The following is a 115,343-nucleotide window of genomic DNA, read 5'->3' on the forward strand; positions in this document are numbered from 1 at the left end:
TTTTAGATTGTGAGAATGATTTTTGATATTTTTCTTAGCTTTCCTATTTTCAGACTCGAACATAAAAAGGTCCACTGGCACCTTCTCGCTTTCCTGTTTTCAGGCTCGAACATAAAAAGGTCCACTGGCACCTTCTCGCTTTCCTGTTTTCGGGCTCGAACATAAAAAGGTCCACTGGCACCTTCTCGCTTTCCTGTTTTCGGGCTCGAACATAAAAAGGTCCACTGGACCTTTTTATTATTCTTCATCAGCTTCTTCGGTAGTAGTCTCAGGCTTTTCAGTTGCTGGGGCTTCTTCGTCTTGTGTGTAGTCAATGATAATGTCATCGACTTCTGCTTTTGTTTCTTCTTTAGCTTCTTCTGCTTCGTTAACCGCTTCAGATACTTTAGAAGTGAATTCTGAGACTTTTTCAGAAGCAAAATCGGCTGCGGCTTTACCTTTTTCTTTTACTGTATCCAAAAATTCATCGGTTGTTAATTCACCAGATTCAAATTTTTGGCGGTAGTCGTTGAAGGTATCAACAGCTAAATCTGTGTATTCTGTTGCTTTATCTTTTGCTTTTTGATGATATTCAGCAGGATTTTCTTTATAAGCCTCGTAAGCTTTAGCGGCTTTCTTTTGGAATTTCTTACCTTTTTCGGTAGATAGGAAATAAGCTGCGGCTGCACCAGAGGCAACACCAATAATCACGTTTTTCAATAGTTTACTCATGCTTCTTCTCCTTTTTTACGAAATAATTTTGAGGCAACTTTACCAACAGCAAATGCTGCACCAGCTTTGCTAACATTTGATGAGGCTTGAGTAGCTTTTTGAGTGATGTTACGAGCTTGTGTATTCAAGTCCGAAACAGTCTCAGACAACTCTGCAACTGCCACAAAAAGTGGATCAATTGTCGACACCTTGCCATTAACATCCTCAACTAAAACATTAGCTTTAGCCAAGATTTCATTGGTCTGATGAAGAGTGACGTTAACATCACTGGTCAACACTTTTATGGTCTGCTTTGTTTCATCAATTGTCTCATTTACAACATCAACTGTTTTATATAGTTTAACACCAAGTGGTATAAAAACGCCAACCAAAACAGCAAAAGCAATGGCAATAATTAATAGTGCTACTTCAAACATTTTTTCTCCCATCTACCTATTTTTATTCCTGATAATACGGAACATCTTTCTGTTTTCTTCTCCAGATAACCAAGACCACACCAATCAAAACGAGTAGAGCAGAAAGCCATTGCGATACTCGAATTCCGAGTAACATTAGACTATCTGTCCGCATTCCTTCGATGACAAAACGCCCACAACCATACCAAATGAGGTAAAAGAAGGCAATTTCACCTTGTTTGAAGAAACGTGGTCGGTGTCTTAGGCTCATGACAATCACAAATCCTAATAAATTCCACAATGATTCATATAAAAATGTCGGAACACGATACGAACCATCAATATACATCTGGTTCTTGATAAAATCTGGTAGGTAATTCAGATTATCTACTATTTTACCATAAGCTTCTTGATTTATGAAATTTCCCCATCGTCCAATAGCTTGCGCAATCATGACACCAGGTGCTGCAATGTCCAAAAAATCGAGTGGATTGATTGCTCGGTAATAAGAAAAAACAAACAATACGATTGCTCCTGTAATCAAGCCACCGTAAATAGCAAGGCCACCGTTCCAAATGGCAACTATTTCGCTCAATGGCTGATTAGCATAATAAGACCAATCAAAAATGACATAATAAACACGAGCACCAATAATCGCAAGTGGGAATGCAATTAAAATAAAATCTAAAATATCATCAGGAATTATCTTCCGACGCGGTGCTTCTTTCATCGCTAAATAAACAGCAAGAAGTAACCCTGAAACAATGAAAATCGCATACCAACGAATACTAATAGGACCTAACTGGATAGCAACTGGATCAATCATTAGTCCTCCTCGTTTTGGCTAATAAGCTGAGTGAGGCGGTCCTCAAATGTCTTAGTTGCATCAAATCCCATTTGTTTAGCACGGTAGTTCATGGCTGCTGCTTCAATAACGACTGACACGTTACGTCCTGTTTTTACTGGGATACGCACGCGCGGAATTTTTACACCAGATAACTCGATTTCTTCGTTACTATTTCCTAAGCGGTCAAAGATTTTATCTGATTCAAAATTCTCTAAGTAAATTGCCAATTGAACTTGTGATGAATCTTTAACAGCGCTAGCACCGTACAAGCTCATCACGTCAATGATACCAACACCTCGAATTTCAAGCAAATGACGGAGAATTTCTGCGGGTTCACCCCAAAGTGTTTCCTCGTCTTTGGCAAATACATCGACACGGTCATCAGCCACCAAGCGGTGACCACGTTTGACTAATTCAAGACCAGTTTCACTTTTACCAATTCCTGAATCACCTTGAATTAAAACTCCCATACCGTAAATATCCATGAGAACACCATGAACGCTAGTGCGTTCGGCAAGGCAAGAATCCAGATACCATGACATTTCACCAGATAAACGACTTGTTGGCACATGACTTTGCAAGACAGCAATGCCTTTTTCTTTAGCAGCTGCCAACATTTCATCTGGAATGGCTAGATTACGCGCCACAATAATGGCAGGTGTCTCTGGCTTAATCATTTCTGTCAAAACTTGATGACGATTATGTGATGACATTTTGGTAAGATAAGACCACTCTTTCATCCCTAGCAATTGCAGGCGTTCCGGCGAATAATAATCAAAATAACCTGTCATCTCAAGCCCAGGTCGTGAAATATCTGACGTTGTAATTTCTTTAGCTAATAAGTCATCATCACCGTAGATAACATCTAGCTTGACCTTGTCCACCAACATTTTTACAGTAACCGACATTTGATGTACCATGAACCATTTACCAATCACCTCGTGACTGTGTAAATAAATTGAAAATTTTAGAAAATAAGCTTGACTAAACCACAAGCTATTTTCAGTTTATCATCAATTTTTGTTCAATCCTTTTCCTCTTTTTTTCATTATTATATCACATTAACCTGCAAAAGTAAGCGCTCACGCAGACTTATTCAAAAATATTGTCAATTTCCTGCTAATAAAAAGCTACCAAATCAAAAGCCCAGAACAATCATGCTCTGAGCTTTTCCTGTTTTGAAAGACCTTTATAAGTTCCTGTTATCCCTATAAGTGTCAAGTTTTTGCTACATTGAAGTTGAACTGTCAGTTTTTACCAAAACCAACCGTCGTTGTCGTCATCTTCGTCAACGACTTCAGCATCCTTACGTCGGCGTGGTCCCGTTCCATAATGGTCGCGAGTGATATCTTCTTTGTAAGGAAGAAAAATTGCTAAAAGAATATAAATGACAATGCCAAAGCCATAAAAATACATCAGCAATGCTGTCAGGACACGCGTCAAAGGCAAGTCCCAACCAAACTTATCAGCAATTCCGGCACAGACACCACAAACCAGTTTATTTTTTCGCTGTTTATAAAGAGCTGATTTCATTTTAGTCCCTTCCTTCTTTTTATCTCACTATGATTATTATACCTAATCGCCCTTAAAATAAAATCAGTCCTACGACTGATTTTATACTGAAGAAAAAATGTTTCTCTAAATTTCTTGATTTTTGATTTCTAAGAGCTTGCCGTGGCAACGTCCACAACGGTATTTTTGGGTATTGACACGACGTTTTCGGTGATAGTCTTGTCCACATTTTTGGCAACGGTATAGGTATTTTTCCGTCTTTTGGGGCATGGCTGGCGCGTAACGCAGACCATCAACTGCTTTCAATAATGCTTTAAAATCGGCATCAGCGTGCTTATAGCCTTTTCCCTCAAAATACAAATGATAATGGCAAAGCTCATGGCGAACAATTTTTCGAAAAACGTCAACACCAAATGCTTCATAAATCTTGGGATTAAAATCCAAATGCCCATCAGCTGGGAAAAAACGACCACCTGTTGTCCGCAAACGTGGATTCCAAACTGCCGTGTGGCGAAATTCTTTTCCGAAATCTTCTCGTGAGACTGTTTTGATAAAATTAGTTAAGTTCACGTAAGTCTACCAAGGAAAGATTGATTTTTCCGCGTTCCTTATCGATTTTTGAAACCCAAACCGTCACAACGTCTCCGACAGAAACCACTTGACTTGGGTGTTTGACAAAGGACTTGCTCATTTGTGAAATATGAATCAAACCGTCATCATGCAAACCAATATCAACAAATGCACCAAAATCAACGACATTGCGGACAGTTCCTTCTAATTTTTGCCCAATTTCAAGGTCTGAAATATCCAAAACATCTTGGCGGAGCACAGGTGCTTCAAAATCATCACGCAAATCACGCCCTGGTTTTAAGAGGTCAGCGATAATATCTTTAAGCGTTTCTTGCCCGATATTAATGGTTTCAGCCATCGTTTCAATTGAAACAGATTGCAGTTTTGTTTTTGCTGAATCATCTAAATCTGTGATATTTAATTCTTTCAATAAACGTTCAACGGCTTTATAAGACTCTGGGTGAACGCCTGTATTGTCAAGGATATTTTCTGCCCCTGGAATACGCAAGAAACCTGCTGCTTGTTCAAAAGCCTTAGCTCCCAGACGTGGAACTTTTTTGATTTCTTCACGCGAAGCAATTCGTCCATTTTCATCACGGTATTTGACAATATTTTCAGAAATTGTTTTATTTAATCCTGAAACGTGGGCTAATAGCGCGGGGCTTGCTGTATTGATATTAACACCAACTTGGTTAACAACGGTATCTACAACAAAATCAAGGTTTTCGGCAAGTTTTTTCTGACTAACGTCGTGCTGATATTGTCCGACACCAATTGATTTTGGATCGATTTTAACCAATTCTGCAAGTGGGTCTTGCAAACGACGCGCAATGGAAATAGCAGAGCGTTTTTCAACGGTCAAATCTGGAAACTCGTGACGTGCCAATTCAGATGCGGAATAGACAGAAGCTCCGCTTTCATTGACAATCACGTAAGAAACATCTGGAAAATCTTTCAAAACTTGTGCCACAAAGGCTTCACTTTCACGGCTAGCAGTCCCATTTCCGATAGCAATAATCTCAACACCATATGTGCGAATGAGCTCTGCTAAATCTTTTTTCGATTGCTCGATTTTAGCCTGACTAGCTGGCGGAACAGGATAGATAACTTGGGTAGTCATCAATTTTCCTGTTTGGTCAACAACAGCTAACTTAGCTCCTGTACGAAAGGCTGGGTCAAATCCTAACACCATTTTTCCTTTCAAAGGAGACACCAAAAGGAGATTGCGAAGATTTTCTGAGAACAGTTCGATTGCACCATCCTCTGCACTTTCTGTTAACTCACTGTGAACACGGCGTTCCATAGCAGGAACGATTTTTTTCTTAATCGTTCCTGCGATGACATCATCAATATAAGCATTTTTATTTTTAAAACGAGCTCCCATGAAGCGCACCATTTTATCAATGTTATGCTCGAAACCAACTTTTAAAATACCGAGTTTTTCACCACGATTAAGTGCCAAAATACGATAACCTTGGATTTTAGAAACTTTCTCTGAAAAATCATAGTAAATTTGGAAGGTTTTATTATCATCGGCAGCTTCGTCTTTAACTGTTGATATGATTGAGCTGTAAGACCAGATTTCATTGTAAACCCATGAGCGGAGCTTGTTGTCCTCCGAAAAAGCTTCAATAAGAATTTCACAAGCGCCAGCAAGTGCCTTGTCAGCTGTTTCAAACCCTTCTGTTATAAAATTCGCTGCTTCTACTTCAAGCGAAGGCTTATTTTGCAAAATTAAACGAGCTAGTGGAAATAGCCCTGCTTCTCTGGCGATAGTGGCTTTAGTACGACGTTTTTCCTTGTAAGGAAGATAAAGTTCCTCAACGTCTGCCAACTTTTCAGCGTTCTCAATAGCTTTTTTGAGTTCCGCAGTAAGCTTACCTTGTTCTTCAATTTTAGCAAGAACAGTCGCTTTACGGTCTGCTAAAGCTGTCATGCTTTTATCCAAGTCAATGATAGCTTTAATTTGTACTTCATCCAAATTACCTGTCATTTCCTTACGGTAACGAGCAATGAAAGGAATGGTATTCCCTTGTGAAGTCAAGTCTAGAACTTTGGCAATTTGGCTCTCTTTGATGTTTAAATCTTGAGCAATTTTTGTTACATTTTCATTTTCCATAGTGCTTCTATTATATCATAAATCAGCTGAATCTCAGGTTTTCACTTAGATTTTTAAATGCAATAATGAGAAATTCACGCCAATTTCTTAGGCAGATAAATGTCTAAATGACATACTATTTCGCATTAAAATAGCTAACTTGTCTGCTTAGTTTTTGTACTATTTGAGGATTGATAGTATAATAAGAGGTGATTACATATAGAAAAGAGGTGCCTTATGGCTATCACACATAAACGTCAAGATGATTTAGAGTCAATGTTTGCAAGCTTTGCAAGTATTCCTAAAATCTCTAGCGACCCTGAAAAAGAAAAGAAAGTTAAGGACAAAAAAGCTGAGAAAGCGACTGATTAATTTTTATGGAAATTTTTAATAATTTACCTGCTAGTGTCTTACAATGGTTTGCGATTTTTATTTCAATCATTATCGAGGCACTGCCTTTTGTTTTGCTAGGAACTATTCTTTCTGGCTTCATTGAGGTTTATGTTACGCCTGATTTGGTACAACGTTTTCTACCTCGAAATCGTTTTTTACGAATCCTTTTTGGAACTTTTATCGGTTTTGTCTTTCCGTCCTGCGAATGTGGTATTGTTCCCATTATCACGCGCTTTTTAGAGAAAAAAGTTCCTAGTTACACCGCTGTTCCTTTCTTGGCAACAGCTCCGATTATCAACCCAATCGTCCTTTTTGCCACCTATTCAGCCTTTGGAAATAGCTGGCGCTTCTTAGGTTTACGACTGCTTGGTGCTATTATTGTTGCTATTACGTTGGGTATCATGCTGGGATTTGTGGTTGATGAAAATATCCTCAAGGAAAATGCTAAACCAACACATTTTCATGATTATTCTGGTGAAACATGGTATCGCAAAATTTTCTTAGCTCTTGCGCACGCAATTGATGAATTTTTCGATACTGGACGTTATTTGGTTTTTGGTACCCTGGTAGCTTCAGGAATGCAAATTTACCTGCCAACACGCATTTTGACCAGAATTGGTGGTAATGCCCTTACAGCCATTTTAGTCATGATGTTACTGGCATTCATTCTTTCTCTTTGTAGTGAAGCAGATGCCTTTATCGGAGCTTCCTTGCTATCAAGTTTTGGTACAGCACCTGTTCTAGCCTTTCTTTTGATTGGACCAATGGTAGATATTAAAAACCTAATGATGATGGTAAATTCCTTTAAACCTCGCTTTATCGTTCAATTTATCACAGTATCTGTTGGGATGATTATTATTTACTGTTTACTTGTGGGGGTGATTTGATGATTCGATTTTTAATTTTAGCGGGTTACTTTGAATTAACCATGTATCTTCAAATCTCTGGGAAATTGGATCAATACATCAATACTCACTATGCTTATTTAGCCTACATTTCCATGGTTTTATCATTTCTTTTAGCGGTTATTCAACTGGTTATTTGGATGAAAAACCTGAAATTGCACAGCCATTTACATGGAAAAATAGCGAAGCTGACTAGTCCGATGATTTTGGTCATTCCAGTTTTGGTAGGACTCTTAGTTCCTACGGTAACGCTGGATTCAACGACAGTAGCTGCCAAAGGCTATAATTTCCCACTTGCTGCTGGTTCTGCTGGTACGGTTAGTGATGATGGAACAACAGTCCAATACCTGAAACCTGACACAAGTTTGTATTTTACATCTTCTGCTTACGAAAAAGAAATGCAGAAAGAACTCAAAAAATACAAAGGTTCAGGCGAACTTAAAATCACAACCGAAAATTATATGGAAGTCATGGAACTCATCTATCTCTATCCTGACGAATTTATGGGACGTGAGATTACTTATACTGGATTTGTTTATAACGAGCCTGGTCACGAAGGCTATCAATTCCTTTTCCGTTTTGGTATCATTCACTGTATTGCGGATTCTGGTGTTTATGGCTTATTGACAACTGGAAACAGTACAAGCTACGCTGATAACACTTGGATTACCGCAACAGGCACAATCAGCCTCGAATACAACCAAACCCTTGAACAAACACTCCCAGTTCTTCATATTACAGAAATGAAAGAGACTAGTGAACCCGATAATCCTTACGTTTATCGTGTCTTTTAAACACAAGCCCCCCTCCAAAACTGGAAGGGGGTTTTTGCTTGATGATTAGAAGCTTATGCTACTATGTCATGGTTCAATAATAATCGTTCCTAAAAAGTCATTCTCTTCAAGTTTACGATAAGCTTCCCAAATCTGATTTAAAGGGTAAGTTTTAGCAATAGTAGGATTAAAATCACCAAGTGCTAATTTTTCACAAATGTAAGTCACCGCTTGGCTTCTTGCCAAGTCATCCTCAACAAGTTCACTTACTGTCCACCCCTTAAGCGTTAAGCCTTTACCAAGCAAAAGTCCTGCCGAAAATTGGCACTCACTGCCACCAAGAATGCCATATTCATAAATTTTTGCTCCTACGCTAGCCACCTGAAGCAAGTCAGGCAATGTATTACCACCAATAGGATCAAAAATGAATTGAACACCTTTTCCTCCTGTAATCGTTCCAACAGCTACTTTTAAATCTTCTTCTGAGCTGATGACAATATGCTCGACTTGTTTCAAATGACGTAGTTGCGCTGCTTTACGGCGTGAGCGGGTTGTCACAATTGGAATTGCTCCTAATTCACGTGCCAAATCAATCGCCGCTTGACCAACAGCAGAAGTCCCTGCGATAATCAACACATAATCACCCGATTTTAGATTACTCTGACTATAAACAGGGTAAGCTGTTAGATATGGTACCCAAGTACTAGCAGCTGCTGTAAAATCTACATTATCTGGAATCTCAACCAGACGACTGGCTGGAACAATAATATCATCTCCCAAACTTGGATAACGTTCAAAATCATATGGTCCCACAGGCATAACTCGCTTACCAAGCCACTTTTCATCAACCGCTTTTCCAATAGCAGTCACAATCCCAGCAGCCTCATATCCAAGAGAGCTAATTTCATGAATAGCTTCTCCTGGCAAACGCAATCCCTTGATGTAGTTTAGCTGGTCGCCAGTAATTCGACTCGCTTTGACAGTCATTCTCACTTCATTTGAGGCTAATTCACGAAGTTCAACCTCATCCAACTGTAACTGGTCAATCCCTTGACCGTGAACACGAACTAATGTTGCCATAAAAGTTTCTCCTTTACTTTTGTAGTCTTTTTTTGATACCATGATTATAGACCCCTCGGGTAACCCGAAGTCAACTATTTACTATTATTTTTTAGAGGATTTCATTATGTCATATACAATTAAAGAAACTAGCAAACGAACTGGGCTAACCTTACACACTATTCGCCACTACTGTGACCTTGACTTAATCCCAAGTTTACAACGTGATGAGAATAACAACCGTATTTTTGATGAAGCTTCTATTCATTGGTTGTACGCCATAAAATTTCTTAGACAAAGTCAAATGTCTCTCAAAGAAATTCGCCAATTTTTTGAAAAATACCAATATGACCCAACTAAATCTAGCGACCGTAAAAAGTTGTTACAAAAAGCCATTCAAGTTTCTGACGAAAAATTACAACAAACCATTCAAGAACATGACCGATTAAAACATGAGTTGGAAGCTTACCTTGACAATGTTGATTGTGAAAAAAATAAAGAAATCTGAGGCAAAGCTCAGATTTCTATTCTTGACTATGAAATAGTTAGCTAGTATGTTTATAAGCATAAACTAGTCGTCCAATGTTTATGAGTGACACGAATGCCCAAATAAGCATGATAACCCAGTTTGCCTCAAAGGCATAAATGGCTGTTAAAACAAGGGTAGATGACGTTAAGAGAATTGTTGATAAATGTGCTTTGACAAATTCTAACATTAGCTTTTAAACAATCCCTTCTAGGAGACCACGCATAAAGTCTTCAGAATCAAATTCACCGATGTCATCAATTTTTTCACCAAATCCAATAAATTTGACAGGAATATCAAGTTCTTGACGAATGGCAAGAACAACACCACCTTTAGCCGTTCCGTCAATTTTAGTTAGGATAAGCCCAGTTAACGGTGTAATTTTTGAGAATTCTTTAGCTTGGCTAAGCGCATTTTGACCTGTTGAAGCATCAAGCGCAAGGAGTGTTTCATGCGGTGCATCTGGCACGACACGCTTAATGATACGACCAATTTTTTCAAGCTCTGCCATTAAATTATCTTTATTTTGCAGACGTCCTGCTGTATCAATGAGAAGAATATCAACATTTTCAGCGACAGCTTTTTCCATACCGTCAAAAACAACAGAAGCTGGGTCAGCTTTTTCTGGTCCTGTTACAACTGGCACACCGACACGACGTCCCCATTCAACAAGCTGCGCAACCGCACCAGCGCGGAATGTATCAGCAGCAACAAGCATAACTTTCTTGCCTTCGTTTTTATATTTGTAGGCTAATTTACCGATTGACGTCGTTTTTCCGACACCATTAACCCCAACAAAAAGCATAACGGTTAAATCATCTTGGAAATTAATTTTTTCGTTGAAAACACCGTCTTTTTCGTAAATATCAACTAATTTTTCAATGATAACACGTTTTAAATCATCAGCTCTCTTAGCATTTTCAAGTTTGGCTTCATAACGCAAATCTTCTGTTAATTGTGTTGCGACATTCACTCCAACGTCTGAAAGAATGAGCATTTCTTCTAGTTCCTCGAAGAATTCTTCATCAACACGACGGAAATTAGCCAAGAAGGCGTTCAAACGTGCACTGAAACCAGTACGGGTCTTTTTCAGACTGCGATTGTATTTTTCTTCTTCGGTTTCGGTTGCTTCTTGCACAACTACTTCTTTTGGTTCAGTTTCTTGACGTGTTTCGACAGCTTCAAAAGTAACTGTCTCACCACGGTCAATAGCCTCTTGAGCAGCTGCTTTTTTCGCATAATAATCAGCCATGACATCTGAAAAATGTTGGTCTGTTTCAGCCTCATTAGTTACTGCGGTTGCTTCTGAAATTTCTTCAGTTTGGTTAGCTGTATTTTCAACCACAGTTTCGCTATTTTCAGACTGAACAAGCGTTTCTGTTTCAACAAATTCAGCTTCGCCATTGACATTAACAACGTCTTGAACTTCTGGAGTTTCTTCCACAGTATCGTTGACGATTTCTGCTTGTTCTGAAACCTCAACAGTTTCTTTTACTGTATCAGAAGAGGCTCTAGTTTGTTCTGATGTTTCGACAACCTCTTGAAGTGTTTCTTCTTGGCTTTGGCTGTCAACCGTCTCCTCAACTTCTTTTTTCTTATTTCCAAATAAACGGTCAAATAATCCCATACTAAGTACCAAAATCGATAAGATTACCTTATCCACTTTTCCTTTCTACTACGCATTTAAAATGTATTTTTCAACAGCTTCTGCAACACCTGATTCGTCATTGGTACGTGTTGTTACCGCATTAGCTGTTTCTTTCGCAATAGCAACACCATTTGCCATTGCGACACCTAAACCAGCCCATTTAAGCATTGAGAGGTCGTTTTCTTCATCTCCCATAGCCATAACATTTTCAGGGAGTAAGTTCAAATGCTGAATCAACTGATTTAAACCTGCTGCTTTATGGACGCCTTTAGGCATCATTTCCAATATAATATCACGTGATTTGAAAATTTCAAACTCATTGTATAATTCTTTCGGAAATTGCAAAATCTGCTTGTCCAAAAATTCGGGATTTGTCACGCTAACGACTTTGTTATAAATAATATTTTCAGGAATATCATCAAAAGAAGTTAGTTCTACAAATTTAAGTTTGGGGTTGGCTTGTGGGTAAAGGGACTGATTGCCTTGACTGGCAAGACTATAAACAATTCCGTCACTAAGCACATCAAATGGAAGAGCAAGCGGTTCAAGCGTGCTGTGTAAACGTTTGAGCTGCGCACGTGTTAGCTCACTTTTATCTAAAATATCGCCATTTGTCTTTTGAACCAAACCACCATTGAAAGTGATGATATAGTCCTCATCAGAAATCAAATCTAGCTCTTCAAGCAAACCGCTAATCGCCTTTAGAGGACGTCCAGTCGTAATAACAACTTTAATTCCCTTATCACGTGCTGCTCGCAAAGCTTTTTTATTTTCTGGTGAAACAACCTTTTGGCTGTTAAAAAGTGTACCGTCTAAATCCAAGGCTAATAATTTAATATCCGCCATTACTCTACCAATCCTTCCATGTAAGCCATGACAGACTCCTCATCACAATGCCCGATGATTTCATTTGAGATGTCTTTGATTTCTTGTCGAGCATTTTCTGTCGCAATTGCAGTCCCAGCAAAATCAAGCATTTCAAAATCGTTAAGATTGTCGCCAAACGCCACAATTTCTGATTTATCCATGTTAAAGGTTTGACAAAGTGCTTCTAGTCCTGTTCGTTTATTAACGTCACGGATAACAATATCGACGGATTTAAAGCCTGTCGTCACCGCTTGCGCGTAACTAATACGTTCATTAAACCATGCTTCGCCTTGACGAACAGTATCTTCTGAAAAGTTTGCAGTGACTTTTAAAATATTATCTTCAACCTGCGCCAAATCAGCCACACGTTGAACATTTTCATAATAATTGCTAATAAAATTCAGGTAATCATCACTAGCTTTTGGATGTAAATAAGCCCCACTTTCACCTGATAAAAGGAAATCATAACCTAACATATATGGGCTTTCAAGAAGGGTATCAATAACCTCCAAATATTGTTTTTTACTCAAACCAGATTCAAAAACAATGTCTTTACCAACTTTTACCAAAGTCCCATTTTCCGCAATAAATGCCATTTTATCAGCATGCTCAGCAAACATTTTTTCCAAAGCCATAAGTGAACGTCCGCTCGCTGCGACAAATAGCATATTATTTTTTTCAAATTTTTCTAGAATATCATGGAGACGCTTACTATCAAAATAGCCATTACTTGTTAAAAACGTACCATCCATATCTGTTGCAACTAATTTTACCATTATTATACTCCTAAAGAATTACATAATTCTATTTTAGCAAAAAACACAGCAATTTTCTTGCTAATAACACATTCTTTTCAATCTTCTAAATAAAGCTGAAATTTTTTCCAGTTTTTAAAATTCTTTTTCGAATATATATAGTGAAATAAAAAATAAAAGGGGATTACAATGAAAAAAAGAACATCATACTTCCTAGTGTCTGGTTTGGTACTGCTTGCGGTTGGTGGCGGTGTCATTACTCTAAAACACCATTCAAATCACAACCACACTTCTACGGTTTCTAGCCAACATCATCACGCTCAGAAAAAACTTTCAAAATCAACAAACTCTTCAACAAAAACACAGAACCACGTTGCTAGCAAACGCGCGGATTTGCTGAAAGCACCTACTGAAAAACAAGTCACAGAGCAACTGATAAAAGACGGAGAAAATCTTATTAGCACCCGTCAAGTCAGTCAACAGACTAGTCAATTTGATTTCAATGCGCTAGCGCAATCAGATTTCTCAAGTCTTGCTGGCACATGGATGGACGCTAATGGTTACACTTTTGAATTTTCACCACAAGGTATTATTGACGACAAATTAATCTTGTCTGCTCTCGTTTATGATGAAAACGGTGAAGCTATTTCTAACGTTTATACTGAAAGTGGAGGTGGTTTCATTTTACATTATTACGCTGCTGGTAGCCAAATTCCTAGCTGGCATTTTAGCATAACAGAGACTGACCCGTCTGATTACGGTCGTGACCGCCTATTTGCAACACAAGGTAGCCGTTTTGATTATGAATCAACTAATCAATTTGTCAGCAATGTCTTTTACAAAGTTTCAGAGCAATACAGCCAGAACACACAAACCGAATCTGACACAGCAGAACTCTCAGATAATCAAGAAGAAAGTGATGACACACTCACAACTTCTTCATCAGACAACCAAGCTGACGAAACAACAGAATCACAAACAGAAACTGCGGTAACAAACTAAAACTTTTGAATACAACAAAACCCCCCAACTGATTCTAGTTGGGAGGTTGTTCGTTATTCTTGCTAAAGCTTAGGAGTGGATTTTATCATTCCACTAGATTTTCGGCTTCTTTTAATTTAACAGAAACGATACGAGAAATACCTGATTCTTGCATGGTTACTCCGTAAATGCTATCAGCGGCAGCCATTGTTCCCTTACGGTGAGTAACGACGATGAACTGACTTGATTTGTCAAAGCGATTGAGGTAGTCTCCAAAACGTTTCACATTAGCTTCGTCAAGCGCAGCTTCCACTTCGTCCAAAATGACGAATGGAATGGTTTTGACGCGGATAATGGCAAATAGCAGAGCTAAAGCCGAGAGGGCTTTTTCCCCACCGGACATGAGGTTAAGTGATTGGATTTTCTTCCCTGGCGGTTGCACGGAAATCTCAACCCCAGCTGTTAACAAGTCTCCTTCTGTTAGTGATAAATCAGCTGAACCACCACCAAACATTTGAGTAAAGGTTTGCTTAAATGAATCACGAATAGCATTGAAAGTCACTTGGAAACGTGTTTTCACTTCATCATCCATGTCATTAATCGTATCAAGCAAAAGATTCTTAGAATGAACCAAGTCCTCTTTTTGGGCGTTAAGGAATGTCAAACGCTCGTTCACTTCATCGTATTGTGAAATGGCGTCTAAGTTAATTGGACCCAATGCCTTGATACGACGGCGCAATTCTTGTAAACGTTGACGTGCACTTTCCATATTATCAATTGGTTGACTAGCTTCCTTGGCTTCGTCCAAAGTCAAGTGATAATCTTCTGTCAAATCATGTGAGAAGGTACGCAAGCGGTCAGAAACTTGATTGATTTGAGCTTCTAATTGCGCTTGCTGACGAATCAATTCCTCATTTTTCTGATTTTCTTTTGCAACTTGTTCTTCAAGTTCTTCTAAATTAGCTTCGCAATCTTCCAATTCAAAACGGAGGCTAACTAAGCATTCTTCTTCACTGGCTTTTCTAGTAACAGCCTCATCATGCTGTTTTTGCAAGGTTGGCAAACTTTCAGTCTGATTATCGCTAGCATGGTAAGCTAACAAATCCTCGCATTTTGCAATTTCAGCTTTATTTTCAGCTAAACTAACTTCTAAGCGTGTTTTGTTAGCCGATTCAAATTTGCGCTCACTCAACAACTCACGTTCAGCTAATTTTGCTTGTGACACTTGTTGACGCAAAGCTTCAACTTTTTGCGTAATAGTATTTTTGTTTTCTTTAATTTGCTCAATTTCAACTGTTAAAGCTTGTTTACGCGCAGCTATTTCTGCTAATTCTGCTTCAAGTGTTGTTTTTTGTGATTCCAAATCATGTGAACCACCATCTGTTTCTGATTCTTGCAGGCGTTCGCAAAGCTGGTTAATGTCGTTCAAGCGTTCAGCCAATTGTTGGTATTCAAGCTCTGCTTTTTGTTCAGCAAAACGCGCTTCCTCTCCTTGCGCTTTGAGACTAGCTAAAGTTTCCTTATTAACTCTCAAAGCATCTTGGAGTTCTTGCACACGTTTTTCTTGTTTGATTTGCTGAGTTTGCAAGTCTTGTAATTCAGCCACAAGATTATCTAGTTCAGGTTTGATAAATGTGGTATTATTTTGACGATTTGCCCCACCTGAGAAAGAACCACCAGGGCGAATTTCTGTACCATCAAGTGTTACAATACGCACTTGATAACGAAGCGCACGCGCAGCTTTATTAGCATTGTCAACCGTGTCAAAAACCGCAGTTACCCCAAGAAGATTTTGGAAGATATTTTCCAAACGATTATCAAATGAAACCAAATCGCTTGCAACACCAAGAAAACCTTGACTTGAAGCCAAAATCGAATGATTTTGTTGCGATAAGTGACGTGGTTTTATAGTCGTTAAAGGCAAGAATGTCGCACGTCCTTGACGATTTTTCTTTAGAAAGGCAATCGAACGTTTAGCCGCTCCCTCATCTTCGACAATAACGTGCTGGCTTGACCCACCAAGTGCAATCTCAAGAGCAGTCTGATAATCTCGCTCAAATGTCAAATGCTCACTAACCGCACCAATAATACCACCTAGCTGACTTGAAGCCTGTAGAACCGACTTAACCCCAGCATAGAAATTGCTGTGATTTTTAAGAATAGATTCCAGACTAGCCTTGCGAGCCTCTTTTGATTTGATAACATCCAATTGGTCAAACATTTTAGTTTGCTCTAGTTGGTAATCTTTTTCGGCTTGAACAGTTTGCACGTGTAACGTTTGATAGTCATCAAGCAAGACTTTGACTTTTTCACGAGCTGCTTCAAAGTTTTCTAAAGCTTCTTTTGCCGTTAATTTTACTTCTGCTAGCGTTTCTTGTGTCTGCGCCAATTCTTCTGATTTTGATTCTGACAATTGTTTTTGATTGTCAATATCAGCAATCGTTGCTGTCAATTTATTCGATAAATCAGCTTCTTTTTGCATTAACCCAACAAACTCTTCACGAAGTTTTTCGATAACTTGGTCTGGGTCGGTTGAAAAACGGTCTAATTCAGCCTGCAATGCTTGAATATCAGCTGTCGTCTGGGCTAATTTGGCATCTAATTGTGAGAGTTGCTGCTCTTTTTGTGCCAATTCTTCTGTTAATCTCGCTTGATTTTCCTTCAAATCAGCCAATTGCGAGCTTGCAGCTTGTTTTTTCTCTTCTTTTTGACTTGATTCTAAGGCAATCAAATCCATTTGGCGCTCAAGGTCAGAAATTGCTCTGGTAATATCAAGCAATCCTTCTTGTCTTCTTGATATTTCTTCAGACAGTTGATGACGTTTTTCTTTCAAGTTTTGATTTTGTCTTTCAAATTGCTGGCGCTGTTCATAATAAGCTGTCAACTCAGCTTTAATAGCTGTTAAAGACTGATTTAATTCTGCTAAACGCCCCTTATCCGCCTGAATATCTTCAACCAGAATATTCAAATGAAGTTGCTTACGCTCATCTTCCAAGCCAAGAAATTCTTTAGCCACTTGTGCTTGACGCTCCAATGGCTTCACTTGTGTTTCCAACTCATAGATAATATCGTCCAGACGGTCCAAATTATCCTGTGTTTGATTAAGCTTGGTTTGGGTTTCTTTCTTACGTGTCTTGTATTTTAAAACACCTGCGGCTTCTTCAAAAATAGCACGACGTTCCTCAGGTTTACTGTTGAAAATTTCTTCGACACGCCCTTGTGAAATCACAGAAAACGAATCACGTCCCAAGCCTGTATCCATAAATAAATCATGAATATCACGCAAGCGCACCTTACGTCCGTCAATCAAATACTCGCTGTCGCCATTACGATAAATATGACGTTCTACACGAATCGTTTCTTTGGCGTCTTTAATAAAGCCATCAGAGTTATCCAAGGTCACAATAACCTGTGCATAGTTTAATGGCTTACGATTCTCAGTTCCTGCAAAAATAACATCTGGCATCTTGCCACCACGCAAATTTTTGGCAGAAGATTCACCGAGCGCCCAACGCAAACTTTCTGTAATATTGGACTTACCAGAGCCATTAGGACCTACAACAGCTGTAACTCCCTTATCAAATTCAATGGTTGTCTTGTCTGCAAAGGACTTAAAGCCCTGCATTTCGATTTCTTTTAAATACATAAAATAAGAGATAAAAAGGCAAATTACCTTCCTGAAAAGAAGCTATTTAACTAGCCTTCTTTTCCTAGGTTTATCACATATCGCCTAGGACAGGTTGGACATTTGCCTCATCAATTTCCTTTCAAATGTCTTATTGAAGCAAGGCTAGAGCATTTTTAGCAGCATCTTGCTCAGCCAATTTCTTAGATCTTCCGATTCCTTGACTTTTGGCTTCATCATTAACGTACACAGTCACTTCAAAGACTTTAGCGTGTGCCGGTCCTGATTCGTTTGAAACACGATAATCAATCGTCACATCACCGTGACCTTGTAACAACTCTTGAAGTGTTGTTTTGTAATCTTTCACGCGCTCAAAATTACCTTTTTCAACTTGTGGAATCATCACCTGGTTTAAGAATTTATTGACGGCTTCAACACCTTGATCCATCAACAAAGCTCCAAGAAATGCCTCAAATAAGTCACCTAAAATCGTATCACGATTACGACCACCAGATTTTTCTTCACCATTTCCTAATTTGATAAATTCATCAAATCCACAGTAACGTGAAAAACCTGCTAAAGACTCTTCACGTACAATGACGGAACGCATTTTTGACAAGTCTCCCTCTGGTTTTTTCGGATACTTTTTAAACAGATATTGCGAAATCAAAAGTTGAAGAACCGCGTCTCCTAAAAATTCCAAGCGTTCATTGTGTGAAATGTTTAGGAGGCGATGTTCATTAGCATAAGAAGTGTGGGTAAAAGCTGTTTCTAGCAAAGTTTTATCTTCAAAAACAATTCCGAAATCTCGCTGAAGTTTTGTATCTAAAGCTTGCATGATAAATCTCCCTTCAAAAAATAGTCTATATCCTTATCTTATTAAAACGTTTCTTTTCAATCATTCATTGAGTGATTAAAACGCTTTTTCTACCATAGACTATTTTATTATACCAGAAAAGTCATAAAAAAGGGAATTTCTCCAAAAAATCCCCTTAATTTCTTTCTATTTAATGCAATTTATTTTGGTCTTGAATTTATAGTGTAAATACACAATAAAAACTGTCCAACGGACAGTTAGAATGTAATCAAACTTACTATATAACCAAAAATAAGTTACAAATAATTATTACCTTTGTTCAATTTTAGAACTCTTTGCAAGCTTTGCTCCCAACAAAACGATACTTCCCGCCGTGGTGAAAGTGGCTGAATCATCAATAAAAACAGCCACACGGAAGTTTTGAGATTTCAAGCTCAAAACTTAGGCATAGAATTCCTTGGATTCCTTCGACAGTCCACACCACCTAAGGGAAGTGTCAAAAAAACAATTTCACAAACCTAAACTTTTATAACTCTGTTAATGGTGTTGCTTCGTCTGGTGAGGTATCAAAGACTTTCATGTCATAACCAACCCCAAAGTCAGCTTGAATAAGATTATTTTCCATGGTCATGTGAGCCAATTCTTTGATATTGTTTTCTTTACTCAAATGTCCAAGGTAAATTTTCTTCGTGCGATTTCCAATCGTTCGAATCATTGTCCCAGCACCATCTTCGTTTGACAAGTGTCCTTTATCAGATAGGATACGTTGTTTCAAACTCCACGGATAAGAGCCTGAACGTAAAATCTCAACGTCATGATTCGATTCAATCAAGTAACCGTCAGCATTTTCAATAATCCCTGCCATGCGATCACTAACATAACCTGTATCTGTTAAGACAACAAACGATTTATTATCTTTCATCAAACGGTAAAATTGTGGCTCAACGGCATCGTGGCTAACACCAAAACTTTCAATATCAATGTCACCAAGTGTCAATGTTTTCCCACGTTCAAAAATATGTTTTTGAGCTAAATCAAGCTTTCCAATCATATTTCGCTCATCAATCATTTGCCACGTTTTTTCATTCGCATAAACATCAAGATTATAACGACGTGCTAACACCCCAACCCCTTTGATATGGTCAGAATGTTCGTGTGTAATAAAAATAGCATCTAAGTCTTCTGGTTTGCGGTCAATTTCAGCAAGAAGACTGGTAATTTTCTTACCAGTCAAACCCGCATCAATCAAAAAACGTTTTTGTGGTGTTTCCACATAAAAAGAATTTCCAGTTGAACCGGAGGCTAAAATACTATATTTAAAAGCATTTTCAGACATCTACTCTTCTTCATCCTCCCATTCATCATAAATTTCAGAATCTTTTTCGTAAGGAAGTACAATCGTAAAGGTCGACCCTTTTCCGTAAGTACTTTGTGCCCAAATAAAACCTTTATGTTGTTTGACAATTTCTTTTGCGATAGCTAAGCCAAGTCCTGAACCACCTTGGGCACGACTTCGAGCCTTATCCACACGATAGAAACGGTCGAAAATCAATGGCAAATCTTTCTTAGGAATACCAAGCCCTTCATCAGAGATTGAGATAATCAACTGTGTTTCCGTCGTTTTCATGCTAACTGTGATTTTTCCACCATCTGGTGAATATTTGATAGCATTATTAAGGATATTATCCAAAACCTGCGTCATCTTATCAGGGTCAATTTCAAGCCAGATTGATTTAATAGGATAATCCCTGACAATCTCATACTGTTTTCCGCTGATTGTATGTTGGCTTTTAATTTGATCAAAACGGTTAAGAATTGATGTCATAAATGCTGTGAAATTTGTCATTTCCACTTCCAATTGAACCGTCTGATTATCAATACGCGATAAATTAAGCAAGTCTGAAATCATACGAATCATGCGGTTTGTTTCATCTAAAGATACTTTGATAAAACTTGGCGCAATGTCTTCTTTGAGCGCTCCTTCATCTAAAGCTTCCAGATAAGATTTTACAGATGTTAATGGTGTTCGCAATTCATGACTAACGTTAGAAACGAAAAGACGACGCTCACGGTCTTCTTTTTCTTGTTCGGTTGTGTCATGCAAAACAACAATCAACCCTGAAATAAAGCCACTATCACGACGATTTAGAGCAAAGCGAATACGTAAAGTGATAAATTCACCTGTTTCGTCACGACGGTTCAAGACAATTTCAGGTGTTTTTGACACCAAATCATGATAACTATAAGTGCTATCAGAACCCAAAATATCAACAATATTCATCTGCAAAGCTTCTTCACGCTCTAAATTGAGTTGTTGTTGCGCGGTCTGATTAATCATTGTGATATTTCCAGCACGGTCAGTCGCCAAGACACCGTCTGTCATATAAGATAAGATACTCGCCAAACGATTCTTTTCTTGTGCCAAATTTTCCTGCGCTAAACGAAAGACTGTTGACAAATCATTTAATTGGTCAGCTAACTCAGCTAAGTCTCTATCTTTTTCAATAATAATATCTTCTGTGTATTTTCCTGTGATAAGCTCTCGCACTTTACCACTCAAACGTCGAATATTAACAGAAGTTCGATAATCTCTTATCGCTAAATAAACAAAATAAACTGCGACAAATGCTAAAAGAAAGAGAATGGCTTGTTCAAAATAAGTTAAATTTTGTAACATTGTATCATTCATATGACTTCATGTAGTACCCAACACCACGACGTGTCAAAATATATTCTGGACGGCTTGGTGTGTCTTCGATTTTTTCACGTAAACGACGAATCGTTACGTCAACCGTACGCACATCACCAAAATAATCATAGCCCCAAACGGTTTCCAAAAGATATTCACGGGTCATGACTTGTCCCATATGTGTTGCCAAATGATGTAGCAATTCAAACTCACGGTGTGTCAATTCGATATCTTCACCACGTTTTTGTGCCACAAAGGCATCTGGTAAAATTTTCAAGTCGCCAATTGTGATTTCTGAATTTGAAGCAGAAGCATTTTCTTCAGCAACTGCTGTTTCAATATTTTCTGTACGACGAAGGTGCGCTTTAACACGCGCCAACAATTCACGATTTGAAAATGGTTTGGTTACATAGTCATCTGCACCAATTTCAAGTCCGATAACTTTATCAAACTCGCTATCCTTAGCAGACAACATAATGATTGGAATATGACTTGTCTTGCGAACTTCTTTAGCCACTTCAAGTCCGTCCAATTCTGGCAACATCAAATCCAAGATAATCAAATCTGGATCTTCTTCCTCAAACTTTGTAATAGCTTCACGACCATCAAAAGCCGTTACGGTTTCATAACCTTCTTTAGTTAAATTAAATTTAATAATATCCGAAATTGGTTTTTCATCATCAACGATAAGAATTTTTTTCATATGTCACCTCTTTATTCTTCGTAAGTTATTAAAAAATTCTCAAACAACGATTTCATGTTTAGTCACCAAAATGACTTCTACCCTAAATTATATCAAAATTCGACTTTAATTGGAAACATTGGGCGTTTTTGACATCATAAAGTAACATTTGAAACAAATTATTATTTTTAACCCTTTATTTGTTGAAATTTTCTGAATATATTTGACAATTGGTACCCCTTATGTTAATATAAACTAACTTATAATGTCAGATGTAAGATTATCTGACAAAGAAATCTTATCTTTGAAAAGGAGACAAGTGTGGCACTAATTGAATTTAAAAATGTCGAAAAATACTACGGGGAATATCATGCCCTTAGAAATATTAACTTAGAAATTGAAAAAGGTCAGGTTGTTGTACTTCTAGGTCCTTCAGGGTCTGGTAAATCAACACTTATCCGTACAATGAATGCCCTTGAATCTATTGACACAGGGAGCTTAAAAGTAAACGAACATGAGGTTGCTTCTGCAACAGCTAAAGACCTTGTGCAACTTCGCAAAGAAGTTGGCATGGTATTCCAACATTTTAACTTATATCCGCATAAGACGGTGTTAGAAAATGTGACTTTGGCACCAATTAAGGTTCTTGGTAAATCAAAACAAGAAGCTGAAGCTATCGCTGAGCAATACTTGACTTATGTTAACATGTGGGATCGTAAAGATTCATTCCCAGGAATGCTTTCTGGTGGACAAAAACAACGTGTGGCAATTGCTCGTGGTTTGGCAATGCAACCAGAGTTATTGCTTTTTGATGAGCCTACTTCTGCTCTTGACCCTGAAACAATCGGTGATGTTCTTGCTGTTATGCAAAATCTTGCCAAAGAAGGAATGAACATGGTCGTTGTCACGCACGAAATGGGATTTGCCCGTGAAGTTGCTGACCGCATTATTTTTATGGCTGAAGGAGAAATTTTGGTAGATACTACTGATGTCCAAGGTTTCTTTGACAACCCAACTGAACCACGTGCTAAACAATTCTTGAGCAAAGTCATTAATCACACAAGTGACACTGTCTCTCAGAAATAAGGAGATGCTTATGAAGAAAAAACTAGGTTTAGCCATTTTAGCCAGTCTGTCACTTATTTTATTGACACTTTTTGCTGGCAAAATAACATTTGCAGATAGCGTATCTGAACAAGTCAAGAAAATTCAAGACGCTGGCGTTTTAAAAGTCGGTGTTAAACAAGACGTTCCAAACTTTGGTTATTATTCAGCCGAAACTGGAAAATACGAAGGTATGGAAGTTGATTTAGCTAAAAAAATCGCTAAAAAATTAGGGGTTAAAGTTTCATTTACAGCAGTTACTGCTCAAACACGTGAAGCACTTTTAGATAATGGGCAAATTGACATCTTGATCGCAACTTATACCATTACTGAAGAACGTCAGGCTTCTTATGCGATTTCTGACCCTTATTATTATGATGAGATTGGTTTCTTGGTTAATAAATCAAAAGGTTATGATAGTATTGCTGATTTGGACGGCTTGACAATCGGTGTTGCCCAAGGTTCAACAACTAAATCAGCTATTGAAGAATATGGTGAAGCACACAATCTAAGCTTTAATTTTGTTCAACTCGGTTCATATCCAGAATTAGCCATTTCACTTTATGCTAATCGTATCAGTGCTTTCTCTGTTGATAAATCTATCTTGACTGGTTATGTCAGCAAGAAAACAGAAATCATTGACGAAGGGTTCAACACCCAAGAATACGGTATCGCGGCAACAAAATCTAATCAGTCTGTGATTGATTACATCAATGACTTACTTGCTGATTGGAAAGCTGATGGTAGTTTGCAAAAACTTTATGACAAATACGATTTAACGCCTGCAACGGCTGACGATAATTAAGAGAGGAGAGATTGACATGTTTTTATTAACCGAAGCTGCAAGTCCATTTGCCCTCTCACGTTGGGCAGATTTCTTTGCCAATTTTGGTGAATTTGCAAAAGGCTTCTTATATACGTTGGGAATGTCTATTTGCGCCTTGATTTTAGCCTTTGTTTTAGGGGTTATCTTTGGTGCTATGTCATCATCTAAGAATAGAGTTCTAAAAGCAATTGCCCGTGTTTATGTCGAAGTTTTCCAGAATACACCTCTTCTAGTGCAATTCGTTTTCGTTTATTACGGTCTTGCCATTATGACTAACGGTGTTATCATGATTTCAACATTCTTCACAGCTGTTCTTTGCGTTGGGATTTACCACGGTGCTTATATCGCTGAAGTTATTCGTTCGGGGATTGAAGCTGTGCCAAAGGGGCAAACAGAAGCTGCTCTTTCACAAGGATTCACTTATAGTCAAACCATGAGTTTAATTATCCTGCCACAAGCGGTGCGTACAATCTTGCCACCACTCACTAACCAAGTGGTTAACTTGATTAAAAATACATCAACGGTCGCTATCATCTCAGGAGCAGATATCATGTTTACAGCGAAAGCTTGGGCATATGAAACAACTAATTATGTTCCTGCCTTTGCTGGTGCAGCACTTCTTTACTTCATTATGTGTTTCCCTCTTGCAACATGGGCACGTCGTAAAGAAGAAGAAAACAAGAAATCATATTCACTTTAGGAGGAGAATAAATGTCAGTATTAACACCTACCAACATTAGCTTTATCCTCCAAGGATTGTGGCTAACGATTTATATTTCATTTATTTCAATTGTACTATCAACACTTATCGGAACAGTGCTTGCTGTCATGCGTAACGGAAAAAATCCGATTTTTCGTTGGATTTCAAGTATTTATATTGAATTTGTCCGCAATGTTCCAAACTTGCTTTGGATTTTCATTATTTTCCTTGTCTTTCAAATGAAATCAACGCCAGCAGGAATTACTGCCTTCACTGTCTTTACTTCTGCTGCTCTTGCTGAAATCATTCGTGGAGGGTTAAATGGTGTTGATGATGGGCAAACAGAAGCTGGTCTAGCACAAGGGATGACAAATTTCCAGATTTTCATTTACATTATTTTTCCACAAGCATTCCGTAAAATGCTGCCAGCTATCATTTCACAATTCGTAACAGTTATCAAAGATACGTCATTGCTATATTCAGTTATCGCTATTCAAGAATTATTTGGTAAAAGCCAAATCTTGATGGGACGTTACTTTGAAGCAGACCAAGTTTTTACACTATATGCTTTGATTGCTGCCATTTACTTTGTGATTAACTTTACCATTTCAACAATTTCACGCCGATTGGCTAAAAAATGGGAAAAAGCTGCCGAATAATAAATCAAACAAAAATCCCTTGCTCACATTGAGTAAGGGATTTTTTGCTGTCATATGTCAAAAAGAAGTTATTGTTTATTCAATCAAATCATTAATGGAATAGTGTTAATAAATAGTTCAACCCTTTATACGCCACAACGGTGTAAATATAAAGTGTCACTGGTTTGGTAATAAGGAAAATCGTGATAAATTTCTTCCAAGTCATTTTTGAAAGCCCAGATACCATGCAAAGGAAATCATCTGGAAAACCTGGTAGAGCAAAGGCTGCTCCTAAAAATTTAGCGTAAAATTTACCATCATTGCGGTCTAGATAACCGACATACTTATCATAAGTTTCTTGTGAGACAAAGGCTTTGGCAAAAGTCTCACCATAACGTCTAGCAAGCCCGAAAGCTAATAGAGAACCTGCAAAAATACCAGTAAAGTTATAAATAAATCCCCAGATAGGTCCAAATGCAATATAACCAATAACACTTGTCATCCCACCAGGAATAATCGGATAAACGACTTGAATCACTTGCAAGAGCATAAAGATAAGCGGTGCAAAGAACCCAAGTTGTCCAAGGTAACTTTGAAAGATTCCTCCAACTTGGAAATATGTTGGGTGTTGTTTAAAGAAAATTAACAATCCAATAGAAATGATAAAACCAATTCCGGTTAAAATTTGAATATTTTTTCTCTGAGTTCCAGCTTCTACCATAGATTCCCCTCCCTTGTCTCAAAAATGAAAGTATCGCTTCAACGTCGCCAACTAATAATCTTCAGACCAAATAGTTCTAAAAGATAAACAATAAGTGCTAACGGTAAAACCAGTAAAAGTAATATATAAAGTATTGATTTCTTAGATTTTTTCATTTTAGTCTCCTTATCACTTAGCTGCTACCAGCTAAATGCCATGTCTCTTTCGTTTCATTAAAATAATATCTTAAATTAAAGGGTCTTAACAGTTACTTTTCGTGAAATTGCCGTTGCATGATAGAACCCGTTGAGGCATCAATGGTGTAACTGTAATCCGTCGTTTCAGTTTTTAAGGTAATATGATAAGTTGCCTTTAATCCCAAGCGACTTTTCTCAAAAGATTTTGAGAGAAGGTCCTTGCTTGCAACACCAGCATTTTGATAAGCAATTTGATAAGCTTCTTTGCTACTTAAAGTGTAACCAAGATTATTGTAGGCGTAAATAGACAAGATTATTAAAATCACTGCTAGTACACTCATCAAACCAATTTTAAACTTTTTTGAAACTGTCATCTTTTCCTCTCTTCGATATTATATGTCTATTATAACCAAGCTTTTTTGAAAAATCTCGGCTAAAGTATCGAAAAGCTGTGGCAAAAGTGTGGCAATTTCTTCTAAGTCTAGTTTACTAGATTTCAGCACTTGCGCTCTTACAAAATTGTAAGACGATTGAAAGATTTGAGGTAGACTAAATGAGAACAAAAATACGAAGTTGAGACAAGATGCTCAGCTTCGTATTTTTTATTATTACCTCGTTACTTTACTGGCAAATAAATAATGAAACTCGTTTCTTGGACATTTGAGATTACAGTGATTGTTCCCTTATGGCGCTCAACAATTTCCTTGGTAATGGCAAGTCCAATGCCAAAATGACCACCTTTTCCCTTGTAGAAACGTTCAAATAAGTGCTCTTGATCTTGCTCTGAAACAGCTTCGCCATCATTTGAAATAGTGATTTGTAATTGATTTTCTATCAGCTTTCCTGAAATACTGATTTGTGTTTTAGCGTAGCGGACAGCATTCGATAAAATATTGGTAAATGCACGTTCCAATAACTTTTCATCGGCTTCTATTTCCAAATAATCATCGTCAAAGTGATGTTCAAAGGTAATGCCACGTTCATCAGCTTTGGCTTTCAAGCGCCAACTAACATCATAAAGAAGGTCTGTAATATTCAGCTTTTCAAGCTGTAATTGTGTTTGGACGGATTCCATTTTCGAAAGTGTCAAAATATCATCCACCAAATCAGTCATTTTCTGACTTTCATCAACAATGACACTAGCTGCTTGTTTGGCATCAATAACCCCCTCTTTAATACCTTCAGCATAGCCTTGAATAGACATCAAAGGCGTCCGCAATTCATGAGAAGAATTTTGAAAGAAGAGTTGTTGACTACGTTGGTTGGCATCAATCATATCATTCATCCGCTCAACAGTTTGCCCAACTTCATTAAATTCACGGTAGGCAAAGTTTTCTGTTGGCAAGTTTTTTTCGCGATTGCCAACACGTAAAATATAAGATTTCAAACTACCAAAATTTCGGTCAAGTTTTCGAGCGGTAAGAAAAATACTGATACTAGCAACGATTCCGACAATAACCATCAAACCTAATAATATAAAATTAATATAATCTTCCAATTCTTCAATCGGTGTGACATTAGCAAAAACGAAAATATAATATGTTGGAGAATCGTCATTATTGTCTTGTTTGACATAACTGTCTGCTAATGTGCCAGGATATTCCTGCATTTTGATCATGTAAGCTGAACCATCAATTTCAACTTTTTTAAAGTAATTTAAACTATTTTGGTAATCACTATAGTCTGCATCATCCTCATCAATATCATCAAACCATTCAATATCGTCATTATCTGAAAAATAATCAATAATCTTTTCAGAGATTTTTTTCTCTGATAAATCGTACATAGAAGCTGAAATGTACTTGATATCAAAAGAGTCGTCTGCAATGACATAAGTAGTCTCAAAAATATTTCCTTCTGCTGTCGTTTCTGGAGTATCACCGACATATAAGGTGTCCAAAGTATCATATTGATTTTGTACAGCTGTAAATGCCTGCTCAGCAATAAATAATTTCAAAAGCACATTAAATACTAAAAGAATAATAGCAAAAGAAACGATAATAATGGTTAAAGGTTGGACAAATAATGTCGTTTTGAAACGCAAATTTCGACGCTTTTTCTGCAATATTTTTTTCGGGTGACTGAGCTGTTTTTTATTGTTTTTTCGTGAGTTTGAAACCATAGCCCCAAACCGTTTCAATAAGGACATGACTATCGACTCCTCTCAATTTTTTACGCAAGCGTTTAATGGTATCATCCGTTACCCGTGTTTCTATGCTACTTTCGTATCCCCAAATGTGATGCAAAAGTTCGTCACGTGAAACAGCCTCTTCGGCATGATTCATCAGCATTTTTAATAATTCAAATTCTGTGTTGGTCAGTTTTAAGACTTGGTTGTCATAGGTGACCGTGCGTTCTTTCTCGGATAAGGTCAGCGCTTCGTAAGTCACGACATCTGAGGTTCCTTTAGCCACTTCTTGCGATTGCGGTTGGCGTGCCAAAATAGCTTTCACGCGCAAGCTTAATTTTAACGGTGAAAATGGCTTGGTGAAATAATCATCTGCCCCTGCTGAAAAACCTTTGACAAAATCGGCATCACTATCACGCGCTGTCAGTAGGATAATGGGAACATCAGAGCGTTTACGAAGCATGGTTGCAATCTCAACACCATTTGTCCCTGGCATCATAACATCCAAAATCACTACATCTGCTTCTTCTTCCATAAAACGCAGCAACAATTGGTCTCCTGTCTCGAAAATCTCAACATCAAGTCCTTGTTCACGTAAGAATGATGCAATCAATTCACGAATATTTTTTTCATCATCTGCCACATAAACTTTAGCCATTTAACACCTCTAAAACGTAAATTCTTACATTCATCATACCATAAATTGCACTAAATATGGCAAGCCCAACTGGACTTGCCACAGAAATACCTCATATTTGTTCTATTATTTTTTCAACTTTCTTAATTCCTTTTGGAAGGAGCGTCGCAAGACTTTGACTTGCTGATAAGCAGATTTCCCTGCTTGGGCATAATGCCCTTTTTTATTAAAATAGCTGTACTCCCATTGTTCGTGTTGGCGTTTTTTAATTAAAAGTGGCGCTGAAAAACGATTGCCTTGATTGGCTAAGATTTGTTTCCGAAATGCAGGATCATGTGGTTTGATGGGAGCAATATCAAGTTCATAATGCCTTTTGTCATTCTGATTCGCATAGTTAAAACTAGCACCGTTGATAATACCATTATGATTGGTACCCTGTGGGTCAATTTCATTTGCAAAGCGCCCTTGGCTATCTAGGATAAATTCCGTGTGAAATCCCATTACAATTTTCAAATTAACGGGTAACGAAAATCCCAAAATAGGCTGTTTAGGAGCTTTATTGTGAAGGCGTGACGATTCTGTTAAATCAAAATCAAATTGTTTCCGCCAAAAACGTCGTCTCTTCTTTCCTTTTAGATAAGTCAACAAGGATAAACGGTCATTTTGAGCTGGAAAATATTCTCGTACCCACTGTGCTTGGTAGGCAGAAATCACATAACGAAATTGATGAATTTGGTGAGCCAGTAAATTATCGGCTGCCATGCTTTCTGCTGGAAAGGCAAGTTGGACAACCTCTGCAAATTCTTGCCAAAAGACATGGTCTGGTGCCAAGTTATCCGAAAACTGATTTATTAACTCGCGCGTCTGACTGACGTTCCCAGTTAATTCTAAAGGCATCTGAGCAATTGCCATGACTTTCTCCAAGACTTCCTTTGCTTGATTGGCACTTGTCACAGCTCTGCTATCTTCCCAAAAACTAAAAAATGCTTTATCTCCGATTTTCATAGTGTTATTGTAACTTATCTAAATAAATCCATATAGTCACTGCGAGTAGGTAACAAATATGCTATACGAACCTCATTTTCCAAAATGTTATACAAGGCAATATAGTCCTTACTCAACGTTAAACCTCTTGTTTTATACTTGGGATCCAGACACTTTCCAAATTTTTCATCAGCATCAAAACCACCCTCTGGAAAAAACTCCAAGCGTTGTAAATCTTTCCTAATACTTGCAATTTTCTTTTTAGCGTTAATTGTTGAGCCTATTTCATTAGCAATATAATGATAAATATCATCAAGCGTGTCAATGCCCCTTTGAGAATAGATAAGCTTGTACTTCTTATAATCCATAGCGTTCTACCAAATCCTCATCAGTATAAAATTTCCCTTCATCAAATTCAGCATAACTTTGTTGAATCTCTGCTTGAAGATTTTTAAACAACTTTTCTCTTTTAAGTTCTTCTTCTGTTTTCAAATTAAGTTGACCTGTTTCAGCAACATTTTTTAGAAATAAATTTAAAGCCTGAGCGGTATTTAAATTATTTTCCTTAAATACTTTTTCTGCTTGGTTATAAATTTTTTGATAAGTTCTTAAATTGTAACTTTTATCATAAGCTAAAGCCATAACATCATACCTCTTTGTATATCTTTTATGATATATTATAAGATACCAATTTAGAATATGCAAATAAAAAAACTTAACAACCTTATTCTATACCTAATTGATTAAAAATATATTACTTGGTTAGTTTCCTTACTACACATATAAAAAATAGTTCAAAATGCCTTTAAATTAAGCATTTATATTTTCACGTTACTATATAACGGAAGAACTTTTTTACACTGTTATCTTTGGTAAATAATGGTAGAATAAGAACATCACGATAGAGGAGAAGTTATGAATACCTTAACTGAGCAGGCTTTTGCAAAAGCTTTAAAAGAGATTATGCAGGAAAAATCCTTTGATAAGGTAACTGTGACAGAATTGGTACAACGTTTAAATGTTAACCGTCAAACCTTTTATTACCATTATAATGATTTGTACGATTTGCTAGAGCAGATTTATATTGCTGACGGTGAGCAAATGATTGGTGATAATCGAACGGATGATTCATGGGAAAAAGGAATGCTTGCTATTTTTCGCTATATTCAAGAAAATAAAGCATTTGTCTGCAATACTTATTATTCTGTTAATCGTAATTACTTGGAGCACTTTTTATATGACAGAGCTTATGAATTGATTAAGCCTGTTCTCAAGGAAAAAGAACTTAATTTAACACAAGAAGAACTTGATTTCCGCAGTCATTTTTATAAATATGGGCTAGTTGGTTTCATTTTAGATTGGATTGATTCTGGCTTGCAAGAAAATCCACAAGATCTGGTACAACATATCTATCAGTTACTGGAAAAACTTTAATTAGACAAAATCCTTTATTTGTCAAAATTCTAGACAGGAGCGACCGCCTGTCTATTTTATTTGCTTGAAAAAAGCGTTTTAATGGAGACAATAATAGAAAAGGAGTTACGCTTATGTACTATTCAAATGGTAATTACGAAGCTTTTGCACGTCCTAAAAAACCTGAAAATGTTGAAAACAAATCCGCTTATATCGTCGGAAGTGGGTTAGCTGCCCTATCCACTGCTGTATTTCTTATTCGAGATGCACAGATGCCTGGTGAGCACATTCATATTTTAGAAGAATTAAGTCTTCCTGGCGGTAGTATGGATGGTATCAAAAATGACCGTCTTGGCTACATTATCCGCGGTGGTCGTGAAATGGAACCACATTTTGAAGTGCTTTGGGATTTATTCCGCTCTATTCCTTCACTTGAAAATCCTGAAAACTCCATTTTGGATGAATTTTATTGGTTAAATAAGGAAGACCCTTGTTACGCTAAAACACGTGTCATCCATAATCGTGGAAAAGCTATTCCTGATGATGGGCAATTAACACTTTCTGAAACAGCAATTAAAGAAATTATTGACCTCGTCTTAACTCCTGAAAAGCAATTAGAAGATGTCCAAATCGACCAAGTATTTGGAGAAGAATTCTTTGCTTCAAATTTTTGGCTTTATTGGAGTACCATGTTTGCTTTTGAACCATGGTCAAGTGCTATGGAAATGCGCCGCTACCTCATGCGCTTTGTGCAACACGTTGATGCACTGAAAGATTTATCCTCTCTACGTTTTACAAAATTTAATCAATATGAATCATTAATTTTACCAATGATTCATTATCTACAAGAGCACGGAGTTGATTTTAGCTACAATACAACAGTTACTAATATTCTCATCAATCGTACTGGTAACGATAAAGTGGCTACAAAAATCGAATTCACAAAAGACAAGCAAGCACAAGAAATCTTTTTAACTAAAGATGACCTTGTTTTTGTCACAAATGGCTCTATCACAGAAAGTAGCACTTACGGTGACAATGACCATCCAGCCCCTACTACACATGAATTGGGAGCAAGTTGGGAATTATGGAAAAAATTAGCTGCCCAAGACAAGGACTTTGGTCATCCTGAAAAATTCTGCGAAAATATCCCTGATAGCAATTGGACAATTTCTGCCACTATCACGTTTAAAGACAAACGCATTGCGCCTTATATTGAAAATATTAATCATAAAGACCCTTATAGTGGCTCAATTGTGACTAGTGGACCAACGAGTATCAAAGACTCTAATTGGCTCTTAGGTTATTCAATCAGTCGCCAACCACACTTTAAAGCTCAAAAAGAAAATGAGCTAGTCGTTTGGCTCTACGCACTTTATACTGACCGCAAGGGAAACTATATCGAAAAACGACCTGATGAATGTAGTGGTAAGGAGCTTTGCCAAGAATGGCTTTATCACATGGGAGTTCCTGAAACTGACATCAAGGAAATTGCTGAAGCAGCTTCTACCATTCCTTGCCATATGCCTTATATTACAACATATTTCATGCCACGTGGCTTAAAAGACCGTCCTCTAGTCGTACCAGAACATAGTAAAAACCTTGCTTTCATCGGAAATTATGCTGAAACTCCAAAAGATACCGTATTTACCACAGAGTATTCTGTCAGAACAGCCATGGAAGCCGTCTATACATTATTAAATGTTGACCGTGGCGTTCCAGAAGTTTTTGCATCAGCCTTCGATATTCGCATGATGCTCAATGCACTTTATTACTTGAATGACCAAAAATCACTAACTGAAATTGATTTTCCTTGGGCAAAAAAAGCCGTTCTTAAAGAAGCACTCAAAAAAATTCACGGTACTTATATTGAAGAATTACTCAAAGAATATCACTTACTTTAAGATAACCATTTCTAACATAGCAAAAACGACTAGAGATTTTCTAGTCGTTTTCAGTTAGTATAGTTAGTAAATATGAAAATCATCGCTACGTAAATGTTAACTTTTTTGGGAAATAGAGGAGAATAAGTTTTAGCGATGTCGTAATTTGTGATAAATACCTATTATGATTAAAAGAATAATAGCAATAATAACAGCTACTACTATTAACAGATTATTTTCCAGACTAGCTTCGGTAGTGATACGCACAGCATTTTCTTTATTAGGAATACGGTGACCGCGTACCAAAAGACGATGAGTATTAACTCCGTAAGGCGTACAAGTCACCAAAGTCACATAGTCTTGTTCTGGATCGATAGCCACAGCAGACATATCATTAGGGAGCACTGTTAAAATCTGGTCCACTTCGTATGTCAGCGTTTCATCTAAAACCTGAATCATAAACGTATCACCTTTAGCCAGACGGTCAATATTAGTAAACAGCTTTGCAGAAGGTAAACCACGGTGTCCTGAAATCACAGCATGTGTTCCTTTACCACCAACGGGTAAAGACGTCCCCGGAATATGTCCAATAGCTATCCGTAAAACACCCTCATCCGTTCCATGATAGATTGGCAAAATCGTATTTAATTTAGGAATTTCGACATATGCCATGATTCCTGTACCACTAACATCAAGGGTTTTGTTATAGAAGTCTATTTCAGAGTTTGACAAATCCAAACCAGGCGTAACACCTTGTCGCAACGTCTGATTGTAAGCCTGCGCTGCAGCTAACATATCGGCTTTATTTTCGTCACTCATATCCTCAACATCTTGCACATAACCAGCAACTATTCTGGACTGATGAAGAGAATTCCAATAATTGCTAATTGTTGGGTATAGCACCAAGGATAGTCCAATTAGTAACATACTAACAAGAATAACCGTCAAATAATGCTCTTTAATCTTTTTTATTATCATAGATTCTCGTATTATAACTAGGAAAAGGAGCATAGAAAAGCTTTTCTTTCCTCACTCCTTTAGGGGCAAAATAGGATAAATTTATATAGTTATTTTTCCTACTTCCTAGAATAATATCCTTTTAATATTTATTTAACACTCGAACGTTTTTTGGTGATGAGTAAAGCACCAGCTGCTAGAATAATAATAGTACCGACAACGTAGAGAAGTGTTGTCCCCATGCCACCAGTTGAAGGAAGTTTTGACCCTTTTTCGTTAACTACTTCAGCTGTTAATGAACCTTTAGAGAGGTCTGATTCAAATACAATATCACCAGTTGTAAGTTTTCCTGAAAGTGAAGTTAATGCTGGGTTATCAGCTTCTACATCATGTTCAGCGGTTACTACAAAGTTAATGTCTTCAATTGTGTTATAGCCATCCGGTGTTGTTGTTTCAGAAAGAATATAAGCCCCATCATCAAGACCTTTGAATTCAAAAGTAGATGTTGAATCATTTGCTTTGATTTCTTTAATCTTAGTTTTTGAGCCATTAACCATTTTGTAAAGTGTAAATCCAGCACCTACCAAAGGGTTTTTCTCTTTATCAACTTTATTAACGACAACTTTGTAAGTAAAAACAATAACTTTATCTTCTGGAGTTTCACCAGTATCGTCTGGTTTAGATTCACCATTACCAGTGTTATTTGGGTTGTTTGAGTATGTTAATTTTACGGTATTTGGGTTACCTTTTGAACCAATAACAGCATCTGAATTAAGAGTTGCGTTGTATTCTACAACAATATCATCATCTTTAGTGATAGTAGCTACAGCTTTCACATCAGTAATGACAACAGAAATTTTCGTTGAGCCATCAGAGTTTTTACTTGTAGTTAATCGATAGTCACTTTCTTTCAAAGTTGTTCCGTCGGCAGTCACTTTTGTAATCCCATCAAATGTAAAACCAGCAGATAAATTATCTGTAAATTCAACATAGTAATGGTCATAATTGTCAATTTGTTTTGGCAATGTTGCTTTCAATTGGAAAGGAACCGTATCTCCAATATCATAATCAGCAGAATCTTGCCAACCAGTCAATGCTGTTTCTGTTGAATCGTTAATATCTTTTACTTTCTTTTGAACAGTAGGTGTGTCATTTTTAAGTTGTGCTGTTGCATCACCGACAACTTGTAAGATAAAACGAGTATAGGCTGCATTTTTCCCATTTTGTGATTCATCTTTATCTTTTACGAGGTAGTAACCAGCAGTTAAACCTGTAAAGGTTGTTGAATTTGCTGTACTAGTCACTGTTTTTGTAGGTGTTTTTAGCTTGCCTGCTGCTGTAGTGGCAAACGTTTTTGCCACGTCTGAATCATCTGAAGCTCCGTCAAGACTTTCAGCGATTGTAGCTGCATCTGAACTAGTGTTAAAAGTAAATGCATTAACATCAGAACCCCAAGTAATGTTTGAAAGGGTAGTTACCTTATTTCCATTTTCATCAGCTGTCGTATAAATATCACCGCTAAAAATTTGGTAGGCTTCATAAGTGTGGTCTGTTGTTGTTCCGTTAATTGTCAACGTATAAGTTGACTCATCAGCGAAGGCTTTTACACCTGTAAAGGCAAAAAGAATTGACAATAAAGTAGCCAAAATTAACTTAAGCTTTTTCATAATCTTGTATTCCTCCATAAAAATAAATAATTTGATAACATTGATAAAATTTACATAAATTTAAACGAAAGCACCACATCCTTTACAGTTTTACTTTATTTTTACGAACTCTAATGCTCATAAAGATTGTAGCCAATAGTATAAATAAACCAATCACATAATAAGAAATCGTACCACTGCCACCCGTACTAGGGAATAAGTAGTCTCTTGGAATTTTATTAGTGATTTCAAAATTACCTGACTCATCTTCTTCGATTGTTGTCGTATAGCCAGTCACTTCTTCTTCGGTAACACTATATTTAATTTGCTTTCCGTTCTCATATTTAGGGAGGTCTTTAAATTCGTATTTCCAATCATCCTCTGCCGTGATAGTTACTGTTTGAAGGTCTTTATCATTAGCTTTCAATGTCACTTTGATTGAGTCTGGACGTTTTTTCTCTTTATCGTTTCTATCATCCCAAATCTTGGTAACTGTAATATCTGTCGTTTCTGGGGTATGGATATTTGTAATATCTGTGCCTGAAACTTTTGTTTCATAATCTTTAACGGCTTCTTCTGTTACACTATACTTAATTTCTTGCCCAGCTTTATATTTCGGTAAGTCCTTAAATTCGTACTTCCAGTCGTCAGCTGCGGTGACTTTTTTGGAATCAACTTTTACACCGTCAGCAAGAAGATTAACCGTGATAGCTGTTGGACGTTTACCATCTTGGTCATCATTATCATCCCACGTTTTTGTCCCTGAAATTTCTGTCGTTTCTGGAACATGGGTATTGGTAATATCTGTGCCCGAAATAGTAGTTTCATAATCACTGACAGGTTCTTCGACTATAGAATAGCTAATCTCTACTCCATCTCTATACTTCGGTAGGTCTTTGAACGAATATTTCCAATCAGTATCAGCTGTTACTTCTTGTGAAGCAATCTCTTCTTGTGGAGCAAACTCTTCTCCATCATCATAACGAAAATCGGCAAGAAGCTTCACTGTAATCGAATTTGGGCGTTTACCGTCTTGGTTATCCTTATCATCCCATGTTTTTGTTCCTGAAATTTCTGTCGTTTCTGGAACATGGGTATTCGTGATAGTATAACTATAACCACTATCACTTTTAGTATTAGTAACTGTACTCTGATAACCATCTAGCTCTCCACTATATTGTTCTACTTCTTTTACACTATATTCAATGGGGTTGCCATCTGAATCATAGAGGCTAAGGCCTCTAAAAACTCCTTGCCAATTACTATTGGAAGAACGGGATAATTCTATTTTTTGTCCTTCAACCTCTACACCATTTGCCAGTAATTGAACATCTATCGCATATGGTCGTATTCCGTCTTGGTTATCGTTGTCATTCCAGACCTTCTCAACAGATAAGTTTGTATATCCTACATCTACTGTTATTAGATTTTGTACATCACTCCCAGCTCCGTGATCATAAAGATATAAATTAAGCTTGGCACCTGCTGGATAGCTGAGATTAGCCACATCAATCAACTCAAGATAAGCTTTTTTGCCCCTTATATCCCACGCTGTTTTCTTACTAGACGATACACCCAAAGCACTATAATCCCCAGTTCCATCACTATCGACACCATCTGTAAAATGCCAAATAGCCTTCTGTGTGATAGCACAAAAATCTCCATTTTTTAAATTATACTTCTCCTTGATGCCACTACAGTTATTAGGATAACCATTGTATATAACCTTCATGATTGCATCGTAGAGTTCTTGACCTTCCATGTCGCTGTCGCAATTTTCTTTCAAGCGAACGTAATCTACATCAGCTATCTTTCGGTATTTAGCCTCTCCTTCTTCTGATGCTGCCGGTGGACGACTTTTGACATGGTTAAAACAATAAGCTCGTATACTTCCCCCATCTTCATCTATTCCATAGCTAAAGGTGTGAAGAAAATTATAACTCATATCACTACCATCACTATAGCCAGTATGGCCAGTATAAAACACATCTTCCTCAGCCTTTGCACTGATACCTGTGAGTGTTAATAGTGTTGTCAATAACACCAAAAAAATTCTAATAAACTTTCTCATCATCAAACTCCATTTATTTAGCAAAGCATTGCACGCCATTTTTAATCGATTGATTAAATAAGACGACAACGAATTCAACAATAATTGTATAAAAAACTATACATTTAAAATAAATGTACTGATTTTTCACAAGTTAAAAATATATTTTACAATTTGAATTCTGTCAAGTCTTTTCTCGAAAAAAGTTTATTTTTTATCTAAAAACTTAACCTGTGTTATGTTTTTAGATTTTAGAATATTTCTGATTGAAAAAATATTCTGTATTTTTGTATCATTTATGCAAAAAAATACAAAATCTAAAATTATAAGCATTTTTTAATAATTCGTTTTCATATTTAAAGAAACTAAAACATGTATAAAAAGTTATGTAAAAAACAACTAGAATTTTCTAGTCATTTCCTTTTTGTTATGTCATTGTTTTAAAACGAAGATAAAAACTTCTATTCACTTTACTAGAAAACAAGGTAAAGATTTCCTATCCTTTCAAATCAAAAACGACCAGAAAATCTCTAGCCGTTTTTGCTATAAAGTTAAACTTACCAATTTTCCCATTGTGTTTTAACAGTCACATTGCCATACTCTTCAGGCGAAAATTGACTATCGTAAATCGAACACCAGTCTGTTAGAACTTTTTGATTGACGATTTCGTTATAATGTTTATCTAAATCAACACTTGAAATATGATATTGCTCTAAGTATGCCTTTACCTGAGTTTCATCATCAATATACTCTCCCGCTTTTCTTGGTTCGTCAAAAATAGCAACTTCTTTTGTAAGCGTCTTACTATTTCGCTTATAATAACTTAAATACCAAATAGTAATATCGGAATTTGGTCGCCACTCAAAGCGAATGCTCATGTCTTTTCCTAATTCAGGATAAAAATTAATCACAATATTAGCACAGTCTTCAGGAAGAGCTTCATCGATATAGTTTATCACTACTGTATGCTTCCCTGCTTCATTCATATTATCATCATAAATTTCTTGGCTTTTCACCTCTGCATCACTTAATTGACGAAACACATAGCCACTATTCATCGTCTCTTGATAGATTTCATCAAAGATGTTCTTTGGTTGATGAATATAGTAATAAATCCCAGCTGACAAAATAAGTACACATAAGATGACTAAACTAATGATTTTCTTTTGCATAAGTTTACCAATTTTCCCATTGTGTTTTAACAGTCACATCACCGTAATCTTCAGGCGAAAATTGACTATCGTAAATCGAACACCAGTCTGTTAAAATTTTTTGATTGACGATTGCATCATAATAACTCTCTAAATCAACGGCGGTGATACCATAGTCTTGCAAGTAAGATTTCACTTTTGATTCATCTTCGATGTAGTTATTTGAATCATTCTCTTTTATTAAAATTTCTACCGTTTTAGTTAAAGTTTGCTTTTTAGCGCTATACATACTCCATAGTGACAAACTAACTTTTGAGTCCAATTCTTTTTGAAAAGATACTGATACTGTTTTTCGACGTTGCTTAAAATTGAATCCGATTCTAATATTAGAATAGCCATCTGGTGCCTCTGACTCATTGTATAACCCAGAAGGTGTTTGTGAAATATTAGGATCATCCGTTGGCCACCATTCTGCTATCTCAAAATCTTCAATCTGCCCTAAAATATTATTGCTTCAATACGTCTTTTTCGTTTCTTGATAGATTTCATCAAAGATATTCTTTGGTTGATGAATATAGTAATAAACCCCAGCTGACAAAATAAGTACACATAAGATGACTAAACTAATGATTTTCTTTTTCATAAAATTTACCAATTTTCCCATTGCGTCTTAACAGTCACGTCACCGTAATCTTTAGGCGAGAATTGACTATCGTAAATCGAACACCAGTCTGTTAACACTTTTTGATTGACAATTTCGTTATAATAACTCTCTAAATCAGCGGCGGTGATACCGTAGTCTTGTAGATAAGATTTCACTTTTGATTCATCTTCGATGTAGTTATTTGAATCACCGTTCTCTAAGGCAATTTTTACTCTTTTAGTTAAAACACTATCAGTATGAGAATATATACTCCATACTCTCACCCTAACTTTTGAAGTTATTCGTTTTTCAAAAACGATATTTGACGTTCTATACTTTCTTTCAAAATTAAAACCAATTTTTACCTCAGAATAACTCTCAGATAATTCCTTTTCACTATACCCTCCAAAAGGCATATATTTATTATCTTTATTATCACTAGGCCATGAACCTCGAATTTCAAAATCTTCAATCTGTCCTAAAATATTATTGCTTCGATATGTTCTTTTTGTTTCCTGATAGATTTCATCAAAAATATTCTTTGGTTGATGAATATAATAATAAATCCCAGCTGACAAAGCAAGCACACATAAGATGACTAAGCTAATGAGTTTCTTTTTCATAAAATTTACCAATTTTCCCATTGTGTTTTAACAGTCACATTGCCATAATCTTCAGGTGAGAATTGGCTATCGTAAATTGAACACCAGTCTGTTAACACTTTTTGATTGACGATTTCGTTATAATAACTCTCTAAATCAGCGGCGGTGATACCATAGCCTTGCAAGTAAGATTTCACTTTTGATTCATCTTCGATGTAGTTATTTGAATTGGTTATACTAATTTTTTTATTTAATGTTTTCTTCATAGTTATATAATGAACACTAAAATTTATTGACACTTTGGAATCAATGTACTTTTCAAAATAGATATTAAACCCTTTCTCCTGATATAAATTAAAAGTTATTCTCAAATTAGGATTTCGATCATTTAAATAGTAATCTGGATAGCTAATACTTGGGCTAAATTTATTAGTTTCATTCATATCTTTATCATAGATTTTATAATTCTTAATTTCAGCATCCTTAATCTGATAAAAAATATTTGTTCCTAAATAATTTGTTTTCATCTCCCAATAGATTTCATCAAAGATATTCTTTGGTTGATGAATATAGTAATAAACCCCAGCTGACAAAGCAAGTACACATAAGATGACTAAACTAATGAGTTTCTTTTTCATAAAACTACTCCCCCACGGCTTCTAAACGACTAAGGAACTTCGATACATCTTCATAATGCTCAGAAATATAGTTACTTGTCGCTTCTTCACCTTTTCTACGAATATCAACAGGAACTAGACTAGCATAAATAGTGCCTTTGACCTTATCCAAATCTTCATTCTTCAAGAATTCTTTTTCACGAACGGTCTCATCCTTAGTCACGTCGCTATAATAACCGCTCATCGCCCGTTCATAAGATTGCCCTTGTGCCATTCGACCAACAATATTAACAGCATCCAAGTCGGCTTTATAATCATCTTCACCAATGCTAGGCTTCTCATCATTAGCATTATAGGTGGTATCACCCTCCCAGCCAGCCAAAGCTTTCACATGTTCTCGCCCACCATAAAAGTCCGACAATTGCAGACCAGATGGATTCAAGTGTGTTGCCATGGTAATGGATTGGTGCGTAAAATCTGCATTCCCTGCTCCATTATTAGAATAAGCTTTTAAATGTTCATCCCAAAAGTCATCAAAACCTTTCGTTGTTCCATACGCATTTTTATAATTTATCTTTGCATTTTCATATGTATCAGAACCTTCAGTAAAATCAATATCATGCATTTGTTTTACAGTATTTCCACCATTTGCTAAAGCATGTTGCAATCGGAGATTATAAGTTAACTCTTTGGCTTCTTGTTCACTAAGTCCTAAAACTTGAAAGATTTCTAAAAGCGACATAGGCACTTTTTGCGTATCACCTGTAAAGAAATTGCTAATGGTCTCAGTGTAAAAATAATTGCTCAAATAACCAGCTGTTTCATCCCACTTCACGCCATCATAGCTCACAGCGCCAATCAAACGTAAAAAGATATAATCACGCTCCTGTGACGTGTAGCCTGCAAAATAAGAAAATTGACTATCAATCCCCCGCTTAATGGTCAGCAGTTGCTTAGCGGTCTCCACATCAAAGCCATACTCTGTCATCATGGTATTGACAAATGCCCGTTCCTCTCGGCTAAGCTCTAAATCTTTCGTCGCAGAATAAGCCGATAAATAAGTCGCCCAGCTTAAATCACTTGGGATCGTAAACGACTTGTCCGTAGCGTTCCAACTAGTTTCTGCTTGTGCTAAACCCGTTGAGAGTTGCAAGGCAATATTATCTAACTCATCAAATAAACGAACCGAATCCGTACTATAAGCTCGTAAGTCCTCTAAAATCGTTTCATAGACACGTTTATTAGCATGGTGACCACGAATCAAGTCAACCGTGCCTTGTTGCATTTGGCGTTTTTGCGTCGTTGGCAGTTCTAAACGACTTAAGGATTGGTTAATCTCATCTAGTTGATTAATCAAGTCTTCTTCCTGACGGATGTACTCTAAGAGCTGCTCTTCACTCCAACTCTTAGTATCCACACTCTCCTGATAATTTTCAGGCAGTTTCGCACTCGCCTTAGCTAACATTTCCGCATACAGTTCGCCACCTTGTGCTAGTGGCAAAAGAACGGCACGATAATAAGCTTTAGCTGCCTCATAGGCTTTCCCTGTTAAACTCTCTGTGTCATCCGCAAATTGCTGAATAGCTTGTTGCAAGGCTTGATAGCCTTCAATTTGAGCCTGACTGACACTAGCGACACTCTCAGCTTGTGCCTGTGACTGCTCTAAGGTCATGTTAAGTCCCATTTCAATCTCCCCCTAAATTACTTTAAACTTTCTTTGCGCTTAGCAACGTAAACGGCTTCCATCTCATCTTCGATTTGACGAGCTTGATGTTTGAGTTCATCAACACCGTCAATAAAGGTCTCAAAGACTTGATTTCTCAACTCATGTAATTGTTCGCCTTGTTCTCCCAATTGAGTCGCATACTTACTCCCATAAGCAGCATCCCATGCATTATTTAACGAGATTGTTCGTCCGCCGTAGTCATAATTTTCAAAGTCTCCCAACACTTGTTCGGCTCGAAAGCGGGTATTTTCAATATCTTCTAATTGGTAAGACAATTGGCGTTCTTTACGATTCAATGCTTCCCATTTTTCAGTCATGCTCGCCCTCAAAACTTTCTGCACCTGCTTGGTCAACCGCTTCAAAGTCACTAGCCACCGAATGCAGATGGTCAGAAGCCGTCTCAACAGCAGCAGTAATTTGTGCCAAAAAGGACTTGGCTTGGTCAATCACCGCATGATGACGTGTATTTCCCTCTAATTCCGTTACGGTATCTTTTGTCACCTCACTAACAGCAGTGAGATTCTGACAAGCATTTGCCAATTGACTGGCATACGTCTGGGCAACTTCCCTATCGCTCCTAATTGTTGTCATAAATCCTATACTCCCTTTTGCTCCGTCTAAAATTACATTTATTTTACCATAAAACTAAATTTAAAAAAATTAAAAATCACATCAGAATGTTGATAGACGTGCTTTAACCACAAGTTTTATTTATTTTTGTCACTTGTGATGAGGTATTATTTTCGAGCGAAATAGGCAACAAAAGAACGATTTGAAATAAAAAGTACCGGAAAAATTTTTCTTCAATTAAAAAGAGGTCGATTACGACCTCCTGTGGCTTATCTGTCCATTCCATTAATTAAAGACGTTAAAGGTTACTTTGCCTGGGATTTTGTTGGCTTGACAGCTAGCGATAATGCTATTTTTGGTGCTTTCAACTGATTTTCTAATAGAGCTTTGGCTGCTTGATGACGGTGTGCTGACCGAACGTCCGCTTGGCAATTTATCACCGCTCTTGCCGCTAAATCCTTGAACTGATGACCACCCTTTAATGGTCAATGGTTGAATGTAATAGTTATACCCATTGTCAAAGGCGATACAGTGATTAAAGTAACCAGTAACCGAGCTATTGTTGTTGTCAAAACCTTTTTTAGATTCATCAAAAGCTAAGCAATAAGAAAGATTGCGTGTCACACTTGATTTTGAATAGGCAGAGCCAAGTTTAAAGCCGTTTGGATTACCATCAAAAGAACTTCCTGTCCAAGCTGAAAGGCTGATTGTTCCTGCATCTGTTTGAATAAAGTTGCCTGTTGGCAATGAGAATTGACGTTTGGCATATTTTGATGCAAATGAGCTGTCTTTAGCTTTGATTAATTGAACTAAAAGTAGATTTTCATCTAAAGCTTTTCCGTTATCAAAGTCATATTTTCCTGTGAAAACATTAGGGTTTCCGTTATTCCAAACCGCACAGTAAGTATAGCTGATATCTGGTGTTACATTGCCTACCTTATCGAAAGAATCCCAACCATCATCAGAATTATCCCAAGCATAGCAATATGAGAACGTATTGCCACTACCAGCACCAAGTTTTGGTGCAAAACCGTCTGCATTACCACCGCGTGTGTAAACATCACAATTTCGGTAGCTGCAAACATATTCAATGGTATTTTTATAAGCTCCCAAAGTCACTTGCAAACCAGCGTCGTTATTATAACGTGTGATGCAGTTTGACACTTTGTTATTTCCTGCATTTGAACCTTTGATTTGAATACCATTGTCTGGAGCGTGTTCCACAATCAAGTTTTGAAGCGTGTATTTAGAACCTGTGATTCGGACTCCAACCGCTGTATCTGAAGAAGCTTTGCCAATATATTGGTTCATAAAAGTTGAAAAATCCAATCTTGGGTAAGTACCATCTGAATTTTTCACACCAATGATTTGAACATTAGCATTTGTTTTTGATAAAGCGATTTGACCGCTACAAGCAATGCTTGTTCCTTTGACGTAAACTTTTCCACCACCAGCTTTTTCAGCTTTACTAACCGCAGAAAGCAAGTCCTTGTAATTGGTAACGACTGTTCCGTCTGATGTATTTGTAGAGCCACCAGAAGAACTGTTACCAGAGTTTGCTGTTGTTGATTCAAACTTAAATTGCTGACATTCGTAGCCATTATAAGTCCATGTTTTGATGTCGCCGTTGTCCTCTTTAGACCAACCGTTCACATCTACTGCTTGTGTGCCACCAGAGCATTTCGTTAACAAACAGTAAGTATTGGCAGTTTTCGTTGGAACAACTTGGAAAATTTGAGCGTCAGCTCCATTGGCAGAATAAATCTGAATATTTGTTCCGTCTGTACGTCCACCGTTAGCAACATCAAGCATTCGTCCACCTGATAGACCACTTCTCAAAGTGATGTAATTATTGCCAAGGTTGGTAACATACCATTTTTGGTTATCGCCGCCATTTCCTGAATATTGAATCACATTGCTTCCGTCAGCGTCTCGTTTTCCTGAAACATCTAAGTATTTTTGGCTATTAATATTTTTAAGGTAATACCAACCGTCAGCTAGATAGTTTTGCGCTGCATTGCTGGCAACCTTGCTTTCAGCCAATTGATCGCTAGAAAGTTGATTATCAGAAAGATTATTAGTATCAATTGTTACTGTTTCATCAGCGCTTGAATCAGGGGTAGCTGTATCACCCGTGCTTGTTTCAGTTGACTCTACTTCAATTTCAAATAAATCAATCCCACTATTTTGTGAATACAACCAGATGGCATCTTCATTCCCAGTATAAGTATAAGATTGTGTGTTAGCCGTAACATCTGCAGTCATTGTGCTCAATTGGTTTCCCGCAGAATCTGCTAAAATTAAGGTTCTTGCTTCTGTGCTTGATGAGCTTTGCAAGGTCACCTTAACCACATCATTGGCTGCTACTGGAACTTTAACTGCTCTACCATTCTGGTCACCTTTGCCGTTTAATGCTAAAGCGTAAGTAAAACTTTTATCTCCCAGAGTAACATTTTTTACCTTGACCTGCATGGGTAGGCTATCTGTTGCTACCAACGTTAAGCCATCGACTGTCCGCGTATCAGACAGTGTTCCTAAATCTTTAAAATTGGAATCCTCAAAATTCCAAGAAGTTGTTGTCTGTGTGTTTGTATCCGCTTTCAAAAGTGACACTCCTGTTAGTGTCATGGCAACAAGTAATAGGATACTAAACATCAACGACAATACGCGTTTTGTTTTTTTCATTTGATCTCCTCCATTTGAGTAACATTTTTGCCACAAAAATATTTTAGTTTATATAACGCAAAAAATCAATTAAAAAATCAGTAAATTTTAATTTTTATTTACCTCTAATTTTACTGTAAAAAATAAGCCCCAATTTGGGGCTCATTTATATTACATCAAAAGTAGAGTTCGTTATTACATTTATTTTAGAAAATATTAAAGGTTACTTTTCCTGGGATTTTGTTTGCTTGACAGCTTGCAATAATGGCATTCTTGGTGCTTTCTACTGTGCTTCTGATTGAAGATTGTGTGCTAGTAGATGGTGTGCTGACAGAATAACCACTTGGAAGTTTATCACTACTTGTTCCACTAAAGCCATAAACAGCTGACCACCCTATAATCGTAAGTGGTTGAATATAGTAATTATAACCATTGTCAAAAGCAATACAGTGATTGAAATTACCAGTAACAGAGCTGTTATTGTTGTCAAAACCTTTTTTAGATTCATCAAACGCTAAGCAATAAGAAAGTGTTCTTGTTGCACTAGAGGTTGAATAAGCAGAACCAAGTTTAAAGCCGTTTGGATTACCGTCATAAGAACTTCCAGTCCAAGTAGAAGGACTAACTGTCCCTGCATCTGTTTGAATAAAGCTACTTGTTGGCAATGAGAATTGACCATTAGCGTAATTTGTTGCAAAAGAACTGTCTTGAGCTTCAATCAATTGAACCAATAAGAGGTTCTCATCAAGTGAGTTACCATTGTCAAAATCATATTTTCCTGTAAAGACATCTGGGTTACCATTGTTCCACACTGCACAATAAGTGTAGCTGATGTCTGGTGTCACGTCACCTGATTTGTCATATGAATCCCAACCGTCATCAGAATTATCCCAAGCATAGCAGTATGAGAAAGTATTGCCGCTACCAGCACCAAGTTTTGGTGCAAAGCCGTCTGCATTACCACCACGAGTATAGACATCACAGTTTCGGTAACTGCAAACATATTCGATAGTATTTTGATAAGCGCCTGCTGTTACTTGCAAACCTGCATCATTATTATAACGTGTGATACAGTTTGACACTTTATTGTTTCCTGCGCTTGTTCCCTTGATTTGAATCCCGTTATCTGGGGCATGTTCCACAATCAAGTTTTGAAGCGTATAATTTGACCCTGTAATTCTGATACCAACCGCTGAATCTGACGACGCTTTACCAATATAGCTTGACATAAAGCTTGAGAAATCCAATTCTGGGTAAGTACCGTCTGCGTTTTGCACACCAATGATTTGGACATTTGAATTGACTTTTGAAAGCGCAATTTGTCCGCTACAAGCAATGCTTGTCCCTGATACGTAAATTTTGCCACCACCAGCATTTTCTGCTTGGCTAATCGCTGAAAGCAATTCCGAATAGCTTGTTACAACTGTACCGTCTGATGTGTTGGTTGCAGAAGTATCTGAAGTTGTTGTGGTAGTTGATGTACTGCTTGTCCCGTTTGAATCAACTTGAATTTTAAAAATATCAATACCACTATCTTGTGAATACAACCAAATATCATCCCCACCACCTGTATAAGTGTAAGATTGTGTACTAGCTGTTGTCCCAGCAGACATTGTTGTCAATTGATTTCCTGCTGAATCAGCAACAATCAAAGTTCTTGCGTCTGTGCTTGAAGAGCTTTGCAAGGTTACTTTAATCACGTCATTTCCAGACACTGGAACCTTGACAGCTCTGCCGTTTTGGTCACCTCTCCCACTAAGCGCCAAAGCATAGGTATAATCAGCTCCAGAAACCGTCGCATTTTTAGCCTTAACCTGCATGGTCAAGCTATCTGTTGCTACCAACGTCAAGCCATCAACCGTCGTTGTGCTAGAAATTGTTCCAAGATTTTTGAAACTTGAGTTTTTGAAATTCCAAGATACCGTTGTTGAGGCATCTACTTTCAAACTAGACATTCCCGCTAGTGTCATACTAACCATAAAAATGGCACTAAACAATACTAATAACACTTGTTTTGTTGTTTTCATTTTATCTCCTTTCCCACAAGCGTGGATTTATTTTAGCATGGATAATGTCTATTTTTAAGTTTTTGCATATATGAAATTTTTCTATAAATTAGAATAATCTTATTTAATTATCTATAAGTCATTTTGGGTTATATAAGCGTTTTCGTTAACAAATAAGACTATTTGATTGACTTGGTTTTTAATTTTGTATTTGCATATATGGAATTCCTGTGCTAAATCAAGAAATTTTCTTCAAAGTCATGCAAACGTCCTCGTTTCTAGGCAGGAGTTGTGATTTAACTTAAATTTGCATATATAGGATTCTTCCGCTAAATCAGAAAAATTTTCCACAAGTAAAAAAGAAGCCCACTATTGGACTTCTTTTCTGCCGAATTTATATTATTGTGCAAATGGAAGTATTATTCAGCATCTGGACGTGATTTGCGGTTAATGTCAGCTAGGATATTGTCAACAAATTCATCGATTGCTTCTGTGTGAGTTTGCTTGCTTCCATAGCGACGAACGTTAACTGTCTTATCAGCCATTTCTTTGTCACCAACGATTAATTGGTAAGGGATTTTCTTAGTTTGGCTTTGACGGATTTTAAGTTGCATTTTTTCGTTGCGTTCATCAACGTCAACACGAACGCCTTTGTCGCGAAGAACTTTAGCAACTTCCCAAGCATAGTCAACGTGAGCTTCGTTAGAAACTGGGATAACAGTTACTTGGTGTGGTGCAAGCCATGTTGGGAAGGCACCTTTGTAATTTTCAATCAAGATAGCTGTGAAACGTTCCATTGTTGAGATAACGCCACGGTGAATCATAACTGGACGGTGTTCTTCACCATCAGCACCAATGTATGTCAAACCGAAACGTTCTGGAAGAAGGAAGTCAAGTTGGATAGTTGACAATGTTTCTTCGTTACCAAGAGCTGTTTTCACTTGAATATCAAGTTTTGGACCGTAAAAAGCTGCTTCACCTTCTGCTTCGAAGTATTCAACACCCATTTCATCCAAGGCAGCTTTCAACATTGATTGTGCATTTTCCCACATTTCGTCGTCATCATAGTATTTGTGAGTGTCTTTAGGGTCACGTAGTGAAAGACGGAAACGGTATTCAGTCAAGTTGAAATCTGCGTAAACATCGATAATCAATTGAAGAGCTTTTTGGAATTCTTCTTGAATTTGTTCAGGTGTTACGAATAAGTGACCGTCGTTAAGTGACATTTCACGAACACGTTGAAGACCTGACAAAGCACCTGATTTTTCGTAACGGTGCATCATACCGATTTCCGCAATACGGATTGGCAATTCACGGTATGAGTGTACATGGTGTTTATAAACTTGGATGTGGTGTGGGCAGTTCATTGGACGAAGAACGAATTCTTCACCATCCCCCATATCCATTGTTGGGAACATATCTTCACGGTAGTGGTCCCAGTGACCTGATGTTTTGTACAAATCAACTGAAGCCAAAGGTGGAGTATAAACGTGAAGGTAGCCTGAAGCTACTTCTTTATCAACGATGTAGCGTTCCAACGTACGACGAATTGTTGCACCGTCTGGCAACCAGAATGGAAGACCTTGACCAACTTCTTGAGAAATCATGAACAAATCAAGTTCTTTACCAAGTTTACGGTGGTCACGTTCTTTAGCTTCTTGACGTTGTTTAAGGTAAGCTTTAAGGTCTTTTTTGTCGAACCAAGCAGTACCGTAAACACGTTGCATCATCGCATTGTCGCTATTTCCACGCCAGTAAGCACCAGCGACGTTCAATAGGTGGAAAACTTGGATACGACCAGTTGAAGGCACGTGTGGACCACGGCAAAGGTCAGTGAATTCACCTTGTGAATAAACAGTAAGACCACCTTCGTCTGCACCATGTTCTTCAATCAATTCAAGTTTGTAAGGGTCGTTTTTGAACAATTCACGCGCTTCATCAATTGTGATTTCTTTACGAATACATGGAAAGTTTTCTTTAACGATTTTTTTCATTTCTTCTTCGATACGAGGAAGATCTTCATCAGAGATTTGACCAGCTTTATTATCAGTATCGTAGTAGAAACCATCTTCAATAGCAGGACCTACACCAAGGCAAAGGTCTGGGAAAAGACGTTTTGCTGCTTGTGCAAAAAGGTGAGCAGCTGAGTGACGTAAGATACCAAGAGCATCTTCGTGGTCAGGTGTCACGATTTCAATGCTACCGTCTTCAGTAATTTCACGGGTTGTATCAATCAATTGACCATTAAATTTACCAGCCAAGGCTTTTTTAGCTAGTGAATTGCTAATGCTTTGAGCAATTTCAAAAGGTGTTACACCAGATTCAAATTCGCGCACAGCGCCATCTGGAAAAGTGATTTTAACCATATTTCTCTCCTTTTAATAATTTACAATGTTGACAATTCCTTTTTGGGGAACCAAGCAAAAGGAATGTTATCAGCTTATGAGACTTTTTTCCGAGATAAAAGAAAAACGACGTCCCAAAAGGACGTCGTAACGTGGTTCCACCTTCATTTATCTACGACAAAAAAGAGTCGTAAACCTCAAATTAGCTATATCGTAGCTACCGTTTTATGTTTGCATAAAAGCAAGGAAGTAGTATTGAATCAGCTAACCCTGCGCCCTTCTCACCAACCGGCACTCGCTCTAAAGGTTTAACCCTGTTCAACTTGTCTTCGTAAGTTATTATAACACGAATAATTTATTTTTCAAGAACTTAATCAATGAAATCTCGAATTGAATTAATTAATCGTTTTGGAGCCTTGACAACTTTGGCTGATGTTTTAGCTGTCGCTTTAACAGCTTTAGCTGGCATTTTTATCGCTGATTGAGCAAATTTGATAGATGTTTTTTCATCTTGGCTTCGCACTGTCAATGATAATTTTGATTTTTTCTTATTTTTGGCTGAAATCAAGACGTCTAAATAAAAGGCATAGACTGATTTTCCAAAATGCTCTGCTGAAATAGCGTACATTTTTTCTTTGTATGTCCTTTCGTCCATTGCTGGTGTATCGGCAATCGCATCTAAAATTGCATCTGCTAAATCTTCTTCATGATAAAAGAGTGTCCCGAACATCTTTTGGTCAATAATATCGTCCAAATAAGGATTGCCATGAGCAATGACAGGCGTTCCGCTGGCAAGGCTTTCTGTGTAGGTCAATCCTTGTGTCTCACTAGTAGAAGCTGAAATAAAGAAATCACTTGCCTTATAATACAAAGCTGTCTCGTCATGTGGGACCATTCCTGTAAAAATCACAGCTTCTTCAATGCCCAACTCTGCTACCAAATCTTTCAAATCTTGGAGATAGGGTCCATCACCAACAACAACTAACTTAACACGTTTATTTTCTGACAAAACTTCTGGAAATTGTTTTAGGATAGCTTGGATATTTTTTTCGTAAGAAACACGTGACAAGCTAAGCAGCATGGTTTCGTCATCAGCAATACCTAATTTATCGCGGAGAGCTTTAGCATCTTCTGCTGTAATATCCTTGCGTTCGTATTCTTCCACACGAATACCTGTCGGGATAACACGTTTAGGAATTTTAATATCGTAACCGTCTAACAGATTTAAGACAATGCGTGACGGGCAAATAACACCGTCTAAATCGTTCAAATAACCGCGAATAATGTACTTAACCATGCCAGGTTTGATGATTTTCCCTTTGGCAATGTAACCAACATAATCCTCGTACTGAGTATGATAAGTGTGTACCGCAGGAATGCGGAGCGCAGCAGCAATCATTTTCCCTAAAACACCAACACTAAATTCAGTCTGAGTGTGAATAATATCCAACTTATACTGCTTTGCTATTTTATAAGACGAAATTAACCCACGATAAACCACACGGCGGTCAGTAAACGACACAAAAGGAACGCTAGGCAGACGAATAATCGTTGGATCCTCGTAGCGTTTAACGGCTTTATCAGTGGTAGTAAATATATAAACCTCGTGTCCCTCTTTTTCCAATTCTTCTTTTAGGGTGCAAATGCTTGTTGAAACCCCTGAAACTTGAGGGAAATAGGTATCTGTAAAAAGACCTATTCTCATTTTACAACTCCATTACTTTTTCATAGACGTCAACTAATTCATGAGCAACTTTATCGATACTACGGCTTTCAGCCACTTTGTAGCCTGCTTCTTGTTTTTGACTTTTTCCTGCTAAGACTTTTCGAAGCGCTCCTACAAATCCGTCAACGTCAGTCGCTAATTCTGCACAACTTTCATCTACCCAGCCGTGATAAACAGGAATATCACGTAGCACGACGTGTTGGTGGCTAGCAAGAGCTTCCAAGACAACAATTCCTTCGGTTTCCTCACGACTTGGGAAGAAAAAGGCATCTGCTCCGCTCATTGCTCCCTCAAAAACATCACCTTTAATGTAACCAGCAAAGGTCACATTTGACGGGTGTTTGCGAGTCACAATGCTTCTGACTTTATGTGGGATAACCCATTTATTTGTTTCACCGAACCAGATAAAACGGACGTCTGGCATTTGTTCTGCGACTTTTACAAATTCATCAATGCCCTTGCGCATGAAATAAAGCCCAGCACAAACAACAACTTTTTCATCTGGTTTAATATCAAAATAACGACGGAAAGCTTCTTCTTTTGCAGAATCTGGAACATAGCGTGACAAATCAATGCCATTTGAAACAGCGTAAATTGGGTGTTTAATGCCATAACCTGCAATCAAAGATTTTGAGTATTCCGTAGGTGTGATAATAGCATCCGCTTTTTGATAAAAACGGCAAAGATACCATCTAAAAATCGGTGATACTAAATTTGAACCAATGAATGAATCACGAAAGTCTTCTTCGGTTGAATGACCGTGCATAAGCACTTTTTTACCAGCTCTTTTAGATTTCATCAACAGATGCCAGCTTTTAAGCCCATAAGTATTAATGTGTACTAAATCATAATCGTCTTTCGGGTTAGTTGTATATTCTTGCCCCACCATTGTAAGGGCACGCTCTTGATGCTTAATCGCACGTCCTATGCCGGATTTTCTCAAATAATTCTCGGCTTCCAAATACAGTAAAACTTTCATAATTTCTATTATATCTTATTTTGTATTTTTTTTCACCAAGAGTCAAAAAAATCAGTCCGAGGACTGATTTTTAATTTGATATAACTAGTCAACTATTAACGTGTTGTGCCACGTGTTGTAAGACCGTGGTTAAGAAGAATTTCTTTTTCTTCGAGTTCCTCTTTGTTCATGATTTTAGTCAACATACGCATGCTGACAGCACCAAGGTCATAAACTGGTTGGCTGATTGAGCTAAGGTTTGGACGTGTGTATGATGTGATTGGTGAATCATTGCTTGTGATGATTTCAAAGTCTTCTGGAACTTTTTTGCCAGCTTCGAACAAGCCATTCAACAATCCTGCTGCCAATTCATCTTCGGCAACAAAGGCTGCTGTTGCACCAGAATTAATCACACGTTGTGCAAGTTCAAATCCATCTTTATAGTTGTAATTAGCTTCAAAGACAAGACCTTCTTTGAATGATAAGCCATTTTTTTCAAGACCTTCTTTGTAACCAGCTAAACGCACTTTACCGTTGATATCATCGATAAGTGGACCAGAAACAAAGGCGATTTCTTTATTGTTTTTAGCCAAAATATCAACAACATCAGCAACGGCTGCTTTGTAGTCAATATTAACACTTGGGAGTTGGTGTTCTAAGTCAACTGTACCCGCAAGTACAACTGGCGTGCGTGAGCGAGAGAACTCTGCACGAATTTTTTCAGTCAAATGATGTCCCATGAAGATAATACCGTCAACTTGTTTAGCAAACAAGGTGTTAACAACGTTAACTTCCTTATCATCATCTTCATCACTTGAAGCAAGTACGATATTGTACTTGTACATAGCGGCAATATCATCAATCCCTTTAGCAAGAATTGAGAAATAGCTGTTAGCAATATTAGGGATAACAACACCTACTGTTGTTGTCTTTTTACTTGCTAAACCGCGGGCAACGGCATTTGGACGATAATCCAAACGATCAATAACTTCAAGGACTTTTTTACGTGTGTTTTCCTTTACGTTTTTATTGCCATTTACAACACGACTAACTGTTGCCATAGAGACGCCTGCTTCTCGGGCAACGTCATAAATTGTAATCGTATCATCAGTGTTCATTATTGGACTTCCTTTCTATTTGAAAATTTCGCTTTCACGGATATTTTATCATCTTTTGGAAACACTTTCAAGGGGTAAGTGGTCTTTTTTGAAAACTTTTCATATATTGTAAGCGTTTAATTGGTTGATTTCTGTATCAAACTACTTGAAAAGTCAAAATTTGAGGCTTTTCAAAATAATTTGTGAAAATTTTCATTAGAATTATGGGAAAACTTCCTTTTATCTCATTTGCTATTTTTTTCTCTATAAGTTCACTTTTTTTGACTCAAGTCTTGATTTTTTCTACTTTTTTTGAAAAAATGGGGTTAATTAGAAAGAAGGTTTCTCATGTCAAAATTAAATCAAATCCGCTCGTATCTTAGTCAAGAAAAAGCTAATATTGCTGTTTTTTCTGATCCTGTTACTGTAAATTATTTAACGGGATTTTACTGTGACCCACACGAACGCCAAATGTTCCTTTTTGTGTATAGCGACCGTGAACCCGTGCTTTTCGTTCCTGCGCTTGAAGTGGCACGCGCAAGCCAAATCGTCACTTTCCCTGTTTTTGGTTACATGGATTCTGAAAATCCTTGGCAAAAAATCAAATCTGTTCTGCCTTCAACTGACAGCGCGAAAGTTTTTGCTGAATTTGACAACCTCAATGTGACAAAATTCCAAGGTTTGCAAACTGTTTTTGACGGACGTTTTGAAGACTTGACACCGTTTATTCAAAAAATGCGTCTCATCAAATCACAAGATGAAATCGAAAAAATGCTAATTGCTGGTCAGTTTGCTGATAAAGCGGTTCAAGTTGGTTTTGATAATATTTCATTAGACAATACAGAGACTGACGTCATTGCCATGATTGAGTTTGAAATGAAAAAACAAGGTGTTGAAAAAATGAGTTTTGACACTATGGTCTTAACTGGAAATAATGCTGCTAATCCACACGGTATCCCTGGTACGAACAAAATTGAAAATAACTCACTACTCTTGTTTGACCTTGGAACAGATATGCATGGCTACGCTAGTGATATGACGCGTACTGTTGCCGTTGGTAAACCTGACCAATTCAAAAAAGATATTTACGAACTTTGCTTAGAAGCCCAATTAACAGCTCAAGAATTCATCAAACCTGGTGTTCTTGCTAGCGAAGTTGACGCTGCTGCACGTAATGTCATTGAAAAAGCAGGCTACGGTGAATACTTCAACCACCGTCTTGGACATGGTATCGGTATGACTTGCCACGAATTTCCTTCAATCATGGAAGGTAACGATATGGAAATTCAAGAAGGCATGTGCTTCTCTGTCGAACCTGGCATTTACATCCCTGGAAAAGTTGGCGTACGTATCGAAGATTGCGGACACGTCACAAAATCTGGCTTTGAAGTCTTTACACACACACCAAAAGAATTGCTTTATTTTGAAGGATAATACACAAAAACCAAGCCAAATGGCTTGGTTTTATTAATGTCCTGCATTTCCTAATAAGTTAACCATGACAACACCAATGATAATCAAAATTAAACCGATAATGCTATAAACATTTAGTGTTTCTTTGAAAATCATTACTGAGATAAAGGCTGTCAAAACTAAACCGACAGCTGACCATGTTGCATAAGTTACTCCTAAAGGAATTTTTCGCATTGCCAGTGATAAGAAATAGAAACAAACGCCATAGCTAAGCAGGGCAGAAACGGTTGGAATAGGCTTTGTAAAACCGTCTGATAATTTCAATAAATTAGTTCCCAATAACTCTCCTAAAATGGCGATAAAAAGATGTAAGTATGACATGTCTTTAACCTCCTATATGTCATGTTTTTGCTCTAAGAGCTATTATAGCTATCCGTTTTTTAGAAATCTTGGCAAAAGTCATGAGAATTTGTAGTAAAACTGTGGCAGACACTTTTTCAGAACCAATAGCCGATAAGTTTAGTCTAGCTTAAAATAAATTTAAAACAAGTCTTGATTTATTTCAATGTCTTGCGTGGTCTTGATTTTACTGGTAAAATTGCTTTTAAGAACTTTAAAAAAGAGGCTTCTATGTTTTACAAAACAATGACTTATTGTCCCGAATGTGGGCATCCTTTGGAGAAAAAATTCTTAAAAGATGAGGGAGATATTCCTTATTGTTCACAATGTGCGAGTTTTCGTTTTCCAGTCTTTAATACGGCAATTAGTGCGATTTTATTTAATGAAAATCATGATAAGATTCTCTTGATTAAGCAATATGACATGGCTGAGCATATCTTGCTAGCTGGTTATGTGTCTCAAGGGGAAAATGCCGAGACGACTGTGGCGCGTGAGATTGGTGAAGAACTTGGTTTAAGGGTTAAATCGTTGACGTTTAACGCCAGTCAGTATTATGAGCGCAGCAATTCACTCATGATTAATTTTGCGGTAACAGTTACTGGTAATGTGTCACCTAACCACGAAATTGACGATTGGGATTGGTTTTCAATTGAGGAAGCCAAGAGAGCTATCAAAGACGGTTCGCTCGCCGAAAGTTTTTTACTAGAATTTCTAAAAAAGATAGACTAGATTTCATAGGATTCAAAAAACTCCTTAGGGCAAATGCCTAAGGAGCTTTTATTATGAACGACCGCCTTGGTAGCCTTCGTTAATAAAGGTTTGCCATGGCCATCTCAAGTGTTCTTCCCAAGTGTCACCGAGAATGAAGCCAGATTTAACTGTCACATTGGTAACATCTTTTGGAGCTTTAATAGCTGATTCAGCTTGCGAATAAACTTTGGTGAAAGTCACATCTTGTCCGTTTATACTTTTGACTTCTGTCTGATTATACTGACGTGTTAAATAGATAGTGTTATCAAGCAATTGAAGATTTGTATCAGTTGAGGCATCGTAGCTTGTCGCTGACGCTTCATCAACTAAGCTGCCACCATTTGCTTCTGAATAATAGCGTGTTTCACCGTCTATCTCAGCAGATAAAGTATAAGTTGGGGTATTAAAAATCTGTTGCCAATTTTCTAGCCCGTCTAAGCCATAGATTGTCCATGTTTGTGTGCCTGTCTGACCGCCTGCCATAACATTATAAACATAAACACTAGCAATGCTGTAATCATGCGAAATGTCGTCAACTTTGTATTCATCCTCATCCCAGGTCAAATGCTTCTTGGCAACATCAACCGTCAGTGTTTGGTAAACTGGGGTATATGCCCAATAAGTATAATTAACATGAATCGTTGTTCGATTTTTCTTGGTTTCAATCGTAAAATCATCGCCAGCCGTTAGAGTCAAGGTGTCACCATATTGACTTTTCATCGTTAAAGTAAGGTCTTTAGCTTTCAGCTTAGAGGCATCAAAGCCATTTGCCCAATCAATAATGAGATCATCTGTGTAATCATCACAAAGAACTGGAGTATCATTTTCAGCTGTTGTTGACCATTTAGCGACATCATTAGCGTAAATACTTCCGTCATCAACCTCAAAGGTTCTACCGTAACAATAAACATCCGCCGTAAATGTTTCAACACTTACAGGCAAACCGTTGTATTCTAAACCTGATAATTTAAAATTTAAATGGTAATTACCATTACCGTCGCCACCGATTTCTGACCAGTTGCGACCACCTCCGTTTTCGCCAAGTTCGTATCCTGAATTGGTTATTTGCAAATCTTCTGGTTCAATGGTGTAGCTGATACTTCCATTTTTCATTTTAGTTGATAAACCTTGGTCGCTATAGGTGTAATCACTAGTGTAGTAACCGTCTCCTTCTGCCAATACAATGTTAGCAGCCTCAGTATTCATTAAGCTACTGTCTGCTTCTTCACCATCAACTGTGAATTGGAAAGTAATTTGATTTTCTGTAAATGTTAGACCGTCTTCTTGTGTTACTTCTCCCTCAATAGTGCCGTCAACACTTACTTTTGGAATAACGTATTTCCCAATTTTAGCACTTATTTCACTATAATGTGCGTGATTGTCGCCAGTTCCTACAATGCTACTGGAGTCTGGCATAATATAAAGATTTGCTCCACCATTGCTTGAAAATCCTGTGATTTTACTACTATCAATAGTAATGGTAATAGCTGAAGAATCACTATCAACAGCCGTTATTTGAGCAACTCCAGAGGTATCTGTTAAAGCTTGCTTATCTGATTTCAAAACAAGCCAATCGGTAACGTCTTGACCAGCCTCAGCCACAAACTGCCAAGTGTCTTCTGTAGTCAGCGTAACGCTATATGTGGCATCTTTTGTGATAGAAATGTCATCAGATGTCACTTGATAATAGCTACTTTGCGATTCATTTGTTTGTTTGGATGACTCTTGTTTTCCAGTATTTGAACATGCGGCAAGCACTGCTAAAACGCTTACAAAAAATAATATACCTTTTTTCATAAAGATTCCTACCTAATATTTCTATTTCCTACTCATTATTTTTTTGTTTTAAAAAATAATTTATGGTGAATACTGATAGTATCATAACCAATGCCACTCCAATGAAAGTGAGAGGCTTACTTGATTGGCTACCAGTTTTAGGTAATGTGTCTAATTGTTTCTTTTGAGGTTCTGAGACAGCGACGTCTGAAGAGGTTTCTTCTAAGGCTATTTGTTCTTTATAGACAACTGCATAGATACTAAAATGGCTTATTGTAAAGGTTACTTTATTTCCATTTTGAATAACATCGACGGAAGTTAAACTATCATCGTTCGCAACATGATAAAGCGCTGATACTTCGTAAGTGACTGGCAATATTACTTGAACGGCTTCACTAGGTTGAACCTCATTTCCAGAAGCATCTTGAAGTGTAATATCATAGGCATCATAGTTTAAGTCTTTCAAGGCAGCTACCGTAGTTCTCATCACAACAACAGTAACTGCATTAGATAGTGCCGCCTGTGTTCCAATTACAGATACGCCTGTGGTAGCATCTGATAATGTCACAACTTCTTGATTTTCATCACTGCTAGTAGTTTCTGTCGTCGTGTCATCTGTAGTAGTTTGTTGATTTTCTGTCGTTGTCTCAGTGTCATTTGTTCCTTGAGTTAATCTTTGGATAGCTTCGGTGGCTTCTTGATAAACTTTAAGGGCGGCTTCGTAGCCAGCAACATTACCACCTAAATCCAGATTATCTTGCGCAGCAGCTTGAGCTTGATAATAATAAGAAAGAGCCTTTTCTAAATCGATTGCTACCCCTAATCCATTTTCGTAAAATCGTCCGAGTGCTAAATAAGTATCTGGAATTCCTAGCATGGTTGAATGCACATTAGAATCTGATAAAGCTTTTTCGTAATAATAAACAGCTTTGCTATAATCTTGTGCAATTCCTTCTCTGCCATATTCATAATACGTTCCCAACTTATAAGCAGCTGTTCCGTCAAACGTTCTACCATTACCAGCAACGGCAATTAAGTAATATTCTTCCGCTAAGGTATAATTGGGATTTTCCCAAGTGCCGTCATCATGATAAAAACCTGAATCATAAAAATTAGCAGCGTAACGAGGTCCTTTAAAATCTGTCGCTGTTAAATTATCACTTTGGAAGGATAATAAATAATACTTCAATGCCGTATCATTACTTTGATTAACCCCAGGATAAGTCCCTGTAGCTGCCGCATAAATATTTCCTAAAGCTGTGTATCCATTTCCTTTTCCTTGTTCCACAGCCATCACTTCATAAATACTCATAGCAGAAGAAACATTTTGCTCAACACCGTCACCAGCTAGGTAGAGATCAGCTAATCCTCCCAAACCACGATCTTGTGGATCTTCAAAGAAAAAACTGTCATCGTAATAAATAGCAAAAGCTTGCTCATAGTCTCCTTTTTGACTAGCTGTCACACCTGTACGATAGAATGTAAAGATAGCCCCTTGGTCACCGTCGGCAAGGACCTCTGCTTTGTAAGCATTAAGATTATCAATCGCTGTCCTCGCTTCAACCAAGCCTTGTTCTTCTGCTGCTTTGTAGTATGCCAAAGCCTTGGCATACCACTGGACAACGCCATCACCCGTTTCGTATTGTTGCCCAAGTGCAAAATATTCCTCTGATGATAGTCCATCTTCGACATTTATAGCTAAATTTTCTGCGACTTCCTCTCTTGTTAAAGCTTGAACCGTATGACTGATACCTAGAACCAAAATGCCCACAACCAAAATCACCATCAGTTTAACGATGGGTAGTCCATAATGAGATATTATCACTTTCTTCATCTTATTCTCCTTGTAAAAAGAAGAGTTAGCGTAGCGTCGCCAACTCTTTTTTGGTTTTATTTTAAATTAATAGAGAGTAATGGAGTCGTTGTGTCAACTGTTCCTTGTGTTAATGGTGTTACGGTATCTAGTTGTTCAGTCTTGGTAACAACGACCATAACTGTTGGGTCATAACCTGCTTTTTTAATGCCATCAAGGTCAAATTCAACAAGAAGGTCACCTTTTTTCACTTTCATCCCTTGTTCAACATGACTAGTGAAGTATTGTCCGTTTAAGTTAACCGTATCAACACCAATATGAATGAGAAGTTCATCACCTGCAGTACCTGCTAATCCTACCGCGTGACCTGTTGGATAGGCAACACGGACGATCGCATCTTCTGGTGCATAGACCTTGCCATCACTTGGAATAACTGCAATACCGTCACCTAAGAGTAGTTGTGAAAAGACTTGATCGCTAACACCTGTCAAATCAACAGCTTGACCATTTACAGGAGAAACAATTGTCACTTCTTTTGCTTTAGCAGGTGCTTTTTCTTCTGCTTTTTTTGCTAGTAACGCTGCGCTGTCTTGTTTATCACCAATAACTAAGGCTGATACCAAGGCAATCGCAAAGGCAACAACACCTGAGATACAAAGAGCAATAAAGCCGCCATCAATACCGTCAGGATTGATAAATGTTGGGAAGCCAAGAAGTCCGTGAGCTCCGAATGTGTAAAGTTTAGCACCGCCAAGTCCAGCAATGGCACCACCGACACCAGCTGCAGCAAGACCAGTAACCAAAATCATTTTACGAGGAATCATAACACCGTAAAGTGCTGGTTCACTAACACCAAAGAATGATGAAACGGCTGCCGCAAATGACATTGAACGTGTATCTTTATTTTTAGTACGAAGAGCAACACCAAGTGCAGAACCAAGAACGGCTGGAGCACCTGAGAAAATCAATGGGTTGATGATATCGTAACCATATTCAGAAACATTGATTTGGAAGAATGGTAGGATTGCCCAGTGAAGCCCGAACATAACCAAGATAGACCAGAGAGACCCAATCAAGAAACCTGCAATACCAATGTTGAGATTAAGGAGCCACATCACAGCGCTACTCAATAAGTTTTGAAGGACAATTGAAATTGGACCAATGACAATCAAGCTAGCTGCGCCAGCAACAATCAAGGTACAAAATGGAACAAAGACCATTTTCAAAACATCTGGAATGTGTTTGTTAAAGAATTTGTAAACATAACTAGCAAACCATGTTACCGCAATAATCGGAATAACGGTACTAGCATAACTTTGAAGAGCAACTGGAATGCCAAGAAATGTTAATTGATAATCCATTTCAAAAACGGTTCCAGAAAATAGCGTATTAATAGCATCGCCACTAGCAGCTGATACTAAAGTTGGATAGACGAGGAAAGCCCCTAGTGTCATACCATAGATTTCTTTTAACCCAAAGCGTTTAGCAGCACTCCAACCTAATACAACTGGGAAGAAATAAAATAGTGCATCTGATAAAGCGCTTAGGATAATGTAAGTCCCACCCTCAGTTGACATCCAACCAAAAGCACTAAGAAGAGCCAGAACAGCCTTAATCATCCCTGAACCAGATAACATACCCAATACTGGAATGAAAATAGAACTAATAAGACCTAAAGCTTTGTTAATGAAACCTTTATCATCTTCTGTATTTGCTGCTGTGCTATCACCCTCGTTCGTTGCAATATCGCCATCTTCAATAATAGCATTGTAAACTTTTTCAACGCTCGGTCCGACAACGACTTGGTATTGACCACCTTGTTTGACAACATCGAGGACACCAGACATATTTTTAATAACGTCGTCGTTAGCTTTGGCTTCGTCTTTTAAAATAAAGCGAACACGTGTGATACAGTGACTAACACTGCTAACATTTTCTTTGCCCCCCACCTGAGTGAGAATATCTTTTCCTAATTTATTGTAGTCCATAACTAGAACTCCTATCTAAAATCTTCAATCGACTTCACACAGCCCCGATTACGGCTCGTTAGTTATCTAGCAAGTGACTTGCACGACTAAATTTTTCAATAATAGTTTCAAAAGTTCCTGCTGGAACAGGGTTACCAATCGTTTCAAAACTTAGCCCATAATCCTTAGCTTCTAAGAAATAATGGTGGAAACCATTGCTATATCCAGCAATCAACACTGTTTTATCCGTTGCATTTCTCAATAATTCTCCGCCAGCAGATGCTAGCTCCCCAGGGAAGATGAAGAATCTTAAATTTCCAATATCCAAGATTCCAAGTTGTAAGATGTCATAAAATTGTGGCATTGTTAGCTGCTCTTCACACTTTTCAATCAAATGTTCGACTGGCTGAGCGCCAACGGTCTTAATAGTCCCATTTTTCATGCCAGCAATTCGCAAACAAAGGTCTTTATCATAAGCCTTTTTGTCATTGATGACCTCGTGACTAAGCTCCAAAACGTTAATGCTTTCTGTTCCAAGAGAAAGTTCAGTTGTTTTTATAGGAGCGATAAGCTCAGCTAATCCAGTTGTCACACGTTCTAATTCTGCAAAATCACGCCCCAGTCGGTCGTAATGATTACTAGAATCACCTGCACAGCCTATTAACATCAATGGGTAAAATCCCCATTTTTCTTTTAATTTTGTTGACAGATTTCCTGCTAAATCCGCAGTCAATTCCATATTCTCGCCACTCAAAACCGTTGAGTGGACAGCGATATTGACAATTCCTGCAATAGCTTTGCCATCGTGAATAAATTTTGTCACTGAGACAATATTATCTGATTGGCTTCCTTTATGATTACGATTACTATAATAACCAAGCACTAAATCTTGCCCGTATTCCACACTAGCTTCGACAAGATTCTGCCGACATTGTGCGACAACATCAAGAAAACATTGCACAAAGAAATCATAATACTCTTGATTGTAGCGCCCAAATTCCCAAGTTTTATGAAAATCACGTACCGAATGGTGGTCATGTGTGACACCGATAATAATATTTTCAAAAGGAATCTGATAGGTTTGACTGATTTCACGTCGAATATCTGCGGCAACAGCATCCTCTATTTCAAGAAGGTCTCCTGTTGCCAGAAAAACTTCTTGACCTTCATTGTTATGAAATAAAATACCGTTAATGTAAATATGGTCATGAATGCCTTTAGCGGGTTGATTTCGTTTGGGAGTTTTATATCCTAATAAGTAAAATGGGGCTGTCGGTGTGATGTCTGCACGACCGTATCCAACCTTCATAAGCTCACTTCCTCTCTTTTAATATCTTAATAATAGCCTTACTAACTTTTTCAGCACTACCACGCGCAAACATGGAATTCATTGCTTCATAAGTATAATTATCGTAACTTTTCTCATCCACCATGTATTTTTGACCACCGTTAATCATCGTGGCAATCATTGTTACGGAAAAAGGAGATTGTTCTCTAATAACCTTGCCTGTAATGCTTGCCAATTCAGGCTTTAGCATGACTAATCCAAAATCTCCAATGGTCAAAATCGCTAACTCAACTTGCTTTTTACCTTGCAATTCAAAGTGATACTCCCTCGTTGGTTTTAAGCTTTTCATATCAGGAATGGCTTGTCCGTCAAGCTCAACGCTGATTTGGGTTAAGCTAAAATCACCCTCGAAATGTTCATTTTCTGTCACTTGTGATAGTATTGCCGAAGCTAATTCATCTGAACAGCGTTCTAGGCTGTCAAAACTTTCTTGGCTGACGTTAGGTGTCTGGTCAGCAGCTGCTCCAAGCATAAATAAAGCAACACAGTTAAGCTTATCTTCGATTTTTTGTGTGGTTAAACCGATAAAATCACTGCTAATAGCCCCGTCACCTATTTTTTCAACGATAGACGACTGAACATCCACACTATAAATCATGGCTATTAACGCTCCTGACGTCGAGGAGATTGTCAACATCGGAATCATATGATTAGAATAACCGTGCGGATTTTTTCCCAACCAATACCCATCTATTAGCTCTATATCGCGGTTTACCTGAGCTTGTGCCGTGACATTTTGGCAAGAGAGGGAAACTGGCTGTAAATTGTTTTTGGCTAAAAGCAAAGCTTCTTCAACAGCTTGAAGCAAAAGCTCTAAATAGTATTGATTTTTTTGCTTGGTTTCCGTGTCTGCTTTTTCCAATGCCTTTAAAGAACGCGTGTGAGGCGCCGAAAAAGTATGTGTGACACTAATAAAAATATGACTATCTAAAACCTCACAACTTGCCTTAACCTTGTCTTTTATGGCTCTAATCGCGTAATTTTGTAAAGACGTCACATCAAGTGATATAAAGACAAAATCCTCTAAAATAATAGCTCGGCAGTACAAGTCATCATGACAATAAGTAAATTTTTCAAGCGGCAATAATTGTTCTGTCAGCTGAATGCGAGATTTCCCTGCACCTGCTTGTAACATAGCTACCTCCATTAATCGTTAATATGGTAAAGTCGTTGCGCATTACCTCCTAAAATCAAGTCTTTTTCTTCTGCTGTCAAATCCAAATTATTAACAAAGTCAGCACCTTTTGTTAGCCATTCTTGGCGGACAGGATATGATGAGCCAAAGATAATATGGTCAGCACCTAAAACTTGCACGGCATACTCTAAAGCATCTTTTCCCCAAGGTTGCGCATGTGACATTTCAAAATAAATATTTTCAGCAAAATGTTCCTCGATATGCTTATCATCCCCACCAAAACGTTGAACAGTATCAGCTTTGCTTGGTTTATGTGGCATTAAGACATTTTTCAACCCAAAGAATGCTCCTCCGAGCATTGAATGCACAAAAGTCAATTGAGGGTATTTTTCAAAGAAACCACTATACAACTCACGACAAATTGCCGTTGTTTGGTCAACACAACGTCCATAAGAACGACGGACATTTGTGTATTCATAAAGCGCATCATACTGTGTAGGAACTGGTGTATGGTGAACGTAAACCGTTGCTTGATACTTATTAAGCTCTTCAAAGAATGTTGCAAACAAATCATTATCAAGGTAGTAATTGCCATAGTGAGCAACCAATTGAACACCTGTAAATCCAAGTTCTTCAAAGCAACGTTTCATTTCTGCAAAAACAGCCTTAGAGCCATATGGTGGTAAAACAGCTAAAGGAACCAAACGCCCCTGACTACGCTTCATGTAATCATACATACCGTCATTGAAAGCTTTGCATTGCTCCAAAGTCAACCATTCTTGACAACCTGGAATTTTCAAAACAGCCTTATCAACACCAGCCAAGTCCATATCAGCCAACATCGTTTCAAGCTTATATTCCCCTTGAACATAATTCAAATTTTCAAATCCTTTAGGACGTTCAATGATAATTTGCTGACGTCCGTCTGGTAAAGTTCCAGCATGGACTTTGGTATCATACTGCTTGGGAGCACTCGCTAGAAAAGCTTCCATTTTTTCTTCAGACTCAAAAATATCTTCATCAAACCAGTATAAATTACTATCAATAATCATTTTTTAATTTCCCTTCTAAATGTAGCTACGTGAATTTTCATTTTTTCGACAAGAGTATCAAATTTAGCCTAATAAGATTAACAATACCTCTAAAATGAAACGATTCATATCAGATAACATTTCTGCTCTTGTTACTAATATCATATCTATTTTTAGAAACGCTTTCAATTCCGTTTAAACAACTTTTTTGTAAAAATGGAAACAGTCACTAAGACTGATTGGGTAGAGATTTTTTTACAAAATTTTGAAGCTTGACCAATAGAAATTTATTGACACTTTTTAAGTACCAAGAGCAAGACTGAAAGGTCGTTTGAAATCGTATTCACGTTTTGATATAATGGCTTAAGTAGAGTATTTGGAGGAATTTTACATGGACCTGGAACATCTTTACGAATTCGCTGTTTTAGCTGAAAGTAAGAATTTTTCAGAAGCTGCTGAGAAACTCTTTATTTCACAATCTGCTCTTTCTAAACATATTAAATCTTTGGAGCAGGAATTAGGTGTCCCTCTATTCAACAGAGAAAATCGTAGTGCAACTCTGAACGAATACGGTCAACTCCTATTGCCACATGCGCTTAAAATCAGCGAAATTCGCTATGCTTGCTTAACAGATTTTCACAATAAACTTAATAACATTAATGGTGCTATTAATATTTGTTTTGAATATCCCATTTTTAACCTATTAGCGTCATTTGAGAAAGAAAATCCAAACATTACTATTCACGTTCGCCATGTCCCACCTCACGAAATGGTGGAGCAACTACGTTCTGGAAAATGTGAACTAGCTTTTTTATATGAGAAAGAAGAACAAAAAGATTTAACGTCTGTCTTTTATCGTCAAGATAGTCTAGTTGCTGTTTTACCAAATAGTCACCCCTTAGCCAACCAGACAAGCATCTCACTAGAGCAGCTTAAAGGCGAAAATTTTATTATGCTATCACAAAGAGCTAAGGAATATGCTATTGCCATTGAAGCTTGCCAAAAAGCAGGATTTGAGCCTAAAATTGCACTTAGTGGCTGTATCGGAAGAGATGTGGTACGTTTTGTTAAGGAAGAGGTTGGCGTATCTATTATGATTAAATCTTTTGCCCTCCAACATCAATTGGACGGTGTCAAATTTGTAGATATCATTTCTTCAACTCCTGTTCCTTGCCTTTATATTTATTATCGGAAAAATGTCCAGTTATCCCCGTGTGCCAAACATTTATTAGATTACATTAATGCTAAAACCATCCAAAATGAGCTTATTAAATAACACTTTGCATTAAAAAGAGCTTGGAGCTTAAAGCTTCAAGCTTTTTTAGTATAAACGACCGCCTATTAATAAAGGTTTGTCATGGCTATTTTACGAGTATTTCCAAAGATGAACCCCTTTGGAACTTAAAGGCTGACTTAGCTTAATTTTTCTTTTCGGACACCTCTGTAAAGATATACTAATTGCACAGTCATGACAACCCAGATAAGTGGCTCGCAGAGAATGACACCTAGATATCCCAGCCGCGGAATAATGAATGCTACAAAAATAATCTTTCCAACTAACTCAATAACGCTAGATATTAGGGGAATGACTTTTTCTCCCAAACCCTGCAATGTATTTCTCAATATGTAAAGAATGCCTAAGACGATGTAAAACAGAGAAGCAATATGCAAAAATTGCGTACCATTGGCTAGCAGTTCTGTATCAGTTGAACCTGAAATCCAACGAACCATGGTAGTCGCTGAAAATAGGAATAGGATAACTGTCAATAGGCTCCAAGTTGCTGATAAAGCAAGTGAGATTTTAATCGCCCGAATAATTCTATCAAACTTCTTAGCACCAAAATTCTGAGCTACAAAAGTAACCATTGCCAATGCGATTGAATTAAGTGGCATGATAAAGAAACCTTGAATTCTTCTAGCTGCTGTCTGAGCGGCAATGATATTGACTCCTAATTGATTAATAGCTGTTTGCAAGATAACCGAACCAATGGCAACAATTGAGGTCATTAACCCCATCGAAATGCCTTGTCCTAGCAAATCACGATACAGATGTTTATCAAGTTTAAAATGTCGTTTGCTTGGGATAAGCAATCTAACCTTTCTTAGAATGTAAAAGATACAAAGTAGCGCAGCCATTCCCTGTGCTACTATCGTTGCAAAAGCCGCCCCTTGTACTCCCATTTGAAATTTAACGATAAAAAGCAAATCTAAGATAACGTTAAATACTGCTGCAAGAATGAGAATATAAAGAGCTGTCATGCTGTCACCAATTGCTCGAAGCACACCAGCACCAAGATTATAAGCTATTGTAACACCAACAAATATCATGATGATAAAAATGTAATCATAAGCTTGTCCAATGATATTCTCTGGAGTCTGTAACAAGGTCAAAAGAGGATGTAATAGTAATAAAGAAATCAGCATGATAAAAAGGGTTAATACCACACCAACAACAATGGCACCTGCTACTGATTTTTTAACAAGTTCCTTTTCTTTGGCTCCATAGTGCCTTGCAATCACTATTCCCATCCCGTTTCCAACACCAATAGCAAAACCTACAATCAATTCAAATAAGGAAGATGTTGCACCAACAGCAGCCAAAGCTTGGCTTCCCATAAAATTCCCAACAATCATAGTATCTGTTGTATTATACAACTGTTGAAAAACATTTGAAATTAAAATGGGCAGGGAAAATAGTAATAGACTTTTTAAAACTGGTTCTGTAGTTAAATTTAATCGTTTAAACAACACCCTTTCCTCCTTTTGTTAATAAAAAAGTCAAGCGGGAGAAGCGCTTGACAGACTAGCTCTTATCGAAAACTTATTATTTGACTGCTTCATTTCAATAAGAGCTTAATTGCAATTAGATTGAATCTCTGCCACAATACGATTCCATTCTTTATCACCTTTTGTCATATCACCTTCTACCAGCGAAACTCGGATTGTAGCATCACTAAAACCATTTTGAGCTGTTTGGGTTAACGTTCGAATCCCATTTTTAGCAATATCATAAAGCAAATGCTCAGGATGATAGGTCACAGGCTCTAACACTGTGTTGATAATAACACCATGCTTTTGCTCTTTGGCAATTTGCAATTCATATTTCATGCTAAAGAAAATTCCTTTGAGGCAATTATCTAAATAATTATCCCATGTTTGTTCACTAATTTCTGTGATTGGTTGCAAAGGATAACCTGATATACTTGGGCCATAGCCAGCATTATTAACAAAAACATCAATATCACCCAAGGTTTGAGTTAATTCTGTTAACGTTTGGTGGACATCAACTTCATTTGTCACCTCACAAACTCGGTAATCATAATTCCCGCCAAATTGTTCAGATAACTCATTAATAAGTTCTTCGGTCATCGGGATATTGTGTGTCAAAAAAACAATATCGTATCCTCTTATGGCAAAAGAGACAGAAATTACCTTGCCAATTCCTGCAGTTCCACCCGAAATAACCAATTGTTTTCCCATTTTTATCACCTCATTCAATAACTTTTAATAAATCTAGTAACCGTTTCAGGTTAAAATCACCTGCTTCTTTTTGACTAGCATCGCCTACACAAGCCACCTTAAAACCACCTGCATGCCCAGCTTCTACACCTGATATAGCATCTTCGACAACTAAACACTCTTGAGGTTTTACACCCAATAAATCCGCAGCTAGTAAAAACACTTCTGGATGTGGTTTAGAATGTGTGATTTTTGTTCCGTCACTAATGGCATCAAATTGTTCAAATAAACCAAGTTTCTTTAAAATCATCTCTGTATTCCGAGAAGAAGACCCAATAGCCAATTGATAACCTAACGCTTTCAACTGATTCAATGTTTCAACGACTGTTTCATTGATATCAGCTGAGGAAAGTTGCTGCAAACTCTCACGATAAATGTCATTTTTAACATCACATAATTGCTCTTTTTCAGAGTCTGTTAAAGGTTGTCCAGAATAGCGTTCAAGAATGATTTCTAAACTTTCTCTTCTCGAAACACCTCTAAGGCGACTATTATCTGCTTCTGAAAATGGAATATTTAGCCTATCAGCAATTTTCTTCCATGCTTTATAGTGGTAACTATCCGTCGTACAGATAACCCCATCTAAGTCAAATATAATTCCTTTGTATGATTTCATATCATTTCCTCACAAATGTGTATCCACCAAACCACAGAAAGCATCAATAGGACTTACACCGACAAATGGTGAATAGCCCAGCATTTTATCAAAACTAGCTAAAACACTTGCTTTAGTTGGTGAATAAGCATTAATATATGTGCGAACACGAGGAGCATCTTGGAGATGATAAGGATTATTAAACGAAATCATAGCATAAGTTTCTTCGTCCACAAATCGAGGCATATCAAGAGCGTGTTTTGGGCTCCAATTAATCCGAACCGTCGTCTGATTGGAAGCTGTGGGACAGTTAACCAAAATCAAACGCAACTTATCCTTTGATAATTGTGAAGTTCCATGTAGGTCATCTTCAAGTGGATGATAATGGCTAACCTCAAACCCTTGGCTCTTAAAATAATTTTCAGCTAGTAGGCTAATTTTATAACCCTCAGCAATCTCATCTTCTCCGACAACGGTTATTTCAATTTGAGGAAATCTTTCACGATCAAACGGAATAAGATGTTGAATATCTTTGACCAAAGTAATTGATTTATCCGCACACTCATTGCGCCAAGCAATCGACTCAATAGTTTCCTGTGGATAGGACATTGATTCTAATGTCATCTTTAAAGCCAAGATTCTGATGACTGCTTCATCCAAGCGTTCTCGAGAAAGTGTTCCGTCATGCAATGCTTCCAATAAATAGCCGTAATCTTCGTAAAAATCCGTTGAAAAACAGAACATATCACAGCCTGCATTAATAGAAGCCGTTAAGGCTGCCTTTCGTGGAAGTGACATACAGTAGCCACCCATAATAGTAGCATCTGTAATGATAAGCCCATTAAAACCAAGTTTTCCTCGCAGAATACCTGATAACAGCTGCTTACTTTGACTTGCTGGTAACATATCTGCGATTTCTAGTTTGGCATTAATTTCTTTTTCTAAGGCTGGTTGAACAATATGTCCTACCATTACTGATAACAGCCCGACGTCAATAGCTTCGCTGTAAACACGACCGTAACTAGCATACCAATCTTCTGCCGACAAACTGTTGTAGGTAGGGTGCAAATGTTGGTCACGATAATCAACACCGTCTCCTGGAAAATGTTTGCAAGCTGCAGCCATTCCATTTTGCTGCAATGTTTGGACATAGCATTTCACATTGTCAACGACCGTTTGCACATCAGAACCATAAGTCCGAACATTAGTAATCGGATTTTGGGTATTGAAATCAATATCGCTAACTGGTGCAAAATTCCAATTACAGCCTGCTGCTTTTCCTTCAACAGCACATACTTTTGCAAATTTTCTAGTGATTTCTAAATCATTAGTTGCGGCAACCTGTAAAGGATTGGCAAAATAAGTACCCTCTTCGTTTGCACCGTATCCGCCTTCTTCAAGATTTGCAGCTTTTAAAAGAGGAATTTGAGTGAGCTGGTCTAGCCGAGCCCATTTTTTCTGAAGGTCGTCTGCTGGCATAGGTCGAAAGAGAAAACCACTCACATGATAGTCAGAAACCAAACGATTCAACTCATCATCTGAATAAATAGAACCTAACAAACAAAATAATTGACCAACCTTCTCTTCATCCGTTAAACGATTTGCCAGTTGAATAACCTCGGCACTCTGTTCTTCGGTCAAATAAAAGGGGTTTTGAGTTAAATTAATCATAAGTTATCTTCCTGAATTAGTATCGTAAATAATCTTTTCCACAGAAAGGATCGACAGGACTAATCCCTTTAAAATCGCTCTGACCTAAAACTTTTTTCAATGTTTCTTCAACAACAATGTCTGTTAAACAATAAGCATTGATATAAGTCTTTATATTTGGTAGGTCATACAATTCAAAAGGATTACCAAAACTAATATGTACGGTTGGAATATCCGCAGAAAAACGTGGAAGGTTGCCTGCTTGATGCCAGTTAATCCGAAGAGATAATTTATCTTTTCGAGCTGACTCCTGATGAGAAATATAAAGGAACAAGTCATATTTTTTCTGCCAATTACGTACACTATTATCCTTAGGAATAGAATCATTAGGATTTGAAACCGTGACTGTAAACCCTGCTTCTTCTAGCTGCTTCTTAACAAGAGTTTCGACATGTTCACGTTCCCATGGATCTGAAATAACGGTTAACAAAATTTTTTGATGCTCTTTTGTGTTTAGGGGGAGGAGATTTTGCCCATTTTTCACTAATGTCACAGCATCACTTGCACAACGTCTTGCCAAATCACGGTGTTCCACACAGCCCAAAACATCCAAAGCGGCTTCGTCTGGCACTAATGTTCCTTCCTTTTGCTTATCATGCAAGCCTAAACTTGCCTTGACAGCAAGATTTCTAGTCACAGCTTCGTTCAAGCGTTCCATAGTCAAACGACCATCTTGGAGTGCTGCTTTTAGATAATCTAAATCCTCATCCATATCAAAGCTATACAGAATTAAGTCAATTCCTGCCATTAACATCTGTGGTACCGCTTGATAGCGTGGAAGATAATTGCTTGCGCCAGCAATACAAGTGTTATCACTGACAATAAGTCCATTAAACCCAAGTTTCTCCCTAAGAAGATTGGTCAATAATGCTTTAGAATATGTCGCTGGCATCACTTGCCCACTCATATCATCAGCATAATATTTTTGATAGCTTGGAAGAGCGATATGTCCTGGCATGATACTCATTGTGCCTTGGTCAATCAAACCTTGAAACACCTTACCAAAAACATTGTCCCATTCGGCAATAGACATCTCATTGATTTCACAGTTGTAATGTTGGTCATGGTCATCTGCACCTTCCCCTGGAAAATGCTTAACCGCTGTTACCAGACCATTATCCATTTGCCCTTGCATATTGGCAGAAGCATATTTCAAAACTTGGTCGGCATCGGCTCCATAAGTATTTGTTGATGTAATGGCTGAACGCCAGTCAATAGTCATATCCACAACTGGACCAAATGACATATGACATCCTAAAGCACTAGCTTCTCTAGCTAATACACGACCATTTTGATAAGCAAAGTCCGTATTGCCAGTAGCAATGGTTTCCATTTGCTTAGAAAAATATGTCCCTTCCTTAGCTAGACCGATACCACCTTCTTCTAAATTACCGCAAAATAGCACAGGAATTTTTGACGATTTTTGAATGTAGCGCAAGGTTTCTTGTACCACTTTTGCTTCATTTTGGCGAAAAAGAATCCCACCAACATGCTTACCAAGGATTTTCTCATCCAGATAATCTTTATCGGGTTGTGCCAGCTGAATAAAAACTTGCCCTAATTTTTCATCTAAAGACATATTGTTCAATGTTGTTTCAACCCACTGAACAGCACGCTCATCCAGATAAAATGGTTTTGCTTTTAAATCGACCATTTCTTCTCACTTTCTAATACAAAATCATAAATGGTGTCCACCGAAAAATCATTTTTGTAAGGCATCAATCGCGGTGAAGGCTATAAACTTCTACTCCTTTAGATTCGAGTCTTTCTTTTAGATTTTTATAATGAAATTTTGTGTCTCCAAAAAGGACTTGTCCCCAACCTCGACAATCAATAACGACTTTATAATCATTGTCAAGTAACCATTTTTCCCACTCGTCGTAGCTTCTCTTGTAATCTTGACCGGTTAACAACCACGCCTTTTTATCACCTAATTGTTCTAAATGGCTATCAACCCACTCAATAATTTTGTCCTTGTCATATGATTTTTCCGTTTTTCGGACATAGTCATAAAAATTTTGAACGAGTTGCACATTTGGATTTTCACTAAAATAAATTTTTGGCATAATTTTTCTCTCCATACTGTATCTGTCTCTCAATTGAATGCTTCCTTTTTAAATGAATAAGGAAACAATGCTAATCAGCTTATTAATAACGTTCGATGATTTCATTCGTTTCTAAATCACGTTCAAATCGTCTCAAGAAATCCCAAGCCAATCCTGCCATTTGTGGAGCTGGAGCATGAATCATTCGTTCAATTGAAATCAAACGCATATGTTCTTTTCCTTCGTTATTTTTAATGTCCAAAATGTAGCATTCTTGTCCTAGGCGAGTTTGAACTGAGGTTCTATCCGCAGGAATTCCCATTAATTGCGTGATCTTGTCTTGGCTCACACGCGCTGCTTCTATTTCCTCAACACTTGGGATTGGACAACGGAAAGCTTTAAAACGACGTTGCAAGGCTTGGACAAAAAGACGATAACGTTCAGAATCTTGTTCTAACCAACCAACCTCATTTTCACAGTAGCCATTGATATTAACAATTGGCAAATCAAGTTTGGCTGATTGTTCAATCATTTCATCTGTTACTTTCAACACTTCATAGGAATAATCTGGAGCTGGCATGGTATGTGACATACCAGTTGGTGCAATAGCTGCCAACATTTCAGGATGTCTCCGAGCAAATTCACAAGCAAACTGAGCGTTATGTGAATGTCCTGTCAAATAAACACGCTGTGCATCTAGTGGATAATACGCACAAGCTTCTCTAATGATATCCGCATATAAATCATTATCATCTGCTGATTCAAGAGCGAAAAATAGCAATGCAACGTCACCATTAGCAGCAATGTCAAACCAGTCATAGAAGCTAGCAAAGGCTGAAATGGACAAGAAAGGATTAATAGCATTGACCTCTTGGAAAATAGCGACAACAGGGACTTTTTCTGCCTGCTCATCAAAAGCTGATTTTGGAACAAAGCTTAACCATTGTTCTCCCTCTGTTTGATGAGCCTGATAGATTAGCCCCATTTCTTCCCATTTTGCTAATAAAGCAGAATCATCTGGCGTCTTAAAATCTCTTTCTAAAACAACTGCTTCTGCAACACGACGTCCAGCTGGAGAATGAATATAATCATCTAAATTGAACAAAGGATGATTAAATGCCCCACCATTGATGAAACGAACTAATGAACTATTCGTATTTGCCCAATGGTCGGTAATATCGAGCATTTTAATATCATCTACCTCACAAACAGCCAAATCAGGATTAACTTCTTTGCCATAACGGTCCACGTAATGAAAATCTGGAATATCTACCAACTGTTTGCCTAGACGATAAACTGGGCTAACATCTAAGAAAATACTAGCAGGCTCTACGTGTAAAATCGCACACAGTTCTTGAAGAACAGGGATAAACATCGCATTTTTATCCACGCCATCTGGCATAACATAAAGAACAATTCGATTGTCTCTAAGTGCCATATCGTTGTATTTTTGATAATAAGCAATAGCATTCATCAAATAATTAGGATTAGAATAGTCGCCTTCATGAAGAACCACTAAAATCTCGGCATTCTTATTTTGTTTCAGATAAACGCCCTCAGGTACCATTGCTGCCCAACAAACACCTGCCATTTCACCTGTACGAAGATAGAGTCCTTGTTTTTGCCAATTATCTACGACGTCTTGATAGGTGTTACTATGCGTTTTTGAATTAAAAATGCCGTCCGTACGATGATTATAAAGACTAAGATTAGCATTTTCTCTTGCATATTTTCCATTATGCTCACTAATCCAAACACCTAGCGGCCAGACCATGCTATTACGATCTTTCCAATAATCCATAGACATCATATCAATGTCAGGATAAGTATAATATCTATTCATTTTCACTACACTTTCTTTGCTATATTGTTTTTTCAGTCACATTGACCATTAACATATTGATAATTAGATTTTATTAAGATAATCTAAAAGAAAACTAACTATCCGTTTGATTTAAGAAGCTAAACCAACAACCATATAGCCAACTTTCAGTGAACTTCGCATTCATTAGTCAACGTTAAATAATTGGTCAACTTCTTCTTCCGTTAAATGAACATCAGCAGCTGCCATTGTTTCATTAAGAATGTCAACATTTGTTGCACTTGTCAATGCAACACCTGGTAATTTATTGTTCGTAATGTATCCAATAACTGGAACTGAAGCAGGAACGTGATGTTTTGCCATATACGCCTTAACATTTTCAAGACGTTTGATATTATTAGGTGTTTCAAAAAATTGGCGTGTTAGCTCTGGTAAAGCTTCCAAGCCACCTTTGGCAGCGATAGAGAAGAACCCTTGTGCTACGGAACTAAAGGCAAAAACAGCCACGTCATTTTTGACATACCAATCATAACTTTCATCATCCATAACTAAAGCGTTGAAAGCTTTCTTGTAATCATCTGTCTCAACACGCGCCAAGCTCCATTGAATTTGATTGGCAAAGAAACCATATAAACCAGCTTCCTTAGCATAGTTATTAGCCGCTTCAATACGTTCAATACTCCAGTTTGAACAACCAACAGCACGAACTTTTCCAGTTTTAATAACTTCATTTACCGCATCAATGATTTCTGAAACAGGCTTTGTAACGTCATCATTATGAATCCAAAAGAGGTCAATGTAATCTGTTTGAAGCTGTGACAAGCTCAATTCCAAATCTTCTAGCATATCTTTCAAAGTTAGACGGCTTGGTTCTCCCTCAAAAGTATGACAAGCTTTTGTCGAAATAATAACCTTATCACGATTGCCACGTTCAGCCATCCATTCACCAATGTATTTTTCACTTTTTCCTCGATTGTAACCTGGTGCTGTATCCAAAACCGTTCCACCTTTTGCAAAGAAAGTATCAAAGAGTTGGAAAAACTCTTCTTTTGATAATTCCTTTAAAGCTGACCCAGTACCAAAGGCAATACGAGAAATCTCAAAATTTTCTTTAACACCTTTTACAGTAATTGTATTCATTAACTTTCCTCTACTTTCTACGTCATAAAAACTTCTTGACTTAATCGATTTTTGATGAGAATGTAGGGCAATATTGCCCCACCTCATCTACATTTTTAGTTATCGCTTTACAATGTTTATGATGATTTTGTTCCTTTTTGCATACTGCCGATAACTCCTAGTGGATTTTGAACAAAATCTTGTCCAACATCTTCTGTACCACCTAAAGCATTTGCCAAATTTAAAATTTCAGCATCATAGTCTAGATTGGTTGCTGAACTATCTTCCAAAAGTGCCTTGGCTCTTGTTAACTCTGTTTGATAAGTGTCCCAAATATCTTGTGTAACCCAATAAGTATCACTAGAGACATCGCTACCGTCTGTACTCACGACAATTTCTGACGTTTGAGATTCAGCATAGTTAATCCCATATTCAAGTGCTCCTTTTGCTGCATCGCCACGAGTAAAGCCAATGCTATAACCTGTACTGGTTTGCCACATGGTAACATCAGCATCATAGTCGTAAAGATTAAGACGACGTTGTCCTCGAATGAATTGGGTATTTCTAGCATATTCAGGCACATGACTGCGGTCAATTAAACCATCAGAAAAATCTACTGCTTTATCTGAATCGGTTGCCAACCATTGCGGATTTTTAATGTCATCTGTTTCAACAAGTTTCCCTGTCACAGCTGTCGCCTTTTTCGCTGACAAACCTTTGTCTGCATCATCTGTTAAGATGACAATATCACCAATCGCAATATCTGAATCAAATCGGTCACTAGCAACGTCAACCGTCGCTGTAACATCACCATCATCTGTTTCTGAAGTTGTTGTAATGGTCACTGTATCACTAGAACTGTCTGTATCCAATCCTGTTACAAGAGCGGTATTAATAACCGTAAATTCGATTAAACTGGCTGTGCTTTCACCTTCCTTAGCGTAGAGTTTTATCGCTTCACCTTCACGGTAACCCAAATTAATCGTAAAATCATAAGCTGTCGTTGTTAAATCACGACCAGAACCTTGCCACATTTTCTGTGCATCCCAATACCAAGTCTCATAGCCAGCGCCGCCATCAAGCCACATCATTTTTTGACCATCAACGACTAATTCTTCCGTACTAGCTGTTCCATCGTCAGTTAGGTATGGGATTTGATAACCATTGACATAGACATTTCCTGCACTAACAATCGCCATAATGGCTGCACTAGAATCATCTCCACTAAAATAATCGTTATAATCGGAATCCGTTAATCCCTTATCACGATTAGCAACTAATGTTTTTAGTAAAGTATATTTTGTGCCATTAATAGTTGTCGTTTTAGATTTGCTAGAACTACTATTTGTTGAACAAGCTGCTAAAGCGAAAATACTAACCAGCATAACTCCTAAAAAGACTACCAACTTCATTTTTTTCATATCTAACCCTCAAACTTATTTTTGAACGTTTTCTGTTTCAACTTTTCCTTGACGTTTATTCAAAGCTGCACGAACTGTTGGATAAAGTTTTTCTAGGTCTAGGAAGAAAACACATAGCAGACCTAAAAGTCCGATAATCCCTGGAATCAGCGAAATATTAAGACGAATTGCGAGTTTTGTCACCGCTTTTTGAACTTCAAGTGAAGCATCATATTGACCAATGACCAATACCCATGCAATAGCAACGTTATTAAGAGTTTCACCAACTTTAACAAGATATTGAGTTAAAGAAGATGTAATCCCTGAAACTGGGTGACCAATTTCGTATTCAAGATAATCAAATAATTCAGGCATTAATGCAAAGTACATTGTGAATGCAATTGAGAAACCAAAACCAATGATGAAGTAAGAAACTAGAACAAGCGCAGGTTGAGCAAGATAGAGCCCAAAGTAACCTAACTCTCCCATGATAATGCCAACCATGATAAGGACACGTTTAGAATATTTTTTACCAAGCATTGGCGTTAAGAACATCCCAATAAATTGAGCACCGCTAAGGCACATCATGGCTGTTCCTTGCATGACTGGATTGTCCATAACGTTTTTGAAGTAATACGCTCCACACATCAACGTCATCATAAACGCAAATGAAATAAATGCAGCCATTAAACCAAAGAGCCAGAAACGTCTGTTTTTAAGAATAAGAACAGAAGCTTTTAGCAAATTGTGCTTTGGTTGTTCCTCTTCGTCATTATCTGCTGAAACATTATCAACATAAATTTCTTTCAAAAGCAAAAGACTAACAACGATACACACAACAACAAATACCGTAACAAGTTGCGCCACTTGCGCATAACCTTGTAATCCTTTACCAATAAAGAAAACAAGTAGAGATGCAAATACTGTTGTCCCAAAGAAATTGATAACATTACCAGCCAATTGACGACATGTTGCAAGAACCGTACGTTCTTCAGGATCATCAGAGAGTGTTGGCAAAATCGTAAATTCAGGAATATTTAAAAACGTTAAACCAAGTGAGAAAACACAATAAGTAACATAAGCATACACCAGTTGTGAATTTGAAGCCCAGTCACTCGGAATATTAAAGACTGTGAGAAGACCTACTGTAACAAGAATAACTCCAAGAAACGCCCAAGGACGGCTCTTACCAAAACGTGAATTTGTCCTATCTATCAAAAGCCCTGCCAAATAGTCTGTTACAGCATCAATAATCTTACACACTAGGAAAAGTGTTCCAACAGCAGCTACCGATAAGCGAGCGGTGTCTGTCATATAAATCATCAAGTAAGTCTGAATCAACAAATTAGCAGTAAAACGACCTGTTTCATATAGCCAATAACCAACACGCTGTCTCCATCTTAAAAGCTTACCGCCACCACTATTATTTGTAGATACTTCTACATTCGATGTTGTCGCAACCATAATATTTACTCCTTGTTAAAAATACCAAGCCCCTTAAAAAGTAAGAAGAACTCCCAATTTCCCTTTGCTTATAGGGCATGTTAATTGGTTACTTGATGAAAGCTAATCTCTTTCATCAATAGAGGATTATCGCTCATAAGGCGATTAATCATGAACAAAATTCTTCACATTTTTCAACTAACCTCACAAGCTTAGCTGAACTCAAACAGTCACATTACCTATCTTTGTGACTTTGTCTTGTGAATCTTTTGAGAAGTTCTGATTTTCTCACAATCTATACAATCGTTTGGCATTCTCAGTCAAAATCATATCTTTGTCGGAATCACTAATATCTAGCGCTCTAACAAAATCTGGACCTGCTGTTAACCACTCTTTACGGACAGGGTAAGACGACCCATAAATAATATGATCGGCACCAAGAATTTTGACAGCTGCTTCTAGCTGATCTTTTCCCCAAGGCTGAGCATGTGACATTTCAAAAAAGAGATTTTTTTCCAGATGTCGAGCAATATCGCCATTATCTGTTTGAAATCGTTGAACGTCTTCTGCTTTTGTCGCCTTTTTAGGTAAAATCAAATTTTTAAAAGCAAAGAAACCACCGCCCAACATTGAATGAACAAACTTAATGTTAGGAAACTTATCAAAAAAACCACTGAACAATTCACGCATAATTGCTGTGCCTTGGTCAACATTACGCCCATAAGAACGTCTGACATTGTTGTATTCATAAAGTTGATTAAACTCCACAGGTACAGGGTTATGATGAATGTAAACAGTCAAACCAAGTTCATTAATGTACTCAAAGAACTCAGCAAATTGTTCATCATCCAAATAATGATCACCGTAATGTGCCACCATTTGTAAACCAGTAAAGCCCAAAGTATTTAGACAACGGTCAATCTCATCTTTAACTGCTTGACTAGCCCGCGGTGGAACAACTCCTAGCCCACGCAGACGACCTCCTGAACGTTTCGCAAAGTCTGCCATACCATCATTAAATTTTTTACAAAGCTCTAAACTTAGCCATTCATGATAGCAAGGCAACTTGAGAATACCCACATCAATACCTGCTTGGTCCATATCTGCTAAGATATTTTCCAAAATATAGTCACCTTCAACATAATTCACATTGGCATAACCAAAGGGTTTTTCAATGACCACCTGCTTACGTCCATTAGGCAAAATCTCCATTTTACCTTCCGTCTGGTAAAGACGAGGGACTTCAGCTAGAAATTGCTCTGCATAGGCATCATCATGAAAAATTTTTTCGTCAAACCAATAAATATTTGCATCAATAACCATTTTATTTGCCTTTCTAAGCCACAAACGTTGCTAACTATTTCCTGAAAACTATTATTCATCTCTCTTATTTAAGATTAATCTTTTGAGGATAAGACCAATAAATAGACTTGAATCGGAAATAAGAAATCCAAATTCACTTCACTTACTTTTTATCCCTCCTCGCAATAACTATATTACCTAAAAAGTAAAGCGCTTACAATTCTGTTTTGATAACCTTTTATTCTAAACAGGAATAAATAAACCAACTGTCCAATAGACAGCTGGTTTACAAGCACATGACATTGAAAAGCAGATTATAGCCAACAAATACTGTTTTACAAATCTCGGTAATCAATGAGTTCAACATCTTGCTTTCTGAGCCATTGTTTGACATCAGGATTGATTAACATAGCAACTTCTTGTGTTCGAGGAATGGTTAGGCTAGAGTGCGTTAGAATGTCATCATCAAGATAACCAGGGTGAAAAACAGCCAACTGTACCACATGGTCATCGGCTTTTGCTACCATGCGTTTTAGCATGTCAAAAGGCTCATAATGCGGCGCTATTGATTCCATATTGAATTGCACAAGAGAGTTCCCAATTGTCAATGGTGCGCCACCTGTTGAAAATCCTGAGTATTTCAAGCCGTGCTTTTCTGCGACAGTTTCTAATCCCTTAAAGAAATTGCTTGACGCTACCGCATGCCCTTCAAAATAATCTGGCTGACGCCCAAATAAGACTAAAAATTTCTGGTACTGCGCTTCAATTTCCAAGACAACTTCCTCAAAAACGACAAAATCCTCTTTCGCCGCCCGAAATTGTTTAGAAGATTTGAAATTACCATTCTCATCCACCAAGCTCGGAATAAGCTCAGGATTTGTCAAAGGCTTCCCAGCACAAATGTTGGTATGCACCCCAAGAGCCAAAGGACAATCTTTGATTAAATCAACGCCATGCTGCGTAGCAGGCATATTGACCATAACACCAAGGCTTGAAATCAACCCTTCCTTGACCGACTTTTCAATACCATAATTAACAGCCTCAGAATAACCTAAATCATCAGCACGCAAAAGAATTTTTTTCATAAAATCACCTAATTTCTTTGCAAAACACTTTCTGTTTTGTTAAAACCGAAAAGATACGTTAAAACAGCAGTTACAGCAAAAGCAATCGTTGCCGCAATACAGCCATTTATCATGTTCACTGTTCCACCACCAACATAGCCAAGAACAGCTAGAAAATTCGTAGCTCCCATAACATAAGTTCCAACATGGGTTAACCCTGCGTAAAGTCCACCACAGAAGCCACCTGCTGCAAGGGCAAGAAAAGGACGTTTATAGCGAAGTCCAATACCGTAAAGAACTGGTTCGGTTACTCCACCTATAATCGCTGAAACAAAATAACCAAACGCCAAAGCCTTAGCATCTTTTTCACGAAAACGCAGAAATGCTCCAAAAGCCATGCCAAATGCTGCCCAAGTTGCATAACCACCTGCTGTCAAAACAAAACTATCATAACCATTTTGCATCATAGCAGTAATCCCAAAAACAATCAAAACTTGGTGCATTCCTGACATAACAAGGAATTCCCACAAGGCTGCAACGACAGCAATCGCAAGAAAGCCACCAACATTACCAAAAGCAATCAAGCCATTCCCAATTAATTCACCACCAAGATTACCAATTGGAGCCAAAACAACAAAGGTAATAGGAACCATAACAAAAATCGTTAGAAATGGCACGAAAATCGTTGATAAAACATCAGGAATTATTTTTTTGAAAAAATGTTCAACATAACTCATTACCCAAATAGAAATAATAACAGGTAAAACCGTTTGCGAATAATCATGAGCAGTTGTTGTTAGAAAACCATAAATGGTAAATTTTTGACCGTCCAAAGCAACAAAGTCAGGCACTAGCAACATCGCCCCTAACATTATCCCCATGACCTGACTCACACCAAGTTTTTTAGCAGCAGTAAAACCAAGAAAAATTGGCAAGAAGTAGAAAAAAGCACTATACATAATATCACATAAAACATACATATCGCTCTTTTCAGAAACCAATCCAAGTAAATCTGGTCCAATAACGACTTGAATCGTTTTAAACATTGCCGCAGCAATCATAGCTGGGATTAAAGGTGTCATTGAGCCTGACATATAATTAAGGATTGCCATTCCCACACCTTTTAATGTTAATTTTTCTTTTGGTTTATCCAGATTCTCGTCAACTTGTTTTTCCAATGTGACCCCTGCTAATTTAGCAAACTCAGGGTAAACTTTTGCAACATTTTGCCCAATGACAACTTGGTACTGTCCACCAGACTCAACAACAGCAAGAACACCTGGGATACTGGTTACCTCGTCTTTTTTAGGAACGGAAGTATCCTTTAAATTCAAACGCAAACGTGTCATACAATGTGTTGCACTCATCACATTTTCCTTACCACCAACCGCAGCAAGCACTTTTTCTGCGATAACTTTGTTATTATCGACCATAACTTTCTCCTTTGCGGAGCTTCACTATTTTTCTCCGCTATTTTTTTCATACAACCTGTTGATGTGTATCATCAGGTAAAGTAACTCGTCATCAGATTGACTATATCCCATACTTTGATGAATATAATCCATGATAACGACTGCAACTTGATAGATATGAGGTTGACTTTCTTTGAGACTTTGTAAAATAGTCTCATTCCCATTAATAAATGATTCATTTTCACGTAGTCGTTTCAGATAATAACGAACATGTGCTTGAAACCTTTGGTAATTAAATTCTTCACGCTCAATACGAATTGCTAATTGGTTTTCAATCATCTGTGTCATAATCTCAATCAATTCTTCGATAGCCTGACTTTCGTTGTCAATGTCAAATTCGGCTTGGCTATTGATAAAATGCATGGCAATACTGGTCACTTCACTGTGTGGGAGATTAACACCTAATGAAGTATTTATCAAAACCAAGGCATCTTCTGCTAATTTCGTTTCCTTAGGATAGAGCTGAGCAACATCCTGTGAAAAAAGAATTTTCATTTCCTTAAATTCTTTCAATCGACGAATAGCAAATTGGATGTGGTCTGCCAAGCTAAATATCAAAGTCGGATTGAGTTTTCCAGACAACTCCTTCTGCGCATTTTGCACGATTTCCACACTAAGCAACATCAAATCTTCTGGAATTTCATCCAAAAGTAATTGAAAATGAGGATCTAATTTATAAAATGTCATATCAATTTTTGAAAGATCCCCTAGCTCATAAGGCGTCTTTGGAAAACCAATACCACGTCCAAAGGCGACCAACGATTTACCATTATTGTCAAGACATTCTGCCACATTATTATTGATTTTCTTCACAACTCTCATCATATCTACCTTTTTCTATTTATGCTATTTGTCCTGCACAAAAAAACTCTTCGAAGACATACCACACCCCTTTACTTGATGAACGGTAATGCCTCCCGAAGAGTAACAATCCTTGTTTAATTATAGTTTTATTGTAGTTGATTTTGTAAGCGTTGTCAAGTGAGATTTTAAAAAAGTTCCTATCCAAGTGCTTCTAATGCTTGGCTTGCTTTTGTGACTAATTCGGTATTATTTTCCTCTGTCGCAGTATCTAAAGCAAGTTGATAGTAAGACTTAGCTTTTTCGATGTCTGCGGCTGTATAAATTCCCTCTTGATAAATAGCACCTAATTGATACGCAGCTGTAGCTTTATCGTGAGCCTCATTGTCTATCAAATCTTGATATAAACTGATAGCAGTTGTTACATCTTGTGTTGTTCCTTTACCTTCTAGTAAATAATCTGCTTGATAAAGCTGTCCCGTGCTATCTCCAAGGTCTGCCGCTTTTTTAAAATTCTCATAAGCTTTTTCGTCATTTTGTGTTACGCCTACACCGGCTTGATAAGCAAGCCCCAAATAGCGATAAGCTTTAAAATCATCCATTTTAGCAGCTTTCCTATAATATTTGATAGCTGTTTTTGCATTATACTCAATGTCACCAAAGTCCTCACCACCACCAGGGATAGATTCGTGCATATAAAGTAAACCAATATTAGTATAGCCCCGCGGTTGCCCATTTTCAGCAGCTTTTTCCCACCATTCAATAGCACTCTGAACATTATCACCTTTGGCAGCTTGACTAATCTTATTTCCTTGATACATTTCACCCATATAGAGCATGGCATCGGCATTTCCTAGTTCTGCTGCTGCTTTTGCAAACTTATATTCTAAATCATATTCATTAGTATCAGTCTGCTCGCTAGTATTTTTAAAATACAAGGCAGCTTTTGTTAAGTCTTCAGCAGTAATATTGGATTCCGTAACAGCTTTTCCTACAGAATCATCTGATATAGATACGGCTTTATAACCAATAACTACTAAAATTATAAAAATTATAGTGCCTAATAATAAATAGTATTTCTTTTTCATTTTTATAGCTCCTTTTCTTCGATAGCATGATTATACATTCTCCCACAAAACATCCCTTATAGTTAACAAACTACAAGGGTGTTTTCTTATTTATTGCAAAGCTTCTTCGGCACGTTTGTCGCTATACATGATAAATTCGACGATAAAGGTTAATACCATGGCGATAGCAAGGCAGATGAGGACTTTATAGAAATCACTCATATTGCCAGTGGCAGGGTCAATATAATTGGCTAAGCCAAAGAGACCTTGTCCACCCATGAGGTAAGCTTTCGCGCCTGAAATACCAAGTAAGACACCACCAATCGCACCACAAACAATGTTAATGGCATATTCTTTCTTCAATGGCAAGAGGATTGAGTACATCAATGGTTCACCAACGGCACAAATTTGTGAAATGGTTGCTGGTAAAGCGAGGTTTCGAACTTTTGTACTGCGTGCTTTAGCACAGATAGCAAGCCCTTGAGCCATACCGACAAATGGACCAACTGCTGTAACAACGGCAATGTAGTCAAATCCATTGACCGCAATATTAGAAATCGCGATAGCAAGAACCGCCCAATGAAGTCCGAACATAACCAGAACACCAAAACCTCCACCGAGAATAGCGCCAGCAATGGCTCCACCAACATAAGGAATACTATACAAAGCAGAAACCAACCAAGCAAGGCTATTTGAAATAAGCGTAGCAACTGGTCCGATAACTAGATAAGTCAAAATGACGGTTACAATCAATGTTACAAACGGTGCAACAATATTTTTCAGCACATCAGGCAATGCTTTGCGCAAACTTCTATCCAACTTCGCAGCAAATAAAACGGCTAAAATAATCGGAATAACACTTGACGTGTAGCCACTACCAGGCATGATGACAGGAATGCCAAATACAGTCGTGTAGTAACTCATTTCAAACGACGTTCCTTGGAACACCGTTCCTAAAACATCTGCTGTTGAGCTAAGGTTAACCATTGTTGGGTAAGTCAAAGCGGCACCAATAGCAGCACCGACAAATTCATTGACTTTGAATTTACGAGCAGCTGTAATTCCTAGTAAGATTGGGAAGTAATAGAAAAAGCCATCACCAAGTGCGTACAAAATCATGTACAATCCACTATCGGTATCAATCCACCCCAATGATGAGAAGAAGGACATTAGCCCTTTGACAAGCCCTGCTGCTGCCAAAACCATTAAAATTGGAGATAAAACACCAGAAATGGAATCCATAACTTTTGAGACAATGCCTGTCGATTCTTTAGCTACTGGCTCTTCTTTGTCGCCGCTAGCCAATTGGAGCTGGCTCATTGCCAAATCATAAAGAGGAACCACCAATTTTTCACCGACAACCACTTGGTATTGCCCGCCAGCTTGAACAACCGTCATGACTTCATCCAAATCAGTTAACGCTTTTTCATTAGCTAAATGGTCATCTTTTAACACAAACCGTAACCGTGTAACACAATGCGTCAATGATATCACATTATCTTTACCACCGACGTTTTCAATAATGCTTCTAACCAAATCTGCTTGATTTTTTGCCATAATAATTTCCTTTCTTAATGAACAATGGCATCCACCCATTGACTAAATTCTTCGTTATAATCGGCATCAGCATGCCCCATTCCCCAAATCAATTCATAATGAACATCAATACCACGCTTTTTCAAAGCTAACGCTAATAAGTAAGAAATCGCAAATGAGGTATCCGCATCTTTTGCCCCTAAACAAATACGATAATGAGAAGCAAGCTGTTTTTCCTCCAAATCAGACTGCAAGAAAGTCATTGGATTTAAGAGTTTTCTGGCTAATATCAAATCTTCTTCTGCCAAATCAGCTTGAAATGCTTTCTGATAAGCACTCAATGCTGGCAATTTCTCAACATGCTTAGCTACGTTTTCAGAGAAGTGACGATGATTTTTATCACGACTTCCAAACACTTCTGTTTCAGGTGTTTGATAATCTAAGCTATCAAACGCAGGGCAATCTTTCTTACGTCCCATATAGTTTACAACATAAGCATCCAAGTCAAAGACAGTCGCTTGACCATTCTCAAAATGGCACCACAATCCTTGCGGGTCTAATTCACGAGCCAATTCTTCCTTTTCATCGTTTGTTTGAGCATGTTTGGCGAGAAATTTATTGAGTGATAAGCTAAGTTGATTGAGAATACCTTGATAAAAATCCCCACCACGACCATCTGCCGTCAAGGATTCACCCAAGTGCAAGCTGTTCACATACTCAGGAAATTCAGCCGCTAAAGACTGACTTAATAACTGTTGACGTTTATTGATAATTTGAGGTCTAACACGTGAATTAAACGTATAAATTTTCTTTACTTGGAACATCCATTCATACGCCATATCAGCGTGTTCTAAATTTGTAATCGGACAAAAGCATTGTGCGGCAAAGATATCATCACGTTGGTCAAGCTCAGCACCAATTTCTTCTAAAAAAGAAAGATATTCTGCTCGATTTCCTGTGCTACCTAGTAAGCTGCTCATCGCACCGCCAGCACTCGTTCCCACACTAATGATTTTTTCAATATCACCAGGAATGTCATTGTGATGTTTTCTAAGCCACCTAACAGCCGCTTTTAAATCCACCAAGCCTGCAGGAGCTTTTCCAATGCCATTTTGCGACTGACGACCTCTAGCTCCCACGCTGACAAGGACATAACCATCTTCCAAATAGCGCTGATTACGCGGCGTTACCATTGCAGGTTGACATTCAGCATAGCCACCAATATCATTGTAAAAAATGATAGGAACCGTCTGGCTTGTGTAGGTTGTGCCATTTTTGTTTGTAACCACAGCGTCTCTATCAATTGTACCATCTGCAGTCATATAAACTGCTGGCACAAAGATATGTAAAGCCTCTAGTTCACTATCCTTCGGCTGAGCACAATAAACATTCTTCAAAGACATATAACAATTATTCGTTTCATCAAAAATCCATTGATTAATTGACATTTAATCCTCCTGATTACTTAAGATACAAAGGGCGTTAAAAGCTTGTTTCAAATACATATTTTTTTGGAAGCGCTTCTATAAATATAATATACAACATTATTTGTGTTTTGTAAATATTTTATTTAATATTTTTTAAATTTTTTATTTACATTATTTACGTCATCACCTATAATAAATTTAAGAGAAGGGAACGAATGGTATATGAATCCACTAATTATCATGGAAAGTTTGAAAGAACAATTCTCACCAGCAGAATTAGCTATTTATGATTTAATCAAAAAACAACCGTCTTTAGTCACCCATGCTACGACGACTGATTTAGCCAAAAAAGCAGGTGTTTCTCAGCCAACGCTAACTCGTTTTGTCAAAAAACAACTTGGCTATAAACGTTATCAAGATTTTCGCTTTGACTTTATCAACTGGCTTTCATCAAACAACGCCACAAACACCGATGAGGACAATGAATATTTCACGCGCCTCACCAAATTACTCGAACTCACTAAGGCAACGTTGACCGATGAGGTTATGACTGATTTAGCAAGCTTTTTATCACAAAGCGAGCATTTATTTGCCACTGGTGGTGCCAAAAGTTTTTTAAGTGCCAAATTATTTGAAACCTTGATGCGGAAAATGGGAGTTTATGTGTCATCTTATTCAACAGATTACCTTGATGATGCCGTTAACTATTTCAAAAAAGACGATTTATTGCTTATCTTTTCAGCAGGCGGCGATTCCACTTACATTCGCAAAATCACCAATTTGAAATGCAAAACACTTTTAGTAACAGCCAATCCAAATGCCAAATATCGCAAGCATTTTGATAAAGTCATCACACTCCCAACTCTTTCAGGAGACTGGGAATATGATTCCATTTCCCCAATTATGTTTGACATCTTCACAGAACTCCTTGTCACACATTATGCCAAACAAATGAAAAACTAACGCAACAACCAAAAGCCACCCGATTGTTGAAAACGGGTGGCTTATTTATTTTTTCACTGAAATGGATTAAAAGGAGTTTCGTTTTTTTGAGTTGTATTTGTCTAAACTAGTTTATTGTTTGGTGTTTTTTTGGTATTTTGGGTGACTGATTGGTGATTTTTCAATTTTTAACCATGTGCCAATCTTGCTAGCAAGTTCTTTGGTCATTTCAAAAGCGCCAGCAATTTGTTCTTTGCTAATACCGTCAACATGGACACCTGAGGTGATTACACAATTTTGCGGCAACAGCTCTGCTATTTCTTCCAAAAGAACATCAGCCAAAACGTCATCTTTATGAAAACGCCCTGAATGGCTTGGAAAACGCACCACTTGCTTGTCCGCATTTTCTTTACAATAAGTGGTTACTGTGCCAATATGAGGATGGCTTCCGCCTGTCAATTGAATAAACAAGTCAGCGCCAATATAGTCAACCTGCGCTTGAATAGAATACCCATAGTCTGTCACTTCAAATGTTGCCATCTAATCACCATCCCAACGTCCAGCATAATCATTGCGAATGTGCAAAGCATCTAGTAATTTAGCAGTATTGTGGTCGATAATATCTTGCAAAGTCTTAGGATGATTGTAAAAGGCTGGTACAGGCGGAATGATTTGTACACCCATCCGTGATAATTTTGTCAAATTTTCCAAATGAATCGTATTTAACGGTGTCTCACGTGGGACAATGATGAGTTTGCGTTGTTCTTTTAAAGCCACATCAGCTGCGCGACCAATAAGATTGTCTGAAAAACCGCAAGCGATACCTGCAACAGTTTTCATGGAAGCTGGAACAATCACCATACCGTCTGTCAAGAAAGACCCTGAAGCAATTTTGGCACCCAAATCCTTGTTAGAATAAAGCACATCACACAAACTGGCAAATTCATCATGTGACATATCGAGCTCCAGTTTTAAATTCTCATGTGCCCAGTCAGACATGACCACATGCGTTTCAATGTCAGGATATTCTTTTAGTTTCTTTAATAAATTGATAGCATAGATTGTGCCTGAAGCGCCAGAAATAGCTACCACAATACGTTTTTTGCTCATAAGCACCTCACTTTTGTAATGAATACTCACTGAAAATCAACATTAGACTAAGTAGCACAAATGCAGATAGAACCGAAGGTCATCAAATCAAGTCAACAATATCTAAGTCCGATTTTCAAAGCGTATAAGGACAATCGTTTTTTAACTTGCCACTTGCTTAGCTAGCGTACCAACGACTACCAACTTAAAAATTCTTAATTGAAGACGACCCTAGGCTATGCAGTGAAATCATCCAGTGGATGATTTCAGCCCGAACCAAGAAAAGAAAGAGTGAGGGGGTCGGAAATCTGTATCGTTAACTAGTTACTACCAGCCGTAAATGACTGAAAACCTTGTCACCTTAACAGTCAACCGCACCTTTCTAGTCGTTCTGGCAGGGTTAAGCAGAGGAAATCATAGATTTCTGGCTTACCGCCATTTTTTCTTTGCTCTTTAAACGCCCTTTGTCTCTTAAAATAAGAGGTTGGAAGATTAGCTCCAGCCTCTTATTAATGATTACTTGCCTTATCTTCTATCTCATTTTATCAACAGTTTTGTTATCTAAAATGAGTTAGCAATTAATCTAAATATTTTTTCCAATCAGGAACTTCTTTAAATTTAGCACGCTCAAATTGGTCTTTCATGTCAAATGGTACTGTACCGTCAAGGACAAGTTTAGATGACATTCCTCGTACACGGATGTGTTCTGGTGAATATTCTGGACGTTCTGATGGGTCAAGTGGGTGGTTACGCATACCTTCCAACGACATAATATCTTTGTGGGCTTGGAAGCGTGTATTGATTGTCCACATGACATCATTCATATCAAAGATATCCACATCTTCATCAACAAGGATAACTGTTTTGAGTTCTTTGAAAGATGAGAATGCTAGCAATGCAGCTTGACGTTGAATACCTTCATCTGCAGGATTTTCTTTGCGGATTTGCATGATTGTCATCAATTTACCGCCACCAGCTGGTGGATTGTAAACATTAAGCACTTTACCAGGGATAGCTTTGTCAACCAAGTTAAGGATAGAAGCTTCTGTTGGAATACCTGCCATTGACACGTGTTCTTCAGAAGGCCCAATTGTTGTTTGCATAATTGGATTATCTTTACGGTGAGTAACCGCTTTAACTTTGATAACATTTAAAGCTGGATTGGCTGGACCATTGTAACCTGGGAATTCAGGCATAGCATGACCTGTATGCGTATTAATATCTTCTTGAATTGTTTCATTTGGAAGGATTTCACCTTCAATGATAAATTCAGAACGTGCAATACCAACTTCATCAACAGCGATAGAATCAACCAATTGAACAGGTTCGTTACGAAGCGCACCTGCAACCCAAAGTTCATTGTAACCAAGTGGTGTCGTTGGTGGTTCAAATGTCGCCCCAATCAAGATAGCAGGGTCAAGACCAATATTGATTGTAATTGGCATTGGTTTGTTAAGTTTTTGATATTCTGACAAGAAAGCACCAATGTGACGACCACCAGGCATGATATAAATACCAATAGTATCTTTATCTTCCAAAACCATACGGTGAATTGTAACGTCACTCATTGATTTATCTGGCGTTGAACCATAAACCAAACCAGTTGTGATGTAAGGTCCTGCATCGTATTCTGTATTTGTTGGCGCAGCAATGAGCTTACGAATATCAAAATCATCATCAGTTGCTAAGTGAACAACTTCTTGAGCAGGTGCTTGGTCCTTAGAAACTTTAACAGGTTTCACTGGATTTTCAACGGCTTTGTTCAAAAGATGTCCAAGGTCTTTGTAATCATGATGAAGAATATGACCAACACGTTTACGGCTTGCCATTGTACCAATATTGACACGAACATTAGGGAATCCCTTAATGTTATTGAAGGTCATTGCTGGACCTTCTTGAGTTGGACGTTCTACGGTACCGCCAGCTCCGATATAACGGTAAACGCCAGAAATTTCAGCGTTTGGATCGATTTCAACATCCGTTTCATGGTATTGTCCTGGAATTTCTTTAAGTTCTTCCAAGACTTTACGCAAATCATAAGGTTGTTCTGACATAAGATTTACTTCCTTCTTAAAGATTTCATATTAAAAGTGTAAACCTTCAATCACCGATAAACAATTCAAGTTAGGCGTTTTCCTATTCCTATTTGGAATATTTTTCTTGCATTCCTTTCCAGAATACATCCAAAGCTGGTGTTGTTTTCTTCTTACGACGGATTAGATTCATTTCTGACACCATATCAACCTCCAACGGACGACAGATAATTGCTTTCGTTTTAAACGGTGCAACCAATTTTTCCATCATCACCGAAACACCCATTTCTTTTTCAATAAAGTCAATGATGAGATTGATACGATTTCCTTGATAGCCCATTTTCGGTTCAAAACCATAGGTATGACAAAGTTCTCGTACTTTTTGGAGCAACTGCGTTTTATTGCCAAGTTGGAAGAATGTCTCATCTTTCAATTCAGCCAAATCAAGTTTTTCCTTGTTGGCTAAGGGATGATTTTCAGGCAAAACCAAGACAAAACGGTCATAATCTAAGGTTAGACTATCATAAATATCAGGAGCAGCTTTGGTAAAAGAACGCGTAAAGACCACATCGCAGATGCCATCATCTAAACTATGCATCAGCTGGTCAGCCTCTTCTTCCTCGACAACAACCGTGTAATCAGGATACTGCTTTTGAAAAGCTGCAATATCTGAAATAATAGGATAAGAAGACATACTCGGAATACCATGAATGGTTAGTTTATGTTTTTCTTGTTCAGACAAATCCTCTAATGTCTCTTGCATTTCTTGAAAAGTGCCCATAATCTTTTGAACATAAACTCGCACAATCTCCCCTTCTTCTGTCAGAGAAATTTGACGATGTTTACGATTAAACAAAATCACACCCAACTCTTTTTCAAGCGCAATGATTTGCTTTGAAATGCTTCCTTGCGTTGTATAAAGTTGTTCTGCTGTCTCGGTGTAATTCAACGTTTCACACAAGCTAAGAAAGACTTGAAATTTTTGGAAATTCATTTCCTGCTCCTATTCTTAATACTATTCCATTTTAGAATAGTATATCACAAAAATCTGAATTGTTTTTTAAAAAGTTGGTGTTAAAATGTAACAGAAAAGAAAGAATTCACAATAATAGAACACGGTCTAGCAGTCAACACTAATGTTTTCAAACTGTTAATGACTTTGTTTCTTATGAAGGAGGAAAATTGTATGCCTACTGGCGTCATCATTAATGCCCTATCAGTCGTTTTTGGAGGGCTACTAGGTGGTCTTGTTGGAAACAAATTATCAGAAGACTTCAAGACACAAATCAATATGATTTTTGGGGTCTGCTCAATGGGAATGGGGATTTCATCTATCGGATTGATGAAATACATGCCCGCTGTTATCTTTGCTATCGTTATCGGAACAGGGATTGGACTTGCACTTCATCTCGGTGATTGGATTAACAAAGGCGGTGCCCTCATGCAACGTAGCATGGCAAAGATCGTGCCAAACGACCATTCATCACTATCTCATGAAGATTACCTTGCTACCTTGTTAACTGTTATCGTACTTTTCTGCGCAAGCGGTACTGGTATTTATGGTAGTCTAGATGCAGGAATGACTGGTGATTCAACAATCTTGATTTCAAAATCAATTTTGGACTTCTTTACAGCAGCTATTTTTGCTTGTAATCTAGGTTATGTGGTATCACTTGTTGCCATTCCACAATTTATCATTTTCTGCTGCCTCTTCTTCTTGTCAGCCTTCATCGTGCCACTTACAACACCTGATATGATTGCTGATTTCAAAGCCTGCGGTGGTTTTCTAATGCTTGCCACAGGTTTCCGTATGGTAAAACTGAAAATGTTCCCAATTGCCGATATGATACCAGCCATGATTCTCGTCATGCCACTTTCTTGGTTCTGGGTTAATGTTATTCTACCATTGCTATAATAACTATCATTTTTAAACATTCAACATGTCACATACGTAGAGAGATAAAATTATTTTCGGCGAGATAATTTTATCTCTTTTTTATGTTCAAAAATCACACCTGTTTAAGTTATTGAAATTTTTTTGCTATTTCATTTTTTTAACTTATCATAGAAAAAATGATTTGTAAGTTTTCTAAGTTTATTAGAATACTTTTAATAGAAAAAATAATCATCTCTCCCAATGCTTTGATACTATATCTTAGCCTCTGTTATATTAATTGTCCGACATCGCTTTTGAAAAGCTACCTCATTTGTATTCTTCATTTAAGTGTGTTATCATATTTTCTATAAAACTTATATTAAGGAGAATGTCATGTCAAAAAATATTCAAGAATCACTTGACTCTTGCCTATTTTTTACTGTAAAAAAGCTGGATCGTGCCCTCAACAAATTGGCGGAGGAATCTTTCCAAAAAGTTGGAATGACTCCAACTTATGCCTTTATTCTTCTTATTCTTGCGGAAGAAGATGGCAGATTGCAAAAGGATATTGCACAAATACTTTATATCGCACCTTCTACCTTGACACGCCTTGTTGAGAAATTGGTCTATAAAGGTTATGTCACAACACAAACTGAAGGACGTACTCGAAAAGTTTATCTTACAGTCAATGGCAGAGAACTTTTACCAGATATCCGAGAAGCTTGGGACAATTTGCATGCCCGTTATAAAGCTATTCTTGGTGATGATTACGCTGATGACTTGGCTTCTATCATCAATATCAATTCAGAAAAATTGAGATAATCGGAGAGCAAGAAACTCCGATTTTTATATTTTTTAAAAATTTTGAGTTAAAATAGTTGTATGTACAAACAATCTATGTTATACTATCTCCATTAACAAATGAAAGAGGTATATTTTATGTTATCTATTAATTTTCCAGAAAAATTCACACCAGGTTTGACTGATAACTTTGTTTCAAACGAAGTTGTCTTTAAAGACCTTGACTTTGACAAAATCCTTGACGGTCTGCTTGACGCTGGTAAATGGGAAACTTATTACGAAAATTCATCAGACGTGCACATGTATAACCAAGACTCTACTGTTCTTAAAAACGACACACGCTTCCGCTTTAAAACATTTGGTTTTGACGTTGAAGCTCAAGTTGAAGAATATGATTTAGATGCTGAAAATGGTGTTTTACGCTTAGCATGGCATGGTTGGAACGAAGCTGAAGGCGATGAATTTCTTGACGTTTACCATGCTTGGTTAGTTCAAAAATTGGACCGTAACCGTGTTCGTATCTTGACACAAGAATCTCAAATCGGTACACCTGCTAAAGAGTTAGCAAAATCTGTTCCTAATACAATGATGCTTGGTCACCAAGCTTGGTTAGACGGACTTGTTGCCTTTGCTAAAGACTAGAAAAAATAGCTTCTAAGTGTTATCATAGAAAGAAAACTGGAGAAAGCTATGTCAAAAGAAGATATCAAAAAACAAATTCGTACTGCCTTTGACCACCGTGTTGCTGTCCGCGTTTACAACGACCAAGAAATTTCCCATGATGATATGGATTTTATCCTTGATACAGCTTGGTTGAGCCCTTCTTCTATTGGTTTGGAAGCTTGGCGCTTCGTTGTTCTTGACCGCAAACAAATTGAAAAACTTCGTGATGAACTCAAAGCCGTTGCTTGGGGGGCTCAATACCAATTAGATACAGCAAGCCATTTTGTTCTTCTCATTGCTGAAAAAAATGCACGCTATGATTCTGAATCGGTCAAAAATAGCCTTATTCGACGTGGTCTCGGTGAAGGTGATGCTCTTAACAGCCGTTTAGCAACCTACGAATCTTTCCAAAAAAATGATATGAAAATGGCTGATAATCCACGCGCTTTGTTTGACTGGACTGCCAAACAAACTTATATCGCACTTGGAAATATGATGACCACAGCTAGCATGCTTGGCATTGACTCTTGCCCAATCGAAGGGTTCAATTACGAAAAAGTCAATAGCATTTTAGCTAATGCAGGCATCATTAATCCTGACAACGAAGGTATCGCAAGTATGGTATCATTTGGTTATCGCCTACGCGACCCTAAACACCCACGCTCACGTAAACCTCGTGAAGAAGTCATTACATGGCTCGATTAAAAATATAGAAACCCACTCCCTTATCCTCGATGAAAAGATATTAGTCAACTACTACATATCCTTTTCAAAGAGAAAATTAACCTTTCATTAACACCGTATAACCAAAAACCAGTTCTGAATGTTGACGTTCAGGACTGGTTTTGTTTATAAAATCAATGACAAGAGAAGATTACACTCATTATTGATTGAATTTTTCTTTCTAAATTTCAGATAACTTAGCACCATTTGAAGCGATAATTTCTTTCATCCAAGCATAGGATTTTTTAGGAGTACGTTTCAAGCTGCCATTACCTTTATCGTCCATATCCACGTAAATAAAGCCATAACGTTTTTTCATTTCTCCTGTTGAAAGTGAGACTAAATCAACAGGTCCCCACATGGTGTAACCTAAACATTCTACACCATCAATGATAATAGCGTCAGCCATTGCTTGAAGATGATCACGTAAATAATCAATACGATAATCATCCTGAACAATACCATTTTCATCAAGCTCATCAATGGCACCCATACCATTCTCAACAATAAAAATTGGTTTTTGTATGCGATCATAAATCTCATTCATGACATGACGAAGTCCCAAGGGATCAACTGGCCATCCCCACGGCGTCTCTTTAAGATATGGATTCGTAGAGCCACCAACATTAAACCAGTCATCTCCAGCTTTAGTGGTATTAGAACGGTAATAAGAAAAAGAAATAAAATCAAGTTGACCTTCTCTAAGGATTTCTTCATCACCATCAGCAAAAACAATTTCTTTCACGCCTCGACGACGCCAGATTTCTTTTGCATAACGTGGGTAATAACCACGCCCCATAATGTCAATAAAATACCAATTTTCACGACGTTCCTGCAAGCGATGAAAAACATCTTCGGGCTTACAAGTTGCTGGATATAGTTCACTCATAGCATACATTGCACCAAATTGACTATTTGGCATCATTTCATGTCCAAGTTTAACAGCACGCGCACTAGCTACAAACATATGGTGGGCAGCTTGATAACGGTCTTGCCCTTCTGATTGTCGTGTCCCACATGGACCAAATCCTCGCACAGCATTGATTTCATTAAAAGTCAACCAATAACGGCAACGGTCGCCGTAACGTTCAAAGAGAGTTTTGCAATATTTTACATAACAATCAATGACATGACGTGATGACCAACCATCATATTTCAACGCCAAATGCATCGGCAACTCATCATGACAAATCGTAATCAAAGGTTCCATGCCATATTTTGCCATTTCATTAATCACATCATCGTAAAATGCTAACCCCTCTTCGTTAGGCGTTTCTTCCTCACCTGTTGGAAAAATACGTGACCAACAAATTGAAAATCTAAAAACATTAAATCCCATGCCAGCCATCAAAGCAATATCTTCCTTATAGTGATGATAAAAATCAACTGCACGATGACTAGGATAATATTCATCTTCTAAAAAGACAGGCAGTGCTTCTTTCGGAACAGGATCTGCATAGAAAAATGAGCTACGCGGATTGATAATGCTACCATCTGGCATCTGCATGGTATGATGACGTGGATTTTCTTGTGAACCATCTGTTTCATAGTCATGTGAAAGTAAACCACGTCCTCCTTCGTCAAAGCCACCCTCATATTGAAAATCTGCTGTGGCTCCTCCCCAGAGAAACCCTTTTGGTAATTCGTATGACATTAGTTTTCCTCCTTATCCAAACGTTGCCCTTGCTTCACATCACCCATTTGAGGTAGTTCAATCGTTTTTCCATTAGCATTTGTAATAATTAACATAGTTGTTGTATCATAACCTTTTTGATTAATCCTGTCTCGATCAATTCTCACAATCGGTTGACCCGCGCGAATACTATCACCAGCTCTTGCCAAAACATCAAAGCCTTCTCCGTTTAGCTCAACGGTATTAATGCCAATATGAACCAATAGTTCAACGCCATCAGGACGTGTTACGCCAAACGCATGCCCTGTTGGAAAGACAGTTGTTAATTCACCATTGGCAGGCGCTGTGATAAAATCACTTGTTGGTTTGAAGGCAATACCATCTCCCATTAATTTTTGAGCAAATACTTCATCATTCACCTTTTCTAATGGCACCAACTCACCATCAGCAATCGCAAGTATAGCATCATCTGGTACAACCTGACGAACAGGTTCCGTGACAGTCAACTTAGCATCTTCTTTGCTAGTATCAATTCCAAGTAGATAAGTTACAACCGCTGCAACAACAATAGCCACAATAATTCCAGCAACAGCTGCTAAAACAGTTTTGCCAAAGATTGGTAGAGCAAGAATATTTGAATACCCCATTTCATAAGCTTTAGCACCAAGAATACCAGCAACGATACCACCAACAAAGCCACCAGCCATAACACCATACATTGGTTTCTTGTACTTCAAGTTAACCCCATAAATTGCAGGTTCTGTGACACCTGCCACAATACAACCAATAGCAATAGATAGAAGCTCACCTCGTTTAGCTTTGTCCTTAGTACGTGCCGTAACACCAATAACAGCACCACCTTCAGCCATATTATGTAAAAGAAAGGCAGGACGAATCATGGCATCGTATCCAGGATTAGTCAGTAACTGTGTCATAAATGGTGCTAATGCGGTATGCATTCCAGCCATAACCATCCAAGGAAGAGCAGCAGCCAAAAGCCCCACAGCAATCGGTCCTACAGTTCCTTCCAAGAACATAAACAAACTTGCAATACCTTGTCCAATCATATTTCCAAGTGGACCTAAGATAATAAACCCTAAACTTCCCGCTACAAATATAGTTCCCATTCCGACAAAAATTGCCTTAAAAATATTTGGGATAATCTTATTAAGAAATTTTTCGACATAATAAGCAAGAATAGCAATTAGTAGAGCAGGTAAAAGCGATGTTCCATACGAAAGCAAACGAACACTTATACCAAATAACGTAATGGGGTCACCTGCTGTTACTAAACCTGTAAAATTCCCATGCAATAATGCTGCTGCCGAAGCCATTGCATAAATTGGTGTGGCACCTAATTTATTAGCCGCACCGTAAGCAACAAAAATTGGCATGAAATAAAATGGGGCATCTGCAATAGCTGATAATAGCAAATAACTTGATGAAGTAGCAAAATTACTATCAATAAAGGTCACAATCAATAATAAGACAACCTTTAACATCCCTCCAGCAATCAGACCAGGAATCATTGGGGTAACTGAACTTGATACAAAACCAATAATTTTACTACCTGCATTCTTCCACGTCCATGGTTCTTTAGGAGTTAAATCACCATCCAAATTTTCATCGATACTACCACCCGATGTAATGTTAAAATCATTCACCATCACATCGTAAGTTTGCAATAAATGTTGCCCTAAGATAACCATATACTGACCACCAGCATAGACAACACCTAGGACTCCTTCTAGATTTTCTAAAGCCTCCTTATTAGCTTTTGAAGCATCTTTTAGTTGAAACCGCAACCGTGTCATACAATGAGACAAGGTTTGAATATTGTCAACATCACCGACATTTGTGACAATTTCTTGTGCTAACTTCTTATAATCCATAGCTAACCTCTTTTTGTAATTTTTGTCATTTTGTTTTGTAAAATTTTACACCCTCATTGTAGTTCTTTTTGAAAACGATGTCAATATTTTTTGATATTTTTTATAATTATTTTTGACATTTTTGTCAAAAACGCTTAAAATACTTGATTAGAAAGGTATTTTGATTATGAACATTTTACAAAAAATGCAACTCCACGAACAAGAATACTCAAAATCTGAAGCAAAAGTTTATCACTTTCTCAAGGAGAATTTTGAGAAATTAGAAACGTTGACAATTACTAGAATTGCAACAAATTCACATACTTCTACATCTGCCGTCCTACGATTTTGCCAAATTTTGGGCTATAAAGGATTTAAAGATTTTCGCTACGATGCTATCAATTATATTCATCAAAAGCCAAAAGAAGAAAACGAAGATATTCTTGACCAAATTGCGGATAATTATAGCGTTATTCTAAATCAAATGAAACATTTAGAACGTCAAGCAATTGACGAACTTGTTGATTGTATTTTAAAAAGACAGCATCTGCATATTCTTGGTATTTTTCTATCATCACTCCCTGCAAGGTACTTACATTTTGGTTTACAAGATTTAGGTATCGCTAGTCAATTAGCAAGTGATTTAAACAGCGGAAATCATCTTTCCAATATTATTGATGAAGAAGATACACTTATTATGTTTTCTATTTCAGGGTCGTCAGCCAATTTCAATAACACATTAAGTGCTATCTCAAAAAATATGCCACAGAACTCCTATCTAATTACATTAAATGAGCACGCTGCTGCCGCGAAATACTTTAACCATGTCATTACTCTTCCTGGAAATTCCATTTCAAAACAATCTATTGTAGATACGCAGGCTATCACTATGATTTTTGTTGAGATTTTGCTCAATATGGCTCATCGAAAATTATAAAGAGGTTGGAACCTATTGTTCCAACCTCTTTTAACGATTATCACAGACTAAAAGTCTCTGTAAGTATTTCCTATTTACCTTGCATTGAAATTTTTCATTTGGCGTTTGATGTCGCGGTCTTGTTCACGGCGTTTGATGGTCTCACGTTTATCATAATCATGTTTCCCTTTTGCCACACCAAGCAAAACTTTAGCGAAGCCATTTTTCAAATAAACTTTAAGTGGTACAAGGGTCATCCCTGTTCCTTTTAGGTCATTTGATAATTTTTCGATTTCGCGTTTTTTTAGCAATAATTTACGAGTGCGCTCAGGGTCTTGATTCCAAATATTTCCTTGTTCAAAAGGTGAAATATGGACATTAATCAGCCAAGCTTCACCATTTTTGATTTGGGCATAGCCATCTTTGAGCTGAATACGTGCAGCACGAACGCTCTTGATTTCTGTTCCTGTCAGAACAATCCCTGCTTCAATTGTATCAACGATGTTATAGTCATGACGCGCTTTTTTATTTTGTGCAACGACATTTCCGTCACCTTTTGGCATATTAGATACCTCTCTTGAAAATTAGTGATTATCTTAATTAGCAGTTTTATTTTTTAGCTTTACGTGATTTTTTCTTAGCAACTTCTTTGTAGAAAGGTTTCTTGCCTGACTTTTTAGAAGTTGAAGCGGAAGATTTACGATTTCGTGGTTTGCTTGATTTTGAACCTTTGTGTTTATCCGCTTTTGGACGACGTTTTTCTTTACCAGAACGGTCTTTGCGTGATTTTTTAACTTTCTCTACCACATCATACTCACTTGGAATGTATTCAAAGTCAATATCGCCAGTTTCTTTATCAGCACGTGTTAATTTGATTTTAATCGGTTGACCAACACGGAAAACTTTTCCTGATTTTTCACCTTGAAGGGTCAATGTACGTTCGTTGTAATTGTAAAATTCTGGCAGAGTTGTGATGTGAACAAGTCCTTCGATTGTATTTGGCAATTCGATGAACATCCCAAATTTCACGACACTAGCAACCACACCGTCAAATTCCTGACCAACGTATTCTTCCATGTATTCGGCTTTTTTCATGGCTTCAACAACACGTTCAGCATCAATAGCACGACGTTCAAGGGTTGAAGATGACGTTGCCAATTCTGGAATCACATTTCTAAAGTGTTCGATTTTCTCATCAGTGAGTTGTGTGTATTCGCGAATCATGCGGTGAACAAGCAAATCAGGATAACGACGAATTGGACTTGTGAAGTGAGTATAGTACTCCGCAGCCAAACCATAGTGTCCGTGATTATGCTCAGAATAACGTGCTTGTTGCATTGAACGAAGAAGCATCATGTTTAACACTTCTGCGCCTGGTTTACCTTCCACTTTTGCCATGAAATCTTGCAAAGCTTGTTGAGTGATTTTATTAGCTGTACCATGGATTTGAACGCCAAAAATGCTAGCATAATCAAGGAATTTTTGTAATTTTTCAGCTTTTGGTTCTTCATGGATACGGTAAATAAATGGCAATTTACGTTTTGCAAAATGCTCTGCAACTGTTTCATTAGCTGCCAACATGAAAGATTCAATCATGCGTTCAGCAATACCACGTTGACGAAGCACAATATCAACTGGCATTCCTTTATCATTAACAATAATCTTGGCTTCGCTCGTATCAAAGTTAAGAGCACCGCGGCGCACGCGCATGGTTTCAAGAATATTGTGAAGAGCAGTCATATGATGAATAGAGTCAACGATTGGTTGGTATTGCTCAATCAATTCTTCATCACCAGCAATAATGTCATTGACATCGCTGTAAGTCATACGGAAAGTTGTCTTAATGACTGATTGACAAATTTGGTGATTAACAACGTGACCATTGCGGTCAATTTCCATTAAACATGATTGTGTCAAACGGTCAACATTAGGATTTAACGAACAAATACCATTTGACAAACGTTCAGGCAGCATTGGAACTACACGGTCAGTCACATAAACTGATGTCCCACGAGTAACGGCTTCACGATTAAGCGCAGAGCCTTCTGTAACATAGTATGAAACGTCCGCAATATGAACACCGAGCTCAAAATTACCATTGTTGAGCAATTTAATATGGACAGCGTCATCCAAGTCTTTGGCATCCGCACCATCAATGGTAAAGGTGATTTCATTACGCAAATCAACACGCCCAATCATGTCTTTTTCAGACGGCGCATCTGGAACCGCATTGGCTTCAGCCATAACATCTTCTGGGAATTCTGATTTGATGTCCATTGATTCAAGGACTTCAAGCACATCAATACCAACATCACCTTGGTGTCCAACGATGTCACGCACATGACCAACAAAATAATCATGACCACGTGTTGGGTATTTATCAATGTCAACCTTGATAATCTCAGTGCCGTCAAGCAAAACAGGCTCTTTCTTGATATAAATCTTTTGTTGAATTTTTTGATTTTTAGATTTAATGTAACCAGCGTATTTTGGTTTTTCGTCATCAAGAATAAATTTCCCAACAACCGTTTTTAAGCTACGCTCAACAATGCCGACAATGCGAACCTCAGCTGCTGTACCTTTCAAGCGATTAGCTGGCTTTTTAACAACCGCTTCAACCGTATCTCCGTCAACCGCATGACCAACATCATTACGTCCGACAAACATGTCATCTTCATTTTCGTCAACCGCTAAAAAACCAAAACCAGCTTTGTTAGCACGAAAAACACCCGTAACGGTGATTTCTTTTTTCTTCTCTATTTTTTTACGAAGAGCAAGGTTCCCATGGTCATCAAAACGCAGTTTTCCTTGACTTTCCAATTTTGAAATCTCTTTGATAAGCTTTGGAAATTTTTCAGCGCCAGCCATGTCTAGCCCAGCAGCCAATTCATTAATATTGACTTTTCCATGCTCCTCTAAATAAGCAATAATTTTTTCGTTCATAATTTGTGATTGTAAGTATTCCTAGTAAAAATCAGGCATAAAATGCCTAGCTAGGCTTAACTCAATAATTTTCCTCTCGTATTCTACTTTATTCTAACAGGTCGTAAACAAGACTTTTACGACTTCATAATAAAAAATGAGCTGAGTGACCAGCCCATGAATTTTCGTACAAAATTCAAGATGCGCAGCCAACGTAAGCCACTATTTAGCCTCGTTAGTTGCTATCTATTTACTTGATAAAATCGCTAGCGCCAAAGCAATTGCTAGCCAAAAGAAAACTAGAACTGCTGTAAAACGTTGCATAAACGCTTCGAAGCCACGCGCTTTAGTACGTTCAAACAAAGCTTCTGAACCGCTGTTATCAAATACATTGCTACTTGGATTTTTTTGTGGTTGCAAGAAAATAGCAATCACAATAATAACAGATAATACCAGCAAAGTTGTCAGTAGTATATTGTACATCTTTTTCACTAAGAACGCGTCAGAAAGTTATTTTCAAATCAATTGAATTGGTCATGATTTGACACTTTCAGTCTGAGTTCTATTCCTTTCCTACACTATGGTCTTGATTATTCTAACATAAAAATCCCTAAGATTCAATATGTAAGGTCACTTTTCGCTCTTTCGGACAATATTTTAAGACCTGAATACGCTCTGGATGAGTTGTTTTATTTTTACTTGTCAAATAATTCTTACTGCCACAACTGCTGCATTTTAAATTAATCTTTATTCTCACACGATTTCCTTAACTTTTAAGTATTTTCTAAAATTAATAAGGCTCCAGACAAAGTTTACAAAGACAATAAGACTAGTCACGTAGAAAACCGAACGATATCCCAAACCAGTTGCGATTGCTGACCCAATAAAAGGTCCAATAACTTGTCCCATATTCATAAACATTTGATTATAGCTAAAAATACGTGAAATTCCCTCGCGTGGTGTGATTTTAGTCAACAATGAATTGATACTCGGCATCAACGCACCTGTACCAAAACCATACAAGAAGCGGACAATACCTAATTGCAATGAATTCTGAGCAAGGGCGCAAAGCACATACATACTAAAGCTATAAAATAGAGCAATCAAAAGTAATCTATGATTACCTATTCTATCACCAATTTTCCCAAGAGTCGAGCTTGAGAGCATACTTGAAAATCCTAGTGCTGATACAATCAAACCAGAGATAAACATCAAGTTCTCTGTTTGACCAAGATGACGAATATACAAGGTCAAAATTGGGGCAATAGATTGTGCTGATACTTGGATAATCATGCTAGTCACAAAAAGACCAATTAAAATTTGCTTATCCTTAATTGAGGAGAATAGCTCACGTGTTGATAGAGCTTCTGCCTTAGTAACTGGTTGAAAATCTTCTTTAACAAGAAAAACGGTCATCAGATTACAAATCAATAAAATAAAGCCGACCAAAAGAAAAACTTGACGAATGCCCAAGATTTCAGCAAGAACACCACCCAATAACGGTCCTACCAAACTACCACCGATAACACCAGTTGCTAGTGTTCCAAGCGCATAACCTGAACGATTTTTGGGAGCTTGACTGGCGATCAAGGCTGTTGAATTAGGGACATAGCCAGAAAACAAACCGTTCAAAATACGCAAAACTAATAACCAAAAGACGTTAGGAACAAAGGCTAAACCACCCATGGTAAAAGTCATCACCAAACTCGCTCTTACCATCATTGGTTTACGACCATAACGGTCTGCCAAACGTCCCCATACTGGAGCAATAAGAGCCGAAGTTAAAGCTGATAGTGACACCGCTAGACCAGCATACCATTCTACCTTATTTTTAGGTGCTCCAAGTTGTTCAACATATAAAGCCATAAAAGGCATGACAAGTGAAAAGCTTGCCCCAGTAAAAAAGTTACCAAGCCAAGCTACCCGCAAGTTCTGTTTCCAATTAATTTCACTGTTAATGATTATTCACCCTCTTTTCTAAAAAACGTCAATTGATATTATAGCACAATATTAGTCAAATGAGAAAGAAAGTTGCCTATACAAGTATTGTTTTTTAATCACTAAAAATAAAGCTAAAAATCAGTCCGATAATGTGTGTAACAATCGGTCAACCTGCTCTTTTAGCGCTTGTAGATTACCACGATTGTCTAGTAATTTATCAGCGTAAGCTTTTTTAGCTTCTGTTGACATCTGACTCGCAATGCGCTTTTGTGCTTCAGAACGCGTGTAATGATTTCGCATCACTAAACGGTCTAACTGCGTCTTTTCATCAACATAAACTAACCAGACCTCATCAAACCAATCCATATAATCAAGTTCAATCAACAGCGGAATATCCATGAAAAAAACTTCCTCTGTCTGGGCTAATTGATTCCGACGATTAGCTAATTCTTGACGAATAATCTCATTTTGCAGCCTTGATGATTTTGCCATCATCTCTTTATTTCCAAAAATAACTTTTCCTAATTTTTGACGGTCAAGCTCTCCGTTTTCTTGCAGGATGTTATTTCCAAGCCATTCAACTAAAGTTTGATACAGCTTGCCACCTTTTTCTTGCAATTCATGCACAACCTGGTCTGCATCAATAACCTGATAGCCCTGTTTTCGAATTTCAGCCACAACTGTTGATTTTCCCGAAGCAATTCCGCCCGTGATTCCAATAATTTTTGTCATCGTTTTTGACATGCAGGACAAAGGTGTGTCCCACGACCTCCTACTTTGATTTTTTCAATCGGCGTTGCACAACGTGGGCAAGGTTCGCCCGTCTTACCGTAAACTTGCAAAAACTGCTGCATATTGCCATCCTCACCAAAGGCATTATGATACGTTCTGATTGTTGTTCCACCTTTAGCAATTCCTAACTGTAAAATCCGAATAATCTCGTCATGCAACAAAGCTATTTCCGAATCTGTCAAACTTAAACTGACACGCTCTGGGTGAATTTTCGCTGCCCAAAGCGCCTCATCAACGTAAATATTTCCAAGCCCCACAACCAAGGTTTGGTCTAAAAGATAAGGCTTGATAATCTTCTTGGAAGCCTTCAATTTTCTAGTAAACTCTGATAAGTCAAATGTTTCCTTTGTCGGTTCAGGACCGAGCTTTTTCTTTTGAAAATAAGCTTCTATCTGATTTGGATACAACAATTCCATTGTCCCAAACTTACGAACATCTTGATAAACCAACGTTGAACCATCATCAAGTTGAAAAAGAACATGAAAATGTTTGTTATCAGGCACCTGTTCTGGAAAAAGCAAATACTTACCTTCCATTCGCATCATCTTTTTCACTAGCTTTTCCGCTCGGGTTCAATTGAGAACCTCTCGCCTTTCCTTTCTAAACATCATTTCAAGAATAGAGGGACAGCCTTTAATCCGTGTTCGAAGTAACACGAACAAATCCCTCTCCTTTCTAAAATTCATTTAATTCTTGATTGAGCATTTCTACGCTTATTATAAAACAGAGTGCTGCTTTTAAGCAAACACTCTGCTTTAGTGTTATTTTTGACAAAGCTACCTAGGCTACGCTTAATATTCTTTCTCGTTGTAACCAAAGTCAGCAAGGTCAAGTTTTTTATCACGCCAATTTTTCTTAACTTTAACCCATGTTTCAAGGTAAACTTTGTCACCAAGCATGATTTCAATATCACGACGTGCCATTTTACCGATTTTCTTGAGCATTGCCCCTTGCTTACCGATAATAATCCCTTTTTGGCTATCACGTTCAACCATAATTGTCGCACGGATATGCACTTTATCCGTTTCAGGGTCACGTTTCATAGATTCAACGATAACCGCAACAGAATGTGGCACTTCTTGTTCAGTCAATTTCAAGATTTTTTCACGAATCATTTCTGACACCAAGAAACGTTCTGGGTGGTCAGTAATTTGGTCCTCAGGGAAATATTGGAACCCTTCCTCCAAATTATCTTTCAAAATGTTCATCAATGTTTCAACATTGTTCCCTTGAAGAGCTGAAATTGGCACAATTTCTTTGAAATCCATTTGACTACGGAAATCATCAATTTGTTCCAAAAGTTGGTCTGGGTGCACTTTGTCAATCTTATTAATGACTAAGATGACAGGAATTTTAGCAGCCTTCAAGCGCTCGATAATCATATCATCACCCTTACCACGCTTTTCATCAGCAGGCACCATAAAAAGGACTGTTTCAACTTCACGAAGAGTGCTGTAAGCAGATTCCACCATGAAATCACCAAGTGCATTTTTGGGCTTATGAATCCCAGGTGTGTCAATAAAGACAATCTGTTCCGTATCCGTCGTGTAAATTCCCATAATTTTATTACGAGTTGTTTGAGCTTTATCACTCATGATAGCAATTTTTTGCCCCATAACATGATTTAAAAATGTTGATTTTCCAACATTTGGGCGACCTAAAATCGCTACAAAACCTGATTTAAACATAAGATATAAAGGACGTTAAACGCCCTACTCCTTTCAATTCTCTCTAACTAAGTTTTGGCTATTCACCAAAAATCAAGGCAATAATTTTCGGTACAAAAATAATCAATCCTGTTAAAACAGCATAGCCTGAAATGACTAAAACCGCACCTGCTGCCATATCCTTAGCATTTTTAGCCAACATTGAAAAATGGTAATTGCTAGCAAGGTCGACCACATTTTCAATCGCCGAATTAATGATTTCAAACGTGATGACTAAAAAGATTGCCAGTAGCAAAAAGAGCCACTCAATCGCCGAAATTCGAAAAACAGCGCCAGCTATGCTCGCCAAAATAGCTGAAACCATATGCTTGCGCATGTTTCTTTCTTCTTTGAAGGCTGTAATAATACCTGTAATGGCAAATTCCATACTCGCTACTAACGTGCGATTTTTCCACTTTTTAGGTGAATTATTGTCTCTTGAGTCCATAGGCAGTTAAAATCTCTTCCTGTAAAGTAAACATTTCTTTTTCTTCTTCAGGGGTGTAATGATCATAACCATTGATATGTAAAAAGCCATGTACTGCAAGGAAGCCCATTTCACGTTCAAATGAATGTCCATATTCTTCTGCTTGTTCACGCGCTTTATCAACCGAAATGAATAATTCACCGATGTAAGCGTCAAATTCATCTAGCATTTCAGCCAGTTCAGGATTTTCTTCTAAGTCTTCTTCTGAAAATGACAGACTTGATTCTGGTTTGTATTCTAAGCTGATAACATCTGTTGGACGGTCTGTGTCACGGTATTCCAAGTTCAACTCATGACTACGTTCATTTGTCACAAAAGTCACGGCCATTTCTTTATTGTCTTTACCTGTCTTTTCAGCTGCAAATTGTAATAAATCAAGGGTTTGTTTTTTTATTGCTTCTGAAACTTGACCAGTTTCATCTATCATTTCAACGTACATATAAATCTTCTTTCAAACTAATTATATCAAGGCTATTATACCATAATAAAATAAAGCCCGCTACTGTACGCTTTACAACACTCATCCCCGCTATCTCAAGAATTTAGCAGGTCAACTTTTGTCATTTTTTATTTTTTAACTGACAGCAAGATTGATTTTCTCATAAAAAAGAAGTAGCTCGGGGTAAAGCTACTTCTTCAAGGAGGAGTGTTAAGGACTAGTTCTCATCAGAAGTCCTATCATCATTTCAAACCATCTTTGTTATAATTGCCTGATTTTACCAAATCAAAGCCGATACTAGCTGGGAATTGGTTACTAGTACCAGGTTGGCTAAAGATGATTTTAACGTTTAAATCAAGGTATTCCTCTGGGAGATCAATATAGAAATTACCTTGAGCATCTTTTGTCATGGCTTGACCAGGCCACGCACCAAGTGGCATTTGGACTGGGTTGCCATAATAAGCATAGAGATTTGCGCTATCCCAACCACCAGGATTATCAAATGAAATACGTGTCATTCCTTCAGGAACATCTGCAACTAAACCGTCTTTAGAATAAACACCTTCTGCTTTAAAATCAAATCCTGTATTTTGTGGATATTGTGCACCACTATTGTTTGTAAAGAGGACTTTGACACCTTCTGTCTCATACGATGCTGGAACTGAAATTGTATAACGCCCTGATGAATCTTTTGTCATCTTAGTTCCAGGCCATGCACCAAGAAGTTGGGTATTTGTGGCATTATACATGTAAACATAAACATCTGACCAGTTATCTGGATTTTGGAAGTAAATGTTTGTTTCAGCATTCGGATCTTTCATGGTGAATGTATAACTCTTGCTTGCTGTTTGTCCATCTGTACCAGTTGCACTGACTGTGACTGTTGTTGATTGACCAACTTCAAGACCTTCACCAACTGTGATTTTATCACCGTCTTGGAAAGCAGCTTCTTGACCATTGTCAATCTTATAAGTTGCTGTTTGCGCATTTTTAGCTTTCAATGTCACTTCTGTTGCTGCTGAAATAGAATTGTTACCTTCGTTGTAACCATCAATTGATGCTGAAACTGTTTCATCGTCTTTTGCATCATACAACACAACAGCTGAACGTGACGGTACGCTACCAGTGATACGTCCATTTGAAACGTTAAACTGACGTCCTGAAACTTGGTCTGTGTAAGTACCATCTGCCAAGTTTGTTTCAGAATCCAAATATTTGTCGCCGCTGACAAGGTTGACAATAACAGCCCCCTTGCTTCCACGTTCAATCATAGCAACTTGTTCGTCTCCGTTAGGGTTACGGATGTATTCTGATTCACCAACCATAGCGTTGTGGAATTTATTAACAGCTGCTACTGTTGCATCTTTATAAAGGTCACTACCTGCATCACCAATTTGTGATTGACCTGTAAAGCGTGTACCATTTCCTCCGCCAACAGGACGTGAGAAGAATAATGGGGTACCTTTGGCACGCGCTGTAATCATTGCCCAACCAAGACGAATGTCTTCATCACTCATCCAAGTTGATTCTTGGTCATCATTGGCGTAAGTATCGTGTGATTCAACCCACAAAACAAGGTTTGCTGGGTCAACACCAGACACTTGATAATTGGCAAGATTGCCTGCTGCAACACGGCGATCTTTCAAAGCGTAACGAATTTGTTGACCATAATTTGAAGCTGTAATACTCATCAATTGACCATAACCAGCTTCGTTTGAAATGCTATCTTGTAAAATTTCACCATATTGGAATTCTGAACCATTATTCAAGATAACATTCCAGAAATTACTACCGTATTCACCTGGTAATTCAATATGTTTAGCAGCATCGTAACGGAAACCATCTGCACCGTCCGCAACGGCTTGTTTTAAGAAATTAAGCAAATATTGTTGGACGTATTCGTTTTGGGTATTCCAGTCATAAAGCCCTAAAAGCGAGTTTTGTGTGACATCATAACGATTTCCCCAATTGGTAATTTGAGTATTGCCATGTGTCCAGTTTGGAATACTTTTGATTTGTTGGTCAATTTGATTGTAATCAGAAGTTGTGTGGTTAAGCACAGCATCAACAATAATTTTGATACCGTATTGGTCAGCCACACGGTTCATTTCTTTGAACTCTTCTTCTGTTCCTAATTGGTAATTTCCAATAGTATAAACCGTTGGTTGGTATTGATAATACCAATTTGTCAAGCTTTTATTGCCACCATTTCCTGCAACAACAGCATTAATCGGTGACGTCTGAACGCTAGTGTAGCCAGCGTCCTTAATCGCTTGCATATTATCCTTAATAGTATTGAAAGACCAGCACCAAGCGTGAAGCACTGTTCCTTCTTTCATCGATACCTGCTCTGTATCAGCATTAACAACACTAACTTGAACAAATGTTCCAGTACCAAGTATTGTAAAAATCAAAGCAGATCCTAATCCCAGTTTCAACTTTTTCTTCATTTTTTCTTTATTACGAAATACCATAAATAATCTCCTATAAAGATAGACAAAATACGCAACCGTTTTCATTTTTATTAAAAACAAAAGCAGAAAAATACATGATACTAAATAACTTATATCACATCACAATCTGCTCAATTGAGGAAAGTAGAATGGTTGTTAAAATTGTTTTATAGGCAAGTCCTCCTAAATTTTTATTGCAATCGGTTGCATATTTCTTTTTTATTATATCACAAAAAATCCCCAACGCAACAAAAAAACTAAAAAATTTAGACAATTTAATCTATTTTTTGCCCACTATCAAAAAATTGGTCTCAAAAAAACACATTATGAAATCAAAAAACTGAGACAGCGTCCCAGTTTTACTTTTGTATTTCTTGCCACTTTGTTTTTGTTATGACAAAATGTTGGCTTGTGATGCTTTGACCGTTTAATATCTTATCATTTGGTATGTGTTCGAGCTCTGTCATGCCAAGTTTTTCGAGAACATGCGCTGAGGCTGGGTTATTGAGAGCGCAATAGCCATGCACTTCTTCTAATCCTAATTTTTCAAAGCACAGCGCTATGAGCTTCTGACTAGCTTCGGTCGCTAGCCCCTGATTCCAATACCTTTTATTGATAATATAGCCTAGCTCTACCATTTTTTCATCTGAAAAATTCATCAAATCAATAGTACCTATGAAAGCATTTGTCCCTTTTAGGACAATACCGTAACGACCCAAAGGCGTTTTAAGGTAAATGTTTTTAATAGCAGCCTTTGTTTCTTCAAGCGTTTTATTGGCTGGAAAATTCCAGCGCGTATTTTCCTCGTCTGAAACGTAAGCAAACATCGCCTCCGCATCTGCCAACGTCACAGGGCGCAAGATTAAGCGCTCTGTTTCAAGGATTTGATATTGGCGCAATCTCTCTGTTATCACTTTTTGATTTTCTCCATTTCATGCGCTATAATTTTTTGAACACTATTAGCTAAATAATTGGCGTTTTCTCCCATTTTTGAGAGCATTTCAGCTTCATCAGCAATTTCTTGAGACGACACAGCGACTTTTTTCACAGCTTCTAGTGTCATCTCGAGATCATTAGCTTGTTGTGATAGATAATTAGCCAGTTTACGCAACTCTTCTGCTGACAATTCACGAGAGCTCATGACTACCTCCCGTAATCCTGCTATCTGCAGATGATGTTAACTTTATTGTTATATCAGTTAAAAATACCATTTTTACATTCCTCAAAATTTTAAACTAACCTCAATTATAGCACGATTTTATGGCTATCTTTCATTTTCGCATATCTGAAAATTATTTTTATAAAAAAAGCCAGATTTTAATCTAGCTTTTCTAATCATTATTTGCTTCTTTATCACTAGCTGGTTGACCAATGGTTTCATAGCTTGCAAAACCCGATTCAGCCACAGCTTCTTCTGACGCTTTTGGAGAATGGCTGCGCTGTTTTGGTGCAGCTTTTTCATAAGCATTGATGATTTCAGCAACAACTGGATGACGAACAACGTCATTAGCTGAAAAATGAACAAAATCAATCTGTTTAATGTGTTGTAATTTTTCAGTTGCATCAATCAGCCCAGATTTAACTTTTTTAGGCAAGTCAATCTGGCTAGTGTCACCGTTAACAATCATTTTCGAATTGAAACCAAGGCGTGTCAAGAACATCTTCATTTGCATAATTGTCGTATTTTGTGCTTCATCAAGAATCACAAAAGCATCATCAAGTGTTCGTCCACGCATATAAGCCAGCGGAGCAATTTCAATAATATCACGTTCCATTAAACGTGTTGTTTGCTCTTTTCCTAAAATTTGATAAAGGGCATCATAAACTGGACGAAGATAAGGGTCAACTTTTTCTTTCAAATCCCCTGGTAAAAAGCCAAGACTTTCACCAGCTTCAACAGCTGGACGCGTTAAAATAATACGTTTGACCTGTCCACGTTTGAGAGCAGTCACCGCTAAAGTTACTGCCAAGAAAGTTTTCCCAGTTCCTGCTGGTCCAATCCCAAAAACCACATCATGTGATTTGACACTATCCACGTAAACTTTTTGTCCCAAAGTTTTAACACGGATAGGCTTTCCAGAATTATCTTTAATAATCTCTTCTTCGTAAAGTGCAACAAATTTATCAATTGAACCGTTTTGTGCCATGGAAAGAGCTGTCACAACGTCTGATGTATTAACCAGCATACCACGCGAAACCAAAACCAAAAGCGCTTGGATAGTCACACGCGCAAGCTCAACACTTTCTTCATCGTCTCCCAAAATTTGCACACGCTCAGTTCGTGCATGGATAATAACGCCAAGATTATCTTCAATCAGCTTCAAATGACGTTCATTTGACCCAAACAACGCCAATACGTCATCAGGATGATTTAATGTTATCTCAACAGAATACTCTTGCAAATAGAGTCCCTCTTTCTTTTGTGTTTGATAAGCCTATTATAGCTTATTTAACGTAAAAAATCACGACTTGCGTGATTTCTTAACTATCTTTATTTCAAATCATTGCGCTTCAAAATTAAAAGCGGAGCTAAAAGCATTAATACAATACCTAAAAGTAGAAATGTTAGTGAAAAACCCAACCAGTCAATCAAAAAGCCAGTCATCGGAAAAATGACTATCATAAACAGACTGAAAAACATGGCAGTAACACTAAGCATTGTGGCTCTCACATCGCTTGGAATCATCACTTGAAGGTCATTATTAAAGATTGGTAAAAAGAAAGCATAAAGCCCATCTGCTACCAAATAAATAATCATATAAATCAGAGGTAATTTCGTGATTGCTAAAACGTAAAGCATTCCCGTTAACCCAACTAAGATAGGAAGAAGAGCGACTGCTTTAAACCGTTGACCAATCTTACTTGCCAACCAAACAGCCCCAATATTGATAACACTAGAGATAAGCATCAGCAAACTAATCTGCCATGACGGCAAAATCTCTAATTCATTTTGATAGTAAAAATAAAACATACACATCATGACACAAAAAACTTGACTAGTGATGAGCCAATAAAATAAGTGTCGATTCACTTTAAATTCCCGAACAACCGTTTTTAAAATACGCAATAAACTTGCAGGCTCTTCTCGTTCTTTCTTAAACGCTGGCTCTTTCATCATAGCAATCAAAATAATGACTATCAAAGAGAAGAAAATTTGGATAACATACGTCATATCCAATAAACCATGAACAAAGAAACCTGCAACAACAGCGCCTAACGTTCTTGTTGCTTCAGCAACAGCAGACAAAAAACTCGAAAATTTGAGAAACTTGTTCTCTAACCCTGCTTCTTTAGCCGATTCAAATAACATGGCAGTGCTTGTGCCAGAATCAAAATTGTATGCCCATGCGTTCAGCACCATTCCAAATGCATAAATCCAAAAATTACCTTGCCCAAATAGCATAAATAGACACGATAATATTGACATCAAGCGTCCCAAATAAAGATTTGTGCGGTAAGTAAAACGGTCAGCTAGAACACCTGAAGGCACTTCAGACAAGAGACTGGTCAGATGAAAAAGACTTTCTAAAATCCCAATTTGACCAAAACTCATGCCATGTTGACTAAGAAAGAGAAGCCAGAAGCTTGTGATTCCGAAAAAACCGAAAAATTCACTTGCTCCAACTAAAGCAATATTATGACGATACGATTTTTTAAACATAGTAAATTTCCTTAAAATATGTCAGACTCTCCATAGAGTCATAGATTATTAACAAAATAAGATTTTAAAATTTGATTTCTTTTAAACAGACCTATAAGTCAGTTAAAAGCCTATCAAATGCCAGTTATTGAGTTAAATCATTTGACCTACGTGCATATAGCCCACTCTCCCTTGAAATTTCTATGTTTTTGTATCGTAATTGCTATCCATTATAGCACAAAAAGTTTGAAAATAAAGCCGATTCACGCAAATTCACAGAGAATAAATTTCTTACGATATTGTACCAGCTTTGTTAAACAAAAAAGAGGTGATTCACCTCTTAATGCGCTAAGTATTCTTCCCAAATTTTGTCGAATTCGCTAAGATTAAAGGCAAAATCTGCTTCATCTTCCAAATAACGACTAATGGTTTCAAAATTGTCAGTATGTTTCGGAAAAGTTGTATCATCAAAAACTAAATCCGCTAAAATGGCTACTGGCTCATGACTTTTAGGATTACGTTGCGTCATTAACCAAGTATAAAATGATTTTCTCATTGCCAATTCTCCTTTAAAAATTGATGTCTAATAGCACTACTTTCGGCATAGTGCTCAGGATTTTTCTTGTAAAAACCTTGATGGT

The 115,343-nt window shown here is 37.6% G+C and carries 105 protein-coding genes and 2 pseudogenes (1 of these 107 running past the window's edge); 20 read left to right on the forward strand and 87 right to left on the reverse strand.

The features are described 5' to 3' along the window. Positions 1 to 237: 237 nt before the first annotated feature. The 7 genes from BTR42_RS08960 to BTR42_RS08990 form a co-directional block, all read right to left on the reverse strand. Positions 238 to 711, reverse strand: coding sequence for a YtxH domain-containing protein (locus BTR42_RS08960; RefSeq protein WP_009854626.1), 474 nt, complete (start codon positions 709 to 711; stop codon positions 238 to 240). Continuing rightward, positions 708 to 1,127: a DUF948 domain-containing protein gene (locus BTR42_RS08965; RefSeq protein ID WP_013643294.1), complete on the reverse strand. Its 420-nt coding sequence runs from the start codon at positions 1,125 to 1,127 to the stop codon at positions 708 to 710. The genes BTR42_RS08960 and BTR42_RS08965 overlap by 4 nt, the downstream gene beginning before the upstream one ends. A gap of 22 nt (positions 1,128 to 1,149) precedes the next feature. Then, complete coding sequence (gene lgt / locus BTR42_RS08970; RefSeq protein ID WP_009854628.1) at positions 1,150 to 1,932, reverse strand: prolipoprotein diacylglyceryl transferase; 783 nt, start codon at positions 1,930 to 1,932, stop codon at positions 1,150 to 1,152. Next, complete coding sequence (gene hprK / locus BTR42_RS08975; RefSeq protein WP_074627839.1) at positions 1,932 to 2,861, reverse strand: HPr(Ser) kinase/phosphatase; 930 nt, start codon at positions 2,859 to 2,861, stop codon at positions 1,932 to 1,934. The genes lgt and hprK overlap by 1 nt, the downstream gene beginning before the upstream one ends. A 346-nt stretch (positions 2,862 to 3,207) precedes the next feature. Then, complete coding sequence (locus BTR42_RS08980; protein WP_003065742.1) at positions 3,208 to 3,486, reverse strand: PspC domain-containing protein; 279 nt, start codon at positions 3,484 to 3,486, stop codon at positions 3,208 to 3,210. Positions 3,487 to 3,591: 105 nt separating this feature from the next. Continuing rightward, positions 3,592 to 4,035, reverse strand: coding sequence for a SprT family protein (locus tag BTR42_RS08985; protein ID WP_009854630.1), 444 nt, complete (start codon positions 4,033 to 4,035; stop codon positions 3,592 to 3,594). After that, complete coding sequence (locus tag BTR42_RS08990; protein WP_061458268.1) at positions 4,022 to 6,154, reverse strand: Tex family protein; 2,133 nt, start codon at positions 6,152 to 6,154, stop codon at positions 4,022 to 4,024. Before BTR42_RS08990 ends, BTR42_RS08985 begins: the two co-directional genes overlap by 14 nt. Positions 6,155 to 6,370: 216 nt before the next feature. Between BTR42_RS08990 and BTR42_RS08995 the strand changes: the two genes are divergently transcribed. Genes BTR42_RS08995 through BTR42_RS09005 form a run of 3 tightly spaced genes read left to right on the forward strand, consistent with a single transcriptional unit; the run spans position 6,371 to position 8,225 of the window. Further along, entirely contained in the window at positions 6,371 to 6,505 is a 135-nt protein-coding gene (locus tag BTR42_RS08995) for an SPJ_0845 family protein (protein WP_003065749.1), read from the forward strand. Between the two features lie 5 nt (positions 6,506 to 6,510). Beyond that, on the forward strand, positions 6,511 to 7,413 hold the full coding sequence (locus tag BTR42_RS09000; protein WP_003065751.1) for a permease: 903 nt from the start codon (positions 6,511 to 6,513) through the stop codon (positions 7,411 to 7,413). Then, entirely contained in the window at positions 7,413 to 8,225 is an 813-nt protein-coding gene (locus tag BTR42_RS09005) for a TIGR03943 family putative permease subunit (protein ID WP_009854633.1), read from the forward strand. The genes BTR42_RS09000 and BTR42_RS09005 overlap by 1 nt, the downstream gene beginning before the upstream one ends. Positions 8,226 to 8,291: 66 nt before the next feature. Here the strand turns inward: BTR42_RS09005 and BTR42_RS09010 are convergent, their stop codons facing one another. Beyond that, a complete protein-coding gene (locus BTR42_RS09010) occupies positions 8,292 to 9,284 on the reverse strand; it encodes a zinc-binding dehydrogenase (RefSeq protein ID WP_231873051.1) in 993 nt (330 codons plus the stop codon). A gap of 106 nt (positions 9,285 to 9,390) precedes the next feature. Between BTR42_RS09010 and BTR42_RS09015 the strand changes: the two genes are divergently transcribed. Continuing rightward, positions 9,391 to 9,771 (forward strand): MerR family transcriptional regulator, encoded by a 381-nt coding sequence (locus tag BTR42_RS09015; protein ID WP_061458271.1) that lies wholly within the window; start codon positions 9,391 to 9,393, stop codon positions 9,769 to 9,771. A 37-nt stretch (positions 9,772 to 9,808) separates the two neighbouring features. Here the strand turns inward: BTR42_RS09015 and BTR42_RS09020 are convergent, their stop codons facing one another. Genes BTR42_RS09020 through BTR42_RS09035 form a run of 4 tightly spaced genes read right to left on the reverse strand, consistent with a single transcriptional unit; the run spans position 9,809 to position 13,080 of the window. Next, positions 9,809 to 9,979 (reverse strand): hypothetical protein, encoded by a 171-nt coding sequence (locus BTR42_RS09020; protein WP_009854636.1) that lies wholly within the window; start codon positions 9,977 to 9,979, stop codon positions 9,809 to 9,811. A gap of 6 nt (positions 9,980 to 9,985) precedes the next feature. After that, complete coding sequence (gene ftsY / locus BTR42_RS09025) at positions 9,986 to 11,416, reverse strand: signal recognition particle-docking protein FtsY (RefSeq protein ID WP_077497387.1); 1,431 nt, start codon at positions 11,414 to 11,416, stop codon at positions 9,986 to 9,988. Between the two features lie 48 nt (positions 11,417 to 11,464). Continuing rightward, entirely contained in the window at positions 11,465 to 12,283 is an 819-nt protein-coding gene (locus BTR42_RS09030; RefSeq protein ID WP_009854638.1) for a Cof-type HAD-IIB family hydrolase, read from the reverse strand. Beyond that, positions 12,283 to 13,080: a Cof-type HAD-IIB family hydrolase gene (locus tag BTR42_RS09035; RefSeq protein ID WP_012962234.1), complete on the reverse strand. Its 798-nt coding sequence runs from the start codon at positions 13,078 to 13,080 to the stop codon at positions 12,283 to 12,285. Before BTR42_RS09035 ends, BTR42_RS09030 begins: the two co-directional genes overlap by 1 nt. A gap of 168 nt (positions 13,081 to 13,248) precedes the next feature. On the opposite strand from BTR42_RS09035, the gene BTR42_RS09040 reads away from it, so the two are divergent. Beyond that, a complete protein-coding gene (locus BTR42_RS09040) occupies positions 13,249 to 14,061 on the forward strand; it encodes a DUF6287 domain-containing protein (protein ID WP_061458275.1) in 813 nt (270 codons plus the stop codon). Between the two features lie 85 nt (positions 14,062 to 14,146). Here BTR42_RS09040 and smc read toward each other — a convergent pair whose 3' ends face one another. From smc to yycF, 5 genes are all read right to left on the reverse strand, one after another. Continuing rightward, positions 14,147 to 17,686, reverse strand: coding sequence for a chromosome segregation protein SMC (gene smc / locus BTR42_RS09045; RefSeq protein ID WP_077497389.1), 3,540 nt, complete (start codon positions 17,684 to 17,686; stop codon positions 14,147 to 14,149). 130 nt (positions 17,687 to 17,816) lie between these two features. Continuing rightward, positions 17,817 to 18,503, reverse strand: a complete 687-nt coding sequence (gene rnc, locus BTR42_RS09050; protein WP_009854642.1) for a ribonuclease III — start codon at positions 18,501 to 18,503, stop codon at positions 17,817 to 17,819. A gap of 505 nt (positions 18,504 to 19,008) precedes the next feature. Then, the gene (locus tag BTR42_RS09055; RefSeq protein ID WP_009854644.1) at positions 19,009 to 19,818 is read right to left on the reverse strand and encodes an exodeoxyribonuclease WalJ; all 810 of its coding nucleotides are present in this window, start codon (positions 19,816 to 19,818) and stop codon (positions 19,009 to 19,011) included. After that, a complete protein-coding gene (vicK, locus tag BTR42_RS09060) occupies positions 19,819 to 21,171 on the reverse strand; it encodes a cell wall metabolism sensor histidine kinase VicK (protein ID WP_077497391.1) in 1,353 nt (450 codons plus the stop codon). Next, positions 21,164 to 21,874: a response regulator YycF gene (gene yycF / locus BTR42_RS09065; protein WP_009854646.1), complete on the reverse strand. Its 711-nt coding sequence runs from the start codon at positions 21,872 to 21,874 to the stop codon at positions 21,164 to 21,166. Before yycF ends, vicK begins: the two co-directional genes overlap by 8 nt. A gap of 300 nt (positions 21,875 to 22,174) precedes the next feature. On the opposite strand from yycF, the gene BTR42_RS09070 reads away from it, so the two are divergent. From BTR42_RS09070 to BTR42_RS09085, 4 genes are read left to right on the forward strand one after another with little or no spacing between them, the layout of a single operon-like run. Next, complete coding sequence (locus BTR42_RS09070) at positions 22,175 to 22,939, forward strand: amino acid ABC transporter ATP-binding protein (RefSeq protein WP_009854647.1); 765 nt, start codon at positions 22,175 to 22,177, stop codon at positions 22,937 to 22,939. A gap of 10 nt (positions 22,940 to 22,949) precedes the next feature. Continuing rightward, positions 22,950 to 23,762, forward strand: coding sequence for a transporter substrate-binding domain-containing protein (locus BTR42_RS09075; RefSeq protein ID WP_077497393.1), 813 nt, complete (start codon positions 22,950 to 22,952; stop codon positions 23,760 to 23,762). Positions 23,763 to 23,778: 16 nt separating this feature from the next. Next, on the forward strand, positions 23,779 to 24,483 hold the full coding sequence (locus BTR42_RS09080) for an amino acid ABC transporter permease (protein WP_009854649.1): 705 nt from the start codon (positions 23,779 to 23,781) through the stop codon (positions 24,481 to 24,483). 11 nt (positions 24,484 to 24,494) lie between these two features. Continuing rightward, complete coding sequence (locus tag BTR42_RS09085) at positions 24,495 to 25,142, forward strand: amino acid ABC transporter permease (protein WP_009854650.1); 648 nt, start codon at positions 24,495 to 24,497, stop codon at positions 25,140 to 25,142. A 91-nt stretch (positions 25,143 to 25,233) separates the two neighbouring features. Here BTR42_RS09085 and BTR42_RS09090 read toward each other — a convergent pair whose 3' ends face one another. The 7 genes from BTR42_RS09090 to relB form a co-directional block, all read right to left on the reverse strand. Next, on the reverse strand, positions 25,234 to 25,842 hold the full coding sequence (locus tag BTR42_RS09090; RefSeq protein ID WP_009854651.1) for a TVP38/TMEM64 family protein: 609 nt from the start codon (positions 25,840 to 25,842) through the stop codon (positions 25,234 to 25,236). 247 nt (positions 25,843 to 26,089) lie between these two features. After that, positions 26,090 to 26,392, reverse strand: coding sequence for a PepSY domain-containing protein (locus tag BTR42_RS09095; protein ID WP_009854652.1), 303 nt, complete (start codon positions 26,390 to 26,392; stop codon positions 26,090 to 26,092). A 242-nt stretch (positions 26,393 to 26,634) separates the two neighbouring features. Beyond that, a complete protein-coding gene (locus BTR42_RS09100; RefSeq protein ID WP_077497395.1) occupies positions 26,635 to 28,167 on the reverse strand; it encodes a sensor histidine kinase in 1,533 nt (510 codons plus the stop codon). After that, positions 28,112 to 28,804, reverse strand: coding sequence for a response regulator transcription factor (locus BTR42_RS09105; RefSeq protein ID WP_009854654.1), 693 nt, complete (start codon positions 28,802 to 28,804; stop codon positions 28,112 to 28,114). Before BTR42_RS09105 ends, BTR42_RS09100 begins: the two co-directional genes overlap by 56 nt. A 105-nt stretch (positions 28,805 to 28,909) precedes the next feature. Then, a complete protein-coding gene (locus tag BTR42_RS09110) occupies positions 28,910 to 29,788 on the reverse strand; it encodes a DUF3114 domain-containing protein (RefSeq protein ID WP_077497397.1) in 879 nt (292 codons plus the stop codon). Between the two features lie 14 nt (positions 29,789 to 29,802). Continuing rightward, the gene (locus BTR42_RS09115) at positions 29,803 to 30,135 is read right to left on the reverse strand and encodes a type II toxin-antitoxin system RelE/ParE family toxin (RefSeq protein ID WP_077497399.1); all 333 of its coding nucleotides are present in this window, start codon (positions 30,133 to 30,135) and stop codon (positions 29,803 to 29,805) included. Beyond that, positions 30,125 to 30,409, reverse strand: coding sequence for a type II toxin-antitoxin system RelB/ParD family antitoxin (gene relB, locus BTR42_RS09120; RefSeq protein WP_009854657.1), 285 nt, complete (start codon positions 30,407 to 30,409; stop codon positions 30,125 to 30,127). The genes BTR42_RS09115 and relB overlap by 11 nt, the downstream gene beginning before the upstream one ends. Before the next feature lie 273 nt (positions 30,410 to 30,682). Between relB and BTR42_RS09125 the strand changes: the two genes are divergently transcribed. Together BTR42_RS09125 and BTR42_RS09130 are read left to right on the forward strand one after the other, a co-directional pair. Then, entirely contained in the window at positions 30,683 to 31,201 is a 519-nt protein-coding gene (locus BTR42_RS09125; protein WP_077497401.1) for a TetR/AcrR family transcriptional regulator, read from the forward strand. Positions 31,202 to 31,314: 113 nt separating this feature from the next. Next, on the forward strand, positions 31,315 to 33,084 hold the full coding sequence (locus tag BTR42_RS09130) for an oleate hydratase (RefSeq protein WP_009854659.1): 1,770 nt from the start codon (positions 31,315 to 31,317) through the stop codon (positions 33,082 to 33,084). Positions 33,085 to 33,213: 129 nt separating this feature from the next. On the opposite strand, the gene BTR42_RS09135 is transcribed toward BTR42_RS09130, so the two are convergent. From BTR42_RS09135 to ccpA, 16 genes and pseudogenes are all read right to left on the reverse strand, one after another. Then, complete coding sequence (locus BTR42_RS09135; protein WP_231873091.1) at positions 33,214 to 34,038, reverse strand: class C sortase; 825 nt, start codon at positions 34,036 to 34,038, stop codon at positions 33,214 to 33,216. A gap of 131 nt (positions 34,039 to 34,169) precedes the next feature. Beyond that, positions 34,170 to 35,687, reverse strand: a complete 1,518-nt coding sequence (locus BTR42_RS09140) for an isopeptide-forming domain-containing fimbrial protein (RefSeq protein WP_077497405.1) — start codon at positions 35,685 to 35,687, stop codon at positions 34,170 to 34,172. Between the two features lie 82 nt (positions 35,688 to 35,769). Beyond that, positions 35,770 to 37,737 carry a Cna B-type domain-containing protein gene (locus BTR42_RS09145; RefSeq protein ID WP_077497407.1) on the reverse strand — a complete coding sequence of 656 codons (1,968 nt, stop codon included), beginning with the start codon at positions 37,735 to 37,737 and terminating at the stop codon, positions 35,770 to 35,772. Positions 37,738 to 38,273: 536 nt separating this feature from the next. Then, on the reverse strand, positions 38,274 to 38,888 hold the full coding sequence (locus BTR42_RS09150) for a TipC family immunity protein (RefSeq protein ID WP_077497409.1): 615 nt from the start codon (positions 38,886 to 38,888) through the stop codon (positions 38,274 to 38,276). Between the two features lie 4 nt (positions 38,889 to 38,892). Next, positions 38,893 to 39,510: pseudogene (locus BTR42_RS09155) on the reverse strand (TipC family immunity protein). A gap of 5 nt (positions 39,511 to 39,515) precedes the next feature. After that, complete coding sequence (locus BTR42_RS09160; RefSeq protein WP_077497411.1) at positions 39,516 to 40,154, reverse strand: TipC family immunity protein; 639 nt, start codon at positions 40,152 to 40,154, stop codon at positions 39,516 to 39,518. Beyond that, a complete protein-coding gene (locus tag BTR42_RS09165) occupies positions 40,139 to 40,750 on the reverse strand; it encodes a TipC family immunity protein (protein WP_077497413.1) in 612 nt (203 codons plus the stop codon). Before BTR42_RS09165 ends, BTR42_RS09160 begins: the two co-directional genes overlap by 16 nt. 4 nt (positions 40,751 to 40,754) lie before the next feature. Next, positions 40,755 to 42,413, reverse strand: coding sequence for a T7SS effector LXG polymorphic toxin (locus tag BTR42_RS09170; protein WP_077497415.1), 1,659 nt, complete (start codon positions 42,411 to 42,413; stop codon positions 40,755 to 40,757). Between the two features lie 17 nt (positions 42,414 to 42,430). Beyond that, on the reverse strand, positions 42,431 to 42,772 hold the full coding sequence (locus BTR42_RS09175; protein WP_077497417.1) for a hypothetical protein: 342 nt from the start codon (positions 42,770 to 42,772) through the stop codon (positions 42,431 to 42,433). Continuing rightward, positions 42,765 to 43,046: a TIGR04197 family type VII secretion effector gene (locus BTR42_RS09180; protein WP_077497419.1), complete on the reverse strand. Its 282-nt coding sequence runs from the start codon at positions 43,044 to 43,046 to the stop codon at positions 42,765 to 42,767. Before BTR42_RS09180 ends, BTR42_RS09175 begins: the two co-directional genes overlap by 8 nt. Before the next feature lie 264 nt (positions 43,047 to 43,310). Beyond that, positions 43,311 to 45,710 carry an RICIN domain-containing protein gene (locus tag BTR42_RS09185; protein ID WP_077497421.1) on the reverse strand — a complete coding sequence of 800 codons (2,400 nt, stop codon included), beginning with the start codon at positions 45,708 to 45,710 and terminating at the stop codon, positions 43,311 to 43,313. 185 nt (positions 45,711 to 45,895) lie between these two features. Next, positions 45,896 to 47,716 carry a right-handed parallel beta-helix repeat-containing protein gene (locus tag BTR42_RS09190; RefSeq protein WP_077497423.1) on the reverse strand — a complete coding sequence of 607 codons (1,821 nt, stop codon included), beginning with the start codon at positions 47,714 to 47,716 and terminating at the stop codon, positions 45,896 to 45,898. A gap of 398 nt (positions 47,717 to 48,114) precedes the next feature. Further along, entirely contained in the window at positions 48,115 to 50,061 is a 1,947-nt protein-coding gene (gene thrS / locus BTR42_RS09195) for a threonine--tRNA ligase (protein WP_077497425.1), read from the reverse strand. A gap of 349 nt (positions 50,062 to 50,410) precedes the next feature. Beyond that, positions 50,411 to 51,745, reverse strand: a complete 1,335-nt coding sequence (locus BTR42_RS09200) for a glycosyltransferase family 4 protein (RefSeq protein ID WP_009854676.1) — start codon at positions 51,743 to 51,745, stop codon at positions 50,411 to 50,413. A 1-nt stretch (position 51,746) separates the two neighbouring features. Continuing rightward, the gene (locus BTR42_RS09205) at positions 51,747 to 52,745 is read right to left on the reverse strand and encodes an LTA glycolipid anchor biosynthesis glycosyltransferase, IagA/BgsA family (protein WP_039695067.1); all 999 of its coding nucleotides are present in this window, start codon (positions 52,743 to 52,745) and stop codon (positions 51,747 to 51,749) included. A 95-nt stretch (positions 52,746 to 52,840) separates the two neighbouring features. Further along, complete coding sequence (gene ccpA / locus BTR42_RS09210; protein WP_009854678.1) at positions 52,841 to 53,842, reverse strand: catabolite control protein A; 1,002 nt, start codon at positions 53,840 to 53,842, stop codon at positions 52,841 to 52,843. A gap of 327 nt (positions 53,843 to 54,169) precedes the next feature. Here ccpA and BTR42_RS09215 point away from each other — a divergent pair, with 327 nt between their 5' ends. Further along, positions 54,170 to 55,255, forward strand: a complete 1,086-nt coding sequence (locus tag BTR42_RS09215; RefSeq protein ID WP_077497427.1) for a M24 family metallopeptidase — start codon at positions 54,170 to 54,172, stop codon at positions 55,253 to 55,255. Between the two features lie 33 nt (positions 55,256 to 55,288). Here the strand turns inward: BTR42_RS09215 and BTR42_RS09220 are convergent, their stop codons facing one another. Continuing rightward, a complete protein-coding gene (locus BTR42_RS09220; protein WP_009854680.1) occupies positions 55,289 to 55,615 on the reverse strand; it encodes a DMT family transporter in 327 nt (108 codons plus the stop codon). Positions 55,616 to 55,864: 249 nt separating this feature from the next. On the opposite strand from BTR42_RS09220, the gene BTR42_RS09225 reads away from it, so the two are divergent. Next, positions 55,865 to 56,362, forward strand: coding sequence for an NAD(+) diphosphatase (locus BTR42_RS09225; RefSeq protein WP_039695064.1), 498 nt, complete (start codon positions 55,865 to 55,867; stop codon positions 56,360 to 56,362). 51 nt (positions 56,363 to 56,413) lie between these two features. Here the strand turns inward: BTR42_RS09225 and BTR42_RS09230 are convergent, their stop codons facing one another. The 6 genes from BTR42_RS09230 to BTR42_RS09255 are packed head-to-tail and all read right to left on the reverse strand — an operon-like array spanning position 56,414 to position 65,474. Beyond that, positions 56,414 to 58,180, reverse strand: coding sequence for a hypothetical protein (locus tag BTR42_RS09230; protein WP_077497431.1), 1,767 nt, complete (start codon positions 58,178 to 58,180; stop codon positions 56,414 to 56,416). Between the two features lie 28 nt (positions 58,181 to 58,208). After that, positions 58,209 to 59,993: an LPXTG cell wall anchor domain-containing protein gene (locus tag BTR42_RS09235; RefSeq protein ID WP_077497433.1), complete on the reverse strand. Its 1,785-nt coding sequence runs from the start codon at positions 59,991 to 59,993 to the stop codon at positions 58,209 to 58,211. A 56-nt stretch (positions 59,994 to 60,049) separates the two neighbouring features. Further along, positions 60,050 to 61,960: a beta-glucoside-specific PTS transporter subunit IIABC gene (locus BTR42_RS09240; RefSeq protein WP_061459797.1), complete on the reverse strand. Its 1,911-nt coding sequence runs from the start codon at positions 61,958 to 61,960 to the stop codon at positions 60,050 to 60,052. Positions 61,961 to 62,018: 58 nt separating this feature from the next. Then, positions 62,019 to 63,248, reverse strand: coding sequence for a neutral/alkaline non-lysosomal ceramidase N-terminal domain-containing protein (locus tag BTR42_RS09245; protein WP_077497435.1), 1,230 nt, complete (start codon positions 63,246 to 63,248; stop codon positions 62,019 to 62,021). 4 nt (positions 63,249 to 63,252) lie between these two features. Beyond that, positions 63,253 to 64,422 (reverse strand): alkaline ceramidase, encoded by a 1,170-nt coding sequence (locus BTR42_RS09250; RefSeq protein WP_174564808.1) that lies wholly within the window; start codon positions 64,420 to 64,422, stop codon positions 63,253 to 63,255. A gap of 11 nt (positions 64,423 to 64,433) precedes the next feature. Then, positions 64,434 to 65,474 (reverse strand): amidohydrolase family protein, encoded by a 1,041-nt coding sequence (locus tag BTR42_RS09255; protein WP_012962264.1) that lies wholly within the window; start codon positions 65,472 to 65,474, stop codon positions 64,434 to 64,436. A 370-nt stretch (positions 65,475 to 65,844) separates the two neighbouring features. Between BTR42_RS09255 and BTR42_RS09260 the strand changes: the two genes are divergently transcribed. Then, positions 65,845 to 66,729 (forward strand): LysR family transcriptional regulator, encoded by an 885-nt coding sequence (locus BTR42_RS09260; RefSeq protein ID WP_012962265.1) that lies wholly within the window; start codon positions 65,845 to 65,847, stop codon positions 66,727 to 66,729. Between the two features lie 137 nt (positions 66,730 to 66,866). Here the strand turns inward: BTR42_RS09260 and BTR42_RS09265 are convergent, their stop codons facing one another. The 17 genes from BTR42_RS09265 to BTR42_RS09345 all read right to left on the reverse strand — a co-directional run bounded on the left by BTR42_RS09265 (position 66,867) and on the right by BTR42_RS09345 (position 87,796). Continuing rightward, positions 66,867 to 68,204, reverse strand: coding sequence for an MATE family efflux transporter (locus BTR42_RS09265; RefSeq protein ID WP_012962266.1), 1,338 nt, complete (start codon positions 68,202 to 68,204; stop codon positions 66,867 to 66,869). A gap of 102 nt (positions 68,205 to 68,306) precedes the next feature. Next, positions 68,307 to 68,933: an SDR family NAD(P)-dependent oxidoreductase gene (locus BTR42_RS09270; protein ID WP_077497439.1), complete on the reverse strand. Its 627-nt coding sequence runs from the start codon at positions 68,931 to 68,933 to the stop codon at positions 68,307 to 68,309. 10 nt (positions 68,934 to 68,943) lie between these two features. Continuing rightward, positions 68,944 to 69,588 carry a beta-phosphoglucomutase gene (gene pgmB / locus BTR42_RS09275; protein ID WP_012962268.1) on the reverse strand — a complete coding sequence of 215 codons (645 nt, stop codon included), beginning with the start codon at positions 69,586 to 69,588 and terminating at the stop codon, positions 68,944 to 68,946. A gap of 9 nt (positions 69,589 to 69,597) precedes the next feature. After that, positions 69,598 to 71,238, reverse strand: coding sequence for a glycoside hydrolase family 3 protein (locus BTR42_RS09280; protein ID WP_012962269.1), 1,641 nt, complete (start codon positions 71,236 to 71,238; stop codon positions 69,598 to 69,600). A gap of 16 nt (positions 71,239 to 71,254) precedes the next feature. Next, the gene (locus BTR42_RS09285) at positions 71,255 to 72,931 is read right to left on the reverse strand and encodes a glycoside hydrolase family 3 protein (protein ID WP_012962270.1); all 1,677 of its coding nucleotides are present in this window, start codon (positions 72,929 to 72,931) and stop codon (positions 71,255 to 71,257) included. A 64-nt stretch (positions 72,932 to 72,995) separates the two neighbouring features. Next, positions 72,996 to 73,343, reverse strand: coding sequence for a hypothetical protein (locus BTR42_RS09290; protein WP_012962271.1), 348 nt, complete (start codon positions 73,341 to 73,343; stop codon positions 72,996 to 72,998). An 82-nt stretch (positions 73,344 to 73,425) separates the two neighbouring features. Further along, positions 73,426 to 75,165, reverse strand: a complete 1,740-nt coding sequence (locus BTR42_RS09295; RefSeq protein ID WP_077497441.1) for an alpha/beta hydrolase family protein — start codon at positions 75,163 to 75,165, stop codon at positions 73,426 to 73,428. A 165-nt stretch (positions 75,166 to 75,330) separates the two neighbouring features. Next, positions 75,331 to 76,284 carry an aldo/keto reductase gene (locus tag BTR42_RS09300; protein ID WP_074627812.1) on the reverse strand — a complete coding sequence of 318 codons (954 nt, stop codon included), beginning with the start codon at positions 76,282 to 76,284 and terminating at the stop codon, positions 75,331 to 75,333. Positions 76,285 to 76,400: 116 nt separating this feature from the next. Next, the gene (locus BTR42_RS09305) at positions 76,401 to 77,684 is read right to left on the reverse strand and encodes a hypothetical protein (RefSeq protein WP_077497443.1); all 1,284 of its coding nucleotides are present in this window, start codon (positions 77,682 to 77,684) and stop codon (positions 76,401 to 76,403) included. Positions 77,685 to 77,699: 15 nt separating this feature from the next. After that, entirely contained in the window at positions 77,700 to 79,127 is a 1,428-nt protein-coding gene (locus BTR42_RS09310) for an MFS transporter (RefSeq protein ID WP_012962275.1), read from the reverse strand. Positions 79,128 to 79,394: 267 nt separating this feature from the next. After that, positions 79,395 to 80,429 (reverse strand): amidohydrolase family protein, encoded by a 1,035-nt coding sequence (locus BTR42_RS09315; protein WP_077497445.1) that lies wholly within the window; start codon positions 80,427 to 80,429, stop codon positions 79,395 to 79,397. A 314-nt stretch (positions 80,430 to 80,743) separates the two neighbouring features. Next, entirely contained in the window at positions 80,744 to 81,493 is a 750-nt protein-coding gene (locus tag BTR42_RS09320; protein ID WP_077497447.1) for a ChbG/HpnK family deacetylase, read from the reverse strand. Positions 81,494 to 81,501: 8 nt separating this feature from the next. Beyond that, complete coding sequence (locus BTR42_RS09325) at positions 81,502 to 82,905, reverse strand: PTS transporter subunit EIIC (RefSeq protein WP_061458302.1); 1,404 nt, start codon at positions 82,903 to 82,905, stop codon at positions 81,502 to 81,504. A gap of 24 nt (positions 82,906 to 82,929) precedes the next feature. Next, complete coding sequence (locus tag BTR42_RS09330; RefSeq protein ID WP_077497449.1) at positions 82,930 to 83,766, reverse strand: PRD domain-containing protein; 837 nt, start codon at positions 83,764 to 83,766, stop codon at positions 82,930 to 82,932. 179 nt (positions 83,767 to 83,945) lie between these two features. Continuing rightward, entirely contained in the window at positions 83,946 to 84,833 is an 888-nt protein-coding gene (locus BTR42_RS09335) for a tetratricopeptide repeat protein (RefSeq protein ID WP_077497451.1), read from the reverse strand. 90 nt (positions 84,834 to 84,923) lie between these two features. Next, positions 84,924 to 86,369 (reverse strand): PTS transporter subunit EIIC, encoded by a 1,446-nt coding sequence (locus BTR42_RS09340; protein ID WP_077497453.1) that lies wholly within the window; start codon positions 86,367 to 86,369, stop codon positions 84,924 to 84,926. Between the two features lie 14 nt (positions 86,370 to 86,383). After that, the gene (locus BTR42_RS09345; protein ID WP_077497455.1) at positions 86,384 to 87,796 is read right to left on the reverse strand and encodes a subtype B tannase; all 1,413 of its coding nucleotides are present in this window, start codon (positions 87,794 to 87,796) and stop codon (positions 86,384 to 86,386) included. 201 nt (positions 87,797 to 87,997) lie between these two features. On the opposite strand from BTR42_RS09345, the gene BTR42_RS09350 reads away from it, so the two are divergent. Continuing rightward, a complete protein-coding gene (locus BTR42_RS09350) occupies positions 87,998 to 88,738 on the forward strand; it encodes a MurR/RpiR family transcriptional regulator (protein ID WP_012962283.1) in 741 nt (246 codons plus the stop codon). A 111-nt stretch (positions 88,739 to 88,849) separates the two neighbouring features. On the opposite strand, the gene lpdD is transcribed toward BTR42_RS09350, so the two are convergent. The 4 genes from lpdD to BTR42_RS09370 all read right to left on the reverse strand — a co-directional run bounded on the left by lpdD (position 88,850) and on the right by BTR42_RS09370 (position 92,833). Continuing rightward, positions 88,850 to 89,257, reverse strand: a complete 408-nt coding sequence (gene lpdD / locus BTR42_RS09355; protein WP_012962284.1) for a prenylated flavin chaperone LpdD — start codon at positions 89,255 to 89,257, stop codon at positions 88,850 to 88,852. Further along, positions 89,258 to 89,827 carry a UbiX family flavin prenyltransferase gene (locus tag BTR42_RS09360; protein WP_074657969.1) on the reverse strand — a complete coding sequence of 190 codons (570 nt, stop codon included), beginning with the start codon at positions 89,825 to 89,827 and terminating at the stop codon, positions 89,258 to 89,260. It lies immediately after the preceding gene. A gap of 557 nt (positions 89,828 to 90,384) precedes the next feature. After that, entirely contained in the window at positions 90,385 to 91,860 is a 1,476-nt protein-coding gene (locus tag BTR42_RS09365; protein ID WP_003065832.1) for a UbiD family decarboxylase, read from the reverse strand. An 88-nt stretch (positions 91,861 to 91,948) separates the two neighbouring features. Then, complete coding sequence (locus BTR42_RS09370) at positions 91,949 to 92,833, reverse strand: LysR family transcriptional regulator (protein WP_009854696.1); 885 nt, start codon at positions 92,831 to 92,833, stop codon at positions 91,949 to 91,951. A gap of 192 nt (positions 92,834 to 93,025) precedes the next feature. Here BTR42_RS09370 and BTR42_RS09375 point away from each other — a divergent pair, with 192 nt between their 5' ends. The 4 genes from BTR42_RS09375 (at position 93,026) to BTR42_RS09390 (ending at position 95,884) form a co-directional block, all read left to right on the forward strand. Beyond that, on the forward strand, positions 93,026 to 93,754 hold the full coding sequence (locus BTR42_RS09375; RefSeq protein ID WP_012962286.1) for a DUF554 domain-containing protein: 729 nt from the start codon (positions 93,026 to 93,028) through the stop codon (positions 93,752 to 93,754). Between the two features lie 354 nt (positions 93,755 to 94,108). Next, positions 94,109 to 94,537 carry a MarR family winged helix-turn-helix transcriptional regulator gene (locus tag BTR42_RS09380; RefSeq protein WP_074657970.1) on the forward strand — a complete coding sequence of 143 codons (429 nt, stop codon included), beginning with the start codon at positions 94,109 to 94,111 and terminating at the stop codon, positions 94,535 to 94,537. 117 nt (positions 94,538 to 94,654) lie between these two features. Then, positions 94,655 to 95,158: an SRPBCC family protein gene (locus BTR42_RS09385; protein WP_061458307.1), complete on the forward strand. Its 504-nt coding sequence runs from the start codon at positions 94,655 to 94,657 to the stop codon at positions 95,156 to 95,158. 48 nt (positions 95,159 to 95,206) lie between these two features. After that, positions 95,207 to 95,884 carry an NAD(P)H-dependent oxidoreductase gene (locus tag BTR42_RS09390; protein WP_012962289.1) on the forward strand — a complete coding sequence of 226 codons (678 nt, stop codon included), beginning with the start codon at positions 95,207 to 95,209 and terminating at the stop codon, positions 95,882 to 95,884. A gap of 199 nt (positions 95,885 to 96,083) precedes the next feature. Here the strand turns inward: BTR42_RS09390 and BTR42_RS09395 are convergent, their stop codons facing one another. Together BTR42_RS09395 and BTR42_RS09400 are read right to left on the reverse strand one after the other, a co-directional pair. After that, entirely contained in the window at positions 96,084 to 97,556 is a 1,473-nt protein-coding gene (locus tag BTR42_RS09395; protein ID WP_077497457.1) for a glycoside hydrolase family 1 protein, read from the reverse strand. Further along, the gene (locus BTR42_RS09400; RefSeq protein ID WP_077497459.1) at positions 97,556 to 99,427 is read right to left on the reverse strand and encodes a glucose PTS transporter subunit IIA; all 1,872 of its coding nucleotides are present in this window, start codon (positions 99,425 to 99,427) and stop codon (positions 97,556 to 97,558) included. The genes BTR42_RS09395 and BTR42_RS09400 overlap by 1 nt, the downstream gene beginning before the upstream one ends. A gap of 166 nt (positions 99,428 to 99,593) precedes the next feature. On the opposite strand from BTR42_RS09400, the gene BTR42_RS09405 reads away from it, so the two are divergent. Then, positions 99,594 to 100,343, forward strand: coding sequence for a MurR/RpiR family transcriptional regulator (locus BTR42_RS09405; protein ID WP_009854703.1), 750 nt, complete (start codon positions 99,594 to 99,596; stop codon positions 100,341 to 100,343). Positions 100,344 to 100,417: 74 nt separating this feature from the next. Here the strand turns inward: BTR42_RS09405 and smpB are convergent, their stop codons facing one another. The 17 genes and pseudogenes from smpB to msrA form a co-directional block, all read right to left on the reverse strand. Next, positions 100,418 to 100,885 (reverse strand): SsrA-binding protein SmpB, encoded by a 468-nt coding sequence (smpB, locus tag BTR42_RS09410; RefSeq protein WP_009854704.1) that lies wholly within the window; start codon positions 100,883 to 100,885, stop codon positions 100,418 to 100,420. Positions 100,886 to 100,931: 46 nt separating this feature from the next. Continuing rightward, positions 100,932 to 103,265 carry a ribonuclease R gene (gene rnr, locus BTR42_RS09415; RefSeq protein WP_077497461.1) on the reverse strand — a complete coding sequence of 778 codons (2,334 nt, stop codon included), beginning with the start codon at positions 103,263 to 103,265 and terminating at the stop codon, positions 100,932 to 100,934. Between the two features lie 225 nt (positions 103,266 to 103,490). Continuing rightward, positions 103,491 to 103,727, reverse strand: coding sequence for a preprotein translocase subunit SecG (gene secG, locus BTR42_RS09420; RefSeq protein WP_009854706.1), 237 nt, complete (start codon positions 103,725 to 103,727; stop codon positions 103,491 to 103,493). Positions 103,728 to 103,854: 127 nt separating this feature from the next. Further along, the gene (gene rpmG / locus BTR42_RS09425) at positions 103,855 to 104,001 is read right to left on the reverse strand and encodes a 50S ribosomal protein L33 (protein ID WP_074596042.1); all 147 of its coding nucleotides are present in this window, start codon (positions 103,999 to 104,001) and stop codon (positions 103,855 to 103,857) included. After that, entirely contained in the window at positions 103,998 to 105,173 is a 1,176-nt protein-coding gene (locus tag BTR42_RS09430; protein WP_077497463.1) for a multidrug efflux MFS transporter, read from the reverse strand. The genes rpmG and BTR42_RS09430 overlap by 4 nt, the downstream gene beginning before the upstream one ends. A 150-nt stretch (positions 105,174 to 105,323) precedes the next feature. Continuing rightward, entirely contained in the window at positions 105,324 to 105,917 is a 594-nt protein-coding gene (gene coaE / locus BTR42_RS09435) for a dephospho-CoA kinase (RefSeq protein ID WP_331852234.1), read from the reverse strand. Continuing rightward, a pseudogene (gene mutM / locus BTR42_RS09440) lies at positions 105,914 to 106,519 on the reverse strand (DNA-formamidopyrimidine glycosylase); the annotation flags it as partial. The pseudogene mutM and the gene coaE, both read right to left, overlap by 4 nt. 249 nt (positions 106,520 to 106,768) lie before the next feature. Continuing rightward, positions 106,769 to 107,665, reverse strand: a complete 897-nt coding sequence (gene era, locus BTR42_RS09445; RefSeq protein ID WP_003065885.1) for a GTPase Era — start codon at positions 107,663 to 107,665, stop codon at positions 106,769 to 106,771. Between the two features lie 58 nt (positions 107,666 to 107,723). Beyond that, positions 107,724 to 108,131 (reverse strand): diacylglycerol kinase, encoded by a 408-nt coding sequence (gene dagK / locus BTR42_RS09450; RefSeq protein WP_009854710.1) that lies wholly within the window; start codon positions 108,129 to 108,131, stop codon positions 107,724 to 107,726. Then, on the reverse strand, positions 108,112 to 108,609 hold the full coding sequence (gene ybeY / locus BTR42_RS09455; RefSeq protein ID WP_003065889.1) for an rRNA maturation RNase YbeY: 498 nt from the start codon (positions 108,607 to 108,609) through the stop codon (positions 108,112 to 108,114). The genes dagK and ybeY overlap by 20 nt, the downstream gene beginning before the upstream one ends. A gap of 242 nt (positions 108,610 to 108,851) precedes the next feature. Continuing rightward, a complete protein-coding gene (locus BTR42_RS09460) occupies positions 108,852 to 111,083 on the reverse strand; it encodes a starch-binding protein (RefSeq protein WP_077497467.1) in 2,232 nt (743 codons plus the stop codon). A 338-nt stretch (positions 111,084 to 111,421) separates the two neighbouring features. Beyond that, positions 111,422 to 111,976, reverse strand: a complete 555-nt coding sequence (locus BTR42_RS09465) for a GNAT family N-acetyltransferase (RefSeq protein WP_012962298.1) — start codon at positions 111,974 to 111,976, stop codon at positions 111,422 to 111,424. Continuing rightward, positions 111,973 to 112,203, reverse strand: coding sequence for a hypothetical protein (locus BTR42_RS09470; RefSeq protein ID WP_009854713.1), 231 nt, complete (start codon positions 112,201 to 112,203; stop codon positions 111,973 to 111,975). The genes BTR42_RS09465 and BTR42_RS09470 overlap by 4 nt, the downstream gene beginning before the upstream one ends. Before the next feature lie 190 nt (positions 112,204 to 112,393). Beyond that, positions 112,394 to 113,464, reverse strand: a complete 1,071-nt coding sequence (locus tag BTR42_RS09475; protein ID WP_077497469.1) for a PhoH family protein — start codon at positions 113,462 to 113,464, stop codon at positions 112,394 to 112,396. An 89-nt stretch (positions 113,465 to 113,553) separates the two neighbouring features. After that, on the reverse strand, positions 113,554 to 114,723 hold the full coding sequence (locus tag BTR42_RS09480) for an MFS transporter (RefSeq protein ID WP_077497471.1): 1,170 nt from the start codon (positions 114,721 to 114,723) through the stop codon (positions 113,554 to 113,556). A gap of 319 nt (positions 114,724 to 115,042) precedes the next feature. Further along, on the reverse strand, positions 115,043 to 115,258 hold the full coding sequence (locus tag BTR42_RS09485; RefSeq protein WP_003065897.1) for a YozE family protein: 216 nt from the start codon (positions 115,256 to 115,258) through the stop codon (positions 115,043 to 115,045). After that, a protein-coding gene (gene msrA, locus BTR42_RS09490) for a peptide-methionine (S)-S-oxide reductase MsrA (RefSeq protein ID WP_077497473.1) crosses the window boundary here: on the reverse strand, positions 115,255 to 115,343 show its end. It continues 421 nt past the right edge of the window; only the last 89 of its 510 coding nucleotides appear in the window; its start codon lies off the right edge, out of view; its stop codon occupies positions 115,255 to 115,257. Before msrA ends, BTR42_RS09485 begins: the two co-directional genes overlap by 4 nt.

Origin of the sequence: Streptococcus gallolyticus subsp. gallolyticus DSM 16831, from assembly GCF_002000985.1 — a bacterium.
Lineage (GTDB): Bacteria > Bacillota > Bacilli > Lactobacillales > Streptococcaceae > Streptococcus > Streptococcus gallolyticus.

Excerpts from the sequence above, each read along its gene's own strand:
- BTR42_RS08960 (WP_009854626.1), bottom strand. The coding sequence starts at position 711 with ATGAGTAAACTATTGAAAAACGTGATTATTGGTGTTGCCTCTGGTGCA.
- BTR42_RS08965 (WP_013643294.1), bottom strand. The coding sequence starts at position 1,127 with ATGTTTGAAGTAGCACTATTAATTATTGCCATTGCTTTTGCTGTTTTG.
- lgt (WP_009854628.1), bottom strand. The coding sequence starts at position 1,932 with ATGATTGATCCAGTTGCTATCCAGTTAGGTCCTATTAGTATTCGTTGG.
- hprK (WP_074627839.1), bottom strand. The coding sequence starts at position 2,861 with ATGTCGGTTACTGTAAAAATGTTGGTGGACAAGGTCAAGCTAGATGTT.
- BTR42_RS08980 (WP_003065742.1), bottom strand. The coding sequence starts at position 3,486 with ATGAAATCAGCTCTTTATAAACAGCGAAAAAATAAACTGGTTTGTGGT.
- BTR42_RS08990 (WP_061458268.1), bottom strand. The coding sequence starts at position 6,154 with ATGGAAAATGAAAATGTAACAAAAATTGCTCAAGATTTAAACATCAAA.
- BTR42_RS08995 (WP_003065749.1), top strand. The coding sequence starts at position 6,371 with ATGGCTATCACACATAAACGTCAAGATGATTTAGAGTCAATGTTTGCA.
- BTR42_RS09000 (WP_003065751.1), top strand. The coding sequence starts at position 6,511 with ATGGAAATTTTTAATAATTTACCTGCTAGTGTCTTACAATGGTTTGCG.
- BTR42_RS09005 (WP_009854633.1), top strand. The coding sequence starts at position 7,413 with ATGATTCGATTTTTAATTTTAGCGGGTTACTTTGAATTAACCATGTAT.
- BTR42_RS09010 (WP_231873051.1), bottom strand. The coding sequence starts at position 9,284 with ATGGCAACATTAGTTCGTGTTCACGGTCAAGGGATTGACCAGTTACAG.
- BTR42_RS09015 (WP_061458271.1), top strand. The coding sequence starts at position 9,391 with ATGTCATATACAATTAAAGAAACTAGCAAACGAACTGGGCTAACCTTA.
- BTR42_RS09020 (WP_009854636.1), bottom strand. The coding sequence starts at position 9,979 with ATGTTAGAATTTGTCAAAGCACATTTATCAACAATTCTCTTAACGTCA.
- ftsY (WP_077497387.1), bottom strand. The coding sequence starts at position 11,416 with ATGGGATTATTTGACCGTTTATTTGGAAATAAGAAAAAAGAAGTTGAG.
- BTR42_RS09030 (WP_009854638.1), bottom strand. The coding sequence starts at position 12,283 with ATGGCGGATATTAAATTATTAGCCTTGGATTTAGACGGTACACTTTTT.
- BTR42_RS09035 (WP_012962234.1), bottom strand. The coding sequence starts at position 13,080 with ATGGTAAAATTAGTTGCAACAGATATGGATGGTACGTTTTTAACAAGT.
- BTR42_RS09040 (WP_061458275.1), top strand. The coding sequence starts at position 13,249 with ATGAAAAAAAGAACATCATACTTCCTAGTGTCTGGTTTGGTACTGCTT.
- smc (WP_077497389.1), bottom strand. The coding sequence starts at position 17,686 with ATGTATTTAAAAGAAATCGAAATGCAGGGCTTTAAGTCCTTTGCAGAC.
- rnc (WP_009854642.1), bottom strand. The coding sequence starts at position 18,503 with ATGCAAGCTTTAGATACAAAACTTCAGCGAGATTTCGGAATTGTTTTT.
- BTR42_RS09055 (WP_009854644.1), bottom strand. The coding sequence starts at position 19,818 with ATGTCTGAAAATGCTTTTAAATATAGTATTTTAGCCTCCGGTTCAACT.
- vicK (WP_077497391.1), bottom strand. The coding sequence starts at position 21,171 with ATGAATGATACAATGTTACAAAATTTAACTTATTTTGAACAAGCCATT.
- yycF (WP_009854646.1), bottom strand. The coding sequence starts at position 21,874 with ATGAAAAAAATTCTTATCGTTGATGATGAAAAACCAATTTCGGATATT.
- BTR42_RS09075 (WP_077497393.1), top strand. The coding sequence starts at position 22,950 with ATGAAGAAAAAACTAGGTTTAGCCATTTTAGCCAGTCTGTCACTTATT.
- BTR42_RS09080 (WP_009854649.1), top strand. The coding sequence starts at position 23,779 with ATGTTTTTATTAACCGAAGCTGCAAGTCCATTTGCCCTCTCACGTTGG.
- BTR42_RS09085 (WP_009854650.1), top strand. The coding sequence starts at position 24,495 with ATGTCAGTATTAACACCTACCAACATTAGCTTTATCCTCCAAGGATTG.
- BTR42_RS09090 (WP_009854651.1), bottom strand. The coding sequence starts at position 25,842 with ATGGTAGAAGCTGGAACTCAGAGAAAAAATATTCAAATTTTAACCGGA.
- BTR42_RS09095 (WP_009854652.1), bottom strand. The coding sequence starts at position 26,392 with ATGACAGTTTCAAAAAAGTTTAAAATTGGTTTGATGAGTGTACTAGCA.
- BTR42_RS09100 (WP_077497395.1), bottom strand. The coding sequence starts at position 28,167 with ATGTCCTTATTGAAACGGTTTGGGGCTATGGTTTCAAACTCACGAAAA.
- BTR42_RS09105 (WP_009854654.1), bottom strand. The coding sequence starts at position 28,804 with ATGGCTAAAGTTTATGTGGCAGATGATGAAAAAAATATTCGTGAATTG.
- BTR42_RS09110 (WP_077497397.1), bottom strand. The coding sequence starts at position 29,788 with ATGAAAATCGGAGATAAAGCATTTTTTAGTTTTTGGGAAGATAGCAGA.
- BTR42_RS09115 (WP_077497399.1), bottom strand. The coding sequence starts at position 30,135 with ATGGATTATAAGAAGTACAAGCTTATCTATTCTCAAAGGGGCATTGAC.
- relB (WP_009854657.1), bottom strand. The coding sequence starts at position 30,409 with ATGGCTTTAGCTTATGATAAAAGTTACAATTTAAGAACTTATCAAAAA.
- BTR42_RS09125 (WP_077497401.1), top strand. The coding sequence starts at position 30,683 with ATGAATACCTTAACTGAGCAGGCTTTTGCAAAAGCTTTAAAAGAGATT.
- BTR42_RS09130 (WP_009854659.1), top strand. The coding sequence starts at position 31,315 with ATGTACTATTCAAATGGTAATTACGAAGCTTTTGCACGTCCTAAAAAA.
- BTR42_RS09140 (WP_077497405.1), bottom strand. The coding sequence starts at position 35,687 with ATGAAAAAGCTTAAGTTAATTTTGGCTACTTTATTGTCAATTCTTTTT.
- BTR42_RS09145 (WP_077497407.1), bottom strand. The coding sequence starts at position 37,737 with ATGAGAAAGTTTATTAGAATTTTTTTGGTGTTATTGACAACACTATTA.
- BTR42_RS09150 (WP_077497409.1), bottom strand. The coding sequence starts at position 38,888 with ATGCAAAAGAAAATCATTAGTTTAGTCATCTTATGTGTACTTATTTTG.
- BTR42_RS09160 (WP_077497411.1), bottom strand. The coding sequence starts at position 40,154 with ATGGGAAAATTGGTAAATTTTATGAAAAAGAAACTCATTAGCTTAGTC.
- BTR42_RS09165 (WP_077497413.1), bottom strand. The coding sequence starts at position 40,750 with ATGAAAAAGAAACTCATTAGTTTAGTCATCTTATGTGTACTTGCTTTG.
- BTR42_RS09170 (WP_077497415.1), bottom strand. The coding sequence starts at position 42,413 with ATGGGACTTAACATGACCTTAGAGCAGTCACAGGCACAAGCTGAGAGT.
- BTR42_RS09175 (WP_077497417.1), bottom strand. The coding sequence starts at position 42,772 with ATGACTGAAAAATGGGAAGCATTGAATCGTAAAGAACGCCAATTGTCT.
- BTR42_RS09180 (WP_077497419.1), bottom strand. The coding sequence starts at position 43,046 with ATGACAACAATTAGGAGCGATAGGGAAGTTGCCCAGACGTATGCCAGT.
- BTR42_RS09185 (WP_077497421.1), bottom strand. The coding sequence starts at position 45,710 with ATGAAAAAAACAAAACGCGTATTGTCGTTGATGTTTAGTATCCTATTA.
- BTR42_RS09190 (WP_077497423.1), bottom strand. The coding sequence starts at position 47,716 with ATGAAAACAACAAAACAAGTGTTATTAGTATTGTTTAGTGCCATTTTT.
- thrS (WP_077497425.1), bottom strand. The coding sequence starts at position 50,061 with ATGGTTAAAATCACTTTTCCAGATGGCGCTGTGCGCGAATTTGAATCT.
- BTR42_RS09200 (WP_009854676.1), bottom strand. The coding sequence starts at position 51,745 with ATGAGAATAGGTCTTTTTACAGATACCTATTTCCCTCAAGTTTCAGGG.
- BTR42_RS09205 (WP_039695067.1), bottom strand. The coding sequence starts at position 52,745 with ATGAAAGTTTTACTGTATTTGGAAGCCGAGAATTATTTGAGAAAATCC.
- ccpA (WP_009854678.1), bottom strand. The coding sequence starts at position 53,842 with ATGAACACTGATGATACGATTACAATTTATGACGTTGCCCGAGAAGCA.
- BTR42_RS09215 (WP_077497427.1), top strand. The coding sequence starts at position 54,170 with ATGTCAAAATTAAATCAAATCCGCTCGTATCTTAGTCAAGAAAAAGCT.
- BTR42_RS09220 (WP_009854680.1), bottom strand. The coding sequence starts at position 55,615 with ATGTCATACTTACATCTTTTTATCGCCATTTTAGGAGAGTTATTGGGA.
- BTR42_RS09225 (WP_039695064.1), top strand. The coding sequence starts at position 55,865 with ATGTTTTACAAAACAATGACTTATTGTCCCGAATGTGGGCATCCTTTG.
- BTR42_RS09230 (WP_077497431.1), bottom strand. The coding sequence starts at position 58,180 with ATGAAAAAAGGTATATTATTTTTTGTAAGCGTTTTAGCAGTGCTTGCC.
- BTR42_RS09235 (WP_077497433.1), bottom strand. The coding sequence starts at position 59,993 with ATGAAGAAAGTGATAATATCTCATTATGGACTACCCATCGTTAAACTG.
- BTR42_RS09240 (WP_061459797.1), bottom strand. The coding sequence starts at position 61,960 with ATGGACTACAATAAATTAGGAAAAGATATTCTCACTCAGGTGGGGGGC.
- BTR42_RS09245 (WP_077497435.1), bottom strand. The coding sequence starts at position 63,248 with ATGAAGGTTGGATACGGTCGTGCAGACATCACACCGACAGCCCCATTT.
- BTR42_RS09250 (WP_174564808.1), bottom strand. The coding sequence starts at position 64,422 with ATGTTACAAGCAGGTGCAGGGAAATCTCGCATTCAGCTGACAGAACAA.
- BTR42_RS09255 (WP_012962264.1), bottom strand. The coding sequence starts at position 65,474 with ATGATTATTGATAGTAATTTATACTGGTTTGATGAAGATATTTTTGAG.
- BTR42_RS09260 (WP_012962265.1), top strand. The coding sequence starts at position 65,845 with ATGGACCTGGAACATCTTTACGAATTCGCTGTTTTAGCTGAAAGTAAG.
- BTR42_RS09270 (WP_077497439.1), bottom strand. The coding sequence starts at position 68,933 with ATGGGAAAACAATTGGTTATTTCGGGTGGAACTGCAGGAATTGGCAAG.
- pgmB (WP_012962268.1), bottom strand. The coding sequence starts at position 69,588 with ATGAAATCATACAAAGGAATTATATTTGACTTAGATGGGGTTATCTGT.
- BTR42_RS09280 (WP_012962269.1), bottom strand. The coding sequence starts at position 71,238 with ATGATTAATTTAACTCAAAACCCCTTTTATTTGACCGAAGAACAGAGT.
- BTR42_RS09285 (WP_012962270.1), bottom strand. The coding sequence starts at position 72,931 with ATGGTCGATTTAAAAGCAAAACCATTTTATCTGGATGAGCGTGCTGTT.
- BTR42_RS09290 (WP_012962271.1), bottom strand. The coding sequence starts at position 73,343 with ATGCCAAAAATTTATTTTAGTGAAAATCCAAATGTGCAACTCGTTCAA.
- BTR42_RS09295 (WP_077497441.1), bottom strand. The coding sequence starts at position 75,165 with ATGAATAGATATTATACTTATCCTGACATTGATATGATGTCTATGGAT.
- BTR42_RS09300 (WP_074627812.1), bottom strand. The coding sequence starts at position 76,284 with ATGAATACAATTACTGTAAAAGGTGTTAAAGAAAATTTTGAGATTTCT.
- BTR42_RS09305 (WP_077497443.1), bottom strand. The coding sequence starts at position 77,684 with ATGAAAAAAATGAAGTTGGTAGTCTTTTTAGGAGTTATGCTGGTTAGT.
- BTR42_RS09310 (WP_012962275.1), bottom strand. The coding sequence starts at position 79,127 with ATGGTTGCGACAACATCGAATGTAGAAGTATCTACAAATAATAGTGGT.
- BTR42_RS09315 (WP_077497445.1), bottom strand. The coding sequence starts at position 80,429 with ATGGTTATTGATGCAAATATTTATTGGTTTGACGAAAAAATTTTTCAT.
- BTR42_RS09320 (WP_077497447.1), bottom strand. The coding sequence starts at position 81,493 with ATGAAAAAAATTCTTTTGCGTGCTGATGATTTAGGTTATTCTGAGGCT.
- BTR42_RS09325 (WP_061458302.1), bottom strand. The coding sequence starts at position 82,905 with ATGGTCGATAATAACAAAGTTATCGCAGAAAAAGTGCTTGCTGCGGTT.
- BTR42_RS09330 (WP_077497449.1), bottom strand. The coding sequence starts at position 83,766 with ATGAGAGTTGTGAAGAAAATCAATAATAATGTGGCAGAATGTCTTGAC.
- BTR42_RS09335 (WP_077497451.1), bottom strand. The coding sequence starts at position 84,833 with ATGAAAAAGAAATACTATTTATTATTAGGCACTATAATTTTTATAATT.
- BTR42_RS09340 (WP_077497453.1), bottom strand. The coding sequence starts at position 86,369 with ATGGCAAAAAATCAAGCAGATTTGGTTAGAAGCATTATTGAAAACGTC.
- BTR42_RS09345 (WP_077497455.1), bottom strand. The coding sequence starts at position 87,796 with ATGTCAATTAATCAATGGATTTTTGATGAAACGAATAATTGTTATATG.
- BTR42_RS09350 (WP_012962283.1), top strand. The coding sequence starts at position 87,998 with ATGAATCCACTAATTATCATGGAAAGTTTGAAAGAACAATTCTCACCA.
- lpdD (WP_012962284.1), bottom strand. The coding sequence starts at position 89,257 with ATGGCAACATTTGAAGTGACAGACTATGGGTATTCTATTCAAGCGCAG.
- BTR42_RS09360 (WP_074657969.1), bottom strand. The coding sequence starts at position 89,827 with ATGAGCAAAAAACGTATTGTGGTAGCTATTTCTGGCGCTTCAGGCACA.
- BTR42_RS09365 (WP_003065832.1), bottom strand. The coding sequence starts at position 91,860 with ATGTCAGAACAACCTTATGATTTGCGTAAAGTCTTGGAAGAACTTAAA.
- BTR42_RS09370 (WP_009854696.1), bottom strand. The coding sequence starts at position 92,833 with ATGAATTTCCAAAAATTTCAAGTCTTTCTTAGCTTGTGTGAAACGTTG.
- BTR42_RS09375 (WP_012962286.1), top strand. The coding sequence starts at position 93,026 with ATGCCTACTGGCGTCATCATTAATGCCCTATCAGTCGTTTTTGGAGGG.
- BTR42_RS09380 (WP_074657970.1), top strand. The coding sequence starts at position 94,109 with ATGTCAAAAAATATTCAAGAATCACTTGACTCTTGCCTATTTTTTACT.
- BTR42_RS09385 (WP_061458307.1), top strand. The coding sequence starts at position 94,655 with ATGTTATCTATTAATTTTCCAGAAAAATTCACACCAGGTTTGACTGAT.
- BTR42_RS09390 (WP_012962289.1), top strand. The coding sequence starts at position 95,207 with ATGTCAAAAGAAGATATCAAAAAACAAATTCGTACTGCCTTTGACCAC.
- BTR42_RS09395 (WP_077497457.1), bottom strand. The coding sequence starts at position 97,556 with ATGTCATACGAATTACCAAAAGGGTTTCTCTGGGGAGGAGCCACAGCA.
- BTR42_RS09400 (WP_077497459.1), bottom strand. The coding sequence starts at position 99,427 with ATGGATTATAAGAAGTTAGCACAAGAAATTGTCACAAATGTCGGTGAT.
- BTR42_RS09405 (WP_009854703.1), top strand. The coding sequence starts at position 99,594 with ATGAACATTTTACAAAAAATGCAACTCCACGAACAAGAATACTCAAAA.
- smpB (WP_009854704.1), bottom strand. The coding sequence starts at position 100,885 with ATGCCAAAAGGTGACGGAAATGTCGTTGCACAAAATAAAAAAGCGCGT.
- rnr (WP_077497461.1), bottom strand. The coding sequence starts at position 103,265 with ATGAACGAAAAAATTATTGCTTATTTAGAGGAGCATGGAAAAGTCAAT.
- secG (WP_009854706.1), bottom strand. The coding sequence starts at position 103,727 with ATGTACAATATACTACTGACAACTTTGCTGGTATTATCTGTTATTATT.
- coaE (WP_331852234.1), bottom strand. The coding sequence starts at position 105,917 with ATGACAAAAATTATTGGAATCACGGGCGGAATTGCTTCGGGAAAATCA.
- era (WP_003065885.1), bottom strand. The coding sequence starts at position 107,665 with ATGTTTAAATCAGGTTTTGTAGCGATTTTAGGTCGCCCAAATGTTGGA.
- dagK (WP_009854710.1), bottom strand. The coding sequence starts at position 108,131 with ATGGACTCAAGAGACAATAATTCACCTAAAAAGTGGAAAAATCGCACG.
- ybeY (WP_003065889.1), bottom strand. The coding sequence starts at position 108,609 with ATGTACGTTGAAATGATAGATGAAACTGGTCAAGTTTCAGAAGCAATA.
- BTR42_RS09460 (WP_077497467.1), bottom strand. The coding sequence starts at position 111,083 with ATGGTATTTCGTAATAAAGAAAAAATGAAGAAAAAGTTGAAACTGGGA.
- BTR42_RS09470 (WP_009854713.1), bottom strand. The coding sequence starts at position 112,203 with ATGAGCTCTCGTGAATTGTCAGCAGAAGAGTTGCGTAAACTGGCTAAT.
- BTR42_RS09480 (WP_077497471.1), bottom strand. The coding sequence starts at position 114,723 with ATGTTTAAAAAATCGTATCGTCATAATATTGCTTTAGTTGGAGCAAGT.
- BTR42_RS09485 (WP_003065897.1), bottom strand. The coding sequence starts at position 115,258 with ATGAGAAAATCATTTTATACTTGGTTAATGACGCAACGTAATCCTAAA.